The sequence below is a fragment of the Pseudomonas sp. 13159349 genome, assembly GCF_013305685.1.
GTDB lineage: Bacteria > Pseudomonadota > Gammaproteobacteria > Pseudomonadales > Pseudomonadaceae > Aquipseudomonas > Aquipseudomonas asiatica.
In genome coordinates, this window is the sequence record NZ_CP045553.1 from 2,745,142 (window position 1) to 2,859,250 (window position 114,109).

The 114,109-nt window shown below is 60.1% G+C and carries 102 protein-coding genes and 6 pseudogenes (2 of these 108 running past the window's edge); 60 read left to right on the top strand and 48 right to left on the bottom strand.

The window, feature by feature from the left end:
• A protein-coding gene (locus GEV38_RS12895) for an SOS response-associated peptidase family protein (RefSeq protein WP_012052669.1) crosses the window boundary here: on the bottom strand, positions 1 to 675 show its 5' portion. The gene continues 54 nt to the left of window position 1, outside the view; 675 of the gene's 729 nt are visible here — the first part of the coding sequence; it begins with the start codon at positions 673 to 675; its stop codon lies beyond the left edge, outside the window.
• Positions 676 to 777: 102 nt separating this feature from the next.
• Between GEV38_RS12895 and GEV38_RS12900 the strand changes: the two genes are divergently transcribed.
• The 6 genes and pseudogenes from GEV38_RS12900 (at position 778) to GEV38_RS12925 (ending at position 7,083) form a co-directional block, all read left to right on the top strand.
• Positions 778 to 1,206: a LexA family transcriptional regulator gene (locus GEV38_RS12900; protein ID WP_014861271.1), complete on the top strand. Its 429-nt coding sequence runs from the start codon at positions 778 to 780 to the stop codon at positions 1,204 to 1,206.
• Positions 1,196 to 1,513 (top strand): annotated as a pseudogene (locus GEV38_RS12905) (DNA polymerase V subunit UmuC); the annotation flags it as partial. The gene GEV38_RS12900 and the pseudogene GEV38_RS12905, both read left to right, overlap by 11 nt.
• 76 nt (positions 1,514 to 1,589) lie before the next feature.
• Positions 1,590 to 2,879, top strand: coding sequence for a site-specific integrase (locus GEV38_RS12910; RefSeq protein ID WP_034039555.1), 1,290 nt, complete (start codon positions 1,590 to 1,592; stop codon positions 2,877 to 2,879).
• Entirely contained in the window at positions 2,872 to 4,602 is a 1,731-nt protein-coding gene (locus tag GEV38_RS12915) for a site-specific integrase (protein WP_034039553.1), read from the top strand. Before GEV38_RS12910 ends, GEV38_RS12915 begins: the two co-directional genes overlap by 8 nt.
• Entirely contained in the window at positions 4,599 to 6,638 is a 2,040-nt protein-coding gene (locus GEV38_RS27695) for a hypothetical protein (RefSeq protein WP_034039551.1), read from the top strand. Before GEV38_RS12915 ends, GEV38_RS27695 begins: the two co-directional genes overlap by 4 nt.
• Positions 6,619 to 7,083, top strand: a complete 465-nt coding sequence (locus GEV38_RS12925; RefSeq protein WP_235767806.1) for a hypothetical protein — start codon at positions 6,619 to 6,621, stop codon at positions 7,081 to 7,083. The genes GEV38_RS27695 and GEV38_RS12925 overlap by 20 nt, the downstream gene beginning before the upstream one ends.
• A 67-nt stretch (positions 7,084 to 7,150) precedes the next feature.
• On the opposite strand, the gene GEV38_RS12930 is transcribed toward GEV38_RS12925, so the two are convergent.
• The gene (locus GEV38_RS12930) at positions 7,151 to 9,841 is read right to left on the bottom strand and encodes an AAA family ATPase (protein ID WP_173895841.1); all 2,691 of its coding nucleotides are present in this window, start codon (positions 9,839 to 9,841) and stop codon (positions 7,151 to 7,153) included.
• Positions 9,842 to 10,462: 621 nt separating this feature from the next.
• Positions 10,463 to 11,020, bottom strand: coding sequence for a TetR/AcrR family transcriptional regulator (locus GEV38_RS12935; protein ID WP_125853905.1), 558 nt, complete (start codon positions 11,018 to 11,020; stop codon positions 10,463 to 10,465).
• A gap of 179 nt (positions 11,021 to 11,199) precedes the next feature.
• Between GEV38_RS12935 and tmexC the strand changes: the two genes are divergently transcribed.
• From tmexC to GEV38_RS12960, 5 genes and pseudogenes are all read left to right on the top strand, one after another.
• The gene (gene tmexC / locus GEV38_RS12940) at positions 11,200 to 12,363 is read left to right on the top strand and encodes a multidrug efflux RND transporter periplasmic adaptor subunit TMexC (protein WP_037009368.1); all 1,164 of its coding nucleotides are present in this window, start codon (positions 11,200 to 11,202) and stop codon (positions 12,361 to 12,363) included.
• A gap of 15 nt (positions 12,364 to 12,378) precedes the next feature.
• The gene (tmexD, locus tag GEV38_RS12945) at positions 12,379 to 15,513 is read left to right on the top strand and encodes a multidrug efflux RND transporter permease subunit TMexD (protein ID WP_090519107.1); all 3,135 of its coding nucleotides are present in this window, start codon (positions 12,379 to 12,381) and stop codon (positions 15,511 to 15,513) included.
• A gap of 4 nt (positions 15,514 to 15,517) precedes the next feature.
• The gene (locus GEV38_RS12950) at positions 15,518 to 16,951 is read left to right on the top strand and encodes a multidrug efflux transporter outer membrane subunit TOprJ1 (protein WP_003152694.1); all 1,434 of its coding nucleotides are present in this window, start codon (positions 15,518 to 15,520) and stop codon (positions 16,949 to 16,951) included.
• A gap of 429 nt (positions 16,952 to 17,380) precedes the next feature.
• Positions 17,381 to 18,346, top strand: a pseudogene (locus GEV38_RS12955) (DUF4113 domain-containing protein); the annotation flags it as partial.
• Positions 18,340 to 18,537, top strand: a complete 198-nt coding sequence (locus tag GEV38_RS12960; RefSeq protein ID WP_014861272.1) for a hypothetical protein — start codon at positions 18,340 to 18,342, stop codon at positions 18,535 to 18,537. The pseudogene GEV38_RS12955 and the gene GEV38_RS12960, both read left to right, overlap by 7 nt.
• 137 nt (positions 18,538 to 18,674) lie before the next feature.
• Here GEV38_RS12960 and GEV38_RS12965 read toward each other — a convergent pair whose 3' ends face one another.
• Genes GEV38_RS12965 through GEV38_RS13005 form a run of 9 tightly spaced genes read right to left on the bottom strand, consistent with a single transcriptional unit; the run spans position 18,675 to position 26,124 of the window.
• The gene (locus GEV38_RS12965) at positions 18,675 to 21,416 is read right to left on the bottom strand and encodes a conjugative transfer ATPase (protein ID WP_012052665.1); all 2,742 of its coding nucleotides are present in this window, start codon (positions 21,414 to 21,416) and stop codon (positions 18,675 to 18,677) included.
• Positions 21,416 to 21,835 (bottom strand): TIGR03751 family conjugal transfer lipoprotein, encoded by a 420-nt coding sequence (locus GEV38_RS12970; RefSeq protein WP_012052664.1) that lies wholly within the window; start codon positions 21,833 to 21,835, stop codon positions 21,416 to 21,418. The genes GEV38_RS12965 and GEV38_RS12970 overlap by 1 nt, the downstream gene beginning before the upstream one ends.
• Positions 21,798 to 23,306, bottom strand: coding sequence for a TIGR03752 family integrating conjugative element protein (locus GEV38_RS12975; RefSeq protein WP_012052663.1), 1,509 nt, complete (start codon positions 23,304 to 23,306; stop codon positions 21,798 to 21,800). The genes GEV38_RS12970 and GEV38_RS12975 overlap by 38 nt, the downstream gene beginning before the upstream one ends.
• Positions 23,296 to 24,102, bottom strand: a complete 807-nt coding sequence (locus GEV38_RS12980; RefSeq protein WP_012052662.1) for a TIGR03749 family integrating conjugative element protein — start codon at positions 24,100 to 24,102, stop codon at positions 23,296 to 23,298. The genes GEV38_RS12975 and GEV38_RS12980 overlap by 11 nt, the downstream gene beginning before the upstream one ends.
• Positions 24,099 to 24,740, bottom strand: coding sequence for a PFL_4703 family integrating conjugative element protein (locus GEV38_RS12985; protein WP_012052661.1), 642 nt, complete (start codon positions 24,738 to 24,740; stop codon positions 24,099 to 24,101). Before GEV38_RS12985 ends, GEV38_RS12980 begins: the two co-directional genes overlap by 4 nt.
• Positions 24,737 to 25,138 carry a TIGR03750 family conjugal transfer protein gene (locus GEV38_RS12990; protein ID WP_012052660.1) on the bottom strand — a complete coding sequence of 134 codons (402 nt, stop codon included), beginning with the start codon at positions 25,136 to 25,138 and terminating at the stop codon, positions 24,737 to 24,739. The genes GEV38_RS12985 and GEV38_RS12990 overlap by 4 nt, the downstream gene beginning before the upstream one ends.
• Positions 25,139 to 25,145: 7 nt before the next feature.
• On the bottom strand, positions 25,146 to 25,523 hold the full coding sequence (locus GEV38_RS12995) for a TIGR03745 family integrating conjugative element membrane protein (protein WP_012052659.1): 378 nt from the start codon (positions 25,521 to 25,523) through the stop codon (positions 25,146 to 25,148).
• Positions 25,524 to 25,538: 15 nt separating this feature from the next.
• The gene (locus GEV38_RS13000) at positions 25,539 to 25,778 is read right to left on the bottom strand and encodes a TIGR03758 family integrating conjugative element protein (RefSeq protein WP_012052658.1); all 240 of its coding nucleotides are present in this window, start codon (positions 25,776 to 25,778) and stop codon (positions 25,539 to 25,541) included.
• Positions 25,765 to 26,124, bottom strand: coding sequence for an RAQPRD family integrative conjugative element protein (locus GEV38_RS13005; protein ID WP_012052657.1), 360 nt, complete (start codon positions 26,122 to 26,124; stop codon positions 25,765 to 25,767). The genes GEV38_RS13000 and GEV38_RS13005 overlap by 14 nt, the downstream gene beginning before the upstream one ends.
• 245 nt (positions 26,125 to 26,369) lie before the next feature.
• Between GEV38_RS13005 and GEV38_RS13010 the strand changes: the two are divergent.
• Positions 26,370 to 26,654 (top strand): annotated as a pseudogene (locus tag GEV38_RS13010) (NUDIX domain-containing protein); the annotation flags it as partial.
• Here GEV38_RS13010 and GEV38_RS27700 read toward each other — a convergent pair.
• Entirely contained in the window at positions 26,592 to 27,005 is a 414-nt protein-coding gene (locus tag GEV38_RS27700) for a hypothetical protein (RefSeq protein WP_230491502.1), read from the bottom strand. The pseudogene GEV38_RS13010 and the gene GEV38_RS27700 overlap by 63 nt on opposite strands.
• Before the next feature lie 290 nt (positions 27,006 to 27,295).
• Here GEV38_RS27700 and GEV38_RS27705 point away from each other — a divergent pair, with 290 nt between their 5' ends.
• Positions 27,296 to 27,586: a hypothetical protein gene (locus GEV38_RS27705; RefSeq protein ID WP_012052655.1), complete on the top strand. Its 291-nt coding sequence runs from the start codon at positions 27,296 to 27,298 to the stop codon at positions 27,584 to 27,586.
• Between the two features lie 232 nt (positions 27,587 to 27,818).
• Here GEV38_RS27705 and GEV38_RS13015 read toward each other — a convergent pair whose 3' ends face one another.
• Positions 27,819 to 28,775, bottom strand: coding sequence for a LysR family transcriptional regulator (locus tag GEV38_RS13015; RefSeq protein ID WP_012052654.1), 957 nt, complete (start codon positions 28,773 to 28,775; stop codon positions 27,819 to 27,821).
• Positions 28,776 to 28,816: 41 nt separating this feature from the next.
• Between GEV38_RS13015 and GEV38_RS13020 the strand changes: the two genes are divergently transcribed.
• Complete coding sequence (locus GEV38_RS13020; protein ID WP_014861278.1) at positions 28,817 to 29,248, top strand: GFA family protein; 432 nt, start codon at positions 28,817 to 28,819, stop codon at positions 29,246 to 29,248.
• 91 nt (positions 29,249 to 29,339) lie between these two features.
• Here GEV38_RS13020 and GEV38_RS13025 read toward each other — a convergent pair whose 3' ends face one another.
• The 13 genes from GEV38_RS13025 to GEV38_RS13085 form a co-directional block, all read right to left on the bottom strand.
• Positions 29,340 to 30,068: a TIGR03747 family integrating conjugative element membrane protein gene (locus GEV38_RS13025; RefSeq protein WP_012052652.1), complete on the bottom strand. Its 729-nt coding sequence runs from the start codon at positions 30,066 to 30,068 to the stop codon at positions 29,340 to 29,342.
• Between the two features lie 34 nt (positions 30,069 to 30,102).
• The gene (gene traD / locus GEV38_RS13030; RefSeq protein WP_012052651.1) at positions 30,103 to 32,229 is read right to left on the bottom strand and encodes a type IV conjugative transfer system coupling protein TraD; all 2,127 of its coding nucleotides are present in this window, start codon (positions 32,227 to 32,229) and stop codon (positions 30,103 to 30,105) included.
• A 9-nt stretch (positions 32,230 to 32,238) separates the two neighbouring features.
• Complete coding sequence (locus GEV38_RS13035) at positions 32,239 to 32,658, bottom strand: integrating conjugative element protein (RefSeq protein ID WP_012052650.1); 420 nt, start codon at positions 32,656 to 32,658, stop codon at positions 32,239 to 32,241.
• Positions 32,655 to 33,209, bottom strand: coding sequence for a lytic transglycosylase (locus GEV38_RS13040; RefSeq protein WP_012052649.1), 555 nt, complete (start codon positions 33,207 to 33,209; stop codon positions 32,655 to 32,657). Before GEV38_RS13040 ends, GEV38_RS13035 begins: the two co-directional genes overlap by 4 nt.
• A complete protein-coding gene (locus tag GEV38_RS13045) occupies positions 33,191 to 33,910 on the bottom strand; it encodes a TIGR03759 family integrating conjugative element protein (protein WP_012052648.1) in 720 nt (239 codons plus the stop codon). The genes GEV38_RS13040 and GEV38_RS13045 overlap by 19 nt, the downstream gene beginning before the upstream one ends.
• 10 nt (positions 33,911 to 33,920) lie before the next feature.
• On the bottom strand, positions 33,921 to 34,592 hold the full coding sequence (locus GEV38_RS13050) for a hypothetical protein (RefSeq protein WP_012052647.1): 672 nt from the start codon (positions 34,590 to 34,592) through the stop codon (positions 33,921 to 33,923).
• Complete coding sequence (locus GEV38_RS13055; protein WP_012052646.1) at positions 34,589 to 35,104, bottom strand: PilL N-terminal domain-containing protein; 516 nt, start codon at positions 35,102 to 35,104, stop codon at positions 34,589 to 34,591. Before GEV38_RS13055 ends, GEV38_RS13050 begins: the two co-directional genes overlap by 4 nt.
• A gap of 130 nt (positions 35,105 to 35,234) precedes the next feature.
• Positions 35,235 to 35,951 carry a hypothetical protein gene (locus tag GEV38_RS13060; RefSeq protein WP_012052645.1) on the bottom strand — a complete coding sequence of 239 codons (717 nt, stop codon included), beginning with the start codon at positions 35,949 to 35,951 and terminating at the stop codon, positions 35,235 to 35,237.
• A gap of 65 nt (positions 35,952 to 36,016) precedes the next feature.
• Positions 36,017 to 36,511, bottom strand: coding sequence for a JAB domain-containing protein (locus GEV38_RS13065; RefSeq protein WP_012052644.1), 495 nt, complete (start codon positions 36,509 to 36,511; stop codon positions 36,017 to 36,019).
• 66 nt (positions 36,512 to 36,577) lie between these two features.
• On the bottom strand, positions 36,578 to 36,835 hold the full coding sequence (locus GEV38_RS13070) for a hypothetical protein (RefSeq protein WP_012052643.1): 258 nt from the start codon (positions 36,833 to 36,835) through the stop codon (positions 36,578 to 36,580).
• Between the two features lie 67 nt (positions 36,836 to 36,902).
• Positions 36,903 to 37,436 (bottom strand): STY4534 family ICE replication protein, encoded by a 534-nt coding sequence (locus GEV38_RS13075; protein ID WP_012052642.1) that lies wholly within the window; start codon positions 37,434 to 37,436, stop codon positions 36,903 to 36,905.
• A gap of 741 nt (positions 37,437 to 38,177) precedes the next feature.
• A complete protein-coding gene (locus GEV38_RS13080; protein ID WP_012052641.1) occupies positions 38,178 to 40,142 on the bottom strand; it encodes a DNA topoisomerase III in 1,965 nt (654 codons plus the stop codon).
• A 97-nt stretch (positions 40,143 to 40,239) separates the two neighbouring features.
• Complete coding sequence (locus tag GEV38_RS13085) at positions 40,240 to 40,584, bottom strand: helix-turn-helix domain-containing protein (RefSeq protein ID WP_012052640.1); 345 nt, start codon at positions 40,582 to 40,584, stop codon at positions 40,240 to 40,242.
• A 142-nt stretch (positions 40,585 to 40,726) separates the two neighbouring features.
• Here GEV38_RS13085 and GEV38_RS13090 point away from each other — a divergent pair, with 142 nt between their 5' ends.
• On the top strand, positions 40,727 to 40,954 hold the full coding sequence (locus GEV38_RS13090; RefSeq protein ID WP_014861283.1) for a hypothetical protein: 228 nt from the start codon (positions 40,727 to 40,729) through the stop codon (positions 40,952 to 40,954).
• 94 nt (positions 40,955 to 41,048) lie between these two features.
• Here GEV38_RS13090 and GEV38_RS13095 read toward each other — a convergent pair whose 3' ends face one another.
• From GEV38_RS13095 to GEV38_RS27710, 10 genes and pseudogenes are all read right to left on the bottom strand, one after another.
• Positions 41,049 to 41,477 (bottom strand): single-stranded DNA-binding protein, encoded by a 429-nt coding sequence (locus tag GEV38_RS13095; protein WP_012052638.1) that lies wholly within the window; start codon positions 41,475 to 41,477, stop codon positions 41,049 to 41,051.
• 5 nt (positions 41,478 to 41,482) lie between these two features.
• On the bottom strand, positions 41,483 to 41,977 hold the full coding sequence (locus GEV38_RS13100) for a DUF3158 family protein (RefSeq protein ID WP_012052637.1): 495 nt from the start codon (positions 41,975 to 41,977) through the stop codon (positions 41,483 to 41,485).
• A complete protein-coding gene (locus tag GEV38_RS13105) occupies positions 41,974 to 42,729 on the bottom strand; it encodes a PFL_4669 family integrating conjugative element protein (protein WP_012052636.1) in 756 nt (251 codons plus the stop codon). Before GEV38_RS13105 ends, GEV38_RS13100 begins: the two co-directional genes overlap by 4 nt.
• Before the next feature lie 151 nt (positions 42,730 to 42,880).
• Positions 42,881 to 44,098, bottom strand: a complete 1,218-nt coding sequence (locus GEV38_RS13110) for an STY4528 family pathogenicity island replication protein (RefSeq protein ID WP_012052635.1) — start codon at positions 44,096 to 44,098, stop codon at positions 42,881 to 42,883.
• Entirely contained in the window at positions 44,092 to 44,643 is a 552-nt protein-coding gene (locus GEV38_RS13115; protein ID WP_012052634.1) for a DUF2857 domain-containing protein, read from the bottom strand. Before GEV38_RS13115 ends, GEV38_RS13110 begins: the two co-directional genes overlap by 7 nt.
• A 16-nt stretch (positions 44,644 to 44,659) precedes the next feature.
• Positions 44,660 to 46,198 carry a ParB family protein gene (locus GEV38_RS13120; RefSeq protein WP_012052633.1) on the bottom strand — a complete coding sequence of 513 codons (1,539 nt, stop codon included), beginning with the start codon at positions 46,196 to 46,198 and terminating at the stop codon, positions 44,660 to 44,662.
• Positions 46,199 to 46,212: 14 nt separating this feature from the next.
• Entirely contained in the window at positions 46,213 to 47,091 is an 879-nt protein-coding gene (locus GEV38_RS13125) for a ParA family protein (RefSeq protein WP_012052632.1), read from the bottom strand.
• Positions 47,092 to 47,094: 3 nt separating this feature from the next.
• Positions 47,095 to 47,310 carry an AlpA family transcriptional regulator gene (locus tag GEV38_RS13130; protein WP_012052631.1) on the bottom strand — a complete coding sequence of 72 codons (216 nt, stop codon included), beginning with the start codon at positions 47,308 to 47,310 and terminating at the stop codon, positions 47,095 to 47,097.
• A 113-nt stretch (positions 47,311 to 47,423) separates the two neighbouring features.
• Entirely contained in the window at positions 47,424 to 48,161 is a 738-nt protein-coding gene (locus GEV38_RS13135) for a hypothetical protein (protein WP_012052630.1), read from the bottom strand.
• A 766-nt stretch (positions 48,162 to 48,927) separates the two neighbouring features.
• Positions 48,928 to 49,109: pseudogene (locus GEV38_RS27710) on the bottom strand (hypothetical protein).
• 131 nt (positions 49,110 to 49,240) lie between these two features.
• On the opposite strand from GEV38_RS27710, the pseudogene GEV38_RS27715 reads away from it, so the two are divergent.
• Both GEV38_RS27715 and GEV38_RS13145 read left to right on the top strand, forming a co-directional pair.
• Positions 49,241 to 49,474: pseudogene (locus tag GEV38_RS27715) on the top strand (ankyrin repeat domain-containing protein); the annotation flags it as partial.
• Between the two features lie 216 nt (positions 49,475 to 49,690).
• Complete coding sequence (locus tag GEV38_RS13145; protein ID WP_158491109.1) at positions 49,691 to 50,302, top strand: TetR/AcrR family transcriptional regulator; 612 nt, start codon at positions 49,691 to 49,693, stop codon at positions 50,300 to 50,302.
• A 367-nt stretch (positions 50,303 to 50,669) separates the two neighbouring features.
• On the opposite strand, the pseudogene GEV38_RS13150 reads toward GEV38_RS13145, so the two are convergent.
• Positions 50,670 to 50,940, bottom strand: a pseudogene (locus GEV38_RS13150) (IS66 family transposase); the annotation flags it as partial.
• A gap of 273 nt (positions 50,941 to 51,213) precedes the next feature.
• Positions 51,214 to 51,876 carry a dienelactone hydrolase family protein gene (locus GEV38_RS13155; RefSeq protein ID WP_012052625.1) on the bottom strand — a complete coding sequence of 221 codons (663 nt, stop codon included), beginning with the start codon at positions 51,874 to 51,876 and terminating at the stop codon, positions 51,214 to 51,216.
• A 269-nt stretch (positions 51,877 to 52,145) separates the two neighbouring features.
• On the opposite strand from GEV38_RS13155, the gene GEV38_RS13160 reads away from it, so the two are divergent.
• From GEV38_RS13160 to GEV38_RS13250, 19 genes are all read left to right on the top strand, one after another.
• The gene (locus GEV38_RS13160) at positions 52,146 to 52,904 is read left to right on the top strand and encodes an SDR family NAD(P)-dependent oxidoreductase (protein ID WP_012052624.1); all 759 of its coding nucleotides are present in this window, start codon (positions 52,146 to 52,148) and stop codon (positions 52,902 to 52,904) included.
• 50 nt (positions 52,905 to 52,954) lie between these two features.
• Positions 52,955 to 54,439 carry an aldehyde dehydrogenase family protein gene (locus GEV38_RS13165; RefSeq protein ID WP_012052623.1) on the top strand — a complete coding sequence of 495 codons (1,485 nt, stop codon included), beginning with the start codon at positions 52,955 to 52,957 and terminating at the stop codon, positions 54,437 to 54,439.
• 54 nt (positions 54,440 to 54,493) lie between these two features.
• Complete coding sequence (locus tag GEV38_RS13170; protein ID WP_012052622.1) at positions 54,494 to 55,624, top strand: alkane 1-monooxygenase; 1,131 nt, start codon at positions 54,494 to 54,496, stop codon at positions 55,622 to 55,624.
• A gap of 343 nt (positions 55,625 to 55,967) precedes the next feature.
• Positions 55,968 to 57,017: a 2Fe-2S iron-sulfur cluster-binding protein gene (locus tag GEV38_RS13175; RefSeq protein ID WP_012052621.1), complete on the top strand. Its 1,050-nt coding sequence runs from the start codon at positions 55,968 to 55,970 to the stop codon at positions 57,015 to 57,017.
• A gap of 36 nt (positions 57,018 to 57,053) precedes the next feature.
• Positions 57,054 to 58,436, top strand: a complete 1,383-nt coding sequence (locus GEV38_RS13180) for an OmpP1/FadL family transporter (protein ID WP_012052620.1) — start codon at positions 57,054 to 57,056, stop codon at positions 58,434 to 58,436.
• Between the two features lie 47 nt (positions 58,437 to 58,483).
• Positions 58,484 to 60,433 carry a propionate--CoA ligase gene (gene prpE, locus GEV38_RS13185; protein WP_012052619.1) on the top strand — a complete coding sequence of 650 codons (1,950 nt, stop codon included), beginning with the start codon at positions 58,484 to 58,486 and terminating at the stop codon, positions 60,431 to 60,433.
• Between the two features lie 206 nt (positions 60,434 to 60,639).
• On the top strand, positions 60,640 to 61,848 hold the full coding sequence (locus GEV38_RS13190) for an NAD(P)/FAD-dependent oxidoreductase (RefSeq protein ID WP_012052618.1): 1,209 nt from the start codon (positions 60,640 to 60,642) through the stop codon (positions 61,846 to 61,848).
• 32 nt (positions 61,849 to 61,880) lie between these two features.
• Positions 61,881 to 63,185, top strand: a complete 1,305-nt coding sequence (locus GEV38_RS13195; protein ID WP_012052617.1) for a Rieske 2Fe-2S domain-containing protein — start codon at positions 61,881 to 61,883, stop codon at positions 63,183 to 63,185.
• A 10-nt stretch (positions 63,186 to 63,195) separates the two neighbouring features.
• Complete coding sequence (locus tag GEV38_RS13200; RefSeq protein WP_012052616.1) at positions 63,196 to 63,738, top strand: aromatic-ring-hydroxylating dioxygenase subunit beta; 543 nt, start codon at positions 63,196 to 63,198, stop codon at positions 63,736 to 63,738.
• 12 nt (positions 63,739 to 63,750) lie between these two features.
• The gene (locus tag GEV38_RS13205; protein WP_012052615.1) at positions 63,751 to 64,689 is read left to right on the top strand and encodes a VOC family protein; all 939 of its coding nucleotides are present in this window, start codon (positions 63,751 to 63,753) and stop codon (positions 64,687 to 64,689) included.
• Positions 64,686 to 65,465 carry an SDR family oxidoreductase gene (locus GEV38_RS13210; protein WP_012052614.1) on the top strand — a complete coding sequence of 260 codons (780 nt, stop codon included), beginning with the start codon at positions 64,686 to 64,688 and terminating at the stop codon, positions 65,463 to 65,465. Before GEV38_RS13205 ends, GEV38_RS13210 begins: the two co-directional genes overlap by 4 nt.
• Before the next feature lie 10 nt (positions 65,466 to 65,475).
• A complete protein-coding gene (locus GEV38_RS13215; protein ID WP_012052613.1) occupies positions 65,476 to 65,832 on the top strand; it encodes a non-heme iron oxygenase ferredoxin subunit in 357 nt (118 codons plus the stop codon).
• A complete protein-coding gene (locus tag GEV38_RS13220; protein WP_012052612.1) occupies positions 65,829 to 66,560 on the top strand; it encodes a class II aldolase/adducin family protein in 732 nt (243 codons plus the stop codon). The genes GEV38_RS13215 and GEV38_RS13220 overlap by 4 nt, the downstream gene beginning before the upstream one ends.
• Before the next feature lie 120 nt (positions 66,561 to 66,680).
• A complete protein-coding gene (locus tag GEV38_RS13225) occupies positions 66,681 to 67,304 on the top strand; it encodes a TetR/AcrR family transcriptional regulator (protein ID WP_012052611.1) in 624 nt (207 codons plus the stop codon).
• A gap of 117 nt (positions 67,305 to 67,421) precedes the next feature.
• A complete protein-coding gene (locus tag GEV38_RS13230; RefSeq protein ID WP_012052610.1) occupies positions 67,422 to 68,288 on the top strand; it encodes an alpha/beta fold hydrolase in 867 nt (288 codons plus the stop codon).
• 10 nt (positions 68,289 to 68,298) lie between these two features.
• On the top strand, positions 68,299 to 69,087 hold the full coding sequence (locus GEV38_RS13235) for a 2-keto-4-pentenoate hydratase (RefSeq protein ID WP_012052609.1): 789 nt from the start codon (positions 68,299 to 68,301) through the stop codon (positions 69,085 to 69,087).
• 13 nt (positions 69,088 to 69,100) lie between these two features.
• Positions 69,101 to 70,045 (top strand): acetaldehyde dehydrogenase (acetylating), encoded by a 945-nt coding sequence (locus GEV38_RS13240; RefSeq protein ID WP_012052608.1) that lies wholly within the window; start codon positions 69,101 to 69,103, stop codon positions 70,043 to 70,045.
• Positions 70,046 to 70,057: 12 nt separating this feature from the next.
• Positions 70,058 to 71,110, top strand: a complete 1,053-nt coding sequence (dmpG, locus tag GEV38_RS13245) for a 4-hydroxy-2-oxovalerate aldolase (protein WP_012052607.1) — start codon at positions 70,058 to 70,060, stop codon at positions 71,108 to 71,110.
• 391 nt (positions 71,111 to 71,501) lie between these two features.
• Complete coding sequence (locus GEV38_RS13250; RefSeq protein ID WP_012052606.1) at positions 71,502 to 72,569, top strand: enoyl-CoA hydratase/isomerase family protein; 1,068 nt, start codon at positions 71,502 to 71,504, stop codon at positions 72,567 to 72,569.
• A gap of 370 nt (positions 72,570 to 72,939) precedes the next feature.
• Here GEV38_RS13250 and GEV38_RS28035 read toward each other — a convergent pair whose 3' ends face one another.
• Positions 72,940 to 73,248 carry a hypothetical protein gene (locus GEV38_RS28035; protein ID WP_014861288.1) on the bottom strand — a complete coding sequence of 103 codons (309 nt, stop codon included), beginning with the start codon at positions 73,246 to 73,248 and terminating at the stop codon, positions 72,940 to 72,942.
• A gap of 539 nt (positions 73,249 to 73,787) precedes the next feature.
• Complete coding sequence (locus GEV38_RS27465) at positions 73,788 to 74,090, bottom strand: LysR family transcriptional regulator (protein WP_012052604.1); 303 nt, start codon at positions 74,088 to 74,090, stop codon at positions 73,788 to 73,790.
• A gap of 314 nt (positions 74,091 to 74,404) precedes the next feature.
• Between GEV38_RS27465 and GEV38_RS13265 the strand changes: the two genes are divergently transcribed.
• The 13 genes from GEV38_RS13265 (at position 74,405) to GEV38_RS13325 (ending at position 88,846) form a co-directional block, all read left to right on the top strand.
• A complete protein-coding gene (locus GEV38_RS13265) occupies positions 74,405 to 75,766 on the top strand; it encodes an OmpP1/FadL family transporter (RefSeq protein ID WP_012052603.1) in 1,362 nt (453 codons plus the stop codon).
• A gap of 25 nt (positions 75,767 to 75,791) precedes the next feature.
• Positions 75,792 to 76,622: a 2-hydroxy-6-oxo-2,4-heptadienoate hydrolase gene (todF, locus tag GEV38_RS13270; protein ID WP_012052602.1), complete on the top strand. Its 831-nt coding sequence runs from the start codon at positions 75,792 to 75,794 to the stop codon at positions 76,620 to 76,622.
• Between the two features lie 96 nt (positions 76,623 to 76,718).
• A complete protein-coding gene (locus tag GEV38_RS13275; protein ID WP_012052601.1) occupies positions 76,719 to 78,071 on the top strand; it encodes an aromatic ring-hydroxylating dioxygenase subunit alpha in 1,353 nt (450 codons plus the stop codon).
• A 110-nt stretch (positions 78,072 to 78,181) separates the two neighbouring features.
• Positions 78,182 to 78,745 (top strand): aromatic-ring-hydroxylating dioxygenase subunit beta, encoded by a 564-nt coding sequence (locus GEV38_RS13280; RefSeq protein ID WP_012052600.1) that lies wholly within the window; start codon positions 78,182 to 78,184, stop codon positions 78,743 to 78,745.
• Between the two features lie 8 nt (positions 78,746 to 78,753).
• Positions 78,754 to 79,077, top strand: a complete 324-nt coding sequence (locus GEV38_RS13285; RefSeq protein ID WP_012052599.1) for a non-heme iron oxygenase ferredoxin subunit — start codon at positions 78,754 to 78,756, stop codon at positions 79,075 to 79,077.
• Positions 79,077 to 80,309, top strand: coding sequence for an NAD(P)/FAD-dependent oxidoreductase (locus GEV38_RS13290; RefSeq protein WP_012052598.1), 1,233 nt, complete (start codon positions 79,077 to 79,079; stop codon positions 80,307 to 80,309). The genes GEV38_RS13285 and GEV38_RS13290 overlap by 1 nt, the downstream gene beginning before the upstream one ends.
• Positions 80,306 to 81,133, top strand: coding sequence for a cis-2,3-dihydrobiphenyl-2,3-diol dehydrogenase (bphB, locus tag GEV38_RS13295; protein WP_012052597.1), 828 nt, complete (start codon positions 80,306 to 80,308; stop codon positions 81,131 to 81,133). The genes GEV38_RS13290 and bphB overlap by 4 nt, the downstream gene beginning before the upstream one ends.
• 15 nt (positions 81,134 to 81,148) lie before the next feature.
• Positions 81,149 to 82,024, top strand: coding sequence for a biphenyl-2,3-diol 1,2-dioxygenase (gene bphC, locus GEV38_RS13300; protein WP_012052596.1), 876 nt, complete (start codon positions 81,149 to 81,151; stop codon positions 82,022 to 82,024).
• A 121-nt stretch (positions 82,025 to 82,145) separates the two neighbouring features.
• Entirely contained in the window at positions 82,146 to 82,952 is an 807-nt protein-coding gene (gene todJ, locus GEV38_RS13305) for a toluene degradation hydratase TodJ (RefSeq protein WP_012052595.1), read from the top strand.
• Between the two features lie 107 nt (positions 82,953 to 83,059).
• Positions 83,060 to 84,010 carry an acetaldehyde dehydrogenase (acetylating) gene (locus tag GEV38_RS13310; RefSeq protein WP_012052594.1) on the top strand — a complete coding sequence of 317 codons (951 nt, stop codon included), beginning with the start codon at positions 83,060 to 83,062 and terminating at the stop codon, positions 84,008 to 84,010.
• Positions 84,011 to 84,020: 10 nt separating this feature from the next.
• Complete coding sequence (gene dmpG, locus GEV38_RS13315) at positions 84,021 to 85,079, top strand: 4-hydroxy-2-oxovalerate aldolase (RefSeq protein WP_012052593.1); 1,059 nt, start codon at positions 84,021 to 84,023, stop codon at positions 85,077 to 85,079.
• Between the two features lie 222 nt (positions 85,080 to 85,301).
• Complete coding sequence (locus GEV38_RS13320; protein ID WP_173895843.1) at positions 85,302 to 88,229, top strand: ATP-binding protein; 2,928 nt, start codon at positions 85,302 to 85,304, stop codon at positions 88,227 to 88,229.
• Entirely contained in the window at positions 88,226 to 88,846 is a 621-nt protein-coding gene (locus tag GEV38_RS13325; protein ID WP_012052591.1) for a response regulator transcription factor, read from the top strand. The genes GEV38_RS13320 and GEV38_RS13325 overlap by 4 nt, the downstream gene beginning before the upstream one ends.
• 128 nt (positions 88,847 to 88,974) lie before the next feature.
• Here the strand turns inward: GEV38_RS13325 and GEV38_RS13330 are convergent, their stop codons facing one another.
• From GEV38_RS13330 to ttgD, 4 genes are all read right to left on the bottom strand, one after another.
• Positions 88,975 to 89,151, bottom strand: a complete 177-nt coding sequence (locus GEV38_RS13330) for a hypothetical protein (RefSeq protein WP_012052590.1) — start codon at positions 89,149 to 89,151, stop codon at positions 88,975 to 88,977.
• A 79-nt stretch (positions 89,152 to 89,230) separates the two neighbouring features.
• Entirely contained in the window at positions 89,231 to 90,673 is a 1,443-nt protein-coding gene (locus GEV38_RS13335) for an efflux transporter outer membrane subunit (RefSeq protein ID WP_012052589.1), read from the bottom strand.
• Positions 90,670 to 93,810 carry a multidrug efflux RND transporter permease subunit TtgE gene (ttgE, locus tag GEV38_RS13340; RefSeq protein ID WP_012052588.1) on the bottom strand — a complete coding sequence of 1,047 codons (3,141 nt, stop codon included), beginning with the start codon at positions 93,808 to 93,810 and terminating at the stop codon, positions 90,670 to 90,672. The genes GEV38_RS13335 and ttgE overlap by 4 nt, the downstream gene beginning before the upstream one ends.
• Before the next feature lie 14 nt (positions 93,811 to 93,824).
• Entirely contained in the window at positions 93,825 to 94,973 is a 1,149-nt protein-coding gene (gene ttgD / locus GEV38_RS13345) for a toluene efflux RND transporter periplasmic adaptor subunit TtgD (RefSeq protein ID WP_024086925.1), read from the bottom strand.
• 242 nt (positions 94,974 to 95,215) lie between these two features.
• Here ttgD and ttgT point away from each other — a divergent pair, with 242 nt between their 5' ends.
• A complete protein-coding gene (gene ttgT, locus GEV38_RS13350) occupies positions 95,216 to 95,998 on the top strand; it encodes an efflux transport transcriptional regulator TtgT (RefSeq protein ID WP_012052586.1) in 783 nt (260 codons plus the stop codon).
• Positions 95,999 to 97,105: 1,107 nt separating this feature from the next.
• On the opposite strand, the gene GEV38_RS13355 is transcribed toward ttgT, so the two are convergent.
• Positions 97,106 to 98,377 (bottom strand): integrase arm-type DNA-binding domain-containing protein, encoded by a 1,272-nt coding sequence (locus tag GEV38_RS13355; RefSeq protein ID WP_014861300.1) that lies wholly within the window; start codon positions 98,375 to 98,377, stop codon positions 97,106 to 97,108.
• 153 nt (positions 98,378 to 98,530) lie between these two features.
• On the bottom strand, positions 98,531 to 99,445 hold the full coding sequence (locus GEV38_RS13360) for a LysR family transcriptional regulator (RefSeq protein ID WP_013972367.1): 915 nt from the start codon (positions 99,443 to 99,445) through the stop codon (positions 98,531 to 98,533).
• A 206-nt stretch (positions 99,446 to 99,651) separates the two neighbouring features.
• Here GEV38_RS13360 and GEV38_RS13365 point away from each other — a divergent pair, with 206 nt between their 5' ends.
• The 5 genes from GEV38_RS13365 to GEV38_RS13385 all read left to right on the top strand — a co-directional run bounded on the left by GEV38_RS13365 (position 99,652) and on the right by GEV38_RS13385 (position 108,146).
• A complete protein-coding gene (locus tag GEV38_RS13365) occupies positions 99,652 to 100,674 on the top strand; it encodes a zinc-dependent alcohol dehydrogenase family protein (RefSeq protein WP_054572923.1) in 1,023 nt (340 codons plus the stop codon).
• A gap of 512 nt (positions 100,675 to 101,186) precedes the next feature.
• Positions 101,187 to 102,572, top strand: a complete 1,386-nt coding sequence (locus GEV38_RS13370; RefSeq protein WP_054572924.1) for a hypothetical protein — start codon at positions 101,187 to 101,189, stop codon at positions 102,570 to 102,572.
• Positions 102,572 to 103,927: an aminotransferase class I/II-fold pyridoxal phosphate-dependent enzyme gene (locus GEV38_RS13375; RefSeq protein WP_173895845.1), complete on the top strand. Its 1,356-nt coding sequence runs from the start codon at positions 102,572 to 102,574 to the stop codon at positions 103,925 to 103,927. The genes GEV38_RS13370 and GEV38_RS13375 overlap by 1 nt, the downstream gene beginning before the upstream one ends.
• Positions 103,928 to 104,238: 311 nt before the next feature.
• Positions 104,239 to 105,888 (top strand): VRR-NUC domain-containing protein, encoded by a 1,650-nt coding sequence (locus GEV38_RS13380; RefSeq protein WP_054572926.1) that lies wholly within the window; start codon positions 104,239 to 104,241, stop codon positions 105,886 to 105,888.
• Positions 105,885 to 108,146, top strand: a complete 2,262-nt coding sequence (locus tag GEV38_RS13385; protein WP_054572927.1) for an ATP-dependent DNA helicase — start codon at positions 105,885 to 105,887, stop codon at positions 108,144 to 108,146. Before GEV38_RS13380 ends, GEV38_RS13385 begins: the two co-directional genes overlap by 4 nt.
• A gap of 172 nt (positions 108,147 to 108,318) precedes the next feature.
• On the opposite strand, the gene GEV38_RS13390 is transcribed toward GEV38_RS13385, so the two are convergent.
• Positions 108,319 to 109,500, bottom strand: coding sequence for an NnrS family protein (locus tag GEV38_RS13390; RefSeq protein WP_054572928.1), 1,182 nt, complete (start codon positions 109,498 to 109,500; stop codon positions 108,319 to 108,321).
• Between the two features lie 214 nt (positions 109,501 to 109,714).
• Here GEV38_RS13390 and xerC point away from each other — a divergent pair, with 214 nt between their 5' ends.
• The 5 genes from xerC to ureC form a co-directional block, all read left to right on the top strand.
• Positions 109,715 to 110,629 (top strand): tyrosine recombinase XerC, encoded by a 915-nt coding sequence (gene xerC / locus GEV38_RS13395; RefSeq protein WP_015270152.1) that lies wholly within the window; start codon positions 109,715 to 109,717, stop codon positions 110,627 to 110,629.
• 555 nt (positions 110,630 to 111,184) lie between these two features.
• Positions 111,185 to 112,018 carry an urease accessory protein UreD gene (locus GEV38_RS13400; protein WP_015270153.1) on the top strand — a complete coding sequence of 278 codons (834 nt, stop codon included), beginning with the start codon at positions 111,185 to 111,187 and terminating at the stop codon, positions 112,016 to 112,018.
• Between the two features lie 9 nt (positions 112,019 to 112,027).
• A complete protein-coding gene (locus GEV38_RS13405; RefSeq protein ID WP_015270154.1) occupies positions 112,028 to 112,330 on the top strand; it encodes an urease subunit gamma in 303 nt (100 codons plus the stop codon).
• Positions 112,331 to 112,349: 19 nt separating this feature from the next.
• Entirely contained in the window at positions 112,350 to 112,667 is a 318-nt protein-coding gene (locus tag GEV38_RS13410; protein ID WP_015270155.1) for an urease subunit beta, read from the top strand.
• A protein-coding gene (gene ureC / locus GEV38_RS13415) for an urease subunit alpha (RefSeq protein WP_013972449.1) crosses the window boundary here: on the top strand, positions 112,664 to 114,109 show its 5' portion. It continues 258 nt past the right edge of the window; 1,446 of the gene's 1,704 nt are visible here — the first part of the coding sequence; the start codon lies at positions 112,664 to 112,666; its stop codon lies beyond the right edge, outside the window. Before GEV38_RS13410 ends, ureC begins: the two co-directional genes overlap by 4 nt.

Sequence of the window (114,109 nt, forward strand, 5' to 3'; positions counted from 1 at the left end):
AATCAGCTCTGGCCCTTGATTGCGCACGTTACCGACAGCCTTGCCGACCGGGTACCATCGAAAATTCTCTGCCGGGCGGCATCCCGTCTCTATGATCGCCGCAGCGCGTTCGGGCGATGTGCCTGGGTCCAACCATTCCCTTGCCACATCAGGTGCAAGCACCAGAGGTTTTCTGTCGTGGATGTCGACCAAGCCTTGATCTGCAGCTGCAGTGATAACCACGAATCCATCGCGGTCGTCCGGTTCGATTCCCTGGTGCACCTGCGCAAGTGCGCCGAAGAAAAGCGGGCCGCCGTCGGCGCTCGTGATGTAGTACGGCTGCTTTCGCTTGGGGTCTGCTGGGTCCGGGATCCACTCGAACCAGCCATTTGCAGGGGCTAGCGCTCTGCCGTCTGGCCACAACCCCTTGAAAAACCTCCCCGTCATCACCGTTTCTGCTCGAGCATTGATCGGGTCGGGACGCTTCCCCTTCGCCCAAAATGGCGACCATCCCCATTTGACGCGTTCCACACTCAGGCCTTCTCCGATCTGGCGAATGATTTCGACACGCGTCGAAGGCGCCACGTTGAAGCGGCTGAGTGGCTCGTGGTCATATCCATTGATCACCACCAGGTCCAGCGATAGCTGGCGCAGGTAGTGATCCATCGACTCATACATCGAGTACCGTCCGCACATAACCCGCCTCTCGCTTGTCAGAATTTTCACCGCCCAGGATTGACCGGGCACCCAATGCCATATCTACTGTATATGCATACAGTTTGCATTGGACCTTCCATCATGACCATCACATTCTTGGGCGTGCCCACCGGCGGCACTGAACCCTTACCCCTGTATTCGTTTCACGTCCCTGCCGGCTTCCCGTCGCCTGCAGCGGATCACCTGGAAAGCCATATTTCCCTCGATGAGCTATTCGACCTCCGCGCGCCGCATGTGTATCTGGTGAAAGTGGAGGGCGATAGCATGCAGGGCGCCGGTATCTATTCCGGGGATATCGTCATCGTAGACCGGGGGCGAGAAGCGGAGCACGGCGATATCGTCATTGCGGCCGTCAACAGCGAACCGGTATGCAAACGGCTTCACCGTCGTGACGGGGTGGTAATCCTCAAGTCGGAAAACACAGCGTATCCCCCACGCTACATCATGGAAGGTGACGACCTGGTCGTTTGGGGTGTGGTCCGGTACAGCGTCCGTGATCATGCGCAGTGACCCGGTGTTCGCGCTCATTGATTGCAACAGCTTTTACGCAAGCTGTGAGCGCGTGTTCCGGCCGGATCTGGCCAAAACGCCGATTGTCGTACTGAGCAACAACGACGGCTGTGTGATCGCCAGGTCTTACGACGCTAAGCCCTACGTGAAGATGGGGGAGCCTTATTTTCAGGCGAAGGACAAGCTCAGTCGGCATGGCGTCGTGGCGTTCAGCAGCAACTACGCCTTGTACGGCGACATGAGCGAACGGGTTATGACGCTGATCGAATCAATGGTGCCGGCGACTGAGGTCTATAGCATCGATAAGAGTAAGTTGTATAGTGCGGACGCCTAAGCTATTGAGTTCTATCTATGGACATTGTTAAGCGTCCCAGGGGCGTTGAATGGCGACGCTAGAGCGCATTCATTTCGTGCCCCATTACCTCGTGCGCAGAGAGAACGCCGTCGCATACTCCCCCAGTAGCAGCCGGCCATCCATTGAGGGCTTGCCCCAAATCTTTTGGGCAGACTATGCACCTTGGAGGGAGGCAAACCTGTGGGCAGTGGAGCGAGCAACGACTGGTGACGCTTCTCTTAAGACCGTTGCCAGTAACATGAATGGCCTTCTCAATTACGCTAAATTTCTTGAATCTCGTGATTTGCAGTGGTTCGAGTTTCCCGCTCGCAAAGCTGACCGCTGCCTGGTGCTATACCGAGGGGCGTTGATCAAGATGCGCGATGCCGGCCAGATCGGCCCATCCACGGCGTCTGAGTACATGCGCAATTGCATCATGTTCTATCGGTGGGTAAGGCATAGGGAGCTTCTTTCTCCACACGTCCAGCTGTGGCGGGAAAAACCCTACGTCGTTAAATACTTCGACCGGGTGGGGTTCGAGCGAACGATCAGCGGAACCACCACCGACCTCAGCATCCCGAACCGTAAGCGCCCAGGCCAAACGCTTGAAGATGGGCTGTTGCCAGTCTCGGAGACCGATCGCGATGCAATTCTGGATTTCGCCGCAGAGAACGCCACGCCCGAGCTCTACCTCATGTTGGCCCTTGGATTTTTTACCGGGATGCGGCTCGGCAGCATCTGTGATCTCAAGATTCAGTCTCTGGAGCGCGCCGCCCCCGACCCTTCCGCTGAAGGGCTTCTACGCCTTGCAGTTGGTCCAGGCGCAGCTCCGCCAGTGCACACGAAATTCGGTGTGACTGGCCAGGTCTGGATACCCGAAGCGTTGCGTGATGAATTGCTGGAATATGCCAAAGGCTGGCGGAGGATGGAACGAGAGGCGAAAGCCTCGCCCGAGAATCGTGATTTGCTGTTCTTGACCCGCTTTGGTAACGCCTATGGCAGGCGCGGCACCGATCAGTCATCTGCTGTGAATGTTGAGATGTCCGAGTTTCGAAAACGGGGCGTCAAAGCAGAACTACAGGTGCTCCGTAAATTCCGCTTCCATCAGTCGCGCTGCACCTTCGGTACCGAATTGGCACGTCTGGCGCTATCGGCTTGTGCCGATGTCGCTATTGTAATTGCGACGGTCAGCGACGCGTTGCTCCATGGGCCTAACTCTGAAGCCACCACCTTCAAATACATCCGATTCGTACAGGCACTGCCGATCAAACAAGCCCTCTCAAATAGCTTCATGGCGGCATTTAGCGGGATCGGCGCTGGGGCGCGGCACGATGGATAGTTCCGAATTCGACCTCACTTTCCCGATGCTTGAGTATGGGGCCACTGAAACGCCCTGGGACCTCCGGCCGCTGCTGTTTCGCGGAGGTGCAGCAGCAAAGGTGAAGCATGTGGGCCGCCAGATCGCGCAGGGCGAACTCGGCAGCCCCTTGCCGGAACGTTTCGAGCTGGTGACGCAGCTGCATGAGCACATGACTGACGACCTTGCTGGTGGCGGAAGTCGCTTCTCGGTGCAGAACAAGATCAGTGCATTGCGCCGATTCTTTGCCTGGATCGATTCAGAAAACGTGAATCTCAGTCTCGAGACGGCGGCCGACACGTTCATTCGTTGGACCGATCACTTGCTCCAGCGTCATCGAGTCGAACGCAATTTCAGCGATGGGTCCCTGTACGATCTCACCAGGCTCACGGCGACGATGCTGGACCGAGCATTGGACCGCCAAGCAAGCCTGAGCAAGAGCACACGTATTCGCAAGCCGCGCGGCAAAGGCAAGGTACATACGAGCAAAGCGGACAAGCAGAATCTGCAAAACACCTTCGCATTCGGACACCTTCTAGCTGACGTATGCGAGGCATTGACCTGGAGGGGGACAATGGCCCCCCTCCCAGTTTGTATTTCGTTACGCACCGGCCAAGTGCTGGAACTATGGTCGGGATTGCAGAGCCCCGAGAAAGTAGCGGCCCGCCGTACCAGGCCGCAAAACCAAGCGCAAATCGAAGCATCCCTGGCGGCGCGTGCCGCCCACGATGCAGATCGGACACTGCGGACCCGTTTCCCCATCGTCAATTTACGGATCGAGAGTGAATTGCTGATGTTCATCGCCCAGACCGGTCTGAACCTCCAGCAAGCACATACCCTGCGGGTTGAGCAGTTTCATTACACCAGCCACATAGACGGCTACCAGGTACGTACCTACAAAAATCGACGGGAAGGAGAAGTGCTATTCGAGATCTTTGCCAGTTATCGAGAGTGGTTCGAGCGCTATCTCGAATGGCGTTCCGAATGGTTTCCCAATGAGCCGGATGGTTTGCTCTTTCCGCTTATACGTAGCGGGGGACGAATCCTAGAAGAGGCGACGCAGTTCACGAACGTTACGCGCATCTGCCGCGAGCTTGGCATACCGATAGTGAGACCGCGAAAACTGCGCGGGACGCGCATCAACTGGTTGCTTCGGGAGTCCCAGAATCCCCAACAGGTTGCGGAGTTGGCCCAGCATACGGTGCAAACGCTGATACGCGTATATGCCGACCCCCATCCGCAGATCGCTATGGTGGAAATTACGCGCTTCCATCAGCAAACCGATCCGTCCCTTTCACCTCCTGCTCCTGGTAGATGTGTATCGGCCACACCTGAACCAGTGGGCACGATGCCGAAGAATGGTCCGCGACCCGACTGCATCAATGCTGCCGGTTGCCTGTTCTGTACCCAGCACCGGGATATCGAAAGTGAGGATCATGTGTGGTCTCTCGGTAGCTTGCGCCACCTCAAATCGCTTGAACTGGCACGCTACCGCCCATCCAGTTCGGGTAAGCACCTGACGACAGAGCATCCGGCCCTGCTGGTGATCGATCGGCTGACGGCCAAACTGCGCTTCTTCGAAGAAAGTAGCGAGGTCCGCAGGCTTTGGGTCGAAGAAGCCAGAGCGCGCATAAGTGAAGGTGACTACCACCCGGCCTGGGATGGCTTCATCCGATTGGCAGAACTGCGACAAAGATCAGCATGACGAAAAATATTCTTTCCGAACTTGGCCTCGGCATCGACTCGCCCCTAGCGATTCCTGATGCGCCGAACTACCGTCCGCCGTGCTGGCCACCGCAGCGTGATTGGCCGGTCATCATAGATGCCGCTGGCCAGGTGGTGAGCCGTTGGGGCGATGCCATTTGGCGGCTCGACCCATGGGCGGGAAAACGGCTCACTCTCAATTTCGGCGATGGCCCAGCTAAGAAATATGTCGCCGCGATCGATCCTGCGAACGCCGATTTATTGCGGACCGTAATCGGCTGGTGGCTATACGGCCCCAATGGAGCCCGTGGATACCGAGGCCTGAAAACGCGCTTCGACCAGATGCGTCGGCTGTTCGTCTTGTGCACTCAAGAAGGCATTCTCGCATCCGAACTGAGTCATTTTCCGCGCGTTGCCGACCGTCTCCCGGAGGTGCTCCAGGCTTCCCGGTCCGGTGAGTTCTTGGCATTGCTGCACGAACTGTACGAGCGGCGGGATGCGCTGGGGTTCACCTTGTTGGATCGCGCAGGGTTGGCACGCCTCGCAGCGGCCATGCCCGACCACCAGAAGCTCCAGACCCCCTATATCCCGCCCCGCATTTGGCACTATCAAATCACACGCTTGCGCGAATGCCTGGATGACTTTTTGGCGCATCGAGGCCAAGTCGAGGAGTGCTTCCGCTTCTGTCTGGCTGCCTATCGGCACAACTCTGCCAGTCTCCAAGGACAACGCAGGCCACAATCGTTCTATCCGTTTCAGTGGCCGTCGGATGGATCAAACGGAAAGTGGACTGGGCGGCAGTACTACGGCCCATTCATCGACACCGCGCATCGGTTTGGCATGGTGGAACTATTTCGTCGCTGGCTGGGAGTGAGCGACGACGAAATTCGCATTCAAACTCTGAGTCGCTACCTCAACCTCGTGAGTCGATCTGGACTGTGCTATCTGCTGAACTTCAGCCTCATGCGAGTCGAAGAGGCTTGGAACCTGCGCGCCGATTGCTTGCACATAGAACGTGATCCGCAGTTTGGCGACATCCATGTATTGTGCGGACGAACGACCAAGACGATGTCGGATTCTGAGGCACTTTGGGTGACGTCCCCGTCAGCTCAGGTGGCAGTTGAAGCCATGCGTGTGGTCGCAGACCTCCGCGCAGAATGCGACTCTCCCCCCGGCGAGGCCTCGGTGCCGGATGATCCGGCCAAGCGCTATCTGCTTGATTATTGCCTTGAACCGTGGGGAACGAAGTTCACCAAGATCAACCGCACGATTCGGCCATCGATTCCGAGCTATGCCCATGTGCTTCAGTGGTTCGACAAGCTGTTCGACCGTGAGCAATTGCGCATTACGCCGGAAGATTTCGAATTGGCTCGGTTGGTGACGCCGACGCTGACCGACGAGTTTGCGGTCGGCAAAATCTGGCCGTTGGCCTGGCATCAACTCCGACGAACCGGCGCAGTGAATATGCAGGCATCCGGGCTGGTCAGCGACGCTTCATTGCAGTTTCAGCTAAAGCACGTCGCCAGAGCGATGAGTCTCTACTACGGGCAAAACCATTCCAGGGTACGGCTGGAAGAGAAGGCCCATACCTACTACGTCCGCACCATGTACGAAACTTTGGGTAGGCAGCTGCAACAGCTGACGAGCAACCGATTCGTCAGCCCCCACGGCGAGAAGCGAAAATCTGAGATTGTCCGCCTGATCTCAGCCTCTGATGCTAAGAAAGCGATCAATCTGGCTAAGAAGGGGACGGTCACTCATCGACCGATTTTGCTGGGCATCTGCACGAGCCGTACCCCCTGTCCCTATGGGGGCATCGACAATATCGCTCGCTGCGGAGGGGGCGATTCCCCCGGAGAAACCAAACCATGTGCGGACGTTCTCTATGACCCCGAGCAACTCGACGAAGTCGAAGTGTTGGAGGCGGTATTGGATGAGCGCCTGGCCGCTGCCGAGGTAGATAGTCCGCTAAGGACTTCGTTGGAAGCCCAGAAACGTAGTGTGGAGAATTATCGCCATGTCATCCGGCAAACCTGAATCCGCTGACTCGGCTAAGCGAATGAGTGCCGGCGAGCAGTATCGCGCAGCGTTCGAGCGGCTGAAGAGCAACAAGCCCGAACGACTGCCGAAGGGGACGCCTGTAAGTCAGAACAACGTTGCCAAGGAAGCCGGCAGCGACCCCTCTGCACTGAAAAAAGCTCGTTTCCCCCTACTGATCGCTGAGATCCAAAAGTACGTGGAAGGACACGCTGAGCAACGTCCGCCATCAGTGCGCCAAGTCAACTTATTAGCCCGCAGAAAAAATCGTGGACTTCGAGAACGGATCGAGGAAATCACGCAGCAGCGTGACCACCTAGCCAGCCTACTCGGTGAGGCCGACGCCACCATTCTTGAGCTGTACGACCGTATTGCGGACTTGGAGCGCCAACTGCCGGCCTCCAATGTGCTTCCTCTTAATCCGCGAGGCCACAAAAAACTTTGAAACGGAGAGCTCGCAATATTCGAAAGAAACACAGCCATGCCCGACCAGCCCGGCATGAAACGTCGGGCTAGCCGCCGAAGAGCTTCTTGCGTTGCGCGGTCCGCTCCCGGCGTAGATTCTCGTAGGCAGTTCGGCGTTTAGTCGCGTTTTTGATTAATTCCAGGACCTGGGCGATATCGCCGAGCAACTCCTCGCGCGCGGGAAGCGGTAGTTGGCGCTCGCCTGGGGTGTCGTGGGCCTCGGTAGCTTCGCAGGCCCGCGCATACACTGCCAGCAACTGCTCCCACTCCTCTGCGGGGTAGCCAATGACAGCACCAAATGCTTCTACGCTCACCACATCACTGAACGGCTGGACGGTATTGTTCAAAAAAACCTCGCGGATTGCGCGCTCGACAGTGCCTCGGAGGCTTGAGTATCCCGATGCAATTTGCCGCTCAAGCTCATCATCCGGGTCGCTGCCGACCGGAACGTTCAGCGCTTTCGCACGACTTTCGAGATCAGCCAGGCGGGCCTTGGTGTCCATCGTCGCCCACGTCAGCCCCTCGCTCACTAGTCCCGGCGACTCGTCCCAACCGATGGTCTTGTAGCTGGCCGAGCGATCAGCACGCTGAAGCGCCATCGCGAGCTCGGTCAGGAACACCGCATCATGGGTGAACACCAGCACTTGGCGGGTCTCAGCCAGCGCTACCAAACGCCGAGCTATGGCCCGACGATATACGTGATCCAGCGACGTAGACGGATCGTCGAAAATAACGGTCGAAGTATGTGGCAGGGATTCGAGCTCGGCGAGGAACATAGCCATCCCCAACGCGCGCTGCTCGCCCTCTGACAGCACCTTGGAGGCTTTCGCCGTGATTTCCTGCAGGCGCAGCGTGACCTTGGTCACCCCCAGCTCTGTGCGCCCGCTCAGGTCGGGTTGCACCCGTCGCTTATAGCCCAGGGCTTTCAACTCAGCATTCATAGAAGCGGCCAGAGCCTCGGTCACATGCGTCGCCGCCAGGGACGTCAGTTTGCGTGACACTGCCGCTGGGTTGAGGGCGGCATGGCAGCGGCTCAATGTGGCATGGACCTGACTGTCCTGAACAAAGCGCTCCACCGCGCCAAGCTGGTTGGCGAGGCGTTGTCGGGCTTCTAGCTCTGCCAGTTCTTGGGTCAGCGCCAAGCGTAGAGCGGGATCGGCAGAGGTCCGCAGGGTATTGGCGTCGACTCGGAGCGAAGCAGCTTTGGCGGCGAAGAGACTATCGAGGTTTGCTTCGATAGGAAGCGGTTCTGACTCGGGGGACCAGTTTCCAGTTTGCAGGGCTTGGCTAACCCAAGTATGCCGGGCGGTCCAGACCGATGCCGCTGCGGTGATGGCAGCGTGTAGGTCGGGCAGTCGCTCCTCCACGTCAGCCCGTGTTGGCACATCCAGAACGTTTAGATCGACAGCCTGCACCTTCCCTAGAGCGTTCATGCGCGCAAGCGTGGCGGCTTGCGCATCCGCCGTGGCGCTGTCGGCGACAAATGCCGCGAAACGCCGCATGCGCTCCGAGGCATCCGTTGAATAAGGTTGCTGGCAGAGTACGCAGTAAGCGTCCGGTTCCAGGTGCGGGAAGGGATGTTCAGGGTATGCCGTCTGCTGAGAGAAAGCCTCAGCGGCTCGGTACATCGTTTGCCAGAGTTCAGCTCCTGTGCCTTCCAGCAGCGTGGCGGTGGGTGAGGACGTTACCGGCAACTCCATGGCGTTCAGTGTGTCTCGATCCTGAAGACGCGCTTGCGCCAGTTGCATGGCGAGATGCGCGGTTTTTTCCGTTGTAATCAGTTCCTTTGCCCGTGCTATGGCACGATCATTCACCCAGCGCTGGACTTCCTCGGCTCGACGCTGCGCCTGGTCCAAGCGTGTCGCCAAACGTTCCAAGGCCAGCGCCTGCGGCACAGGATCGCTTTCCAGTAATGTCCGCTTCAGAAACTCCAGTCGCCGGAGTTCATCGTCACCGACCGTCCCTAATCGAGCAAGCACGGCGCGGTCCGAGTCCCCACCTAATTTGGCGATGTAGCGGCCGACTTCGGTGTCACCCTTCAGCGGTTCGAATTGCCGGGTATCCAGAGCCAAGGCATTGCGTTCGGTCCCAATCCGTGCCTGTAAATCACGCTGAAGTAGGACCAGGCGCGTCAGATGAGTGAGTCCGTAGGGCTGAAATGCAGGGGTCCCTTCCGCGTCGATGTAGTCATTGGCACAGGCCGCGTCGTAGACCGAGACCGAACTCAAATGCAAATGGGCCGGCCCGTTCTGGACCCAACGTGCGGTTTCCGGAGTGCCATCCACCAAAATGGCGAAATCTGCTGATGGCAGTCTAGCTGGGGTTGCCGCCCCAAAAGCGTCGGGCAGGACCTCCACCCGATGCCGAGCGTTGCAGGCATTCTTGAAGACGCGGGCGTAGCCGGATTTGCCGGCGCCGTTATGACCAAAGAAAATGGTCATGCCCTCCGGTGCGAGGTCAAAGGCACGACCGGACGGGAAGCCGTTTACCTGGTCTAGCCCCGAGACACCCACCAACCGCACGGTTGCGCCACTTCCGGCGCCTGGTACGTCGTCCAGCGTGAATGGCCGTGCTCCCCCCGTGGTTGCGTCTTCCCGTTCTTGCTCGCGAACCATTCGCAGAATGGTCTCGATGTCATCTTGGGTTAGTTCGGCCCGGGCAAATATCCGGCGCAGTGCTTCCTGCTGCCAGGGTCTGAGTCCGCCGGCCCACCCAATAATCTCGTCCAACAATGGCATATCCGTCTCCTTTCCAGATCCGCCGATTAAAGGCCGCGCCCAGTTGGATGGCAAGTGGCCAGCGCCTTCGAGGTGCTTCGCCGTGTTCCGTTTGCCTGCCTTCCTGACCGCCACCCTAGTGGCTTGTCCGGTCGTGACGCTACACGGGCAGAATTTCTGCATGCTGGCCAGTATCAAGCCGCTCTAAAGTCCGCTACCGGAAAGCGCTGTTTAGCGGTGAGAGACGGGGAAAGTGCGGAAGCTACTACCGACGCAAGCGATGTGGTGAGCAGTCCTCAGGTATGTGCGAAATTGCACTCCTCTTGACCACCAATTTGGGTTGGCGTTGACCACGGATTGCGTTCAACTTGACCAGGGCGTGTCACTGTCACGACCGTCAGAGAACGGCCGATTCTGTTGAAAAAGTCCCTCTGCAATTTCTGCCCAGGAAACTGCGCGGCCGACTTTGAAATCTGAGCAAATACCGCCTCTGAACTACTCCATATTTCGCGTAGCAACGCGCAATTCGGCCGATTTTAAGGGCATGAACCGGTGCCTCTGACCAATGCCGACTTTTTCAACAGAATCGGCCAAAAACGGACACCGCCAACCCGTTGGAAAAAAACTGAGCGTTGCTTTCCGTTAAGTTTGGTAGTTGCAAGCCCCGTTCAGGAAGAATTGCTCGATCAACGCCGCCATACCTGCGCGTGCGATACGGCCGCGGCGCTCGGCGTCTACCAGGCCGAAGATCAAGGAGGAGAAGATTTCGGTAAGCGCCGGGGCACCGATATCGATACGGAATACGCCCAGTTTTTGCCCGCGTAGAAAGAACTCGTCCAGCGTTTCTGAGTAAGGCAGCCATCGGCAGCCGCCTGCATCTAAATCAAACGTGTCCGGGCGCCACTGAAATGAGAGGAAAACCAACAACTCCCTGTGAGTCAAATGGCCTTCGATCAGGCGATGCAATGCGTCCAAGGGCGCCGACTCAAGATCGGTATCGGCAATGACCCGATAAATAACCACCGAACCATGATCCAGAAGCATCTCGATCAGGTTGTCGCGGGTGCCGCAAAACCTGTTTAGCGTCGCCTTGCTGACTCCCGCTGCCTGGGCTATTTCTTTGAACGTGGCTCGCGGGTGGTCAACGATGGCGATCGCCAGGGCCTTCAGCAATTTCTCATCGGCAGCAGTTAAATCCATCGGTCACTCTTTATCTATCGCAGGCAGATGCGGGTATTTTGCCTAGAACACTCATTTTTCTCAAAGAGGATACTAGCTTTGTTCACACCAAAATCAAATGAGTCAATATTGACTCATTTGATTTTGGTGTGGATCATGCGCGGCTTCGACTACGTACTGGCTTCGTGCTTGGGTGAGATATGAACAAATTTCGCGAGTGGATCACTTTTTCCGTGATCTCCTGTTTGGTCGCCGTGACCCTGGTTGGCTGCGACAAGCCCGAAGAGCAAGGGGAGGAGGCGCCGGCGCGTGAAGTCGATGTGCTCAGCGTGCAGACCGAGCCCTTCACCGTGGTTGCCGAGCTACCAGGACGCATCGAGCCGGTGCGTGTCGCCGAGGTGCGCGCGCGGGTGGCGGGGATCGTGCTCAAGCGCACCTTTGAGGAAGGGGCCGACGTGAAGGCCGGCGACGTGCTGTTCCAGATCGACCCTGCGCCGTTCAAAGCGGCCCTGTCGCGGGCGCAGGGTGAACTGGCCCGCGCCGAGGCGCAGTTGTTCCAGGCCCAGGCGATGGTTCGCCGATACGAGCCGCTGGTGAAGATCAACGCCGTCAGCCAGCAGGATTTCGACAACGCCAAGGCCGCTCTGCAGAGTGCCCAGGCCGACAAGCGATCGGCCCAGGCCAATGTCGAAACCGCCCGCCTGGACCTGGGCTATGCCGAGGTTCGCGCACCCATTGCCGGACGCATCGGCCGAGCCCAGGTCACCGAAGGGGCGCTGGTAGGCCAGGGTGAGGCGACTCTGCTAGCGCGTATCCAGCAACTTGATCCGGTGTACGCCGACTTCACCCAGCCGGCTGCCGACGCCCTGCGCCTGCGCGCGGCCATCGCCGAGGGCAAGGTTGCCGGCGCTAGCGACCAGCCGTTGTCGCTGCGCGTCGATGGTACCGATATCGAGAGCAAGGGCACGCTGCTGTTCACTGATATCTCGGTGGATCGCAGCACCGGGCAAATCGCCCTGCGAGGGCAGTTCGACAACCCCGAGGGCGTGTTGCTGCCGGGTATGTACGTGCGTGTGCGCACGCCGCAGGGGCTCAACCAGAACGCCATCCTGGTGCCGCAACGTGCCGTGCAGCGTTCGGCTGACGGTCAGGCCAGCGTGATGCTGCTGGGGCAGGGCGATACCGTCGAGGCGCGCCAGGTCACCACCGGTGCCATGCAGGGCTCGCGCTGGCAGATCAGCGAGGGCCTGCAGGTCGGCGACAAGGTGATCACCAGCTCGCTGGCGGCTATCCGTCCGGGCGCCAAGGTCATCCCCCGCGAGCAAGATGCCGCCGAAGCCGCTCCACAGTCCCAGGCGCAGTAAGCCGGAGAACCTCTCATGTCCCTGTTTTTCATCCGGCGCCCCAATTTCGCCTGGGTAGTCGCCCTGTTCATCTCGCTGGGTGGCCTGCTGGCCATCCCGTTCCTGCCGGTGGCGCAGTACCCCAACGTGGCGCCGCCGCAGATCACCGTGACCGCCACCTATCCCGGCGCTTCGGCGCAGGTGCTCACCGACTCGGTGACCAGCGTCATCGAGGAAGAACTCAACGGCGCCAAGAACCTGCTGTACTTCGAGTCCACCAGCAACGCCAACGGCATCGCCGAGATCACCGTCACCTTCCAGCCAGGGACCGACCCCGAACTGGCCCAGGTTGACGTGCAGAACCGTCTGAAGAAGGCCGAGGCACGCATGCCGCAGGCCGTGCTGACGCTCGGCATCCAGACCGAGCAGGCCACCGCCGGCTTCCTGCTGATCTATACGCTGAGCTACACCGATGGCGACAAGGACGCCAACGTCACGGCGCTGGCCGATTACGCCGCGCGCAACATCAACAACGAAATCCGTCGCGTGAACGGCGTCGGCAAGCTGCAGTTCTTCGCCTCCGAGGCGGCCATGCGCGTGTGGATCGATCCGCAGAAGCTGGTCGGCTACGGCCTGTCCATCGATGACGTGAACAACGCGATCCGCGCGCAGAACGTGCAGGTGCCGGCCGGTGCCTTCGGCAGCACGCCGGGTTCCAGCGAGCAGGAGCTGACGGCGACCCTGGCGGTCAAGGGTACCCTGGACAACCCGCAGGAATTCGCCGCCATCGTGCTGCGTGCCAACCAGGACGGCTCGCGCCTGACCCTGGGCGACGTGGCGCGCATCGAGGTCGGCAGCCAGGACTACAACTTCGGCTCGCGCCAGGACGGCAAGCCCGCCGTTGCCGCCGCCGTGCAGCTGTCGCCCGGTGCCAACGCGATCCAGACCGCCGAGGCGGTCAAGCAGCGTCTGACCGAGCTGTCGGCCAACTTCCCGGACAACGTCGAGTTCTCCGTGCCGTACGACACCTCGCGCTTCGTCGACGTGGCGATCGACAAGGTCATCATGACCCTCATCGAGGCCATGGTGCTGGTGTTCCTGGTGATGTTCCTGTTCCTGCAGAACGTGCGCTACACCCTGATCCCGTCCATCGTCGTGCCGGTGTGTCTGCTCGGTACGCTGACCTTCATGTACCTGCTTGGCTTCTCGGTGAACATGATGACCATGTTCGGCATGGTGCTGGCCATCGGCATCCTGGTGGACGACGCCATCGTGGTGGTGGAGAACGTCGAGCGGATCATGGCCGAGGAAGGCCTGGCGCCGGTGCCGGCGACCATCAAGGCGATGGGGCAGGTGTCCGGGGCGATCATCGGTATCACCCTGGTGCTGTCGGCGGTGTTCCTGCCGCTGGCCTTCATGGCCGGCTCGGTGGGGGTGATCTACCAGCAGTTCTCGCTGTCGCTGGCGGTGTCGATCCTGTTCTCGGGCTTTCTTGCGCTGACCTTCACCCCGGCGCTGTGTGCCACGCTGCTCAAACCGATCCCCGAGGGCCATCACGAGAAGACCGGTTTCTTCGGCTGGTTCAACCGCAAGTTCACCGCCCTGACCGGCCGCTACACCAAACTCAACGGCAAGCTGGTGCCGCGCGCCGGGCGGGTGATGTTCATCTACCTGGGCGTGGTGGTGCTGATGGGTTTCTTCTACCTGCGCCTGCCGGAATCCTTCGTGCCGGTGGAAGACCAGGGCTACATGATCGTCGACATCCAGTTGCCGCCAGGCGCTACCCGTGAGCGCACCTCGGCCACGGGTGAGGAGCTGGAAGAGTTTCTGATGGCCCGCGAGGCCGTGCAGACGTCCTTTCTGGTCCTCGGCTTCAGCTTCTCCGGCATGGGTGAGAACGCGGCCATTGCCTTCCCGCTGCTCAAGGACTGGTCCGAGCGAGATTCTTCGCAGTCGCCGGAAGCCGAGTCGGCTGCGGTCAACCAGCACTTCGCCAACCTCGATGACGGCGCGATCATGGCGGTGCCGCCACCGCCGGTCGAAGGCCTGGGCAACTCGGGTGGTTTCGCCCTGCGCCTGCAGGACCGCGCCGGCCTTGGCCGCGATGCCCTGTTGGCAGCGCGCGATGAAGTGCTGGGCAAGGTCAACGGCAATCCGAAGTTCCTCTACGCCATGATGGAAGGTCTGGCCGAGGCGCCGCAGCTGCGCCTGGTGATCGACCGTGAGCAGGCCCGCACGCTGGGTGTCAGCTTCGAAGCGATCAGCAGCGCGCTGTCCACTGCGTTCGGCTCGTCGGTGATCAACGACTTCGCCAACGCCGGCCGCCAGCAGCGCGTGGTGGTACAGGCCGAACAGGCCGAGCGCATGACGCCGGAAAGCGTCCTGCGCCTGCATGTGCCCAACGACAGCGGCAGCCTGGTACCGCTGAGTGCTTTCGTCACCACGAGCTGGGAGGAAGGCCCGGTGCAGGTCGCGCGTTACAACGGTTACCCGTCGATCCGCATTGCCGGTGACGCCGCGCCCGGCGTGAGCACTGGCGAGGCGATGCTCGAACTGGAGCGCATCGCTGCCGAGCTGCCCGAAGGTATCGGCTACGAGTGGACCGGGCTTTCGTATCAGGAGCGGGTCGCCAGCGGCCAGGCGACGATGCTGTTCGCGCTGGCCATCACCGTGGTGTTCCTGCTGCTGGTGGCGCTCTACGAGAGCTGGGCGATCCCGCTGACGGTGATGCTGATCGTGCCGGTCGGCGCACTCGGCGCGGTACTGGCGGTGACTGCCATCGGCCTGCCCAACGACGTGTACTTCAAGGTCGGCCTGATCACCGTGATCGGCCTGGCGGCGAAGAACGCCATTCTCATCGTCGAGTTCGCCAAGGACCTGTGGGAAGACGGCTACTCGCTGCGCGATGCCGCTGTCGAAGCCGCGCGCCTGCGTTTCCGCCCGATCATCATGACCTCCATGGCGTTCATGCTCGGCGTGGTGCCGCTGGCCATCGCCACTGGCGCCGGCGCTGCGAGCCAGCGCGCACTGGGCACCGGGGTGCTGGGCGGGATGCTCAGCGCGACCATGCTCGGGGTGATCTTCGTGCCGATCTTCTTCGTCTGGGTGCTGTCGCTGCTGCGCACCAAACCTCAGCAAACCGACAACCATCCCCTCCATAAAGCGGAGTAATGCGATGACCTCTCACTTCATGCTCCGTCGCGCTCTGCTGCCCCTGGCCATCGCCGCCCTGGCGGGGTGTTCGCTGGCCCCGACCTACGAGCGCCCGCAGGCACCGGTCGCGTCGCACTGGCAAGCCGCCGACGCGGAGGGCGCCCGTGCCCAGGCGCTGGACTGGCAGACCTTCATCGTCGATGCCGACTTGCGCCGCGCGGTGGATACGGCGCTGAGCAACAACCGCAGCCTGCGCCAGGCGCTGCTGGATATCGAAGCTGCGCGTGCCCAGTACCGCATCCAGCGTGCTGATCGCCTGCCTTCGATCAACGCCAATGCCAGCGGCAACCGCCAGCGCCTGCCTGCCGATCTGTCGCAGACCGGGCGCTCGGAAGTGACCAGCAACTATCAGGTCGGCCTCGGCCTCGCGGAGTACGAAGTCGACCTGTTCGGCCGCGTGCGCAACCTCTCCGAGGCCGCGCTGGAGACCTACCTGGCGACCGAGGAGGCGACCCGTGCCACGCAGATCAGCCTGGTTGCCGAGGTCATCCAGGCCTACCTGACCCGCGATGGTGCGCTACGCCGCATGGCCCTGGTCGAACAAACCCTGGACAGCCGCATGGCCTCGCTGGAGCTGGTCAGCCAGCGCCGTGCAGCGGGGGCCGCCACCGCCCTGGATTACCAGGAAGCGGTCGGCCTTGCCGAACAGGCTAGGGCCGAGCGCGAGAGCACCGAACGCCAGTTACGCCAGGCGGACAACGCCCTGGTCCTGTTGCTCGGCACGCCAGATGCCGCTCGCCTGCTGCCCGCGACGCCCCGCGACGACCTGATGGTGCTGCAGGACATCGCCCCCGGCACCAGCTCGGAACTGATCGAACGGCGCCCGGACATTCTCGCCAGCGAGCACCGCCTCAAGGCGCGCAATGCCGATATCGGTGCAGCTCGCGCCGCGTTCTTTCCCCGGATCAGCCTGACCGGTTCGGTGGGCAGCTCCAGTGCCGAGTTGTCCGGATTGTTCGATGGCGGCTCGCGGGCCTGGAGCTTTGCCCCGACGCTGTCGCTGCCGATCTTCGCCGGTGGCCGCAACCGCGCCAACCTGGACCTCGCCGAAGTGCGCCAGGACGCGGCGGTGGCCGACTACGAAGGCACCATCCAGACCGCCTTCCGCGAAGTGGCCGATGCCCTGGCCGCCACCGACACCCTGCGCCGCGAGGAGGCTGCCCGCCAGGCTCTGGCCGGTTCCAGCGAGGCTGCGATGGCCCTGGCTAAGGCGCGTTACGAGGGCGGCGTGGACGACTACCTGCGTTATCTTGACGCCCAGCGCAGCACCTTTAGCAACCAGACCACACTAATTCAAATCAGCACGGAACGGCAGATTGCGCTGGTTGACCTGTTCAGGTCTCTGGGCGGTGGCTGGGGCCAAACTGAACCGATGGCCGGGATCGGCGCTGAGTGAGCAAAGCCAGGAGTCCTGCATCCGAAGACCGGACTCTGGCTCCATCACCGGTGAGCTACTGGTCATCGACGGGGCAATCGTCTGATCGAGAATAAGACTGTCTGACGACTGGCAGGCCTATGGATTATTGGTGGCAGCAGCTAACGGCTCTATAAAGAGCTGCAAAAAATCACTGTAACGCATGATTGACTGACTGCTTCTGGCCGGTTTCTGCCTGTTGCGTCTCTGCTGCCCACTGGCCAAGTCGGATGCACGCGGTGGTCAGTACCAATGCAATTGACTGGTCAAATGGGTGCAATTGCGCAGGTATGGACTTCAAGCCCCAATTTCCTGGAAAAGAGGTTCTTTCTATGGACATCCGACATCAGAGATTGAGTAGCGGAATGTCTGAGCTGAAGTCATGTCCATGGCTGTTCTTCTTTCCTTTACGTTGATGAATGCTTCGCTGACCTCTCCGGCATTCCTGAAAACCTAACCGAGTTCGGGCGCAAGGTTCGATCGAGAATTTTCCAGTGCACGGGCATCCCGGTCGGTGTAGGTATCGCCAGCACAAAGACGCTCGCCAAGCTGGCTAACCATACGGCTAAACGCCTCCAGGCGCAGACCGGCGGAGTGGTGGACATCACTGTTCCGTTCAAGCGCGATTGGGTGCTGCGCAATACCGAGGTGAAAGAGGTGTGGGGCATTGGCCGGCGGATGACGGCTCACCTCGAGGCGATGGGCATCCGGACGGCCATGGACTTGGCCAAGGCCGACGCTTGGACACTTCGGCAGAAGTTCAGCGTCGTGGTGGAAAAGACTGCCCGCGAGCTGGCCGGCACGCCCTGCCTTGAACTTGATGAGGTCGAACCGCCTAAACAAGAGATCTGCTGCAGCCGGATGTTTGGCAAGCGGCTAACCGAGCTGGCGCCAATTAAGCAAGCCGTGGCCACCTACGTCGGGCGAGCGGCGGAGAAGCTCCGCTCCCAAGGTTCGGTATGCAAGCGCATGCGCGTGAGCATCCGCACGGGGATGTTCAATCCGGACGAGGCCCACCACGCCCAGGGCGCTCTGGTGGAGCTGCCGTACCCAACCTGCGACACGCTATTGATGACCAGATTGGCCACCGACGCAGTCGCGCGGGTCTTTCGGCAAGGGTTCCGGTACAGCAAAGCAGAGGTCCTGCTGATGGATCTGCGGCAGCCCGGCGAGTTTTCAGAGGATTTGTTTGCGCTCAAGCAGTCAGTTGCATGTGACCGGTTGATGCAGGTGATGGACGACATCAACGAGCGCTGGGGAAGGGGAACGATGCGCGCCGGTAGTGTACCGGTGGCGCCAGAGTGGGGGATGAGAAGGGAAATGATGAGCCAATCCTTTACGACCAGGATCGATCAGTTGTGGACGGTCAAATGCTGAACCTTCCTGCGGCGTGGCTGGCCGAACTGAATGATCAGACGGAACTTCAAGCTGATCCGTACGGCCGTGCGTTGGTGCTGAACGAGATGGCGTATGCCGCCCATCGGCGGCAGGAGATCAGCGATGAGGATTTGACGGAGATGCTCGAGCTTGCGGACGCAGGCAGGGAGTGGGCATTGCTCGAGGATTAGGAAGATTGGCTCGGGACGGCCTGGGGAGAGTGGAGGTGGCAGTCAGCATTAAGGTAGGAGGGCGCTCATATCAGCGCGTGGAACTCGCACTCAGATGCATGGCGCAGGCCATCATCTTACTGGTGGTGCGGAAGTAATTATGACATGCCACGCAGGCGATCAATCTCCGCCGCGACCTGCAGGGCGGCTTCCAGCTCAGGCTGCTGGTGCTCTTCCATCAATCGCCAGCGCTGGGCTTTCTCCTCGGGCTCGGTCATGGCCAAAGCGAGGTACAGGCTCGGCGGCACTGCGCGGAACAGCGTCTCCAGGTTCTTCGACAGGACCACGCCCTCGGTGTACTTGCCCGAGGCCTTGCTCGCGGAGAGCAGCAGTACCTTCTGCGCCGGCGTGAGTTTCTTGAAGCGGGCGATCTCCTCGATTTCCGCTGGCGGCATGTTCAAGCAGATCCACCACTCAATCATGTTGAGCATGGTCTGCGCGGCATCAGGCAAGTCGGCCATGTTCTGCGTTGCCAGCCAGAACCAGGCGCCGAGCTTGCGCCACATCTTCGTGCCCTTGACCACAAAGGGGGCCAGCAGCGGGTTCTTGGTGATGATGTGGCCTTCGTCGGTGACCATGATGATCGGGCGGCCGAGGTACTGGTCGCGCTCGGCAATGTTGTTCACGGTGTTCATCAGGCTGATGTAGCTGATCGACATCTGCGCCTCGTAACCCTCACGGGCGTACGTGGCGAGGTCGACGATCGTCACGTCGCTCTCCGGCCAGGGTGTGCCGGCGCGGTCGAACAAGGCACCTTCAAAGCCCTGGCAGAACAGGTCGATCGACTCGGCCATCTCCTGCGCACGCTCGCGGCGTTTGTCAGGCAGGTGGGTGTCGCTGGCGACCTTACGCAGGGCATCGCGGACATGGCGGGTCAGCACCTGCTGCTCAGTCGTCGCGCAGTGCCGGGCGGCGTCGAGGATGCACTCGCGGATCAGACTGCGGTCTGCGCGAGTCAGGCGCGCCTCTTCCTTGGCTTCGCCGCCGGTGATCATCAGCCGCGCGGTGATCTCCAGCTCGCCCAGTACATCGCGCTGCTCGCCACTGTCCGGCGCGGCCTCATCCAGTTCTTCGGTTGACAGACTGGCGACCTGGTCCGGATGCTCTATCAGGCGCCGGGCATGGGCGAACGGCGCCAGGCTCACATCGCTGCCTGGTTTGAGCTGAACCTTGTTGACGGTTAGCCCGAGCGTGGCGAAGTAGTCGCCCTGCAGGCCAAAGGAGTTGCCCGCTTCGACGATGAACAGCCGCGGTCGGTACACGGCCATGACCTGCATCAGGATTGAAACCAGGGTGGCCGACTTGCCGGCGCCGGTAGGGCCAAATAGCAGCAGGTGGCCGTTCATGGAGCGGTCGAAGCGCGACAGCGGGTCGAATGACAGCGGCGCACCACCGCGGTTGAAGAAGGTAATACCCGGGTTGCCGGTACCGATGCTGCGCCCCCAGAGGGGCAGCAGATTGGCGACGTGCTGAGCAAACAGCAGCCGGGTGTACCAGTTGCGTGTGTCCCGCGCCGGGTTGTAGACCATCGGCAACCAGCGCAGATAGCTGTTGCACGCGGCCACTTCATCGCCCTCGCGCACCGGCTGCAGGCCGGCGCCGAGCAGGACGTTAGCTGCCTGGACCGAACGTTGGCGCAGCTGCTGCTCATCGGCACCGCGCAGGTACAGCGCCAACGTGCCGCGGTACAGTTTGTGTTGGCGGCCAATCAGCGCGCGGGCCTCCTCCACGTCCTGGCGGGTCTGGGTCGAGGCGAGGTTCTCGCCGATGGCTTTGCGCGCCAGGCGATTGAGCTGCTCCTCGAGCACATCCTGGGGCGTGATCACCAAGGTCAGGCTCATGACCGACTGCTCGGGCAACTGATCGAACAAGGCGTTCAACGCTTCGCCTTTGCGCGTTTCACCGGTCAGCTGGCCGATATGCGGCGGCCTGCGCAGCTTGTCGACCACCATCACGGCGTGCGGTTGCTGATCGAAGTACCACAGACCTTGCTCGCTATTTGAGCGTGGTTCCTGAAAGAACAGCCGCTCGGCGAAATCGTGGTCGAACGGCAGCGGCAGCTCCTCACCGTCATCCACTTCCGGGTAGGGCACACGTCGATAGAACGCGGCGGGGGATTCGCCAGTGAGGGCTGGTGCCGGGTTGAACCAAGGCAACAACCAGGCGTAAAAGTCGCGCCCGGTCAGCCGCCGAGGGCTGACCCCGCAGGCCTGCAGCGAGGCCACCAAGCGGTCGCAGGTGCGGTTCAACAGCTGGACCGGGCTCTGCCCATCCTCGTCAGCCTGCTCCCCGAGCCAGCGGTAGACCACCAGGCGAATACGCCGATTGCTACCGCGCCACGGAAGGTGAGACACCACATGGTCGTCGAACAGCCCACCCGGTTTGCCGACGGCTTCAAGATGGCGGCGCATCGAGGCGAGGAAGGCCTCGGTGAACGGCCTACCTCGCGCGCGCGGCGCGATGTAGCGCTCCAGGCGTTCAAGGTACGGGGCAAAATCACTGTCGTCCTGGCAGAAGAACTGCACCACCCAGGGCGCCTGATCGAGCTCGTCGAAGCTGTCCTGCAGCGCATCTTCCAGGGCGTCGCGTGCGGCCATCAACCATTCGGGCTCGCGACCCTCCGTGCCGATCGGTTGCAGCTCGAATACGGCACCCACAGAACGGTTGTCATCAAGCAGAAAGCACTGTCCCTCTTCCAGATACTCGACCCAGGGCAGGTGGTCGGTGAAGCTGGGGTTGTGCGCGTACTGGGCGGTTTCGTCGGCCAGGGTGGCGCGCCGGCGCTGTGCCGCGCGCCAGGGCTTCCAGCGGGACGGATCGCGACTCGCGTCATCAGCCATCACAGATCGTCCAGGCGCTCGCCGGGCAGGGCGTACTGGACCTTCTCGTACAACGGGAACACGGTCGAGTAGCCAGGCACCGGCGTTTGTTGGGTACCTGCCAGATGCGGGTAGACGTACATGACCAGGTCTGGATTGGGCAGGCGTGGGAACTGGGCACGGATCTCGTTCGCGGCGGTGCGAGTGTAGGCGCTCTGGGCGTTGATCAGGCGCTCGGGGTCCTGCACCGGGCGACGCAGTTCGCCACGCGCCTCCAACAGCTGTTGCTGCGTACCGACCGAGCCACCGCCGTTCCAGATATCCAGCATGGTGTGATCGCCGTGGGGCAGCATTTCTTCCTTGCTGGTGGAGCAGCCGGCCAGGTGCAGGCCGAGCAGCAGGCTAATCCAGATCCAGTACCGAGACGGATGGGCTTTCATGGTTCACTCTCCGGCCTTTAGGTTCGTAGTCGATGCTGATTTCGTGGTCCAGGTGCAAAGCCACCTTGGCCCCGGGTGGCACGTAGATGGCGGCGAAGGCTTCACCGTAGAGCTTGTTGATCCACTCACGAATGTCGCCAATGCCCCCGCTGATCACTGAGTTGAGCGCGCTGTTGCCGCTGTTCTGGGACAGGCCCAGGCTGCCGCTGGCCGAATTGATGAATGAGGTGTTGGTCTGCTCGCTGCCCAAGGCCGCGGCAAAGCCGGCGCCGGCTGCGGTGATCAGGCTCTGGCTGCCCAGGTACTGCTGGGCGTTGGAGCGGCGCTCGCCGGAAATGCACGGAATGCCGTACGGGTCGGAGATGTAGCCCAGGCCGCCGCGGATCTTCTCGGTGTCCGAGGTTTGATTACTACTGCGATTGCGGCTGACGACCTTCTGCGGCTGCGGCACCGTGCGGACGGTACCGTCGCTGAAGACGAAGGTGATCGACTCGACCTGGCCGCGCACGCAGGACAACGTCCAGTCACCGGCGGCAGTCCCGCTCATGACCGCGCCGACCACGTCCGGCAGGTCGATGCCGTTGGCAGTGAGGTTGTCTGGCCCCACCAGCACCTTGAACGGATAGGGATCGTTCACTGTGCCGTCCACCGGCACCCGGCCAATGAGCGCGGTCATGGCGATCGAGCCCATCAGCGTCGAATTCTCGGGGATGGTGTAGACGGGACGGGCACCTTCGGTACGGTCCTGGGCGTTCTCCAGATCACGCTCGCCTTTGGCGACGGCACGCAGGCGGTCCTGGCCACGATCAATGGCGTTGTTATCCAGGGCGTGCAGGTCCTTGAACTTAGAGGTCAACGACGACAGGGGACCATCAGCTTTGTCGGTATCCTCTTGCCCAGCGCGTGCATTCGACGGTTCGATCCACTGCACCGCATCTGCCGGCGCTTGAGCCCCTGCCAATTGCTGCTCGTCGCCTTGTTCAAGACCGAAGCCTGCGGGAACATCTGACTTCGCGGCTGGCTTGCCGGTGAGCTGGTCCTTGAGCCTGGAGAGCAGTCCCTGGGTCTCGCGGTGTTGCTGCTCAGCTTTCTGCCGAGCATCGTTGGCCTGCTGGCGCTGCTCGGTGACCTGTTGGGTGACGCTGCTCAGCGTGCTCTGGATGCGCGTGTCGGTGTTTCCTTCGCGCGTGCGCAGCCGGTTGTTTTCGGTCTGCAGCGTATCGTTGCCTTTCTTCAACGTCTGCATTTCGCTGCGCATCGCTTTTACCTGGCCGATCAGCGTGGCCACGGTGTCGCGCGGGGTGTCGCCGGCGATGCCCAAGGCTTTGGCCTGTTCCGCGCTGAGCGTGGCATTCTCCGGATCGTGAGTTGGCTGGCCATCCGGGGCGGTCACCCAGGACTTGATGATGATCAGCACGATGCCCAGCAGGACCGCAGGCACCAACCATTTCAGCAGGCCGTTAGCTTTCATGAGCGTCAGCCTCCGGCTTTGGCGGGGGCAACAGCAGCGCATGCCTCAGGTCGCCGCCGCGGGTGACGAGATAGGCCACGGTGGTGTCTTCAGGCGTACCGGCAAGGCCGAGGTCCGCGTGCTGGAAGGTTGCGGCGTACAGCGTGGCCTGCAGGTGACGCGGGTCAAGCGTGATCTTGCCGGGGCCACGGTTCACGATCTTCACCGCGGTCACCCAGTAGTCGCCCAGCCGCCAGGCGGCGAGTGCCTTGATCGAGACCCGCTCGGTGGGCAGCAACGAACTGAACGCAACGGCGTCGCTCAGCGGCACCCGTCGCACACCGGGCAGCGGTCCCACGGTGCGCAGGGGCGCATAGAGGTTCTGCGCCGCATAGCGGGTGAGCACCACCGGTACCGGCGTCGCGGCAGGTGCTGCATCTTTCGCCGCTTCCACGTCCGGTGCCGAAGCCTGGGCCACGATCTTGACCGGCTCCAGGGCCTCACTGCCCTCAAGCGCTTCGATGTCGATCAGGATGATGTCGCCTGACTTCACCGACTGCAGTTGCAGCCGGGTAGGGGGAAGGGCTTCCGCGGCGCGCAGATACACGGTGCCGCCGACGGACTGCACACGCAGCTTGCCGGCGATCGTGCCCGGTACCCCCACGCGAACATCCTCATCCAGCATCAGGATGCGCTCTTGGCCCACCGTGAGTGGAACGGCCAGCGGCAGGCGATCCCAGTATTTGACCTCGACCGCACCGACTGCAGAACACCAGCCTGCGGCTACCGCCAGCATCATGATCAAGACTCGCATCATCCCGCACCTCCTGGCAGCGTCAGCTTCTGCGGCGTGCCTTCGTAGCAGTCCAGGGCCAAGCCCCACTTGTTGTGCTCGGGATCGACGTCGAAGCGCACCACCCGTAGCGGATAGCGCACCACCACGCGCTTCACCGGCTCAGCGGCGTAGTACTCGTCGGCGTTGAGGTCGAGCTTCACCAGCCAGCTGTGCCTATCCAGCTGCTTCACCCGCAGGTCGGGGTCGTCGCTGTAGCCGCGGCCCAGCACCTCGTATACGCCGCGCACCCGACCGCGCAGTTCGCCGGCGGCCTTGCGGTACTCGAAGTCTCCGTCGAAGAAGGTCTTGCACGCCGGGGTCAGGTAGGGTTGAAGGGCAAAGATGGCGCGGTGGTAGTCGACCTCGCCGTCGGTGGGCCAGCGGTTGAGCTGGCCGAAGATGTACAGCGCGAAGGCGTAGATGTTTTCCGGGGGTACATCCCACCACTTGCGCGTACTGCCAGAGCGCAGATCGGGCGGCACGTGAATGGTCAGCTCGGAAGGCGCGGACTGCCAGCCGTACCAAAGCCCGCAGGACAGCAGTGCCAGGATCGAAACGGCCAGACGCAGACTGAAGATATGCGCCTGCTGCGCATCCACCTTGTTGCGAAAGCGGCTCATGGCGTCGCCCTCGCATGTCGACGCGTGCGGCGCACTGTCCAAGGCCCCGAGTGCAGGATCAACTGGTGAGTGCCGACACTCCAGTGCACTGCCAGATGCCATTGCAGGCGCCGATAAAGCCAGGTTTCGGGGCGGGCGCGCTTGGCTCGGCGCAGTAGCTTGCCGCCACCGAGCAGCACCAGCGCCATGCAGATGAACATGCAGGTGGGGAGGGTCGCGATGGAGACGGTGGCCACGGCCAGCGGCGCGCCGAGAATCACACCTAGCCCTGCGCCGATGATCAGCGCGACCCACATCTCGTCGTTGGTGAGCCCACGAAGAACGGCCGGGTCACGGTTGAGGCGCTCAGGAAGAAAGGTCAGCGTGCCGTCAGGCAGGGTGGCAGGGGCGTCGGACATGGTGACCTCACAGGATCGTCGCGGCTTTGGTGAGAAACCACAGGATCACTACCACCAGCAGCGCGCCGACGCCGACCACGGCGCCGAGGTCCTTCCAGGTCTTGCGCTGGTTCTGCACGTCGGCGTAGACGGTCAGCGAATGCCAGGCCACGCCGAGGAAGGCGAGGGTGGCGATCAGCAGGCCGAGCAGGATGCCGCCGTCGTAGGCATAGTTCTTGATGGTGTCGATCAGCCCCGAACCTTCACCGCGGGAGGGCGCTTCCATGGTCGGCAGGTCAGCCCAGGCCAGTGTCGAGCTCAGCAGCACCTGGCCACCGAACAGGCCTCGGGAACAGGACTCCCGCAACAGACCGAGCGGGCGATGGCAACGACGGGAAAGGTTCATGGCAAGCTCTCCTGATTACGACAGCATGAAAAACATCAACACGATCACGGCGAGGGCCAGGCGCAGCGTGCTGCCGCCGAGCGCACCGAAATTGAGGTTGCCGGCCGCCCAGCCGCGATAGCCGGTCCACAGGACCCAGGTACACCAGAGCAAAGCGAGCACCAGCACCAATGACCGCCACAGCACCGAACTGAGCTGCGGGGTAAATCCGGCCACGGCCGAAAACGCGGTGAGTTGGGCGTCAGTCATGCTCATCGTTTGGGCTCGAGTGAGGCGCTTCAGCACGGTAATTACCGGTCAGCTCGACCAGATCGGCTGGCTGCGCACGCGAAGGTGACAGGTATTGTTGGATGCCTTGACGCATAAGCTTGAGGTCCGCAGCGAACCTCGAATAATCGAAGCGAAAGCGGGCCCCTGCGGAATCGACTGAGCCGCTGCTTGCGCGGTCGGCCAACAGTTCGATGGCTTTGAGCTGCCGCTGCACTAGGCCGAGATCTGAGCGCTCCGGCGCGTCTTGGGCGACGGCACCGAGCGACACCACACAGGAAAGTAACAGGGCGAAAGAAGCGTTCATGGTGAAATCCAGACGGGTATCTGGCATCCACCCTGAGGACTCAGGCAGTTTTTGACATGGATTAAAGGGATCTGCGAGCCCTCGGTTTAAACCTGAGGCAATAGCGAATGTGTCGTGTGCCTGATGCAGCTCTCTATTGGTCGGCTACGAACTGGCTCTCCTGTGCCCATTTCGTTGAACGAGTCGTCTTACCCATAAGTCTCTTGGGAAGAACGCCTTCTCAATTTCCCAGCGAGTCGGCTAAACCCTGATGTGAACAGTTGAGCCTGCGGATGCCAGACAGGAACATAAGAAAGTTAAAAGCGAGAGCCACAATCATCTGTCTGCACAGCGGCAAGGTGCTGCTGGTGCGCAAGAAAGGGGGAAAGTGGAATTTCCCAGGCGGGGCGATCGAGGCGGGCGAAACTCCACTTGCCGCTGCGGCGCGAGAGCTTCGGGAAGAAACGAGCATCAACGGCCATGGCTTACTTTACTTGTCCACCATCACCGTGGAATCAACCATCCACCACATTTTCATCACCCACTTTCACGACGGCGACAAGGTCGTAGCCTGCAATGAGATCGCGGCCTGTAAATGGTTGCCGCGCGACAAGCTGACCCCTTCCATTCTCAAGGCCACGGCAGCAGGCTTGATAGCGACTCAGCTGCCAGCCTTGATCGCTTAGCGTCCGGCCTAGCCTGGCGCCGCCGAGCGCATGACCGGTTACATCTGACTGATCGGCCTTGTTCTGCGCCAAGAAGGATTTCGGCAAGCTCTGCAGGCCATGAACGCTGCAAAAGCTTCCGAGGATCAGAGACTCTTCAACTGGAGCGTTACGCAAAACACGTTCGAGCGGCATCATCAGCAGGTTGAACAACACTGCAAAGCAGGCGAGCAACAGCATGTGGGTTCGAATGCGCGAGACCATAATCCTTTCCGTTGGACGAGCACCGGCATTGAGCCGAAATCAGCATAGCCTGTAAGACTCAGAGGTGATCGGCGATCCGCACCACGCTTCATATCCCACTCCCGGTAACTAAGCGATTCAGCTTCGTTACACACCGATTTCGGCCTCAAGCTCATATAAAAAACTGTTCTGTATCGCTATTAAAGCCAGCTGTCTGATATTCCAGGGCGATCATCATGCTGTCATTGAACTGCCGCTTCGCTTTGCTATGGTTAGGTTTCCGTATAAGACTAAAGTCGTAGGAGGGCGGCATGCGTATTCGAGGTGACGTTTTTTGGAATTGGGCGGATCCAGTGCTTCATCATCGTACCCATGACGAGGAGCTCGATGACGGCACGACCATCGATGTTCAGGTCAGGCTCTCGCGCACCGGTCAGACGCAAATGTTCATCGGCGTGTACGCGGGCTGTGGCATGGCCCTTCACGAAGAAGCTTTCGATTCTCGACCAGGTGAGTCAATGACTAGGGCATTGGCTTGGGGTGTAGGATGTGCAAGACGCCTCGCGACCGATCAGCGGCTTACCGTGCAGCGGGTGGCATAGACGTCAAAATCAGCATTTTGGTGGTCGCTGTGCTCAGATGCCAGCGATCACGCAGTCTTGGAATGTCCTGCAGTGACGGTAATTGCGGGCAAAAGAAAGGCCGCTGCTAGGCGGGCAAGATCTATCACACGTAGGGATTGTTTAACTTTCCCACGCTGCATGTGAAAAAGCTGTGAAGACTATTGGAGGAGAATGGCTTTCCCCAAACACTTCATGCCACGGCCTACGCTGCTCACTGATCGGCCAAGCATAGATATTGATGCAACTGCTCTCCAAGAACCTCGAACACTTGAGCGATCCTGTTTATTTTGCGCAGGTCATTGTGCATTGCGATCCACACGTCTACCTCAAAGCCAAAATGGTGTGGTAGTACATGTACCAGGCCGTGCGATTTTGCGATTTGCGTCGGGCAAAGTCCGAAGCCCAAGCCCGCTTTCAGCGCGGCCAGCTGAGCGAGGTGATGATCAGAGGCAATGGCGAAGTGCTGATCGGCATTGCACAGACCGGCGTCGACAAACCGACGCAAATCCGCTGAGCGTCTGTCCGGCCCGATCAGCGGCCCATTGCGCAGCGACAGCAGGGAGGCTGGGTTACCGTAGCGCTCCAGGCACCCGGCACTGGCATGGATGCCAATCCGCAAACTGCCGACACGCCGCACGGTGATATCCGCTTCATTGGGCCGCATCAGCCGCACCGCAATATCCGATTGCAGCCTGGCGATGTCTTCAAGGTCATCGCTTATGCTCAACTCAAGTTTGAGCCCGGCGTGTTCGTAATGGAAAGGGCGCAGCAGGTCGGGCAATACTTCGACGCCAAGCAACTCGCCACAGGTCAGCCGGACTGTACCGTGATCTATCGACGCTTCAGAGCTGGCCATGCGAGTGAAGGTTTGCGCGGCCAGATCCATTACCTCCACATGTTCGATCAGGCGCTGCGCTCCGGCAGTAGGCGTCAGTCCTTGATGTGTGCGGGTGAACAGATTTACACCGAGAGCGTGCTCAAGATGGTCGAGGCGCCGGCGCGCAGTGGCCTGAGCGATACCTAGCAATTTCGCCGCGCCGCTTAGGCTGCCAGAGCGCAGCACCGCGAGAAATACACGCTGGCTTTCCCATTCAATGCCGCTCATACATTCTTGGCCAACAGTTGCTCCTAATTTGATCTTCTGCCCGAACCCGTGAAAGGCGATCATACGCCCACATTTTTCCGGGCGTCATTGTAAGGAACCAACGCATGAGAATCACCGGTCAGTGCCGATGTGGCCAAGTCACCCTCGAGATCGTGGCGCAGCAATTGCCGCCGCTGTATGCCTGCCACTGTTTGAACTGCCAGCGCTGGAGTGGCAGTGCGTTTGGTCTGCACATGCTGAGCGCGGCGTCAGCTGTTCAGGTATGTGGCGAAACGGCCATCTTCGACCATGAATACCAAGGTCAAACGTCTACCCAACATGCCTGCGGTAAATGTCATACCCGGATGTTCAACGAGACCACGGCAGCGCCTGGAATGCGAGTGGTACGGGCCGGCATCCTGGAAGGCGCTGAGCGTTTCGAGCCGGTTGCGCATATCTGGACACGGCGCAAGCAGCCATGGCTGGTGCTGCCGAGGACTATTGCGCAATGGCAGGAGGGCCCAACGCCAGAAGCATTCGCCGCAGCGCTAGGGTAAATGAGTTTGCTCTTTCATGAGTGAATGTGTGGCTTGTCGAACGGCAAATTGTCAGGGCTGACTTCGTCCGCTTTGGGTCGACAGCGTACAGTCAAAGGTATTTTTTGAAAGTCGCAGCCGTGACTGCAACCATCCATCCAAGCACTGCAGCGCATGGCAGTAGGACCCAAATGGGATTCACCGTTAAGGGAAGGGAGAGGTAGATCACCCAAGGGCTTACCATCAGCGGCAGCAACGTCCGCTTCGCTCGATGGTAGACAAAGCTGCTCTCCCGACCCGCCCCGAACTTGCGGAGGTCACGACGCATCAAGCCGTCGACGGCGCCGGTGACCACCGCAAGCAGGAACAACGGCATCGCCAGTGTGAGAACGGCCAGCCGCACTACGAAAGTAAAGACCGTGAACAGAGCCGCCAGCAGGTAGTCCTGTATCACAACATAGACCTGCGCGAACTTCCCCTGGAATGACGCTTCTCGACTGAGCAGTTTCAGCTGGGTGTCAGATTGCGCCCATCCAGAGCGCACTGCGGCCCAGTCGTTCAAGTGTTCGAGTATCTTGGCGGTCGCTTGCGCCGGCTCTTGCACGAGCAAAGAGTTCTTGAAGTGATTACTGAGCCAGCCGAGCTCACTCAGCCACATCGCATGGCTGTGATGCCAGCCCTGCTCGGGCCAGAACCACAGCATGCCCACGAATTCCAGGGCGATTGAGAAAATCAGCGAAGCGAGCAGCAGGCCGAGTAGCCGCAGACACAGCTCGAGCGTGCCGAAGATGAGCCCCGAACTTCGTTGTGGAGGTGGTGGGCTGGCTGGGGTCGTAGGCATACGGGCTCCACATACTCGGTTGCTGACGGCGCGCTTACGGTGTGTGTCTGCGCCCGGGTGGAGGCTGCTCTGGATCGAAATCGACCGTCGGAGCGCCGCCGGTGGTGCTCCACCAACTCCCCGCATTGGCGTTGTAGGAATCGCGCATGCGCTCTGCTAGGGTCTGCAGGTCTGCCGGCATTGCGTCGTCGCTGGCCGGCTTCGGTAGCGGCATGCGCACCTTCCACAATTGTCCGCCTTCCTGGAACGAGAACATCTGTCCCTTGGGCAAGGCGATAATGTGCGCCGGCTCGATCAGCGGTACCGAAGTGGTGGTAACCCGATCCTGCGAGGAGGAGGTGAAGTCGGTTCGGGCATCCGGATCGGCGGTGTCCGTCGCGCCAGAGACCAGGGTGCGGGTCTGTACGTTGACCTTGGGCAGTTGGTTGGTCAGCAGTTCGGCGGTGGCGGTCTCCCGTACCCGTAGCATCTGCAGGGTGTTGAAGTTGCCGATGACCTGGCCGGCCTTGGCCCGGTTGCCGATACGCGCTTCAATGTCGCTCAAGGTCTGGGTGTAGGCGGTGACCTGGATACCGGCGCCACCACCCTTGTTGATCAGTGGAATGAACTCGTCGCCCATCAGTTCGTTGAACTCGTCGGCGTGCAGGTTGATCGGCACCTTGTCCGCGGCGCTGGAGGAGCCTGGCAGGCCATGATCGATACCGTGTTTGTAGATATGGCCAGCGACGGAGACCAGGTCGGCAAACATCGAGTTACCGACAGCGGCGGCGACCTCAGCATCGCACAGCGCATCCAGGCCGACGTAGACGATGCCGCGTTTGCGGATGACCTGCAGCCAGTCGAAGATCGGCCGTGGATCGTCGAGGTCGGTGTAGTTGGGGGCGAGCAGTTGTGCGGTCTTGCCGCTGGTGAGTTTTTCCAGGAGTGGCAGCAGTGAAGCCACGATCTTGTCGAAGTAGGTACGGTCGTAGCGTACGGCTGAGCGAAGGCCGTCCATCACCGGATCGAAGATGCGCTTGGCGCTCAGGTACTGCTCGATGGCGACCACGCGCTTTTCCCGGCCAACCATGTGGCGCGGGATGTTCTTCTCGTTCAGCCGGCCTTCGATTTGCACGATCGCTTCCCAGGCCTGAGGATCATGGCGGGCGAAGAAGTGCTGGGCGTACTCGATGAACAGCGCATCGATGTTCACCACATGCCGCTGGATTTGCAGGTAGTCGGGGCGCCGGCCGAGCTCGATCAGGGCCCGGGCGATGATGTTGACAAAGCGCCAAGCGAACTCGCGAAATGCGGCCGAATTGCCTTCGCCGCTCAGTTGGCCAGCGATGCGGGAGGCGACTTCGGAGATGCGGCCGAAGCGGCCGATGGCGTTGTAGCGCGCGGAGATCTCCGGCCAGCCCAGGTGGAACACATAGAATTCATGCTCACGGCCGGCGCGCCGCGCTTCCACGTACATACGCTTGAGCAGGTCGGCATCGCCCTTGGGGTCGAAGACGATCACCACTTCCTGGCTGGGTCGGTGTATGTCCTGGGTGATGTACACCTCGGCCAAGCGTGTCTTGCCGACTCGCGTGGTGCCCAGCACCAGGGTGTGGCCGACGCGCTCGCCCAGCGGCAAGCTGGCTTCCTGTTCCTTTGGTTCGACGCCGTGCAGCAGTGGCGAGCCGCCCACCGGCGGCAGGGGCCGTACCGGGTTAAATGGGCTGTCCCAGGCGGTCAGGCGGGGCAACAGCGACAACCCTGGCGGGGCCTTCTCCAGCAGATGTTCCATCCGTCGCGCCCACTGGTGGGCGGCCGACTGATTGACGTAGCGGGCCAACGCCGGGTCCTGCGCCTCGAGCAGACGCTGGGTGTGCAGGCGGGTCCAGCGAAAGCCACGGCCCATGAACAGGCGCTTGCCGCTCACCGGAATCTGTCGGCTGGTCAGCGAGTAGCGCGGCAGGCGGCGGATATTGCGCCGATAGCGCAGGACGATCCGTGCCTCGTTGAGCCGCTTCAGGCCGAATGCGGTATAGGCCAGGGCCATGCCTGCCCCCACCTCTGGCGATAGCGCCACCGCCCAAGGTGAGTGCAGACACAGGGCGCCGGCACCGGCGCAGATGCCCACGGTGTACAGCTCCACCGCAGGGCGCAGCAGGGACTCCATCGCATGTTCGCCCATGATGCACCCTCACTGTTCCAGGCCGGTGGGCGTGATCAGCACCGGGTAGTGCTGCAGTTCCAGGCGCTCGGCGATGTCGTCGCCGCTCACCGGCCAGATGTCCACTCCAGGGGCTGCCGCCTGGATGCGGCGCAACGCCGGGGCGTCGGCCACTTCAACCGCCAGGCCGCTGGCGCCCAGGTCCTGCAGCCTCTGTGCATGCTGGGCCAACCATTCCAGAGAGGCGACGTCGTGCCCGACCAGGAACAGTGGCGTGAACCCTGGCAGGCTCAATGCCCTTGGCGACACGGCACCGGGTGAAAGGCGTGTGCTGTGTACGGGCAGGGCCCAGGTCAGCGCGCGGGGATCGGGCCGCTGGCTGGGGGGCGCGGGCGTGCCAACCGTCCACCACAGACAAATACACAGCGTTACCCAGCACCGACGGTTCATGGCTGCGGCCCTCTCGGAGATGCCACGAGCGCTTGGACACGCTGCCAGTGCTGGCTGAACTGGCGGCGGTACTGCGCTGCAGGCTTCCCGCCGGCAGGGCGATGATAGCGGCCCGCCGCCACGACCCAGTCACCGCTGTCGGCATAGTGGGCGCGTAGCAGCTCGGCAGTCACAGCCAAGTTGGCGCGCGGATCCAGAGCTTCGCAGGCGCTGCGGTACCGATCAGGGTGGTAGCCGAGGTTGGTCTGGCCCAGCCCGACGTCGATACGCTTGGGATCGTGACGGATCAAGGCCTGTTTGAGTGCGGCACACGCTTCATCACGGCGGGCGAAACGCTGCGGCGTACCAGCAACATTCAAGGTCCAAGGCCAGGGCATGAGGTGACCTCGCAGCGGCGTGCCGCTCTCTTGGAGGGCGATGGCGAACAGCACGGAGGCAGGGATGCCGGCGCGTGCGGCGGCCAGTTGATACGCCGGAGGCGGCAGCGCGTCGGCGTGAACGGCCGTGGCGCAGGCCAAGGCCAGCGCGAGGATCAGTCGATGCGCTGCCATTTGCCGTCCATCTGCTGGTAGCGCGCCGGTAAGGGGCGGCTGGCGCCCAGAGCGAACCAGCGGCCACGGTCATGGTTGAGAGTGACTTGGCCACTGCTGATCTGGGTGGGGGTAATGCCCGCGCCCTGTGCCCACTGGCGGAGACGCCCATCGTCACCCTGGCTGCCGACCAAGTACACATCGAGGCGCGCGCCACCATGCAGCCATTGCTGAGTGTTGATGACGCAGCGCGGGCAGCGTTCTTCCACAAACAGGGCAAAGCGGCTAGCAGGGGTGGCTGCTGGATCATCGGCCATGCCCTGCACGGGCAGCATTTCCGGGAACAGCCGCGCCCAGGCGGAGGTGTAGGCCTTCTGGTAGGCCAGTTCGCGCTCGGCGCGCTTGGCCTCGAGACGGACCTGCAGCTCGGCGTAGCGTTGCCGTTCCTGGTCCGAGTCGGCTTCCACCCCGAGGGTGGTGAGTGGGTCGAGCTGCGGCGACCAATAGTGGCGGGGCCCAGCCTGCAGGTGCTCGAACTTAACCCACTCATCCTCCGTCAGCCCCCAGGCCTTGGCCCGAGTCGCATCGGATGCCTGCCATTCCAGCGGTGTCTGTTCGCTGAACTGCGGGGCCGAGTCGACCAGTTTTGGCGCGGTCCACGCCACTCCTGCGGACAGGCAGCCGGGAACCAGGACAAGCGAGAGGATAGAGAACCGAGCCATAAGCACCTCGTCAAGGCAGGGGCAGTGTGCAGTCGCCATGCCCCGGGACATGGAACACCACCTGGTCCGCGCGGATTGCGCGCAGCTGCCAGCTGTTCAAGCTGTCGCCAGGCTGTAGCAGGTGCACGGTCGTGAGCGAATGGGCGCCGGCGGGCAGGGCAGCCACGAACCTGATGTCTCCTCGGGTCTCGATACCCAGCAGGGTGAAGGGTGGGGCCAGAGGCTTGGCCTTGGCTTTCTCACCGCTGGAGGCCTGCGGTTGCGTATTGGCGGTTGCAGGCGCAGAAGGGCGGGTCGACAGTTTCTCGAGCGTGGCCTCTGCCGTGGCCAACCGTTGTCCCAAAGCCGTCAGATCGTTGCTGCTTGGTCCTGGCGGTGCTGCCTGGAGCGCCTTGAGCGAGACGGCCAGCTCATCCTGCTGCTGGCCGAGGGCGGCCAGCGCCGCAGTGTGTCTACCTTGTGCCTCGTCCAACGCCACGACCTGCGGCTGCGGCGTCGTGAGCCGGGCGGCCAATGCATCGATATCGCGGCGCAGGGCCGGCGCTGGGTCGGCCGGGGCGTTGCGGGCCGCAGCCTGAAGTTCGGCCAGTTGCTGATGATGGTTGTGCGTTTCGGCGGCGAGCACGGCGGCGCCCAGGCACAGGGCACCGACCACCAAGGCCTGAAAATGGAGAACCTTCATGGCGCAATCTCCAGTGTCGAGAAAGGAGGTGCAGGCGACGGCACGCGCAGGGCATAGCACACGGTCCGATCAACTGGATCGATCTCGAGTCGCCAAGCCGGGCCGGCGATGATGGTCAGGGCGTCCAGCAGTGAGATGGGGCCGAATTGGTGCTGTACTGCAGGCAGAGGGCGACGGAACAAGCGATCCACCGCTGCGCTATCGGCACACAACGCGTAGCCTGAGCGTTGCAGCAGGTGACGCAGGGCTTCACCGACGGTGGCATGCAGGGCTGGCGCAATTTGTACGTTGACCAATTGATACAGCGGCTGGCGCTGCTCCAGCGTGGGCCGGGTCGTGACCAGGGTGTAACGGTCCTGGCGCACCCAGGCCGGCAGCTGGGCTTTCGGCTTGGGCAATGCCGCCGGCAACGCGGGTGGCGCTGCGGGAGCCGGGGCCGGAGCCGGTGGCGGCGTGCTACAGCCCGCCAGGGCGATCATCAGTCCGAGGGTGGAGAGTGTGGGTGTGTGCATGACCGTGTCTCGACAAATGTTGCCGATACCATGGCGAAGGCGCGAGGCAAGTCCCCACTGGAAAACCGAATCTGGCCAGCCAGCTTTTCAGTCGGCTACCACAAAAAAGGCGCCCGGGAGGGCGCTTTGGTCAGTCTTCGGTAAACAGCGGTAGCTCCGCCAGTGGTGCGGCGTCAGGGTCAAAGATCAGCAAGCGGGTGCCTGCCTGGCCTGCCAGCATCAGCAGCTGGAGCAGCACCGGCGTGACATGGTCATCGCGCATGCGCGCACAGACTTCGCTGGCGCTCCAGCCGATCCTGCTGGCTTCATGTGCCGCTACCCAGGGTGTCGAGTACAGCTTGCACCCCACAGCATGGTTGCTGTTGAGCTCGAAGCACTCGAAGAAGCCCGCTGGCGAGTTGCACCAGGTGAACACCTGCAGGAACTCGAACTCGTCTGCGGGCAGGTGCGCGCTGCTGATCTCCCAACTGCGGCTGTAGTGTCCGGTGGCAAACGACAACTGCTCGATCAGGTGACGCGCAGCCTCGACGTTGCCGAGGTCGCCGATATGCATCGGGCGTCCGAGCTGATCGCCCATGATCTGGTAGAGCACCGTGTTCACGAAGCCGTTGGCCGGGCAGCGCATGCGCAGAAACTCGGGTACGCACACACCGTCGGTGATCACCGCGACGTCGTCATCGAACAGGCACGGTTGCAGGCTAATGACCTCATCGGACAGCTCGTTCTGAGCTGGGTGCAGCGCGCGGTAGCACGGTGGGCAATCGTCGGCATAGCTGATTTGCAGGACACGCTCGTAGCGCAGGCCTTGGAAGCCGCGAAGAAACGGATTGGTAAGAGAAGGGCGCATGGTGGTTCTCCGAAAACGCCGAGGCCACCCCGAACGGGCGGTGACCTCCAGGGCAAGGTGGGCTGTTAGATCCAGCCGTACTCGGCCAACGAAAGCGGAGTGCCTTCGCCGACGATGATGTGGTCCAGGACGCATACCTCGACCAAGGCCAAAGCCTCGGTCAGGCGGTTGGTGAGCACCCGATCGGCGCCGCTCGGTTCCGAGCAGCCTGAGGGGTGGTTGTGGCTGAAGATCACGGCGGCGGCATTGTGTTCGAGGGCCTTGATGACCACCTGGCGGGGATACACGGAGGCACCGTCAATGCTACCGGTGAACAGGATGTCGAAGCTCAGCACACGGTGGCGCGAGTCGAGGCAGAGCAGGGCAAACACTTCGTGGTGGTAGGGGGCGAGTTGCAGTTTCAAGTAGGCTGCGGCATCGGCGGGGGTTATCAGCGCCTCGCCGCGCTGGAAGTGACGCTGGTCCAGCAGCTGCAGGGCCTCGGAGATCAGCGCATCCTCACGGGCGCGCTGGGCCAGTACGGAGTCGAGCGGGTCGACCAGGTTCAAGGCGGTGTTCATGGGCAATTCCTCGTGAGAGATGGAGCGCCCCCTGAGGGCGTGCCCCAGGCTGGTTTAAGTGTGTGATCAAAGGCGCGTGAAGCGATGTCGAGTGCCGTGCAGCGGGCTTTGGCAGCCCTCGCATGGTTGCGTGGAAAAGGCCTCGATACCGACGCCGGTCTGCGGATCGAAGTCGGCGCTCAGGGGTAGCAGGGCCTGCAGTTGGGCGCGCATGTGGGTGATGCGTTGCTCGACTTCAGCCTCGCTGTAGTACAGCGACAGTGCACTGAAGTCGTCGTAGGCGACCGCCTGCAGGCAGTCCTCACAGAGCCAGAAGCTTTCCATGGCAACCTCCGACGTGAATGAACAACAGGCGCTCCTAAGAGCGCCTGCTGCGAGCGGCCAAACTGGCTTAGGCAGATTGACGTGCGGCGGTGGATTCACGTGCAGCGGGTGGGGTTGGCTGGCCTTGGTCAGCGTCATCGTCCGCCTGTTCCGGCTCTGCTGCTTCAGCACCCTCAGGGGCGGCGGCAGCGTCGGTGCGAGCCGGCGCACGGTAGCTGAACTGACCGTCGACCTTGATCCACTCGATGAAGATCAGTCGGCCTTTGAGGCTGGCGCCGGGTTGCCCCTTGCGTTCGCCTTTCTCGTACATGAACGGATCGACCCAGAGGTCGCCGATGCGAAACGCGATAAGGACCTTGCGTTCCGCGCGGACGTCTTCCAGGTGTTCACGGATCAGCCGGTCGGCTTCACCGCTGGCGACCTTGCAGTCGAAGCGGGTGTACTCGACGTCGTCCGAGGCACCGTGCAAGGCAGCGATGTCACAGGCCATGAACGCTTGGCCGCGGCGAACCGGGACTTCGCGAACACGGTTCAGGTAACCGATGCCTTGGGTGTGCAGGTTGAAGTAGGTGGTGGGGGCGTTATTGCTTGCAGTAGTCATGATGGAGCTCCTGTTCAGCAGAACGCGGACATCCACCGGCCCTGGCGGCTGGTGAGTTCCGCAAGGGGAGGTGCAAACACCTGATCGGTCGAGAAGGCGCTCATCACCGATGGGACGGTGACCGTGCGAGCTGCCGAGCGCGAGTCGCACTTTGGGGGAGAACCACCCGAAACGGGCGTAGCCTTGAAGGTCCTGGCTACCTGGGTGCTGTCAACGACAGCGGTGTGCAGCTCATCTATAGAACGCCGCGAAAGGCCCGTCAACCATGGTCTTCAGGCGGTCTGAACGCGCGGAATCGGGTGGCTTTCGGTGGATTGTCGTTGGCGAAAAAATAGCCCGACGGTCATCAGGCTAGGAGGAGTTGGACCACCCTTGACCCGGCGATGTGGCACCGGAGTCCGTCGCAGAGCTCCACTGCCGATCCACCTGGATCAACCGACCCTTGTCGTGGCCTGGGTCGGAATCAACTGGCACGCATCCGCGCACAAAAGGTGCCCAGTGTTTCGCCGGCGGGCACCGGAGCTGAGCATCGTCGCCGAAGCGGATGACCCCTACGGCCTGGTACAAGCCGCACGGGTCATCCACCTAGGAGACTTGGAACGCTGAGAAGTCATCCGCAGATGTGCTGAAGTGTGGCTCCGAACTCTAGGAGTCTGACCGAGCTACCCGGAGCGAATCGGTCTTGGTCGCCAAGCGGCGAGGGGCCAGCTCACTACACCAGCGCTGTGGTGTGCCGTCAAGTCATGCGTTTTTCGCCCGCTTGGCTTTCGCCACCGGTTTGGTGCCCTTGCACTCGGGGTAGCGGATGCACGACCAGAAGCTGCCGGTGCGACCTTTACGCTGGCGCATGGTGCTGCGGCACACCGGGCAGAAGGGCCCCTTGCTGGGGGGCGGGCGCAGGGTGAGCGTGGCGTTACTGCGCACCAAGCGGGTCAGCCACTCTGCCTGCTTGGCGAGAAAGGTATCGACACTCAGCTGGCCCGATTCGATGCGATCCAGCGCCTGCTCCCACAGCGCAGTCATGACCGGGTCGGCCACCTCTGGTGGCACCGCTTCGATCAAGGTATGCGCCGCCGCTGAGGCAGCCAGGCTGCGTTTCTTCTTGGTCAGGTAACCGTGATCGATCAGGCCCTGGATGATGGCCGCGCGGGTGGCCTCGGTACCGAGCCCGCAACTGTCCTTGAGCTTCTGCTTCAGCCGCGGATCGGCCACCTGGTTGGCGATGGTTTTCATGGCTTTGACCAGCGTGCCTTCGGTGTAGGCCTTGGGCGGTTGTGTGCGCTGTGCATTGAGCGTGGCGTCGATCAGCGCCACCGTCGCGGATTCACGCAACGTGGGTAGTCGCTGCGCCTGTTCGGCCGGCTCGTTACCGTCGGCCTCGTTGATCACTGCCTTCCAGCCGCGGACCAGGATCTGTTTGCCGCGCGCCACCAGTTGATCTGCCTGGCTGTGCAGCAGCGCCTGGGTTTTGAGGTATTCGTGCTCGGGCATGAACTGCGCGAGGTAGCGTGCGCGGATCAGCGTGTAAACCGCCCGCTCGCGTTCGGAGAGCTGCGCCAGATCCAGCGTGACGGCGGTGGGGATGATGCCGTGGTGCGCGGTGATCTTGCTGCTGTTCCAGGCACGGGAGCGGCGGCTGGGGTCGACTTCCTTGAGCACTGCCCCCAGCGATGGTGCAGCGGCCAGGGCGTGAAGCACGCGAGGCACCTCATCGAGCATACTCTCCGGCAAATAGCCGCAATCGGTCCGCGGGTACGTCGTCGCCTTGTGGGTTTCATACAGGGCCTGGGCGGTGGCCAAGGTTTCCTGTGCACCCAATCCGAGCTTGGCCGAGCAGATTTCCTGCAACGTGCCCAGGTCGAACGGTAGCGGCGGGCCTTCGCGCACGTGCTCGACTTCGGCATTATCGATCTCGGCGGTGCCGGCTTGAATGAAGCGTCTCTGCGCCTGCTGTGCGGCGGTTTCGTCAATACAGCGTCCAACCGCATCGCTGACCGCGGTCGGGGCCTGCCAGCGCGCTTGAAAGCGGATCCCGTCCTGCTCCAGGTGCACATCGACGGTCCAGAACGGTAGCGGCACAAAGCTGGCGATCGCCCGGTCGCGCTCGACCACCAAGCGCAGGGTGGGCGTCTGTACGCGTCCCACCGGCAGCAGTCCATCGAAACCGGAGCGGCGGCCGAGCAGCGTGAACAGCCGGCTCAGGTTGATGCCGACCAGCCAGTCGGCACGGGAGCGGGCCAGCGCACAGTGATACAGCGGCAAGGTTTCCTCCCCTGGACGCAAGGCGCCCAGGGCTCGGCGGATCGACGCCTCGTCCAGCGCGGAGAGCCACAGGCGCAAAATAGGCCCCTGATACTGGCAGCGCTCGAGAATCTCCCTGGCGATCATCTCGCCTTCGCGGTCGGCATCGGTAGCGATGACCACCTCGCTGCAGGTGCGCAGCAGTTGACTGATCACCTTGAGCTGGCCAGCGACCTTGGGCTTGGCCACCAATTTCCATTGACTGGGAATGATCGGCAGATCGTCCAGCGACCAGCGCTTGTAGTCGCCATAGGTTTCAGGCGGAGCGGTCTCCAGCAGATGGCCGACGCACCAGGTGATGGTGACGTTCTGCCCCTTCAGACAGCCATCAGCGCGGTGGCTGGCCTGCAGCACCCGGGCGATATCGCGGGCTTGGGATGGTTTCTCGCAGATGAACAGGCGCATAAACGTGCCCTCTCGGTGGGTACCGACAGGGTGGGGGTATGGTCGCGAGGCGCCAGGGTAAATCCGAAGGTGCCGGGTTCATATCGGCGGGCGGGTGTTACTTGCGCTGTGCGAGGTGGTTCGCCAGCGTTTTCAACGACTCCAGGGCGAACTGCTTATCCGCCTCATCGAGCTCCTTGATAATGGAGTTGATCTGCACGCCTAAGTCCTGCGGCCGAGGACTGATCGCGAGCAGCAGTTCATCGGCGGGGCAGCCGTACAAGTCGGCCAATTGCAGCAGCTTGGAAACCGAGAGTTCAACGAAGCCTCGCTCCAGGCGCGACACCGCTTCGCCAGAAATCTGCAGATGCTCGCCGACCTGTGTCTGGGTCAAGTGCCGGGCAAGGCGATACTTCGCCAACTGGCGACCAATGTGATGTGGGCTAGGCTCTTTCACGGGCAATGGGTGCGCTCTCCAATTCGACCTATATGGTCGAACAGCACCTCAAAGATATGAACGACTCAGAAGGTTGACTAACAAACTTACGAGGCGTATCACCGAGAATAAGATGGATGACTCGACCGTCACCACGGAGGCAACAAACTTGCACGGAACCCACCAGAGTGAGGTAGATGCGTTAGCGATCAAGGCCTATGAGCTGTTCATGGCCACCCATCTGGAACCGGACAAGGAGCAGGCTCGCGCCCGGCTGATTGCCTGGGTTCAGGAGAGTCCGCTGCACTGGCGGGCATTCCTTGCCCTGGACCAGTACTTGGCGGAAGTGAAGCAAATGCTGGAAAGTGAGCGGCGTAAGAGCGCCCGGCGAGAGTAAATCAAACGACAGTAGCCAATGTTGCCCGCTGAGCTGACTTTATGGTTCCAGTGATATCGCGCTGCGGGCGGCAATTCCACTGAGTACCACCCACTTACCCGGACTTGCGTGGCGCTTTCTTGCCTCCCCCCTTGCGCGATGAGCTGGCGTTGTCGCTGGCTTTCTCGCGCATGGTCACCGAGGCCAGGCGGTGCGGCAGAATACCGATGCGCCGCGCCTCCACCTTGAACGTCACGCGCGCGTTGTCCTCGCTGTCCTCCCATTCCTCCTTGACCGTGCGCCCCTCGACCAGGACGCGCATGCCTTTCTGGTACAGCGTGGCCCAGTGTTCGGCGTCGCGGTTCCAGAGCTCGACGGGCGCCCAGTAGCCGCCGCGATCTTCGTAGCCGCCTTCCCGTGGTACCGGGTTGTCGAAGTAGACATTCAGCCGCAGCAGGCGCCGCGGCTCATCCGGGTTGGTGTTGAACTCCTGATACTCCGGAACGCTGCCGATGTTGCCTTCACCAACAAACAAAGTACTCATGCGGGTTACTCCTCGGTGGGGGAACGGGTTAGGGCGAGCTCGGCGGCCTCGAGCTTGCTGGCACCGGTGATGGCCTGGCGATACAGCGACTGCAGGCTGCTCATCTGCAGGTTCAGCACCACGCGGTTGGTCTCCAGCTGATACAACGCCTGCCGCAGCTCCGGGTGCAGCCGCGGCTGAATCACCGCCTCCTGCCACACCTGCACGCCCATGCGCTGAAAGTCCGGGCTGCGCCAGCGCAGGAAATCAGTGCCCGTCGCGCTGTGCTGGACGACCAGTCGCAGGTCCAGCAACGAGAAGGGTGGCTGGGCCATGATCGCCAGCATCACCGCCATCAACTCGGCGACCTGTGCACGCAGGCGCAGGATCGTCTCGGCGAACTGCTGCAGCTCCCCCTTACCCTTAAAAGGCTTTAAAAGGCCTTTTAGGGAGGCACCTTGTGCGAACTCGCGATAGGCATCGGCTGACAAACGCCGGGCAATGGCTTCGGCCAGGGTCATGCCTCACCCCCGTCGTTCGAGGTGTCAGCCGTGGGCTGTTCCTCGGCTTCGGCCGGATTCGGGCCTTCGATCTCGGCGTGCGCGTTACTGCGGGCGATTGGCGGGGCGAACTGGGAGCGGCGCGTACCTTCGAGAATGTCCTGCGGCAGGGTGCCGAACTTGTCGATGGCTTCGCGGGCACGGGCGTTGTTGGCGGCCATGTCGTCGCGGCTCACCCCGGCCAGGCGGTAACGCTGCGCCAGGCCAAACAGGCTGCGCAGCAGATGCGCGCCGCCATCGATCCAGGACTCCATGTCGCCCCGGCCGATCAGCGCCGTATGGTGGGCAAGCAGCACCCGCCTGACCAGGGTGTCGTAGTCGGTGAGTAGGTAGATCGCGAGAAAGCCCAGCTGGCTGCCGATGAACAGCGGCAGGGTGACGGGGTGGATGTTCAGGTTGTCGCCGACATCGACTTGCGTGGGCAGAGCCCGTTCCACTCGGCTCATTTGCTGCGTCAGCGTGGCCATATCTAACCTGGCCTGCAGCAGCTTTTCCTCCAGTTGCAGCATGAACCAGTCCGCATATGGATCACCCTGGCTGCTGGCGTGCTTGAGCAGGTTGGTGACGCTGATGTAACCGGGCATGCCCAGGATCGGGTGCACACCGTCGCGACCGCTGCGCCCCTGCCACAGCCGTGCCGCATGGTGGGTGTGCAGGGTTAGGGTGATGCTGCTGCGCAGGGAGCCCAGGTTGAGTTGGTAGTGATCGACCATCGCCAGTACCTCGCCGTCGGAATGACGCCGACGATGGGCCGATCCTTGGCTGGCGATGCGGATCTACCTGAAGATGGATTGCTCGCATTTTCCCGAGAGTGGATCCCCCTGGAAACGATGGCATCGACATTAGATCCACCGAGTTCCAGCCCTATGTAGCCGTAGTGATCCCTCGGCAGCGTTGTTTCAATTCCTCCAGGCAGGAGAGGGCAAGTGGCGACGCGGTGCGCTGACCGCTGCGCTTGGATCGCTCGCGGGGCGGATCTTCCGACGCAGGCTTGGCTGTGCGTGAAGGATGGGTTGAAGATTTTTCATCCTCGGTACGCGCGGCCCAGAGGGTGAACTCGCCCTGGCAGGCGCGCTTGATCAATCCCATCAAATACGCGACGGGTTTTCGGATCTCACCGCGGGCGCAGCGAACCGCCGCTTCATTGATCACCGCTTGTTGCTGTTCCGGCTCGAGCTGACGCATCGCCTGGGAGGCCATGCGCCGCTCGTTCGGGTTCAGCGGTAAATCCTCAGGCCACCGTGCTCGACCAAACTCCACCTGACCCAGTACCGTACTTTTTTTGCTTTTGTCTTTCTGTACTGTACGGCCAGCGTCGGTATTCCGAACCACAGGCAAATCCGGTGCATTGCCGCAGGGTTCGGGATCTGTTGCGCCAGCCGGAGAATTCCGAACGAGGTCGACTGCGCCAGGTTCGGAATTCTGTGGGTCTGCTTCTGCGCCCATCAGCGGCAGCGTTTGCTGTTGGGCTGGCGGCAGCGAGCCGAGCCTGTCCTTGTCGAGCTGGGCCACCTGCGGGTCGGCCTGGATCTCGGCGATCACATGCTGCGCCACGTCACGGACGCCTTTGGTGGCATGGGAGAGGTTTTGTTGCAGCAGCGCCGCGTAGCCGCTGTCCAGTTCCAACTGCTCGGCTGCGGTCAACGGATCGCCGTGCAGCACATAGACGCAACCACGCAGGCAGCCGTTGGCATCGCGTGAGCGCTCCACCAAACTGAGCCAGCGGGTGGTGCGCAGGACATTGAGCGCCCGGGCGATGGTTTCCCGCGAGGCCTGGCTACCGCAGGGACTGGTCGCCAGGTAGGGCTGCAGGTCCTGGTAGCGTGGCGTCTTGACCTTACGTTCGGTGATCAGCCAGCGCAGCACTTGCCAAGTGTTGCGTTCCAGTGGCGTCAGCCGGCGATCCAGCAGCAAGGTCTGCGGCAGCGGGTTGTTGTCGCCGTAGTAGATCGTCCGCACCGCGGGCTCCTGGGTGGGGACAACCAGTTTGCCGTTCGCCGCGTACCACTCATTTCGGCGCCGAAGGGCGTCGTAGCACTGACGCACCACGTCCTGCCAGTCGACCTCGTAAAAGCTCAGCATGGTGTGCCTCCGTACAGTTCGACCTGTTGCCAGACCAGGGTCAGACTGATGTGTTGCTCCTCGGCCAGCATCATCATGGTGTCCAGCGGATCGTTGTCCGGATCCTCTGTGCGCAGCTGGCTCCAGCGATTCCACACGGCATGCTCCTGCGCTTCACTGAGTTGGACCGGCCGACCGCGGTGCGTCTCGATCTTCAGCACACGGCGGCGCAACGCTGTCTCCGAATGGTCCAGGCCGAAGCAGCGGTACATGATGTTGGAGCTCGCGCCCAACTTGAGCGCCCGGTTGATCAACCGCTCGTTCTGTTCGTCGCGCTCGGCCTGAACGATCAGACGGCGCAACACGGTGATGTCGACCTTCACTTCGACCCAGGCGATCGAAGAGTGCGCCAGGTGAGACAAGGTGGTCGGCGGCAGCGACTGCAGCACCTCAATGTCTTCATCGGCCAGGCCCAAGGCTTTGCAGCGCTGTAACCTGCCATGGCGCAGCTCATGCAGCACCTGGTTCAACATGGCATGGTTCAACAGATTGAAAGTCGTGCTCATGAGGTGGTTCCTCACGTTATCGAGTGGACGACAGCGTCAGTTCGATCAACTGACGGGCGTGGCGGATCAGCGTGAACAGCTGCTCCAGCTGGGCATCAGGAAGGCGTTCAAGGCCCACCGTCAGGGCTGGGCGGTCGGTGAAGGGCAGGTCGTAGACGCCGATCAGCAGCTGACCAAACAGGGCAGCCGGCAACTGCTGGCGTTCCTTCCAGCTCACGTCGTCCTGCAGGCGCAGAACGGCGGAGAGCAGTAGCTGGATACCGGTGTGCCGCGGGCTAATGTGCTCGCCATGATCCGGTGTAAGCGTGAAACCCAAGTCGTCTGCGAGCGGGTTGATCATGCCGCTGGCGTCTGCGTAAGCGGCGAGGTCGGCAGCCAGCGCGGCGCAGCTCGCGCGCAAGTCGCTGATATCGTCCAGTAACTCGGGGCGTGAGGGTGGCGCGCCGACCGGGCTCGGAGCATCCTCGAGCTTTTCCACGGGCTTATCTGGCAATGGTTCGTTACCCAGCGCCTGGCGTATATCGGGCAAGCGTGGAGCTTGCGGTGGCAGGAGCGTTCCATCAGCGTGCTCGGGCTCGGGGTTGGACACCCCGGTCGACGTCTCAGGTGGATGTTCCGGTAATGACGAAGGTACAGGAGGCTCGGCAGCTGGATTGTTTGAAGGAGCATGCATACTGTCCGCTGGAGGCAATGAGGGACGTTGCTCCTGGTGCAGCTCCAGCGTCAACAGACGAGGTGTTTGCCTCAGGCTCACCGCCATTTTGGCAATCAATTCGTCCTGCAGCTCACTCGAATCCAGATCCGCTTTTTCACCGTCGAACGCTGACAGAACCTCGAACCACAACAGCGGGAACTGCTCGGGAGCACCGAAGTACCGGTTCCAAATCGACTCCGCCCGCCGCCGCAGACTAATGAGACGCACGATGGCAGATTTGCCCAGCCCGGCGTACAGCATCTGCGGGATGGCAGGAAGCAGGTGCTCGAGCGTGTCGAACATGCGGCTGATGTGTGACTGCGAGATGGGATAGCCACCCTCACTCAAGCGCGTCGCGAGCTCGCGCTGGGTGAGATGGGTATGCGCGTACTGGAACATTTCCTGGAGTTTCGCCACGGCCAGAGCCCGCTCGATAAACGTCAACTGGCCATGCAAATCACTCTCGGCCAAATGCCCGAGCAAGGCATGTGACTCCGACTGCCAAGGGCGGAACAGGCAATGGATACGGAAGAACCGCTCTTCGCGCGTTTCCTGCCACAGCTCACCGAGGATGCTCAGACGGGTGTTACCGCCGTTACGGATGATGAAATGCGATTCATCGGGCCTGCGGGTGATGGCGGGCGGCTGATCCAGACCGCGCTCGCGGATCGAGGCCTTTATGTCGCCATACAGCGGGTTGCGCACCACTCGCGGGTTAAGCTCGTAGGGCCGCAGTTGCTCAAGGCTGACCACCATCGGTGTGTCGCCGGCGGGGGCTGCTGCGAGGTCGCGGCCATGTTTCTGCGGAAAGTGCGCCTGCTGCAGTCGACGCGTGATGTCTTCGGAGGTTGGCGGCTTCATCACTCTCCCTCCGCTCAGCCGCGACGAATTAGTTGGTGTTCGGCAGCACCCGAGAGCCGAGACGTAGGCGTGGGGAGAGCACCAAGCTGCTCGGCCCATTGTGGTAACAGCTCTATGGCCAAGCCGCACATGACCTCAGCGGCGCAAGGGCTGCGACTGCCGGGCGGAGAGGTTGCCTCCACGCGGTGCACAGGCAGGCCGAGCGAGGCGGCATTGGGATACGCCACACGGTCGGGGATTACCGTGTTGCAGACACTGACATGCGGATCAGACTGAAAAGAGGCTTGCAGGCTTTGCATGATCAGGCGCGTATCGCGGCGATTGGTGTTGACCTGGTTAAGCAGCAGCTTCACCGATGGCAGGGCTACGCCTAGGTAGCGATAGGGTTCCAGCTCTTCGAACAGGCTCAACGTGCCCCGGCGCAGCTCGCGCGCGACGAGCATTTCCGGCGGCACCGGGCACAGCGCGCAAGCGGAGGCGAGGATGACCATCTCCACGACCACGCTGCGTGCGCCCTGGGTGTCGATGATCAGCACATCGTAGTGATCCTCGAAGGCGGGCAGCAGGTTGCGCAGGCGCAGACGGCCATCGGCGGCGTGCAGCAGCAGGGTGCTGATGTGCCCGGCGCGGTCGTTGGAGACGATCAGATCGAGGTGCTGGATGACGGTTGTAGAGACCACCTGCTCGGGCTCCGTGAGCCGATGCGCGATCAGTTCATAGCTGCCGGCCTCACGGGACTCGCACAAGGCGTAATAGCTGGACAGCGTCGGTTGGCTGTCCAGGTCCAGCAACAGGACGCGAAGGCCGGCATCGGCGAGCACACCGCCCAGATTGGCGGCGACGGTAGTCTTGCCCGCGCCGCCCTTGGTCGAAATCAACGAGAGGACGTCCATGACTTAGTCCCCCGTGGACAGTCGGTCCTGGACCCACTGTTCAATCTCCAGTGAATCCCAGCCAACGGCGCGTGTGCCGATGCGTCGGCATTGTGGGAACTGGCCGGCTTTCATCAGGTTGTAGATGTGCGAGCGCTTGAAGCCGGTTTTCTGCTCCACTTCATCGCGGCGCATGATGTGGCGGTCGGTGGGCAGAGGGGTAGCGGTGGTTGCTTGCATGATGTCACTCCGTAGCGCCGAGTGGCGCGTGGTGGGATGTGACAGTTAGTGAAGGTCGAGAGAGGGTGAAAAACATTGTCAGGCAATGCCGGGCATTGCCTGACAATGCGGCGTCAGCCCCGTTCTACCAGGGCTATAAGACGGCGTGCGTCGGCAAATCGCCGATCAATGGTACTTTTGCTCAGGCCATCCACCCCAGGAAATCGCAGCAGAATGGCTTGGACCAGAGCAGCCTGGCTGGGATAGATCGATTGCATCTTGCCGTACTGGTCTTTTCCGAGCGTGGTCGCGAGCATTGCGCCGATCAACTTGTCGTGCATGGCTTCAGAAGTCTCGGACGGAATGCCAAGTGAGTCGAGTCGCGCTTTCAGCTTGTCGTTGAGCGTGGAGAGGGCAGCCATTTCATCAGCGGCGACAGCATAGGTTTGCTGCAGTTGCTCAAGCGTATGCATGGCAAAGTCGAGCTCGGCTTGCTTGGCCAAATGCGCATCCAGGCTGACGCATTCTGAGTGATCCACGTTTTGCGAAAACAAAAAGGCTGGCTTCTGATCGGGGTGGTTGCGTACGAACCAGACCAGGAGATCGGCTCGCCGAATGGAGTAGTAAACTCGATTTACGTGGCTATCTGACGTAATCGGATGTCCTAAGTAAGTCGCAGGCAATTCGCCGCTGAGAATGGCATCGCAGATGCACTCGACGTGGTCGTGTAGATTTGGCCACTGCGGAAAATGCTTTCGCAGGCTGCCTGGCTGGGAGAGGTCTATCTGAAGAATTTCGTTTTCGTGCTCGGAAAGGCCACACCACAGTATCGCGGCGTCAATGGGATGGTAAGAGCTTCTTATCGAGATCATGGCACACAGCCTCCTGCTGCGTTCGTCCTGGAATCGCTGGCGAGGGCTGCTGTTTGGGGGGCCCTGTCGAGCGAGCCTGATTTCATTGGATCGTTTTACGATCCAATGGTGATGACCTGCAACCATTCGGTATGTTCAGTGCGGTTGTTTTGGGCGCGACAGGTTTTGCCGCTGAGAAATCTGGAATAATAACATTCCGCAATAAAATGTATTCAGATGTGTCTGGGGGCGAGGAAGTCTGAGAGATCAGTGAGGATTTGCAGCAACGTTGTTGCAACCATCGCGCTCAATGCAGTTCGATCATAGGGTCGGATAACCTGTGGCTTATCTGACCTAATGTAGTGTAGGGCAGGCCGTGACGGTAAGCCCTCCTGAAACGGACGAGTTCGCGGGGCACCCTCAGTGTCAGGGCGCGATGATCAGTCGGCGGTTAGCGGATCTGCTTGGAACAGGGACGGACAATCATTAGCGCGCTGGCGCATTGTTCGATCAGTGATTGGTTCAGATGAACGGATGGCTCCTCGGGAAAACCCGTCTGCCGAGTTCATCAATGGGGCCTTCGAGAATGGCAACCCAGGGCGTTGAGCTGATTTCGTTCACAGCTTGAAACCGTGATTCTGCAATTTGAGGCAGATGCTCGATCTCTTCGGCGGGACAGTCAGAAGCCTGCGCCTCGTGGTACCGCTTCAACGCGTCCACAGCCTCGGTATACATGGGTGGTCAGGGTAAAGGACTGCCGTTTTGTGCGTCATTTAGTGACGGCGCCTCAGTGAATGGTCGACGGTGGCTTGCCGGCTTTGACAAGCTGGAAGTCAATGACGGCTTGGTAAAGCGAGTCCGCCAATAGGTGAAGACGTTCTACTTCATGCTCGGGCAAACCAGAAGCCTCAGCTCTCTCAGCGGCTCGCCAGCCTCGACCAATCCAATGAAGGTGCGTTTTACAACCACGATGCTCCGATCAGTTGATGACGCATTATAGGTCGCTAGAGCCAAGACTTGAGCAGATCGAGAATTTGTAACGGCCGCTATCGACCCTGGCTGTGTGAAAACGCCCTGAGTACATCGAATAGGAATTGATGTGGGTTAGCCTGATCCTTGCCGCCTATCATGGCCAGGGCTAGGCGGTGGAGCAACTGCTTACGGCGGGCGCCGATCCCTGCGCTCAGGACCAGCGGGGCAATACTGCGCTAATGGGGTAGAACTTCAAGGGCGAGCTGCGCATTGCCCGGCGCTTGCTCGATGCCTACTGCAACCCTGGCCAACGCAATGCCAGCGGCTTAGTGCGGAATTGGTATGCTGCTGTCCTGTCCAGACCGCTGCACTTGAGCGGGGAACAGGAAATTGATCTGCCGTTCGCGAAGCATGTTATCGATGTGACCTGATCGGCATCCTCATTATCAACGAGCAGGTCTTGAGCATAAATTGAGCCAGTGCAGTATTGTAGTGCCTTGCTTGGCAGAGGGCTTTCAGGTCGAGGGTGTCAAGCAGACTTCAATCTCGACGACGATTAGTACAGAAAGATGGTGATCATGAGTCCAAAGAGAAGAACACAGGCAGAGCGCGCAATGGAGACCCAGGGCAAGTTGATTGCAGCGGCCCTGGGGGTTTTACGGGAAAAAGGTTACGCGGGATTCCGGATCGCAGATGTGCCCGGTGCTGCAGGTGTCTCGAGAGGAGCGCAGAGCCATCATTTCCCGACAAAGCTTGAGCTTCTGCTTGCCACTTTTGAATGGCTTTACGAACAGATCACCGAACGCAGTCGGGCTCGATTAGCGAAATTGAAGCCAGAGGATGACGTCATCCAGCAAATGCTGGACGACGCCGCCGAATTTTTCCTCGACGATGACTTCTCTATCAGCCTTGATTTGATTGTGGCTGCCGACCGGGATCCAGCGTTACGCGAGGGTATTCAGCGCACGGTAGAGAGGAATCGGTTTGTCGTCGAGGATATGTGGCTTGGTGTTCTGGTGAGCCGTGGTCTTTCGCGTGATGATGCAGAAGATATCCTTTGGTTGATATTCAATTCGGTGCGTGGGCTTGCTGTTCGTAGCCTATGGCAGAAGGACAAAGAACGCTTTGAGCGTGTCAGGAACTCGACACTCGAAATTGCGCGAGAGCGGTACGCGAAATTCAAGCGCTAGCAGCTTTGTTGAAATGTCTAGTGTGGCAGCGCGAGGTTTACGATATCAGTTCCAGCTAACGAGAACTCTCGATTGCCATGCACGGAGCCGATATCACCCAGTGGAAGCACTGCTTAGTATCATCTCAGACTATTCGTGCCAGCGGGTAATCCGCTCGCTGATGAAGCGGATGAGTGGCCTGTTTGATACGTGTCATGCAGACGAGTGGCACTCTCTGGAAGCAGCCCGAGACTGGCCTCTTTCTCCGGTCAGCGCACGTGATCGAGGCGGGCATGCAAATCCTGATGTTCTTTTTGGCTATCGCTATGGTCTAAAGAGAACATGGTGCGTTCCGCAAAGGCGCCCAACTGATCTCTTCTCCTGAGAGCTCAGCCGGGGCTGTCGGCGGGTTGAACGCCCTCAGCTCGGCTTCAATGGCGGCGATGTTGGTGTCGATCAGGTCTTTCAGCAAGCGGCCTAGGGCAAGGCTCAGCTGTTTGCTGCGCTTGGCAAACTTGTGACGCTTGAGCAGCGCGATCTCGTGTGGCAGCTGTTCGTTGACCGCTTCGATGCGCTGGATCTTCTTGCCCATCGTATCGACCTGCTGGCCCTTGCGACATCAACAGCGCGGCTAGTGTCCGCACTTGGTCAGGAGTCATCTGGTCGGGGGTAGGGCGAGGCAGTCATGCTGGTAATTGTGCCTGGGTGGGCAAGCAAAGGCGACGCATCGATGGGCTAATTGCAGGTGCTACAGCACTGTGATCGCGCTACCTGAATCCACGCGTTGACAGGGGAGACCCAGTACAAAGCCTGAGGTTGCTCGGCGCCCAGCTCCATTTCAGTTCCGTGCTGGAGCCCCGGCCAGATGAGGCCCCTTGGAGCAATCGCTGGGCAGCGAGCCATTACCCCGGCGGATACTCCAGATCAGCCGATCAGTGTGCTTTTCCACGGATGTGGGCTCGTAGAAACTCCAGTGATTTCCGTAACGCCAAATCTGCGCATTCGGATTGATGGCGCTGCGCATCGCTTACTCGGTAGAAACCACTCTCCACAGGGTAGGTCAGCACATTCAGATTCAGCACTTTTTCGCGGAGAAGGGACTCTCTACCAAGGGCATCGTTACTGGAATGGACGAGTATCGGAATGCTCGATTGCTCGCAGGGCCAAAAGACGTCGTGTACACCGCCATAAACGATACAGGGTGCTGATAGCGTTTGTGCTGCTCGCAGAGCTACAGCTCCGCCCCAGCCGTAGCCCACGATCGCCACATTTCCAGCGTGAGCTATCGCGTCGACGGTAGTCGCAACCAGTTCTGCGGCTGTCTCCAGACCGATCTCAGTTGCCAACCTGCTGCCTAGCAGGATGTCCTCTGGGGCGTAGCCGAGTTCGACCTCACGTTGGATTTTATCGAAAAGTGCGGGCACCACCGTCAGGTAGCCATCCTCGGCATATCGTTCGGCAATTTGACGCATGTCGCCGTTGACGCCGAAGAATTCGTGGACCAGAACCACGCCACCTACGGGCTTGTCGTCAGGCTCGGCAGACCATCCATTCATGGGGCCGTGGGGAGTTACCATCGTAATCCAGTGACTCATCGGAACCTCGCTCTCTTGACTATTACGGTTTCGTTGATGAATCGCAGACCATCGCGGCGGTTCATCGTCCGGGTTGCTCTACCTTCCGGTTGTCTACTACCTAGCACACGGAGTGGGTCTCGTGCCTCGCAGGGACGGTACCTCCGTCCTCCAAAAAAAATCATTGACTCAGGAGTTTTTCAGCCGGATGATCGCGACAAGAAAGAAACAAACCAACCTGTCTGTATTATCTCCACAGCAGGGTACAAAAACAATCAAAGGAGACTGCCATGAGACTGAAAGACAAAGTCGCAATCGTGACTGGTGCGGCAACCGGGATTGGCAACGCTATCGTGCGCTCTTACCTTGCTGAGGGTGCGAAGGTGGTCATTGCTGATGTGAAAGGTGCTGAGGCAGCCGCGGCGGAACTGGGTGAAGACCTAGCGTTGGGTGTCTTTGCCGACGTTTCGGATCCTGATAGCACCAAGCAGATGGCAAAGGCAGCACTGGATCGCTTCGGCAAGATCGACGTGCTCGTCAACAATGCCGGTATCTTCACCGGTCTCAACTATGTCCCGATGGAATCGATCTCGGTTGCGGATTGGGACAAGCTCTACAGTGTCAATGTCAAGGGGCCCTGGCTGTGCGCCAGTGCGGTGTCGGCCGCGATGCGCGAGGGTGGTGGTGGCAAGATCATCAACATCGCCTCAGTAATCGCTCACATCGGAGCGCCCTTCATGTTGCACTACGTTTCCAGCAAGGGCGCTGTTGCGGCGATGACACGTGCCATGGCGCGCGAATTTGCGACGACCAAGGCAGGGATCAGCGTCAACTCCATCTCTCCCGGCTACACCCATTCGGAAAATGCGCTCGCAAACGCTCAGCAGCATGAGCAGTTCGAGGGCGTTTCTGCGTCCATGCGGGCAATCGATCGACCGCAAGTGCCGGCAGATATTGCGGGAGTGGCGCTTTGGTTGGCTAGCGACGAAGCCTCCTACGTAAACGGGCAGAACATTGTGGTGGATGGCGGCATTTACATGAGCCTCTGAGCGTCATTCGCCACGACATTCATCCTTAGTTGTGATTTGGGAGTCAGCTTATGAGCGCTAGCTCGAAATTCAATGTGGATCCGGCCGGGTTCCGCAATCGTAATCTTATCGGCGGGCAGTGGAAGGGCTCGATTTCCGGCGAGACCATTACTGTCGAAAATCCCGCTACCGAGGAAATCATCGCCCATATTCCGCAGGGCCGACACGAAGATATCGACGAAGCGGTACGGGTCGCGCGCGCTACATTCGAGTCGCCAGCCTGGCGGAAAATTCGTCCGATCGATCGTGGTCGGATCCTGGAGAACGTCGCACGCAAGATTGAAGAGCATGCTGACGAATTGGCGTATCTGGAGTCACTGGATACCGGCAAGGCCTTGACGTTCGCCAAGGCCATCGACCTGCCTTCGACAATCGACGTCTTCCGCTATATGGGTGGTTGGTGTTCCAAACTTGGAGGGACGACCCCTCCAATTTCATTCGATGGGCGTGAATACCACACCTATACCCGACGTGAGCCGATTGGTGTAGTTGGTGCCATTACGCCTTGGAACTACCCGCTTGCGCTGGGCTCGTGGAAGATCGCTTCGGCGCTGGCTGCCGGCTGCACCATGGTGCTGAAGCCCACAGAACTCACGCCTCTGAGCACTCTCCGGCTTGCAGAGCTGTGCCTTGAGGCGGGGCTGCCAGAAGGCGCGCTCAACATCGTCAATGGTCATGGGCACGAAGCGGGCGAAGCGTTGGCGCGTCATCCGGGGGTCGACAAGATCACCTTCACAGGCTCGACAGTAGTTGGCAAGAAGATTGTCGAGTACGCGCTGGGCAATATGAAGCGTGTCACCCTTGAGCTTGGCGGCAAATCGCCGAGCATCGTATTTGCCGACGCGGATCTGGACCAAGTCGGTCTGGGGGCTGCACTCGCAGTCTTCTTCAACTCGGGACAGATCTGTTTCGCCGCCAGTCGGCTGTTCGTCCAGGACAGCGTGTATGACCAAGTGGTCGAAGCTGTGGCGGCGGCGGCGGCACAGTTCAAGGTCGGCAATGGCTTGGATCCGGACACTCTGTTGGGGCCGTTGGTGTCTCGCAAACAGCAAGAGCGGGTGATGGGCTATGTGCAGTCTGGGATAGAGCAGGGCGCAAGGCTGGTCTGTGGCGGGAAGTCAGTCGGAGAGAAAGGCTATTTCCTCCAGCCCACTGTTTTTGCCGACGCAGCCCCATCAATGCGGATCGCTCAAGAAGAGATTTTCGGGCCTGTAGTCAGTGTCATCCGATTTAAAGATGAAGCCGAGGCGATCCGGATGGCCAACGACACAGCTTATGGCTTGGCCGCCAATATTTGGACGCGGGACATCAAGAAGGCCCACCGGGTCGCGCACCGCTTGCAGGCGGGTTCGGTGTGGATCAACTGTCACGGTGTGATCGATCCAGCTGCACCATTTGGAGGATTCAAGCAGTCAGGCTGGGGGCGCGAGGTCTCGGAGGAAGGGCTGTCTGCCTATACAGAGACTAAGACGGTCTGCGCACTACTCGATGACTGAACGAAATCCTGCCCTCGCGTGCGAGGACGTCACGTCCGCTTAAGGAGACCGATCATGTGGGAATACATCAAGTACTACTTCGCACCCCTGGTACAAGTCTTTGCGATTCTGGGGTTCTATTGGGGTGGTCATTACACTTGGATTGCAATTGGGGCTTTTCCGGCCATTGCCATCCTTGACATGCTGCTGCCGCTCGATCTATCTGAGCGCCGAATGAAGAACCATTTCTGGGCTTACTTGCCGATCTGGGCTTCGACGCTGTTATTGCCGTTCATGTACTTCGGCTTCGCGTGGTCGGTAGCAAATAACGATCTGACCGGATTGCAAATGGCAGCCGGTGTGCTGGGGTTGGCATGGCTTTCGGTTGTGCCTGGCGTTCCTGCAACCCACGAGTTGTATCACTCGCGCGGGCGGTTGGCTCGCTTTGTTGGGCGCTATGGCCAGATCGTATTTCTCGATGTCATGCGCATGGAAGTGCACGTAGTCGGCCACCACCGCGACGTGGGGACGGCTGAGGACATTGATACTGCGGCACGCGGTATGAATCTGTACAGATTCGTCGTTCGTGCAGTGGTGGAGTCCGTCCGCTGGGAGCTGAAGCTGGATGCAGACAATCTGGAGAAACGCGGTTACGGTCGCTATTCGATCCGTCACTCGGTCTGGCGCGCGCTGCTGGCCATTGTAGTGTTCCTGGGGTGCATCTATGCCATTGGCGGTGGGATGGCGGTGGGTCTTTGTTCGATCTCGATGATCATCGCTCGTTTTTGGGTTGAGGCATTCAACTACTACCAGCATTACGGCCAAGTCCGTTTGGTCGGCATGCCCATCGAAAAGCGGCACGTCTGGAATCACTTTGGAACGCTCTCACGCTTGTATGCGTTTGAAATCACCAACCACGCAGACCACCATCTCAACTCCTACATCCCATATTACAAGCTGGTGCCGGATCGTGAGGCGATCATCATACCAAGCATCATCGCATGCTTCCTGTCGGGCTTCATTCCACCCCTTTGGTATCGAGCGATCATCAAACCTGCGCTCAAACGCTGGGACAACGAATATGCATCACCGGCCGAGCGGCGCCTTGCGCAGGAGCAGAATCGTGAGGCGGGATGGGATGATTGGTTCAATGATCAGGGAGGGCGTGGCAGTCAGCCTGATGGTCCTTCCTTGGCTCGCGGCTGATCACATGGAGTAAGTGTTGTCCCACGCTGGAAAATCCAGAAATGAGTGATTGGCCACAGCCCGTCGACTGTCTGATGTCCCATCTCTGTTGGTCTTGGAGGCTGACTCCTGGAGTGTCAGTCTCCGAGGTAGATGAGTTATCGGGATCGGTTGAGTGAACACTTGGCGCTGCGCGGTTGTGCAGTTTGCACCGAGTCGAGCACTGATCTTGGCGGAAAGCGCCCAAAGGGCGCCAACCTGGCATCGTTAATCGGCGTGGCACCGGCCTTGGCAGCCTCATGGGGGCTGTATAGGCACACCTTCTTCCGCCCAATTTGACTGATGTCTCTCTCGCGAGGTTTCAATGAGAAGTTTCTTTCAATCCATCTTCGGCAAGGCAGTGCAGAAACAACTGCGAATCCTGCCTCAGGACATAACGATCTCGCTTAATCCGGGGCAAACGCTGCTGGAGGCTGTGTTGGCCAATGGTATTGCCTATCCTCACGACTGTACGGTTGGTACCTGCGCCTCTTGCAAGACGCGCCTGAAGCAGGGGCGTGTTCGAGAGGCAACTCCGTTTGGTTACACCTTGTCAAAGGCTGAGCTGGATGCGGGCTACATTCTGGCCTGCCAAGCGTTTCCGCGTGATGAACTCACCGTAGTTGAGATTGACCCGCCGTCGGCCGATCAGCCGGCAACCGAGCAGTTCGCTGCCACTATTGTAGCGACGGAGCCGCTCACTCACGACATTCTCAAGGTAGTGATCCAGTCGGATCGACCAGTGCACTATCTGGCCGGCCAGTATGCGAACTTGCGTGTCCCGGGTTCCTCTCGCTTCCGCTCTTATTCATTCGCCAATGCACCGCAACGCAAGGGGCAGAGCACCCTTGAGTTCTATATCCGCAAGGTGCCAGGAGGCGAATTCACCGAAGCCTTGTTCCGTGGCGAGTTGGATGGTCGGCCACTGGAAATGGAGGCTCCCCAAGGTACCTTCCACTTGCATGGCGGTGATGCGCCGATGGTGTGTATCGCTGGAGGCAGTGGTTTGGCACCACTGATAAGTATCCTACAGCACGCGCGAGCAAATCGTATCAAGCGAGACTGTACGTTGTTGTTTGGCGCACGCACTCAGGATGATCTATATCAACTCGATATAATCAGCAATATCGCTGCCAACTGGCAAGGTGATTTTCGTTTTATTCCGGTGCTTTCGCATGAACAGGAATGCAGTAACTGGACCGGCGCACGTGGCCTTGTGACCGAGCATATTGCTGCTGATTTCTGCGAGGGGGCAGAGGGTTATCTCTGTGGACCTCCACCGATGATAGATGCCGCCATCTCTCGTCTTGCGGAGCAAGGCATACCGTTGGAAAGAGTCTTTTATGACAAGTTTACGGACGGCCGGAACTCCTAAAGGCTAATTGCAATATAATAAAATAAGGACTAGCTGATGAAAAAAACAATATACAGCTTAAGTGCCTGCGGCATTTTGACGTGCTTGTACTGTGGTATTGCGTCTGCAACAGATGCTTTCAACCTCGTCGGGGTTGGACCGGTTTCCCAAGGTATGGGGGGGATTGGTGCAGCCTTCAATATCGGGGCACAAGGTATGATGCTGAACCCGGCAACGCTTACTCAGATGCAAGAAGGTATGCATCTGGGGCTGGGAATGGACATCATTACTGCGGAATTGGAAGTCAAGAATACCGCTACCGGCGAAAAAGCCGACTCCCATAGTCGTGGGCGCAACAACGGGCCTTACGTGGCGCCTGAGCTTTCTTTGGTGTGGCGTGGTGAGCGATATGCGCTGGGAGTCGGTGCTTTTGCTTCCGATGGGGTTGGAACCCAGTTTGGAGACACCAGCTTTCTCTCGCGTACCACGACCAATAATCTTAATACAGGGCTGGAAAACTACTCCCGTCTGATAGTTTTGCGGATACCGTTCTCTGCGGCTTACCAGGTGAACGAGAAGTTGTCCGTCGGGGCATCGTTGGATGCTGTGTGGACGTCGGTGAACTTGGGACTCCTACTGGATACCACACAGATTGGTACATTGGTTGGACAAGGCCAGGTGTCCGGCTCATTGATGCCAGCGTTGCTGAGCGTGCCGGAGCTGTCGGCAGGTTATCTATCCGCGGACAATCACCGTGCCAGCGGTGGTGGCGTGGACTCCTGGGGCATAGGTGGCCGGCTTGGTCTGACCTATCAGTTGACCCCAAAAACACGGGTGGGGATTGTATACAACTTCAAGACCCATGTTGGAGACCTGTCTGGCAATGCCGATTTGACGGCAGTAAGCGCTGTCGCGGGTAATATCCCTCTCTCGGGTGAACTCAAGCTACATAACTTCGAGATGCCAGCATCTCTCGTTGCGGGCATCAGTCACGAATTCAGTGATCAGTTTGCTGTTGCGTTCGACTACAAGCGTGTCTACTGGAGCGATGTCATGGATGACATAGAAGTCAACTTCAAGCAGAAAGCCACGGGCGACACTATCAATCTGAAACTGCCTTTCAATTATCGGGACACCAACGTGTATTCGTTGGGAGCGCAATACCGCTACGGTGCGAACTGGGTGTTTCGAGCGGGCGTGCACTATGCCCAACTGGCCAACCCTTCAAGTGGTACAATGCCAATCATTCCTTCGACACCGACTACCAGTCTCTCGGGAGGCTTTTCATATGCCTTCAGCCCTGAGGATGTAGTCGATTTTTCTCTGGCCTACGGATTCAAGAAGAAAGTATCCAATGACAGCCTGCCGATCACCGACAAGCCCATCGAAGTATCGCATTCGCAGATAGTTACATCGATTTCCTATACCAAGAGTTTCTAGGTCGTAGCCATAGAAACTCTCTTCATTCATGTGAAGGAAAGAAGAATATGAGCTATTCGAGTGGATTGATCCGTCCGGACGGAGCAAAGAAGGAGGATCGCTATCTTAATCTCTATCGTCATTCCGTGGACGATCCTGAGAGTTTCTGGGCCGAACAAGCGCAGCGCATCCATTGGCACGTTCAGCCGCAGAGAATCCTTGAGGCGTCGAACCCACCCTTCCGACAATGGTTTGTTGGTGGTCAGACCAACCTCTGCTTCAACGCCCTCGATCGCCACTTGCCAGAGCGTGCCGAACAGTTGGCGTTGGTAGCTGTTTCCTCGGAAACAGGAGTTACCCAGGAGATCACCTATGCGCAGCTGTATCGGGAAGTTAATACCTTCGCCGCAGTACTCAAGCGACTCAACGTAGAAAAGGGTGACCGAGTCGTCATCTACATGCCGAACATGGCTGAGGCAGTTTTCGCCATGCTTGCTTGTGCGAGGATCGGGGCGATCCACTCCGTAGTCTTTGGCGGCTTCGCTGCGCGTAACTTATCGGCGCGCATCGACGACTCGCAGCCTAAGTTGCTGATTACTGCCGATGCAGGGATGCGCGGTGGCCGGGTCATTCCGTACAAACCACTGGTGGACCAAGCCTGTGCGGAGTCGGAGTCACCGCCACCCAAGGTGCTGATAGTGTCTCGTGGTTTGCAGCCAGAGCTGACCTGGGTACCGGGGCGTGACGAAGACTACGCGACTTTGCGCGCCGCTGTTGGTGATGCGCAGGTGTCAGTGGAGTGGCTGGAGTCGAACGATCCCAGCTACCTGCTTTACACATCGGGCACTACCGGAAAACCCAAGGGGGTACAACGCGATGTCGGTGGCTATGCGGTTGCCCTGGCGCTGTCAATGGAGACGGTTTTTGACGTTGCTCCTGGGCAGGTGATGTTCTCGACCTCGGATGTCGGTTGGGCGGTCGGGCATTCTTACAATGTCTATGGGCCGCTAATCGTCGGTGCGACTTCGTTGTTGTATGAGGGCTTGCCTACCCATCCGGATGCCGGCATCTGGTGGTCGCTATGTGAAAGGTATGCCGTGCGTACCATGTTTTCCTCACCGACGGCCGTCCGTGTGTTGAAGAGGTTCAATACCGACGCCATTGCTCGGCACGACTTGAATGCCTTGCGCTACCTCTTCCTGGCCGGGGAACCCCTGGACGAGCCGACAGCTAACTGGATCAGTCGGGCACTCGGCAAGCCAGTCATCGACAACTACTGGCAGACCGAGACTGGCTGGCCGGCGATTACCCTTCATCCTGGCTTGGAAATGAAACCTGTGAAGTTAGGCTCGGCTGGCCTGCCGAATTTGGGCTACAGGATCAAGGTGATTGATGAGCTCAGCGGGGCGCCTGTCGCGGCGCATCAAAAAGGCATGCTTGTCGTTGAGCCGCCGTTACCACCGGGCTTCATGACGACGATCTGGCGTGATGATGATCGCTTCTGTAGTAGCTACTTTGGGCACTTCAAGGAGCAGGTCTACAGCTCGCTTGATTGGGCGGTCCAGGATGAGGACGGTTACACCTACATTCTTGGGCGTACCGATGATGTCATCAACGTTGCTGGGCATCGTCTGGGGACTCGCGAAATCGAGGAGTCCGCTGCGGAAGCTTCCCGCGTTGCCGAGGCGGCAGTTATCGGTGTCCCCGACGAGATCAAGGGGCAGGTACCAGTTGCCTTTGTCACGCTCCGTAAGACTGCTTCCGATGAACTCCAGCGCCGAGAGGCTGCGGCAGAGATACGCCAGGCGGTAGAGAGCCGTCTGGGGGCGGTGGCGCGACCTGCTCGGGTGTATATCGTCAATCTCCTGCCGAAAACGCGTTCAGGCAAATTACTTCGTCGGTCATTGCAAGCCCTGGCGCTGCAGGCGGATCCAGGGGACTTGTCCACCCTTGACGACCCTAGTGCACTCGATGAGATTCGCCATGCCCTGAGACGTGGACCGGACGCGGGGAACTGAGAGGTACGGCTCTGCTAGCTCGAAATTAGTGAGGGATCCGGTTGTAAATCGCCGTCAAGCGGCAAGAAGGCCCTAGCAACTTGACAGGTGAATTCGAGGCGGATGATTTTTTTTGAAAACAAACAGACAATCTGGTCTGTTTGTATTATAAGTAAAAACACCCACGTACGTGGGTGCGATACAAGCGAGAGAGGATGGTCAATCCGATGGGCGAAGACATCAGCAAGATCGTGATTATCGGTGCCGGTCAGGCCGGGGCGACGGTGGCCTTCGGCCTGCGCCGCAACGGATTCGCCGGTGAAATCACCCTAGTGGGAGAGGAGAGCCACTTGCCGTATGAAAGGCCGCAGCTATCCAAGGAAATGCTGCGGCCAGAGGCAAGCGCTCACAAGTCGATCAAGACACGGGCTGACTACGAGGAGCAGAGCATTCTCTTGGAGCTCGGTTGCAAAGTGGTCCGTGCTGACGCTCAGGCGCACAGCATCGTCTTGGATGACGGTCGCCAGCTTGCCTTTGACCGGCTGGTGATCGCCACGGGTGTGCAGCCACGCCGACTGTCCTCGGCATTTCAGGGTGCACATCGGGTCCACTACCTGCGCACGCTCGAAGATGCAGCGCGCTTGCGCGCCGACCTTGAAGCAGGGAAGTCACTAGCGATCGTTGGCGGAGGCGTGATTGGACTCGAGGTTGCCGCTGCAGCGCGTGCGCTGAACTGTCCGGTGACCCTGATCGAAGCTGCTGACCGGCTCATGTCGCGCAGCGTGGACGAGGTGGTTTCCGCTTATCTGGATCGGGCGCACCGGCGAAACGGGGTGGACATTCGCTACGGCGTGGCGGCCACCGAGTTGCTGGACGATGGGCGTCTCAGGCTTTCCGACGGCGGCACCGTGCCCGCAGAGGCTGTGCTGGTCGGTATCGGTGTAACGCCGAACATCGAGGGCTTTGAACACCTGGATATCACCGATGCCACTGGGGTGCGGGTCGATGCGTACAGCCAGACTGTCGTTCCCGGCATCTTTGCCACCGGCGATATCGCCTCACAGCCCAATGGCGGAGGTTTCGGGCGCATCGAGACCTGGGCCAACGCCCAGGACCATGCACTGAATCTGGTCAAGAACCTGATGGGCGAAGCGGTGCCCTACGAAGCCCCGGTGTGGTTCTGGTCTGACCAAGGACCGATCAACTTGCAGGTCGTTGGGGACGCGGCTAATGGCCGGCGGATTGTCCGCGGGGATGAGCATGGAGACGTCTTCAGCGTTTTTCGACTCGACGCCAATCAGCAGGTCATCGGTTGCGCGACGGTCAACTCACCAAAAGACATGGCTGTGGCACGTCGTTGGGTGAAGCAACGCAGTAGCGTCGATCCGCAACGGCTGGCTGACCCAACCATCCCATTACGCGACTGTGCCGTCTGAATGCATGCAGTCTGAACTACGAGGAAACCACCATGAATAATGACAAGAATCTGGTAGAGATCGACGATGAAAACCTCTTGTTCCGTGTGGCTCGCGAGTCGTTCGTGAGCGAAGAGGTCCTGGCCGAGGAGTACGAGAAGATCTTCGACCGCTGCTGGCTTTATGTTGGCCACACATCCGAGTTCAAAAAGCCTGGCGATTTCGTCACTCGCACTGTCGCGCGCCGCAACCTGCTGGTGACAATGGGAACGGATCGGACGATCAATGCTTTCTTCAATACCTGCCCGCACCGTGGCGCCACTGTTTGCCGTGAGCGATCAGGCAACTCCAAGAACTTCCAGTGCTTCTACCATGGCTGGGTATTCGGTTGCGATGGCAACCTGAAGAGTCAGCCTGGCAAGGAGCGCTATTGCGCTGACTTCATTACTGGCGGCGCGGGCAACCTAGTGCCGGTGCCGCGCTTCGACATCTACGCCGGCTTTTGCTTCGTCAGCTTCAATGCCGAGGTGGAACCACTGCCCGACTATTTGGCAGGAGCCAAGGAGTACCTCGAACTGGTTTCCAAGTATTCCGAGAGCGGCATGGGTATCACCACCGGCACCCAGGAATACGCCATCCGTGCAAACTGGAAATTGCTCGTTGAGAACAGTATTGACGGCTATCACGCTGTCAGCACCCACGCGAGTTATCTCGACTACCTGAAAAACATCAATGATGGCTTTTCGGGCGCCAAGCTCGAAGGCAAGAGCACTGACCTCGGTAATGGTCATGCGGTAATTGAATTCAGTGCTCCTTGGGGACGGCCGATTGCCTCCTGGGTTCCGATCTGGGGGGAGGAGGGCAAGCAAGAGATCGACCAGATCTATGCACGGTTGGTCGAACTGCATGGTGCGGAGATGGCCGACCGCATGGCGTACAAGAACCGCAACCTGCTGATTTTCCCGAATCTCATCATCAACGACATCATGGCAATTACGGTGCGGACCTTCTATCCGCAGGCGCCGAACTACATGCATGTCAACGGTTGGTCATTGGCGCCGAACGAGGAGTCCGACTGGGCGCGCAAGTACCGCCTCAGCAACTTCCTGGAGTTCCTTGGCCCAGGCGGTTTCGCAACGCCGGACGATGTCGAAGCGCTGGAGTCCTGCCAGAACGGCTTCAGCAACTACCGACTGGTGCCGTGGAGCGACATTTCCAAGGGAATGGGCAAGGAAACGGCCAACTACGACGATGAGCTGCAGATGCGTGCTTTCTGGACGCGATGGAACCAATTCATCGGTGGCGCGCCCACGCCCGACTCCGGCGTTCAATACATACCTACCATCGCTTTGGCCTGAGGATAAGCCGATGAGTGCCGTTGCCCTAGAAAAAGAACCTCTGCGTATCCCATCGTCCCAGGACTTCGCCGCCTTCGTCACCCGCAGCGAAGTGGAGGACCTGCTTTATCACGAGGCTGAACTGCTGGATACCTGGCATTTGCACGACTGGCTGGCCCTGTTCACCGAGGACTGCAGCTACTTCGTGCCGTCGACCGACCTGCCGCGCACCGCCAGCGCCGACGACAGCCTGTTTTATATCGCCGATGACGCCGTGCGCTTGCGCGAGCGGGTGATTCGGCTGATGAAGAAGACGGCTCACGCCGAGTACCCGCGCTCACGGACGCGCCACTTGGTCAGCAATATCCGCATTCTGGCTGCCAATGCCGAAGAGATTCAGGTGGCCTCCGCCTTCGTGACCTACCGCATGAAGCTCGGCAACAGTGATGCCTATGTCGGTAGCACGCACTATCGGTTGCGTCGAATCGATGGGCAACTGCGCATCGTTGAGAAGCGCTGTTTCCTGGACCTCGAAGCGCTGCGCCCGCATGGCCGGGTCAGCATCATTCTGTAACGGAGCACAACGATGGATATCACACTTCCCTTCCGCTACAAGAAGTTGGCCTATGCCGCGATCAACGTGACCGATCTGTCCAGGTCAGTGCCGTTCTATCGTGACATCGTCGGGCTCGACCTTGTGAAGCAGGATGGCGACATCGCCTATTTTCGCTGCAGTCGCGACCACCACAACATTGTTCTCTACCAGGCGCCCGGACACGGTCTCAAGCGTGTGGGCTTCGAGCTGGAGCAAGAGAGTGACGTGCGCGCCGCCTTCGAGCATTTCGACCAGCGCGGCATGCAACCCACTTGGGTATCGGCGGAGGAGGCCAAGCAGCTTAGGCAGGGACTAGGTTTCCGCGTGCGTGAACGCCACAGCGGACTGCTGTTCGAACTGTTTGTCGGGAACATGCACCTCAGCAATCCGTTCGTTCCGACAGTGGCCAAGATCGCGCGTATCGGCCATGTGGTGATTGGCAGCGAGAACTTCGAAGGATCTCGCGATTCCCTGGTTGATGACTTCGGCTTTCGGGTTTCGGACCTGATCGAAGACCGCATCGTCTTCATGCGTTGCCATCCCAATCCGTTCCACCACACGTTCGCAGTTGGTCCAGCGAGCAGCAGTCATTTCCATCATGTCAATTTCATGGTCACGGACATCGACGATATCGGCAAGGCGCTGTATCGCATCAAGCAGCACGATATCAAGGTGGTCTTCGGTCCCGGTCGGCATCCGCCGTCGGACAGCGTCTTTTTCTACTTCCTCGACCCCGACGGCATCACCGTGGAGTACAGCTTCGGCATGGAGGAGTTCGCTGAGCACGGCGCTCGTCCGCCGCGCTACATGGAACCTGTGCCCGAGTCGCTGGATGCATGGGGAGCAGTGCCGGACGGCCAGTTCGGTCGCAGCGGACCGATCGAACGCGAGCGGATGCCCACACCCCATGCAAAGGGGGTACTGGCATGAGCACGCTGAGCAGAAACGCCTTGCCCTTGGAGGGACAGGTCGCAGTAGTTACGGGCGGAGCCCACGGTATCGGTCTGGGGATCGTCGAGCGGCTGCTGGGGTTGGGGGCCCGGGTCACCGCCTCGGATATCGATGAGTCGGGCCTCTCGTTGCTTTGCGAGCGTCTGGCCGCCAAGCATGCGGACGCTATAGCGGTGCATGCCGCCGATCTCTCTGAAGAGCAAGGTGCCCAGGGACTGCACCGGGCTGCGGTCGAGCGCTTCGGTTCGGTACAGATACTGGTGAACTGCGCGGGGGGCGGTGTGATCCGGCCTTTCCTGGAGCATACACCCGAGACCTTGAAGGCCACCATCGATCGTAACCTGTGGACTGCGTTGTGGTGCAGCCGGGTATTCCTGCCGGACATGCTTGCTCGGCAGTACGGTCGGATCATCAACATCGGCGCCGACTCGGTACGCAACGGTCTGCCGGACCATGCGGCCTACAACGCAGCCAAGGGCGGTATGCACGGACTGACCACCGGCCTGGCGCGCGAGTTCGCCCGCCAGGGCGTTACGGTGAACACGGTTGCGCCGTGCGCGGTGAACACCGAAGTGTGGGTCAGAATCAAGAACGCCAACCCCGAGCTCGCCCAGCGATTTCTGGATGTCATTCCGATGGGCCGGGTGGGCGAGATCGAAGAGGTTGCGTCGATGGTTGGCTACCTGGCTCAGCCGGAGGCGGCCTTCGTCACCGGTCAGGTAATCAGCGTCAACGGCGGCAGCACAATGCTGTGAGGACAGTGATATGACTAACATCATCGAGACAGTTGACCTGACTGACCTCGTGGGCCTGTGCGCGACCGATGACGTAGCTGAGGGTGAGATTCTTCGCGTCAAGCTGCCATCCGGTCACGCTCTGGCAATCTACTGCGTCAACGGGGAGTTCTTCGCCACCGACGACATCTGCTCCCACGGCGAGGCATCCTTGTCGGAGGATGGTTCGCTCGATGGCTACGAGGTCGAGTGCAGTTGGCACTTCGGACGTTTCGACATTCGTACAGGGCATGCCTGCGCGATGCCATGTGAGCACCCGTTGCGAAGCTGGCCGGTCACAGTCGAGGGTGGGCAGATCTTCGTCGATGTGGGGGCGCACCCTGTATGAGCGGCGTCGATATTTCCACTCTTGAACAGCGCGTGCGCGTGGCTGCGCGCGCGTTGGGCCGACATGGCCTGGTTCAGGCCTGGGGGCACTGCAGCGCCCGGATCGATGCAGAGTCCTTCGTGGTCTGCGCGGCCCGCCCCATGGGCCGTATCGAAGTCGGTGAGCCGGGGACGATAGTGCCGATCGAAGGGGCGCTACCGCCCGGTGTGCTGGGCGAGGTTCGCATCCACCAGCAAATCTACCGGCGACGTCCGGACGTGGGCGGTATTTGTCGCTTCATGCCGCCACATGTCGTAGCACTCTCCACACTGCGCAGCGTGCCGAAGCCGCGTCATGGTGTAGGTGCATTCAATGCGGCGTGCCGCTTCTGGGACGATCCGCGTTTATTGCGGGACGACGCTTTGGCGGCGGAGCTGGCGGCGCACCTTGGACAAGCCCCATCCCTGGTCATGCGCGCCAATGGCGCGGTGACCGTTGGGCCTAACATCGAACTGGCCACCGGGTTCGCTTGGTGCCTGGAGGATGCCGCCCGCATCGAAACGCTGGTGCGCTCCATGGTCGATGTGGCCGAGCGTGATGATGCTTGCCTGACTGCTGAAGAGATCGATGCGAGACAAGTCAGTTCGGGCGCGGTCTTCGAGCGACTGTGGGATTACCTGACGGCGGATGACCCGGAGAGCCTGGGCAGCGGGGCCGCATTCCCAGTTCCACAGTGGGGACGGCCATGACTTTCGGTATGCGCTGTTACGCAATCATGGCGAGGACTGGAGCGGAGACTCGTGCTTGCCGCGCAATTAAGGGTGAGCGAATCGTGACTCCATCAATCTCCCTGGATATCTCGAGCTTCGATGGCAAAATATCCCGCGCAACGCAGAACCCAGGCCGAGAGACGCGAAGAAACACGCTCCCGGATAATCGAAGCCGCCATCAGCGAGCTGTTGCACAACGGCTACGCAGGAATCCGTGTCGACAAGGTGGCGATTGCCGCCAAGGTGTCGCGCGGGGCTCAATCGCATCATTTTCCGACCAAGGAAAGCCTCGTCCTTGCGGCACTGGAGACGCTGTACCAGGCCTCGACGGAGGTCAGCATGAAGGTCATCGACAACCTGGCTTCGGAGGATGTGCTGGATGCGCTGATGCAGGAGTCGGCCAAGTTCTATCTGGGGCCGAACTTTACTATTGCCATGTCACTCTTGAACTTGGGCGACAGCAATCCCGAGCTGCGGAAGAAGGTGCGCATCATGGCCCGCAAGTACCGCCTGCCCATCGAGAAGGCATGGCTGGATGCGTTGACTCGCTCCGGTCTGGACGAAGAGCCTGCACGCACAGTGTTGAGCATCACTCAGAGTGTCTATCGCGGCATGACCACCCGGCGCTTCTTGCGCAACGATCCGGAATACGCGAGCTTTACATTCGAGCAGTGGTCGAAGATAGCGCGTGCGTTCATGAACCAGCACTCCCTCAAACGTTAACGGCTACACCCTCCTTCCGGCTACGCCGGCACTCCATCTCAACAGCCATTCACACCGCTGCTGCGCCGTCAGCAGTGGCTGTGTCGTCGTGCGTTTAATTTCTATAGAGAGGTATTTATGAGTCTTTGGCTTGATCTGCTTGGCGCGGAAATCCGTTTCGTCGACACCAAAAGCTTCGGCACGATCCGGATTGCCGAGGCGGGCAAGGGGAACCCCGAAACTATCATTTTCCTGCATGGCATCAACGGCCACCTGGAGGCCTACGCAAAGAACCTGATTCCGCTGTCGAAGGATTTCCATGTCATTGCGTACGACTATGTGGGGCACGGTCTGTCCAGCAAACCCGTTCGTGACTACGACCCGCTCATGCTGGCCGAGCAACTCGGCGAGCTGATGGATGCGCTCGGTATCGAGAAAGCGCACCTGTCGGGCGAGTCGCTGGGTGGTTGGGTCTCCGGTCATTTCGCCGCCAGGTACCCGCAGCGCGTGGGGCGGCTAATGCTGAATACTTCTGCTGGTATCCCGATCGTGACCGAAAAGGGGCGAGCGGACCTGGAGCACTTCATCGCGTTGAACAGGCGCAACATCGACAACACTCCAACTTATGAATCGGTGCAGGCACGCTTGCAATGGCTGATTCATCCCAACAATCGTCATCTGGTGAACGATGAGCTCATCAATCTGCGTCTGCGCATCTACTTGCAGCCGGAGAGTCGAGCGATGCTGCCGAAGCTGAACGAAATCCTTGTGCATCACGATGACTACCTGATCCCGCTGGAAAAGCTTCCGGCCGGCACGCTGTTCCTGTGGACGCATGACAACCCAATCCATGACACCGAGTCGGTCAAGGCGGCGCAGGCCAGGGTGCCGGGCAGCAGTCTCTACTTCGTCAAGGGCGAATCGGCGCATTGGCCGCAGTACGAGTCGATCGACGAGTTCAACACTCTGGCGCTGCGGTTCTTCAAGTCCGGCCAGGTGGAGTGAGGAGCACCTCATGAATGAAGCCAACGTGATTGCGAACCTGTTATGGGATGCGCAGCGGCAAAAGCTGCCCTGTGCACCGGTGCGGGAATATTTCGAGGGGAAGAGCGAGGTTGACCAGGCGCTATTGGCCTATGCCGTACAGCAGGTGAATGTTCAGCGCCAGGTGGAGGGCGGCCGACGTATCGTCGGTCGCAAGATCGGCCTTACCTCTCCGGCAGTGCAGAAGCAATTGGGTGTAGATCGGCCGGACTTCGGCACGTTGCTGGACGACATGGCGATCGTCGATGGCGAGCCGATCAACACTGCGCGTCTTCTGCAGCCCAAGGTCGAAGCTGAGATCGCCCTGGTACTCGAGCGTGACCTCGATCGGGAGCGTCATACAGTCGCCGACCTGATCGACGCGACAGCGTATGCACTTGCTGCAATCGAGGTGGTGGATAGCCGTATCACCGGTTGGAACATCCGCTTTGTTGACACCGTGGCAGACAACGCCTCATCGGGCTTGTTCGTACTCGGTACTCAGCCTGTTGGCCTGTCGAAGCTTGATCTGGCCGGTATGTCGATGCGCATGGCGCGTGGCGAAGAGCTTGTATCGCAAGGGGCTGGAGCTGCCTGCCTTGGCAACCCGTTGAACGCAGCGCGTTGGCTTGCTGACACGTTGGTCCAAGTGGGCACGCCATTGCGTGCCGGCGATGTGGTTCTGACCGGCGCTCTGGGGCCAATGGTCGCGGTCGAGTCCGGTCACACCTATACGGCATGGATCGATGGCTTCGCCCCGGTACGAGCAATTTTCTCCTGAAGGAGTTCCTCTCATGCAAACACATGATGGTAAGACCGCAGTGGCCATTATCGGTTCGGGCAACATCGGCACCGATCTAATGGTGAAAATCCTTCGCCATGGCAAACACCTGAGAATGGGGGCCTTCGTCGGCATCGATCCGGAGTCCGATGGTCTCAAGCGCGCCGAACGGATGGGCGTGCCCACGGTGAGCACCGGCATCGAAGGATTATTGTCCCACCCCGATTTCGGCTCCATCGGCTTCGTATTCGATGCCACCAGTGCCGGCGCGCATGCACGTCACGAGCAACTGCTGCGGCCGCACGGCGTACGCGTGATCGATCTGACACCGGCGGCGATCGGGCCGTTCGTGGTGCCCGCAGTGAATATCGAACAGCATCTGGATGCGCCGAACGTCAACATGGTGACCTGTGGTGGCCAGGCGACGATTCCTATGGTTGCTGCTGTTTCGCGCGTCGTGCCAGTCGAGTACGCCGAGATTGTCGCTTCCATTTCCAGTCGTTCGGCCGGACCGGGCACGCGGGCGAACATTGACGAGTTCACCGAGACCACCTCCAACGCCATCGTTCGCGTAGGTGGGGCCCAGCGTGGCAAGGCAATCATCATCCTCAATCCGGCAGAGCCTCCGCTGATCATGCGCGACACCGTCTACTGCCTGGTGCCGGGCCATGCGGATCGGCAAGCGATCGTCGAGTCGGTCGAGCGTATGGCTTCCGCAGTGGCGGCATACGTGCCTGGATATCGGCTCAAGCAGACCGTGCAGTTCGATGAGTTCAAGGGCCGCATGCCGCAGGAAACTGGAAGCGCACAAGCACCCCGTCTCAAGGTCTCAGTGTTCCTCGAAGTCGAGGGCGCCGGACATTACCTGCCGAGCTATGCCGGGAATCTGGACATCATGACCAGCGCTGCGCTGGCGACGGCCGAGCGCATCGCTGCCCGTCAGCCGGTGGCTGCGTAAGGAGGAAACGATATGTTCGACACCAGAAAGAAAATATATGTCTCAGACGTGACCCTACGTGACGGCATGCATGCCGTCCGCCATCAGTACAGCCTGGCCGATGCCGAACGCATCGCCAGGGCGCTGGATGAGGCAGGCGTGGACAGCATTGAGGTCGCTCATGGCGATGGGCTGCAAGGGTCGTCGTTCAACTATGGGTTCGGTGCACACACTGATCTTGAATGGATTGAGCGCGTTGCCGCTACAGTGAGGCGGGCGAAGATCGCCACGCTATTGCTCCCTGGAATCGGTACTGTCCATGACCTGAAGAACGCGAATGCGGCCGGGGCAAGTGTTGTGCGCGTAGCCACGCATTGCACCGAGGCCGACATTTCCCAGCAGCACATCGAGTATGCCCGCAAGCTGGGTATGGATACGGTGGGCTTTTTGATGATGAGCCACATGACAACTCCGACGGCACTGGCTGTCGAGGCAAAGAAGATGGAGAGCTACGGCGCTCAGTGCATCTATGTGGTCGACTCCGGTGGTGCGATGAACATGTACGACATCGCTGACCGCTTCAAAGCACTCAAGGATGTGCTGGATCCCTCGACTCAAACTGGTATGCACGCGCACCATAACCTGAGTCTGGGCGTAGCCAACTCGATCGTTGCCCTGGAGTATGGTTGCGACCGTATTGATGCCAGTTTGACGGGTATGGGAGCGGGAGCAGGGAACGCACCTCTGGAGGTCTTCATTGCCGCGGTAGACCGTATGGGGCTGAAGCACGGTTGTGATGTGCGCAAATTGATCGATGCTGCCGAGGAAATTGTGCGCCCCCTGCAGGAGCGGCCAGTTCGTGTAGACAGGGAAACACTTGCGCTGGGTTATGCTGGGGTCTATTCGAGCTTCCTCCGCCATACCGAGGCGGCGGCACATAAGTATGGCTTGGATGCTTTCGAGATTCTGGTTGAGCTGGGTAGGCGTCGCATGGTCGGCGGTCAGGAAGACATGATCGTGGATGTTGCACTGGATATGATGTCTAGAAAACCACAGGGAACTATGCGTGACGTGATCTCCCACTAGGTCGATTGCCGTTCTCGATGTTTGGTGCTTCGCGGATACTTCTTCGAGGCACCTGACTTAATTACCAAAGAGCTTATGTGTCTCTCGTGTGGGTTTAGTGGGGGTGAAAGCACTGGGTAGTGTGGCTAGGTTCTGTAATTATTCTGTGGTGAGCGCTTATCATGCGCCCGGTCTAGTGCAAGCACTCCACAAATGTGCACTGTATCTGCGTTGCAATGGAAGTAAGCAGGCGCGATCCCAATATCGCTAAGGGGTAGCATATAGCCCTTTAAATTTTGATGGTCATTTCCAGTTTTCCTTTATTACAGTCGCCTCCTATGTAGCGCCCAAAAGGCGGATAAAAATTTCCGTTTTAAATCACTTGCGTCTATCGCAAGTAAGAGGTCTTAGCATGAGTGATACCGAAGTACCTGTATTGGCCGAAGTACGCAACCGTGTGGGTCACTTGGCACTGAATCGTCCGGTCGGGCTTAACGCGCTAACACTGCAAATGATTCGCATCACTTGGCGACAGTTGCATGCTTGGGAGAGTGATCCAGAGATCGTCGCCGTGGTGCTGCGCGCCAATGGCGAAAAGGCATTCTGCGCCGGTGGTGACATCCGTTCACTGTACGACAGTTACCAGGCAGGTGACGACCTACACCACGTCTTCCTTGAGGAGAAGTATTCCCTCGATCAGTACATCCACGGCTATCCAAAACCTATCGTTGCACTGATGGACGGCTTCGTCCTCGGTGGCGGCATGGGCCTGGTTCAAGGTACAGCGCTGCGAGTTGTCACTGAGCGCGTGAAGATGGGTATGCCTGAAACCAGCATTGGCTATTTCCCGGATGTCGGTGGTAGCTATTTCCTTCCTCGTCTGCCAGGTGAACTGGGCCTCTACCTCGGAATTACCGGTATCCAGATCCGTGCTGCCGACGCCTTATATGCACGCCTAGCAGATTGGTGTTTACCCAGCGAAAGGATCTCGGAGTTCGATCGACGCTTGGACCAGATTAGTTGGGGCTATGCGCCGCGCGAAATTCTAGCCGGCCTACTTTCCAGCCTGGCCAGCAATCGGCTGCTGGGGGCGGAGCTCAAGAGCCTGCATCCCGCCATTGATGAACATTTCACGCAACCCGACTTGTCGGCCATCCGCGCCTCACTGCAGGCAGAAAGGCGCCCCGAATATCAAGATTGGGCAGAGCAGACCGTCGAGTTGCTCAATAATCGCTCGCCGCTCGCCATGAGTGCGACCCTGAAACTCCTACGTCTAGGCCGCACTTTGTCCCTGGCCAACTGCTTCGAGTTAGAGCTCCACCTTGAGCGGCAGTGGTTCGCCAAAGGCGATCTCATAGAAGGCGTGCGTGCCCTCCTCATCGACAAGGATAAGACGCCACGCTGGAATCCGCCGACTTTGGAACAGTTGGATACTAATCGCGTGAATGAGTTCTTTGATGGTTTCCAGCCAGCTACATGAAGAGCCGACTCTTCGGTATTCCTTAGTCCGCTTCAATACTGGTGTGTTGTTCCGATTTTAGGCGCGAATCCTGTGGAAGGTAGATCGGCAGGTAAGTGTTGACGCTTAACGCCGATACCTGCATCGACCTTCGGGAACAGGGCAGGCCGCTTGATTCTGTGCAGGGCACAGCAGGTCTCGAATGTTGAGTGCCGTCTAGCTCAGGTCGCGCTTGCTGCTCAGGGCCGTGGCGATCAGTCTGGATTACGAAAGAATACTTGCCATCTCAGTGTTGCATCGCGCGCCTGGGAGGGCAGATGAGTATCTGCTGTGAGCTCTTGGCCAAGGCCGATCTGAAGCGCGTCCAGCAGCTGGCGGCGAAGCGGCAGGATTAGCCCGGTAGCAGCCGGCCTTGCCGGTACCAGGCACCGCGGTGTCTAGGACTGGCTTCCACAGTCTGGTCATTTTTCTCTATGAGGCTGTCATGTACAGATTGATGCTCGCGGCCGTGCTGGGCCTGTTGGCCATAACGGCTCACGCTGAGGACGAACTGCCGGTCGAGCAACGCCTGAGCGATTAGTATTTCGAAGCGGCACGCCAGGGCGATCAGGCCATGCTCGCACAATTCATCCAGGCCGGCTTTGACCTCAACGTGCAGGACGCCAAGGGCTACACTGGCCTGATCCTTACCGCTTAGCATGACCAGGACCAGACGGTGGAGCAGTTGCTTGCGGCGGTGGGGGATCTCTGCGCTCAGGACCAGCGTGGTAACACGTACGGTGCTGATGGAGGCGATCCTCAAGGGCGACGGCGCATTGCCCGGTGTCCGCTACAACCCCGAATAACGCAACGCCAGCAGCCAGATCGTGGCCATGTACGCGGGCTGTTCAAGTGTGGCGAACTGCGGCAGGTGCTGACCTGCAAGCCCGGGACGCCTTGGGCAACAGCGTCGACAGCCTGTGCCGCGGAGCGCTCAACGGCGTGCTCTAGCAGTCATGCGTTCGACGTCAACTCTTTCAACACCCGCCTGAGCCAGCGATGGGCCTCGTCATGGTCGCCCCGCAGGTGCCAGGCCTTACATCGTCAGTTGCGACAGGTAGGGTGAAGGGGCGAGTTTTCGGCCCTGCCGCCATGGCGTTCAGGTCGATGTCGCTTTCCGGGACGAACCGCAGTACGGAATCCGGCGAATGCTTCTTCAGGATCTCGGCGAGCCTCACGCCATACGCACCCACGAACAGATCATTTGAACGTCCTGCTTAGGCGGTCAAGGTCGAAGCCCTGGCGCTGGGCAAAGTAGCCCTCGGCCAGCTCGACGATGCCGCGCACCTGCTCCTGCATCTGCAGGGCCTTTGGCGTCGGCACCATGCTCCGATAGGCACGGACCAGAATCGGGTCGTCCAGGGTTTCGCGCAGGCGCGCGAGGGGCCGGCTCATCACCGGGGAGCTCAGGTGCAGGCGCCGCGTGGCTCCCGTGACAGAACGCTCCTCGATCAACGCATTGAGCGCCACCAGCATGTTCAGGTCTGAGGTTTTCATCGACATCAGGTTATCAACCTGCTCGTGGACCTGAGGGAAACTGCCGTGGCGGCGACGGGGCTTGCGCGTAAGCCCCCGCTATACGACCAGCCTGTTCGAAAGCCGCAAAGTGCTTAGGTTTGGGTGCATATCCATCAGAAGCGGCATAAACCATCGTTTATCACAGTTAAACTTTGGTTTTCTAAGTTGCGATAGCCATATAAACCCATAAGCCAAAAAACAATATTTCCCAGGGCGTGATTGTAATACTGTGCGTGCTGTAAGGCGGTGTTTGCCTACTTCACTTTATAAAAAAAATAAGATGTGGAAGGATTGTAATTATGAAGATTGCCAGCGTGCTCGCACTGCCTTTGAGTGGATATGCTTTCAGTGTGCATGCTACACAGGTTTTCGACCTGGAAGGTTATGGAGCGATCTCTCGTGCCATGGGTGGCACCAGTTCATCGTATTATACCGGTAATGCTGCGCTGATTAGTAATCCCGCTACATTGAGTTTTGCTCCGGACGGAAATCAGTTTGAGCTCGGGCTGGACGTGGTGACTACCGATATCAAGGTTCACGACAGCCACGGAGCAGAGGCAAAAAGCAGCACGAGATCCAATAATCGAGGCCCCTATGTGGGTCCACAATTGAGCTATGTTGCTCAGTTGGATGACTGGCGTTTCGGTGCTGGATTGTTTGTCAGTAGCGGGTTGGGTACAGAGTATGGAAGTAAAAGTTTTCTATCACAGACAGAAAACGGAATCCAGACCAGCTTTGATAATTCCAGCCGTCTGATCGTATTGCGCGCTCCTATTGGCTTTAGTTATCAAGCCACATCAAAGCTCACCTTCGGCGCTAGTGTCGATCTGGTCTGGACTTCACTCAACCTTGAACTTCTACTTCCATCATCTCAGGTGGGAGCCCTGACTGCGCAGGGGAATCTTTCAGGCGGTTTAGTTCCCTCGCTGGCTGGATTCGTCGGGACAGGTGGTGCCGCCCATTTCAGTCTAAGTCGCAACAGTACCGCTGGTGGCGCCGTGGATGCGGTCGGTTGGGGCGGGCGCTTGGGACTTACCTACAAACTCACGGATAACACTGTCCTAGGTGCGATGTACAACTTCAAGACTTCGGTGGGCGATCTCGAGGGGAAGGCGACACTTTCTGCTATCAGTGGTGATGGAGCGGTGCTTCCATTGGATGGCGATATCCGTGTAAAAAACTTTGAGATGCCCGCCAGTCTGACGCTTGGCCTCGCTCATCAGTTCAATGAGCGTTGGGTAGTTGCTGCTGATATCAAGCGTGCCTACTGGGGTGATGTAATGGATAGCATGAATGTGGCTTTCATCTCGCAGTTGGGCGGGATCGATGTCGCATTGCCACACCGCTATCAGGATATAACGGTGGCCTCAATCGGCACTGCTTACAAATATAACAATGATTTAACGCTTCGTGCTGGATATAGCTATGCACAACAGGCGCTAGACAGCGAACTGATATTGCCAGTGATTCCTGCTTATTTGAAGCGGCACGTTACTTTCGGTGGCGAGTATGACTTTGACAAGGACTCCAGGATCAATTTGGCAATTTCTTTTGGCCTGAGAGAGCGCGTGCAGACGCCATCGTACTTGGCAGGCACCGAGATGTTGCGGCAAAGCCACAGTCAAATAAATGCAGTGGTTTCCTATAGCAAAAATTTTTAAATCCCAAGGGCACGGAGCGTAAGTGATGACGAATGTAAACGCAGAGATCGGCCGCATGGTGCTGGCTGGTGGAATCGAGACCAATCTCCATGATGTTGGCGCCGGCAACCCTGTGGTACTCGTTCATGGTTCAGGCCCAGGTGTGACCGCCTGGGCGAACTGGAGGACGGTCATGCCTGAGTTATCCAGGCATCGCCGCGTCATTGCGCCGGACATGGTGGGCTTCGGTTTCACACAGCGGCCGCACGGGATTCACTACGGCGTCGAGTCCTGGGTTGCACATCTGGCTGGGATCCTTGATGCCCTGGAACTCGACCGTGTCGATCTCGTGGGGAATTCGTTCGGCGGTGCCTTGTCTCTGGCCTTTGCTATCCGATTTCCGCATCGGGTTCGCCGCCTGGTGCTGATGGGTGCCGTTGGCGTGAGCTTCGAGCTCACGGATGGACTGGATGCAGTTTGGGGTTATGAGCCGTCCGTGCCGAACATGCGCAAGGTCATGGACTACTTCGCCTACGACCGAAGTCTCGTTTCCGACGAACTGGCGGAACTGCGCTACAAGGCGAGCACCCGGCCCGGTTTTCAGGAGGCCTTCGCTTCCATGTTCCCTGCTCCGCGGCAGCGCTGGGTAGATGCGCTGGCCAGTTCCGATCAGGACATCCGGGACATCCGGCATGAAACGCTGATCCTGCATGGCCGCGACGATCGCGTGATTCCCCTCGAAACCTCGTTGCGGCTGAACCAGCTGATCGAACCCTCCCAGTTACATGTCTTTGGCAGGTGTGGCCATTGGGTGCAGATCGAGCAAAACCGGGGCTTTATCCGCTTGGTCAACGATTTTCTTGCCGCGGAGGACTGATCGCAAAAACGGGAATGACCATCCGTTCTGAAAGCACGTCATCGGCAATTGCCTGCCAAGTACCCGCCATCCACTACCTTGAAAAGTGAGAAGACAATGAATCAGACCGACACATCACCTATCAGGCTGCGCAGGAGCTGGAACACCAGCGAGATAGAAGCGCTCTTTGACGAGCATGCCGGACGTATCGATCCGCGCATTTATACCGATGAGGATCTGTACCAACTCGAACTGGAGCGTGTCTTCGCCCGGTCCTGGCTGCTGTTGGGGCATGAAACCCAGATTCGCAAGCCGGGCGATTACATCACGACCTACATGGGTGAAGACCCTGTCGTGGTCGTCCGGCAGAAAGACGCCAGCATTGCCGTGTTCCTGAACCAGTGCCGCCACCGTGGCATGCGCATCTGCCGCGCGGATGCCGGAAACGCGAAGGCGTTCACTTGCAGCTACCACGGGTGGGCTTACGACACCGCCGGCAATCTTGTCAATGTGCCTTACGAGGCCGAATCCTTCGCGTGCCTGAACAAGAAGGAATGGAGCCCGCTGAAGGCCCGGGTAGAAACCTACAAGGGCCTGATTTTCGCCAACTGGGATGAGAACGCTGTAGACCTCGACACGTATCTGGGCGAGGCGAAGTTCTACATGGACCACATGCTCGACCGCACCGAGGCCGGCACCGAAGCGATCCCGGGCGTGCAGAAGTGGGTCATTCCCTGTAACTGGAAATTCGCCGCAGAGCAGTTTTGCAGCGACATGTACCATGCCGGGACGACCTCGCATCTGTCTGGCATCCTGGCAGGCCTGCCAGAAGACCTTGAAATGGCCGACCTTGCTCCGCCGACAGTTGGCAAGCAGTACCGTGCGTCATGGGGCGGACATGGAAGTGGCTTCTATGTCGGCGACCCCAATCTGATGCTTGCCATCATGGGGCCAAAGGTCACCAGCTACTGGACCGAAGGCCCCGCGTCGGAAAAGGCGGCCGAACGTCTGGGTAGCGTGGAGCGCGGCTCGAAACTCATGGTCGAGCACATGACCGTCTTCCCCACGTGTTCCTTCCTCCCAGGTATCAATACGGTCCGGACATGGCATCCGCGCGGGCCGAACGAGGTCGAGGTATGGGCGTTTACGGTGGTCGATGCTGATGCTCCTGACGATATCAAGGAAGAGTTCCGGCGCCAGACGCTGCGCACCTTCTCTGCCGGTGGCGTGTTCGAGCAGGACGACGGGGAGAACTGGGTCGAGATCCAGCACATCCTGCGAGGCCACAAGGCGCGGAGCCGCCCTTTCAATGCCGAGATGAGCATGGACCAGACCGTCGACAACGACCCGGTTTACCCCGGGCGGATCAGCAACAACGTCTACAGCGAGGAAGCTGCCCGCGGGCTCTATGCCCATTGGCTGCGGATGATGACATCCCCCGACTGGGACGCGCTGAAGGCGACACGCTGAATCCAGAGACAGCTTGCGCCACGCAGTGGCGCCGGCCAGAGGCCGCATTTGACTTCGACCCAGGTTGGATGCGGTGGACCTTGTCCATTTGAAATCTACAAGGAACGACCATGATTGATTCAGCCAACAGAGCCGACGTCTTTCTCCGCAAGCCGGCACCCGTAGCGCCCGAACTGCAGCACGAAGTCGAGCAGTTCTACTATTGGGAGGCCAAGCTTCTCAACGATCGCCGCTTCGAGGAGTGGTTCGCGCTGCTCGCGGAAGACATTCACTACTTCATGCCCATTCGCACCACGCGGATCATGCGGGACTCGCGCCTTGAATACTCAGGCTCCCGAGAGTACGCGCACTTCGATGACGACGCCACGATGATGAAGGGACGCTTGCGCAAGATCACGTCCGACGTGAGCTGGTCCGAGAACCCCGCATCGCGGACCCGGCATCTCGTGAGCAACGTGATGATCGTCGGCGCAGAGGCAGAAGGGGAGTACGAAATCTCAAGCGCCTTCATTGTGTACCGCAATCGTCTGGAGCGGCAGCTCGACATCTTTGCCGGTGAGCGTCGCGATACGTTGCGCCGTAACACGAGCGAGGCCGGGTTCGAGATCGTCAATCGGACCATCCTGATCGACCAGAGCACCATCCTGGCCAATAACCTCAGTTTCTTCTTCTAGGTGATGTCATGACTTGGACATACATATTGCGGCAGGGTGACCTGCCACCCGGTGAAATGCAGCGCTACGAAGGCGGCCCGGAACCTGTGATGGTCTGCAACGTCGATGGCGAGTTCTTCGCGGTGCAGGATACCTGCACGCATGGGGACTGGGCGTTGTCGGATGGTTACCTGGACGGTGATATTGTCGAATGCACGTTGCATTTCGGCAAGTTCTGCGTGCGGACCGGGAAGGTGAAGGCGCTGCCTGCTTGCAAACCTATCAAGGTATTCCCAATCAAGGTCGAAGGCGATGAAGTGCACGTCGATCTCGACAACGGGGAGTTGAAGTGATGGCTACCCATGTGGCGATCATCGGCAATGGCGTGGGTGGCTTCACGACCGCGCAGGCCCTACGTGCCGAGGGCTTCGAGGGGAGAATCTCGCTGATTGGGGACGAACCGCATCTCCCCTATGACCGACCATCCTTGTCCAAGGCGGTTCTCGACGGCAGCCTTGAGCGGCCGCCCATACTGGCCGAGGCCGATTGGTACGGCGAGGCCCGCATCGACATGCTGACCGGCCCGGAAGTCACTGCCCTTGATGTGCAGACAAGGACGATCAGTCTGGATGATGGCACCACGCTCTCTGCGGACGCCATCGTCATCGCGACGGGCAGTCGAGCGCGGACGATGGCGTTGCCCGGCAGCCAACTGCCCGGCGTCGTAACGCTGCGCACCTACGGTGACGTGCAGGTATTGCGCGATAGTTGGACTTCCGCGACGCGGCTGCTGATTGTGGGTGGCGGATTGATCGGCTGCGAGGTCGCGACGACGGCGCGCAAGCTCGGCCTGTCGGTCACGATCCTGGAGGCAGGTGATGAACTGCTGGTCCGAGTACTTGGGCGGCGTATCGGTGCCTGGCTGCGCGGCCTGCTGACAGAACTTGGTGTGCAGGTCGAGTTGGGAACGGGTGTCGTAGGTTTTTCTGGTGAGGGCCAGCTCGAACAAGTCATGGCCAGCGATGGGCGCAGCTTCGTAGCCGATAGCGCACTCATTTGCGTCGGCGCGGAGCCCGCGGATCAACTTGCGCGTCAAGCGGGCTTGGCATGTGACCGCGGCGTCATTGTCGATCACTGCGGTGCGACGCTTGCCAAAGGCGTATTCGCCGTCGGAGATGTGGCCAGTTGGCCGCTGCGCGCCGGCGGCCGGCGTTCGCTCGAAACCTATATGAACGCGCAGCGCCAAGCCGCCGCGGTGGCTGCGGCCATTCTGGGGAAAAACGTATCGGCACCGCAACTGCCCGTGTCCTGGACGGAGATCGCTGGGCATCGCATGCAGATGGCGGGCGATATCGAAGGACCTGGTGATTTCGTCTCGCGCGGCATGCCCGGTAGTGGCGCTGCCCTGTTGTTCCGCCTGCAGGAGCGAAGGATTCAGGCGGTCGTCGCGGTCGATGCACCCCGTGACTTCGCGCTTGCAACCCGATTGGTAGAAGCCCGCGCGGCAATCGAGCCAGCACGGCTGGCAGATCTTTCAAACAGTATGCGCGATTTTGTTCGTGCGAATGAAGGAGACCTAACGTGAGACTTGAAGGCGAAGTGGCCTTGGTGACAGGCGGTGGCGCAGGCCTGGGCAGAGCGATCGTGGATCGTTATGTCGCGGAAGGTGCGCGTGTCGCGGTGCTGGATAAATCCGCGGCAGGCCTGGAAGCGCTCAGGAAACTCCATGGCGATGCAATCGTGGGCGTGGAGGGGGATGTTCGCTCGCTCGACAGCCATCGTGAGGCTGTGGCCCGCTGCGTCGAAGCGTTCGGCAAGCTGGACTGCCTGGTTGGCAATGCTGGCGTTTGGGACTACCTGACCCAACTGGTGGATATTCCCGACGACCTCATATCGGAGGCATTCGAGGAAATGTTCGAGGTCAATGTCAAGGGCTACATCCTGGCGGCAAAGGCTGCGCTACCTGCGCTTTATCAGAGCAAAGGCAGCGCGATATTCACTGTGTCGAATGCCGGTTTCTACCCGGGCGGTGGCGGTGTTCTGTATACAGCTGGCAAACATGCCGTGATTGGATTGATCAAGCAGCTCGCGCACGAATGGGGGCCGCGTATCCGCGTCAACGGCATCGCCCCCGGTGGCATTTTGGGGAGCGATCTGCGCGGGCTGAAGAGCCTTGATTTACAAGACAAGAGCATTTCGACCTTTCCATTGGACGACATGCTGAAATCCGTTCTTCCGACCGGGCGGGCCGCCACTGCCGAGGAATACGCCGGCGCCTATGTCTTCTTCGCGACGCGCGGCGACACGGTTCCGCTCACCGGTAGCGTGTTGAACTTCGATGGCGGCATGGGCGTGCGTGGCTTGTTCGAAGCCAGCCTAGGCGCACAGCTCGACAAGCACTTCGGTTGAGACAGGAGAAGTGTCATGAGCATTCAAAGATTGGGCTACCTCGGCTTCGAAGTCGCAGATGTGCGTTCATGGCGTACCTTCGCCACTACCAGGCTGGGGATGATGGAAGCCTCAGCCAGCGAGACGGAGGCGACGTTTCGAATCGACTCACGTGCCTGGCGACTGTCGGTCAGCAGAGGCCCCGCAGACGACTACCTGTTTGCCGGTTTCGAGGTGGATAGTGAACAGGGGCTACAGGAGGTCAAGGAAAGCCTGCAGGCCCACGGCGTTACCGTCAAGGTCGAAGGAGGGGAGCTGATTGCCAAACGCGGTGTGCTTGGGTTGATTTCATGCACCGATCCGTTCGGCAATCGCGTCGAGATCTACTACGGTGCCACCGAACTGTTCGAGCGACCATTCGCTTCGCCCACCGGTGTTTCTGGATTTCAAACTGGAGACCAGGGCTTAGGTCACTATGTGTTGAGCGTCGCAGATGTGGACGCAGCGCTCGCCTTCTATACCAAGGCATTGGGCTTTCAGCTTGCCGATGTCATCGACTGGACCATTGGTGACGGGTTATCCGTGACCCTCTACTTCCTGTACTGCAATGGCCGTCACCACTCCTTCGCCTTTGCCAAGTTGCCGGGATCGAAGCGGCTCCATCACTTCATGCTGCAAGCTAATGGCATGGATGACGTGGGCCTGGCATACGACAAATTTGATGCGGAGCGTGCGGTCGTTATGTCACTTGGTCGACACACGAACGACCACATGATTTCGTTCTACGGTGCCACGCCCTCGGGCTTCGCGGTCGAGTACGGCTGGGGCGCACGTGAGGTGACCCGCCACTGGTCGGTGGTGCGCTACGACCGTATCAGCATCTGGGGACACAAGTTCCAGGCGCCCGCCTGACCGGCCAGCCTGGCGGTGCTAGTCCTGCTTCTACCTGCATGCCCATATGCCAGAACGTGCTGGACGGCAGGGCAGCACACGCAAAAATCCTGGAAGGTGTTAATCGAGGAGAGATATCAGCATGAGCGAACTAGATACCGCGCGGACAGGTGCCGTGCGTAAAGCTGCCGACCTGCTGTACGAAGCCACCCGGTCCGGTGTGGCCGTGGTGCCGGTGCGCAATCTGATCGGCGAGACGGATTTGGAGGCAGCCTATGCAGTACAGGAGGTTAATACACAGAGAGCATTGGTTGCCGGGCGGCGCCTGGTTGGACGCAAGATTGGGCTGACCTCTGTCGCTGTACAGAAGCAGCTCGGAGTGGAACAGCCCGACTATGGCATGTTGTTCGCAGACATGGCGCGTACCGAGGGGGAGGAAATCGCCCTTGATGACGTGCTCCAACCTAAAGTCGAAGCCGAGATCGCCTTTGTCCTGGGACGTGACCTCGATGGCGATCAATTGACGGTGGCCGACCTCTTTCGCGCCATCGAGTTCGCCGTTCCGGCGATCGAGATCGTGGGTTCGCGGATAACCAATTGGGATATCCGTATCACGGACACCATTGCTGACAATGCTTCGTCTGGCCTGTATGTGCTGGGCTCCACGCCGAAGCGCTTGTGCGATTTTGACTCGCGCCAGGCAGGCATGGTGATGGAGCGGCAAGGCATACCGGTGTCTTCCGGGGTAGGGGCCGCCTGCCTTGGAGCGCCTCTCAACGCAGTCCTTTGGTTGGCCAGGGTCATGGCTCGAGCGGGCCGTCCGTTGCGCACTGGCGACACGGTGCTTTCCGGTGCGCTGGGCCCCATGGTGCCAGTGGCAGGAGGAGATGTATTCGATGTGCGGATAGCCGGGCTTGGATCGGTGACCGCCGCTTTTGCAAAGGCATAAGCCCGTAAAAACGATCCCATCCACTGTCGCAACCTTCCGGGCCTTGCGTGAACAGCTGCCGGTTATGCAACCGGACGCGATGGCCTACTGATTCAAGGAGTATCACCATGACCCGCAAAGTCAAGGCTGCCATCATTGGTAGCGGTAATATCGGCACCGACCTGATGATCAAGATACTCAGGCATGGTCAACACATTGAAATGGGAGCGATGGTCGGCATCGACCCCGCTTCTGACGGTCTGGCACGCGCCCAACGCATGGGGGTGGCTATCACTCATGAAGGTGTCGAGGGGCTGACGCGCCTGCCGGTGTTCAATGAGATCGACGTCGTGTTCGACGCTACTAGTGCTGGTGCGCATGTGAAGAACGAGGCCCTACTGCGTGAGCGCAAGCCAGGACTGCGCATGATCGACCTGACACCCGCCGCGATCGGCCCCTATTGCATCCCGGTGGTCAATGGTGACGACCACCTGGATGCGACGAACGTCAATATGGTCACCTGTGGCGGCCAGGCCACCATCCCCATGGTGGCTGCGGTATCGCGCGTAGCCAAGGTGCATTACGCCGAAATCATCGCCAGCATCTCCAGCAAGAGCGCCGGCCCCGGCACGCGCGCCAACATCGATGAGTTCACCGAGACCACGTCCAAGGCCATCGAGGTGGTTGGCGGGGCGGCGAAGGGCAAGGCGATCATCGTCCTGAACCCGGCCGAGCCGCCGCTGATGATGCGAGATACGGTTTACACGCTGAGCGACTTCGCTGACATCGACCAGATCGAAGAGTCGGTGCAGCGCATGGCCGACGCAGTGCAGGCATACGTACCCGGCTATCGCCTGAAGCAGCGCGTGCAGTTCGACCGCATCGAGGCCGATTGTCCGATCCGCATTCCTGGCGTCGGAGACCGCATGAACGGGCTCAAGACTTCGATCTTCCTGGAAGTCGAGGGCGCTGCACACTACCTGCCAGCTTATGCCGGCAACCTGGACATCATGACCAGTGCCGCGCTGCGCACCGCCGAGAAGTTGGCTGAGCGTTTGCTCGCCTCCCTGGTCGCCTGAGGACATAGCCATGACTCAACAGAAACTCTACATCTCTGATGTGACGCTGCGCGACGGCAGCCACGCGATCCGCCACCAGTACACGGTGGAGCAGGTAAAGCAGATTGCCCGGGCGCTAGATGACGCCAAGGTCGACTCCATCGAGGTTGCCCACGGCGATGGCCTGCAGGGAGGCAGCTTCAACTACGGCTTTGGCGCGCATACGGATCTGGAGTGGATTGAAGCAGCCGCGAGCGTGGTCAAGCATGCGAAGATCGCCACGCTGCTTTTGCCCGGCATCGGTACTGTGCATGACCTCAAGGCAGTCTATGAGGCCGGCGTGCGCGTGGTGCGTGTCGCTACGCACTGCACCGAGGCCGACATCTCCAGGCAACACATCGAGTACGCGCGCCATTTGGGCATGGAGGCCGTAGGCTTCCTGATGATGAGCCACATGACTACACCGCAGCACCTGGCCCAGCAGGCCAAGCTGATGGAAAGCTACGGTGCTACTGTCTGTTACGTGGTCGATTCCGGTGGCGCGCTGAGCATGAACGACGTGCGTGACCGCTTCCGCGCCTTCAAGGACGTGCTCAAGCCCGAGACGCAAACAGGAATGCATGCTCACCACAACCTGAGCCTGGGTGTGGCCAACAGCATCGTTGCTGTAGAGAACGGCTGCGACCGCGTGGACGCGAGCCTCGCCGGCATGGGCGCTGGCGCTGGCAACGCACCGTTGGAGGTGTTCATTGCCGCGGCCGAGCGCATGGGATGGAACCACGGCACCGACCTGTACAAGCTAATGGACGCGGCCGACGACTTGGTGCGCCCGCTGCAGGACCGCCCTGTGCGCGTGGACCGCGAGACGCTGGCCCTGGGGTATGCGGGCGTTTACAGCAGCTTCCTGCGCCATAGCGAGATGGCGGCCAGTAAATATGGGCTCAAGACGGTGGATATTCTTGTCGAACTCGGACGTCGGCGGATGGTTGGCGGCCAGGAAGACATGATCATTGACGTGGCACTCGATCTGCTCAAGCAGCAGGAGCACGAGCGTATCCGTTCCGAGCCGGTATCCAGCGAGGCGAACTGAACGGAGCATCACATCACTATTGATACGCATCAGCCCGAAGCCAATGTAGCGTAGCTCCATTGGCTTGCCTATTTCGCGTTCACCGCCCCCTCGAGAAACGAGCCCAGTACTATTTCAGGTCGTCCGTAGTTGCTCATCAAAAAAGTATTCTCAGGATGATACGAGGGCGTATGATCTATAATGAATCCGTCAGAATCTTGTGAGTCATTAAAGATGAGCTCCTTGGATAGAAAAAAGCCTCAAAATAGATCGAAAAATAATTATTATAATATCTGCCTCAAGGAGAAAGGATCTGAAGAGCTGACGTGTGAAGAACATGCACGCATCATATTTGATGGGCTCTACGAGTTTGTGGGCCTTCTTGATGCTCATGGAAATGTGCTTGAAGTGAACCAGGTCGCATTGGAGGGGGGCGGGATTACTCTGGAAGAAATACGAGGGAAGCCATTCTGGAAGGCGCGTTGGTGGCAAATTTCAAAAAAAACCGAGGCGACCCAAAAGCGACTTGTTGAAACTGCATCATCCGGTGAATTTGTTCGCTGTGATGTTGAGATTCTTGGAAAATCAGGTGGAAGAGAGGTAATAGCCGTCGATTTTTCATTGCTGCCAATTTGCAATGAAGAAGGGAGCATTGTTTACCTTCTTGCGGAAGGGCGCAATATTACCGATAAGAAGAAAGCCGAGGCCATGCTGGCGTTGAAGAACCAGGAATTGGAGCAGTCGGTTGAGTGTATCCGAAAACTCGATAATGCGAAGAGTGATTTCTTTGCCAAGGTGAGCCATGAGTTGCGCACTCCGCTGTCTTTGATTCTAGGGCCACTGGAAGCCGTTATGGCGGCAGAGGCTGGGCGTGAATCGCCGTATTGGAAGCAGTTTGAGGTCATTCAGCGTAATGCAATGACCCTGTTGAAACAGGTTAACACGCTGCTTGACTTGGCGAAAATGGACGCCCGGCAGATGGGGCTTTCCTATCGGCGAGCCAATCTTAGTCAGCTCACCCGTACTATTAGCTCGAATTTTGAAGGAATAGCCCAGCAAAAATCAATAACGTTCGATACAAAACTGCCTGTACAGATGGTCGCTGAGGTGGATTGTGAGAAATACGAACGCATTATCCTTAACTTGCTTTCCAATGCGTTTAAATTCACCCCTGACGGGGGGCTTATCCGTTGCTGTCTTAGTTTGAGTCGACCAAATTATGCCTTGGTTACTGTATCTGATAGCGGGCCGGGTATTCCTCCTGCACTGCGTAAAGAAATATTTGAACGTTTCCACCAGCTAAGCCAGGAAGGTCAACAAGCTACGCGGGGTACAGGCTTGGGGCTTTCCATTGTGAAAGAATTCGTTGAATTGCACCGTGGAACAATTTCTGTAAGTGATGCCCCGGGCGGGGGGGCGCTTTTTCAGGTAAAGCTGCCGCTGAATGCTCCTGAAGGTGCTTATGTTGCGAGTAACACCGCGCCGCGAAGAGATAATCCTCAGGTCGTGGATACGGATGAGTACCTTTTGCTGGCGCCCAATGCGGAAAATGAAGCCGAGGTGCTTCCATTTCAATCCGACCAGCCTCGGGTGCTAATCGTTGAAGATAACCCTGATATGCGTGGTTTTATAAAGGACTGTCTCAGTAGCGACTATCAAGTTTATGTTGCACCCGACGGTGCAAAGGCATTGGAGTTGATGTCAAACATGCCGCCAGACCTGTTGATTACAGACCTGATGATGCCTGTTATGAGCGGCGATATGCTGGTTCACCAAGTGCGTAAGAAAAATGAACTTTCACATATCCCGATCATGGTGCTGTCGGCCAAGTCAGACGCAGAACTGCGTGTGAAATTGCTCTCCGAGTCGGTGCAGGACTTTCTTCTTAAGCCATTTTCTGCTCATGAGCTACGAGCGCGTGTAAGCAATCTGGTATCCATGAAGGTGGCAGGCGATGCGTTGCGTAAGGAGCTTTCCGATCAGGGGGATGATATTGCGATACTTACTCACCGTCTGATCAAAAGTCGCCATCGTCTTCAGCAGAGTAACATCGCATTATCCGCCTCGGAAGCGCGTTGGAAAGCAGTGTATGAAAACTCTGCGGCCGGTATTGTACTGACCGACCCGGAAAACCGAATACTCAACGCCAATCCTGCATTTCAACGCATTACCGGATATGGGGAAAAGGATTTGGAGGGACTTTCCATGGAGCAATTGACTCCATCTGACGAAAGCCCACAGATAAAGCAGCGTCTGGCCAATTTGCTTCAGGGTGGGGGAGCGGAATACAGTGTGGAGCGCTCCTATCTATGCAAAAATGGTTCTACGATTTGGGCCAATGCGAGTGTCTCGCTGATGCCTCAACGTGTCGGTGAATCTCCAGTTATACTGCAGATCATCGATGACATCACTGAGAAGAAACAAGCACAGGAAAATCTTAACCAATTGCAGCAACAACTTGTGTACGTTTCCCGATCAGCTACGATGGGTGAATTTGCAGCCTATATTGCACACGAGATAAACCAACCGCTCTCGGCGATCATGACCAATGCCAATGCTGGCACACGTTGGTTAGGTAATGAGCCATCTAACATCCCAGAGGCTAAAGAGGCACTGGCTCGCATTATCCGAGATTCCGACCGCGCTGCAGAAATTATCCGTATGGTACGCTCCTTCCTGAAGCGTCAAGAAACGGTGCTGAAACCGATTGATCTAAAAGCACTGGTAACTGATACAAGCCTGATACTTAAGGCCCCTAGTCAGAATAACAGTGTCAATTTGGATGTTGTTGCGGATGATGAACTCCCTGAGATATGGGGGGATGGTGTACAGATCCAGCAGTTGATAATAAATCTGGCTATGAACGCTATTGAAGCGATCAGCCAAGCCGACTGTGAAACCAGGCAGCTAACCCTGTCATTCTCAGGCAATGATACAGGTGATGCGCTTGTTATCTCAGTGAAAGATACAGGTCCAGGTATTTCAGAGAGGCAGATGGCGCAGTTGTTCAACGCATTCTACACCACAAAAAAAGAAGGGCTTGGTATGGGATTGGCAATCTGTCTTACAATCACGGAAGTGCATAACGGTAAAATATGGGTTGAGTGCCCGCCCGCTGGGGGTGCTTGTTTCCTGGTAAGTATCCCTGCCAGACAGGGCTCCGGCACATGAGTGATCGGGCATCTGTTATCTATATCCTCGATGACGACAATGCAGTACTGGAAGCACTGAGCAGCTTGGTGCGTTCAATCGGCCTGAGTGTCGAGTGTTTTTCATCCGCTAGCGTATTCCTGAACGATGTCAATCGCTCTGCCTGTGGCTGTCTAATTTTGGATGTCCGTATGCCCGAGATGAGCGGGTTGGATGTGCAACGACAACTGAAAGAGCTTGGCGAGCAAATCCCCATTATTTTTATCAGCGGCCACGGTGATATTCCGATGGCAGTCAAAGCGATCAAGGCGGGTGCGGTAGACTTCTTCACTAAACCTTTTCGAGAAGAGGAGCTGCTTGGCGCTATTCGCGCCGCGCTGAAGTTGGCGCCCCAGCAGAGATCAAACGCTCCCCGAGTCAGCGAGCTTAAAGAGAATTACGAAAGCCTCAGCAAACGCGAGCAACAGGTGCTTAAGTTCGTCTTGCGAGGATATCTAAACAAGCAGACGGCTCTAGAGCTTGATATATCGGAAGCAACAGTGAAAGTGCACCGCCATAATATCATGAGGAAAATGAAAGTATCTTCAATCCAGGATCTGGTTCGAGTAACTGAGCGGCTCAAGGATAGCCTGGAATAGTCGTAGTTCTTCATGGCATGTGAAAAGCATGCCATGAAGAATAGGCCAATACCATGCCAGAGTGGCTACTCTGGCATGGTTTCGTGGTCAACCAAATGTTGGATTGCTTATCTCCTTCACGTTCAGGCTCAAAAATCCTTTTTGCGGAAGTTGTCGTGGATGGCGTCGAACGCTTGCTTGGTGGTGTATAGCATGTGGCCCGGCGACATGAACTTGGCCTCCATGATCGATTTCTTGATATTCTGGTAATTGAGCAGATCGCCGAAATTGCCGTGGACGGAGACCCGGATAATACGGGTCTCCAAAAAAGCATTCCTTATGGTCTGACTGTGGTTTCCACTGTTGCGATGAAGGGCCGCGTCCTAGAGACGCGGCCTGTTTTGCTCAGTTCTGAGCGGTAAGTGGCTGGGAGGAAATGTTATCCCAGCCACCACCCAGGGCCTTGAACAGTCTCACCTCGCTGCTGAGCTGATTGAGGCGGTCCGAAAGGAACTGTTGTTGTGCGGCGAACAGCTCACGCTGTGCATCGAGCACCGCCAGATAATTGTCCACGCCCTCGTCGTAGCGTTGATAGGCCAATTTGTAGTAAGCTTGGTTGTTATCGACCAAGTCGCGCTGGGCCTGCAGTTGTTCGCCAAAAGTGCCGCGCGCTGCCAGGCCATCGGCTACCTCGCGGAAGGCGGTCTGGATGCTTTTCTCGTACTCGGCTACGTTGATGTCCTTGATGACATTGCGGTAGTCGAGGTTGCCGCGCAGGCGCCCTGCGGTGAAGATCGGCAGATTGATCCGCGGCATGAAGGCCCACAGCCCCGAGCCTCCCTCGAACAAACCATCCAATTCATGGCTGGCCGTGCCAGCCGCTGCGGTCAGCGTGATGCTAGGGAAAAAGGCCGCCCGCGCCGCGCCGATATTGGCGTTGGCGGCTAGCAGTCGGTGTTCGGCAGCGCGGATGTCTGGACGGTGCAACAGCAGATCGGCCGGAAGGCCGGTGGAGAGTGCGGCCAGCGGTTGGTCGAGGACGTCGCTGATTGGCAAGTCGGCCGGCAGCTTGGTACCGAGCAGCAATTGCAGGGCATTCATGTCCTGCGCGACCTGGCGGGTATACAGCGTCTGTTGCACGCGTGCGGTTTCCACAAGGCTGCGTGCCTGGCGTACATCGAGTGCCGAGGCAGTACCGACCTCGCGACTCGACTTGATCAGGTTCAGGCTGTTCTCGTAGCTGGCGAGCGTCGAGCGCGCCAGATCGAGTTGAGCCTGGTCGCTGCGCCAGCTCAGATAGGCGATGGCGACATCTGCGATCAACGCGATCTGCATGCTGCGCTGGGTTTCGGCGGCGGCTAGGTATTCTTGCAATGCCGCACGTTCAAGGCTGCGCAGGCGACCGAACATATCCAGCTCGTAGGACATGCTCAGCGTCGTATCGTACTGACTCTGGATACCGGCCTCACCTGTGGGGGATAGATCGGCGGGCAAGCGCTGGCGCGTAGCGCCAACACCGGTATTGGCCCTCGGGAGCAGAGCAGACCGCTCGATCCTGTGCAGGGCGCGGTAGGCCTCGACGTTGAGTGCGGTCTGGCGCAGGTCACGGTTGTTGTTCAGGGCTGTGGCGATCAGTTCGCGCATGACTGGATCGCGAAAGAATACTTGCCAATTCAGCTCTGCATCGCGCGTCTGAGAGGGACGATGAGTACCTGCCTTGAGCTTGGCGTAGGCTTCGCCCTGGGGCCAGCCGGCTTGGATGGGGGCAGGCGGGCGCTGGTAGTCAGGGATGAGACTACAGCCGCTTAGCGCTACGCTCAGTGCGATCGAAAGATAGTGAGTCTTCATGCCAATTCTTCTTCCGCGAGCGCAGCTGGTTTCTTGTTGCGTTCGAACACTTTCACAACCACTACATAGAACAAAGGTACGAAGAACACGGCAAGTACCGTGGCGGTGATCATGCCGCCTACCACGCCGGTGGCAATCGAGTGCTGACTGCCTGCACCTGCGCCGGTGGCACGGGCCATTGGCAGTACGCCAAAGGTGAAAGCGAGAGAGGTCATTATGATCGGACGCAGACGCAGCCTGGCCGCTTCGATGGCAGCCTTGACCAGCGGTACGCCTTCTTTCTCGTACAGTTCCTTGGCGAACTCGATGATCAGGATCGCGTTTTTCGCTGACAACCCGACAGTGGTCATCAGGCCCACCTGGAAGTACACATCGGCTTCCAGGCCGCGCCACAAGGTGGCGAGCACCGCACCAAAGATACCGAGTGGGACCACGAGTATCACCGACATCGGTACCGACCAGCTTTCGTAGAGCGCCGCTAGGCACAGGAACACGATCAGGACGGTCAAGGCATAGAGCATTGGCGCCTGGTCACCTGTTCGGATCTCCTCGTAGGACAGGCCGTTGTAGCTCAGGCCGATACCGGATGGTAGCTGCTGCATGATTTGTGCGATCGCGATCATGGCGTCGCCAGTGCTGAAGCCAGGAGCAGGCTCACCGAGGATATTCACGGCCGAGATACCGCCGTAACGTTCAAGCTTTGGCGAGCCATGGATCCATTCGCCAGTGGCGAAGGCGGAGAACGGCACCATCTCGCCCAAGGCATTGCGCACGTACCATTTGTCGAAATCTTCCGGAGCGATCCGCGAGCTGTCCACCCCCTGAATGTACACACGCTTGACCCGACCCAGGTCAATGAAGTCATTGACATACATCGAGCCCCAGGCAGCGCTCATGGTGTCGTTGATCGAAGCGATGCTGACTTGCAGCGCACGCGCTTTCTCGTCGTCGATCTTGACTTGAAACTGCGGTTCATCGTCCTTGCCGTTGGGGCGTACTGCACGCAGACTGGGGTTCTCGGCAGCCAGTTCCAGGAACTGGTTCCGCGCTGCCATGAGTGATTCGTGACCAAGCCCCAAATTGTCCTGCAAGTAAAGGTCGAAGCCCATCGCATTACCCATTTCCAGGACCGCGGGTGGCACGAAGGCCATAACCGTAGCGTCCTTGATCCTGGCAAAGCGAGCGTTGGCCCGCTCGGCCACGCTGAGCACGTCCTCTCCGGCAGCCTGGCGGGCGGCCCAGTCCTTGAGCACCACCAGCACCAGGCCCGAGTTCTGTCCGCGTCCGGCGAAGTTGAAGCCGTTGACGGTCATGACGTGGTCGACGAGTTGCCCTTCCTCCTTGAGCAGGTAGTCCTTGACCTCCTGTAGAACAACCTCGGTGCGCTCGGCGGATGCGTTCAGTGGCATGCGCACCTCTGTCATCATCAACCCCTGGTCTTCGCTTGGCAGGAAAGCCTTGGGAATTTGGGTGAACAGGTAACCAGTACCGGCGGTGATCAGTGCGAAGATCAGCAGGTAGCGCCCGCGATGCTTGAGTATGCCGCCCACACCCCGCTCGAAGCGTGCGCTGTTGCGGTCAAAGCTACGGTTGAACCAGCCGAAGAAGCCTTTCTTCTCGTGGTGAGCATCATTTTCTGGTGCCTTGAGAATGGTCGCGCACAGCGCTGGCGTGAAAATCAGCGCCACCAATACTGACAGCGACATGCAGATAACGATGGTGACAGCGAACTGTTTGTAGATGATGCCCGCGGAACCGCCGAAGAATGCCATCGGCACAAATACTGCCGAGAGCACCATACCGATGCCGACCAATGCCCCGGAGATCTGCCCCATCGACTTGCGGGTCGCCTCCAGAGGCGATAGCCCCTCGTCATGCATCAGGCGTTCGACGTTCTCCACGACTACGATCGCATCATCCACCAGCAGGCCGATCGCGAGCACCATGGCATACATGGTCAGTACGTTGATGCTGATACCAAAGTACGGCAGCAATGCAAACGCCGCCAGCAAGACCACCGGCACTGCCAAGGTTGGAATGATGGTGGCACGTAGGCTCTGCAGGAACAGGAACATCACCAGGAACACTAGGACCACGGCTTCTAGGATGGTGTGCACCACGGAGTCGATCGAGGCTTCCACTACCGGCGAGGTATCGTATGGATAGATGACTTCAACGCCTTCTGGCAGGTAGGCCTTCTGTTTCTCAAGCTCTGCCTTGACCGCTTTCACCGTCTCCAGCAGGTTGCCACCGCTGGCCAGACGCAGGCCCAGGCCCGCTGAATCCTGACCTCGGTATTTGGCGGAAATCGCGAAGTTTTCAGAAGCCAGGACGACGCGGCCAAGATCCTTGACGCGCACCTGTGAACCATCCGCCTTGACCTTTACGAGAATTTCCTCAAATTCGGCAGGGGTGGTCATGCGCGTCTTGCCCACTACTGTGGCGTTTAGCTGTACACCCGAGCGGGTCGGCAGGCCGCCGAGCTGGCCAGAGGAGACCTGCACGTTTTGCTCGCGGATAGCTTGGGCCACATCACCAGGGGTCAGCTGATAACTATTGAGTTTGCCGGGATCAAGCCAGATACGCATGGCGTAGGGCGAGCCAAACAAGAGGAAGTCGCCCACACCGTTGATCCGTGAGATGGGATCCTGCAACTGCGAGGCAATCAGGTTGCCAAGGTCGAAGTTGGTCATCTTGCCGGTTTTGTCCACCAGACCGACGACCATGAAGAAGTTCATCTGGTACTTGACCACCCGCAGTCCCTGGCGCTGTACCTCTTCGGGCAGACGAGGAGTGGCCAGTTGCAGCTTGTTCTGCACCTGGACCTGCGCAATATCTGGGTTCGTGCCTTGCTCGAAGGTCACGATGATATTCATGCTGCCATCGGACGCACTTTCCGCAGCCATGTAACGGAAACCATCAAGTCCGTTGAGTTGCTGCTCGATAACCTGGACCACCGTATCCTGTACGGTCTTGGCCGAGGCCCCAGGGTAGACGACCTGGATCGAAACCGCGGGGGCAGCAATGTTGGGATACTGGCTGATCGGCATCTTGGTCAGCGACAGTGCCCCGGCGAGCATTGCGATGATCGCTAAGACCCAGGCGAATATTGGCCGGTCAATGAAGAAGCGAGACATGAATCAATAACTCCTCAATGGGCCTGGGCTTGCACCTGTGAGCCGAATTCGCTCATCAGCTTGACGTTCTTGGCGGCAACAGGCTTAACCGTGATACCTGAGCGGGCCAGCTGGACGCCCTCGGTAATCACCCGCTCGCCATCATTGATACCCGCACCTAGTAACCAGGCGTTGCCTACGGTCTGCAAGGTTTGCACTTCACGCGATTCCACGGTGTTATCTGGCTTAACCACCCATACGGTAGGCACTCCCCGCGCATCACGGCCCACGGCCTGATGGGGAACCAGAATGGCTGCCTGTTGCTCGCCCTCATTGAGCAGTGCATGGACGAACATGCCCGGTAGCAGTTTGTGATCAGGATTGGGGAACTCGGCACGCAGGGTGACCGAGCCGGTGGAGGGGGCGACGCTAACCTCGGAGAACTTGAGTACTCCTTTGAGCGGGTAGGGTGTGCCGTCATCGAGGGTAAGGCTGACTTGAGCCTGATTATCCCCAACGCGCTGCAGGCGTCCTGACTCCAAGGCACGTTTGAGGCCCAGCAGCCTGGTGATAGGCTGATTGACGTCAACATAGATCGGATCGAGTTGGGTAACGGTGGCCAACTCCTGCGCTTGCCCATTGGTCACCAGTGCGCCTTCAGTGACGGCCGAACGCCCGATGCGGCCGGTAATCGGTGCCAGCACCTTGGTGTACTGCATGTTGATACGCGCCATCTGGGCCTCGGCCTGCGCCTGCTTCCAGGTGGCCATTGCGTCGTCGTACTGCTGCTGGCTGATCGCGTTGGTGTCGAGCAGGCGCTCATAACGGCGGGCGAGATTCTGCGCGGTCAACAGGCTCGCCTCGGCACGGGCCAACAGCGCCTCGTAGGTGCGCGGGTCGATCTGGTACAACTGCTCACCCTGCTTCACCTCTGCGCCCTCTACGAACATGCGTTTCTGCAGAATGCCGGAGGCCTGAGGACGCACTTCGGAGACTCGGTAGGCCGAGGTGCGTCCGGGCAGGTCCGTGGTCAGGGTCAGTGCTTGGGCCTTCACGGTATAGACCCCAACTTCGGGAGGCACCGCAGTGCTTTCCACCGTTTCCTGCTTACCGCAACCCACCAGCAACCAGATGGCTGCTAGCGGAATTAACTGTCTCGCACGCAAAGCTCGCTCGAGTCTCACCGTTCGTCTCCTGGTTGTAGAACTGATCTTTTGGGAATCACAATGCATGGCCCGCATTGCAGAATAGTGTATCACTATGTGGTTTTTGCGAAACAGCCGTTCATGCCATGCGTGACTGACCTGCACCCAGAAAATGCAGAGACAAGAGAGATCAGTCGCTCGGCTGGCCTGATCGTTCACTTGCCATTAGAGTGGTGGCCAATCATGAGCAGGCACGGTGGCCTGGATCAGAAGGAAACGGTATGAGCGATTCGGAAGAAAGCAGCGCCAGGCATGGCGGTATACAGGTCATCGCGCGGGCTGCATCGATCATGCGGGCTTTGGGAAGTCATCCGCAGGGCTTGAGTCTTGCGGCCATCGCTCAGGTCGTCGATCTGCCGCGCTCGACGGTACAACGCATTATCAATGCGTTGGGCGCGGAGCACCTTGTGGAGGCTCTGGGGCCCAGTGGAGGGTTTCGTCTTGGGCCGGCATTCGGGCGGCTCATCACTCAGGCGCAGACGGACATCATCTCCCTGGTCAGGCCTCACCTGATTGCGCTTTCGGAGCAGGTGTATGAGTCGACTTGCCTGTTGTCTCTGTCTGGCGAAAAAATTTATGTGCTGGATCGTGTTGTTGCTGAACGAGAACTACGCGTCGTCTTTCCCATTGGTATTCATGTCCCGGCGACCGCCGTTTCCGGCGGCAAGGTATTACTGGCCGAATTGTCGGAAGAAGCGCAACAAGCTTTGTTGCCCGATCCTCTACCTGTGTGTACGCCCAGAAGCGTGGCGCGGGAGGCCTTGCTTGAACAATTGAAGACGATCAAGTCCGGTGGTGTGGCGGACGACCATGACGAATACATCGAAGGGCTGTGCTCCTACTCCGTGCTATTGGACACATATCTTGGGCATTACTCGGTATCCATTGTGGCCCCCAATTCACGAGCAACCACTAGGGTGGCGGAATTCCAGCAGGCGCTTCAGGCATGCAAGCAGAATATTGAGGTGACGATTGGTCGAGCGCCTCGGGAGTTTGCGGGTTGATTAGAGGACTTTTGCTCGGCGCAGGCCTACCTATCCCGTGAGAGTTCTCCTTATCGCGCAGACGTTCTGGTCGCGGTGGCAGGACGCTCAGGGGGTCGGGAATGCAATGCGACAAGGACAGCTCAATGACTATTGGGTCGATGGCCAAGTGTTCGTGGTAATAGTCCGGTATGTGGCGTGAAAGCCGTGAGCGGTGATGTTGTACTCCAGTCAAATCCGCTGGAGGGACTTGAATTTGGAAGCGGGGTGGATCGGTCGGCCGGTATGCCGACGACACGAACAGCCTGCCGCCGCCGCTATCATCGACGATGTGGCTCTTGCGCAATTTGCACAGCAGCACGAGGGCTTGCTGGCGCATGGCGGCGGGCACGCTGCCCAAGCGACAGTCGTCCAGGTTCCAGAAGCCGACCGAAGTCGGCGGTGCGTTCAATCGTTGGGTTGCTGGTCATCACGTGGCGGACTTTCTGGCCGCTCGGGCGCGCAAGCGCTCGATCCCGATGGGGATCGGTAAGCGTTCCGCAAGGTATCTACCTGGTCCCTGTATTAAGGGCGATGGTGCCCACCTATTCGATGCCACTTGGCGAGGACGGCGAGGCGATGGCTGACCAGGTTTGCCTTTGTAGCCAGCGGCGACCAGGGCGGTATCAACCTCAATTGGCAGTGAATGGCTCACCCGCCAGCGCCGTTGGGGCGGGCCTAATGCTCGACAATGAACTGCACGGCAACTCTTGGCGTTAGAACGCCTTTACTGAGCGCAGGACCATAGCGCAGTTGCAGCCAGGCAGATAAATAGGCGGTCTGCGATGGCAGGTGTGTTTTGCGCAAGAAAACTGAGCGCAAACGGCGCTTCGCGAGGTGTATAAATGAAACTGTATTATTTATTACGTTTAGCGTATTATAAGTTCGAGTTTAATCTTGTGAGGTCGGATAAGATTTAACTATCAGGTTCTAGCAATTGTGGGGGGTTAAGGGTTTTTTGGGCTTATTGGTCGTTAATTAGATTGCTTGTAATAAGAGTTCTGGAGGTTGTAGTTACAAACCCTGGTGTGTTCATACAGCACAGATTCTATTTCCTAGATTTACAAGTTAGCACTTCCTTTGTTTGATTCAGTCAGTCTGCATCGCCAGCGCTGCATTCTTACGTAACCGATCCAAATAATCCGTCCATTGCTGCGCGGCCTCCCGACGCTGCGGCAGCAGCTGTGCGCGCGCATATACCGCGCCCAACGTTCCTGGCATGCGATGGGAAAGTGACAACTCGAGCACGATCGGATCGATCCCTAAATGCTCGTGGGCTATGGTGCGGTAGGTGGCGCGAAAGCCGTGGGCAGTAATGGCGTACTCCGGCCAGATCCGCTGGTAGGACTTGGCCAAAGAGGTGGCGTCGATTGGGCGGCCAGGATAGATCGGCGAGACGAACACCCAGCCGTTGCCGGCCTCATCCACCACCCGGCATTTGTACAGTTCACGTAGCAGCACGAGTGCCTGCTCTGGCAGCGGTACGATGTGTTTGCTCTTGTCCAGATACCGAGTTTTACTGACAACGTAACGCCAGTCGGCGCTGATCAGATCAACATCCTCCCAGCGCATTTTCACCAGTTCGCCCGGGCGCACCGGCAGCATCACCAGCAGGCGCATTGCGGTGGTCACGCTGCTCGCGTCGAGTTCATCCAGACGCAACAGGAACTGACCCAAGTCGGCCGGTCGTTCGATCGCGGGATTGCTGGTGACCACGTGGCGGATTTTGAGTTCCTCGATGTTGCTCAGCGCCACGTTGCGTTCTACCCAGCCGCGGCCTTCAGCGAAGCCGAGCACGGCGCGAATGATGGTGCGCACGCGTTTGGCCATGGCCATCGTGCGGGCACGGCGCAGCGTACTGATGATCGAGGTGAGGTGTTCAAGTCTGATTTCTGTGACAGGTTTTTCGCCGATGGCCGGCAAGATGTGATTGCGCAGCGCACCGCGAAACCCTGCAATGGACTTGTTGACCAAATCCGGAGATTTGAAATTCATCCACTCTTCAGCCACGTAAGCGAATGTACGTTCCTCGTTGAGCCATTGCGCCTCGATCTTGGCCTTTTTTGCTTTGAGTGGATCGATGTGATTGGCCACGCTATTGCGCGCTGCCCGGGCGAGTTCACGGGCTTCTTTCAAGCCCACATCCGGATACCTGCCGATCACGAACACGTTTTCCTTGCCGCGAAGACGGTATTTCAGTCGCCAGTACCGTGAGGCTGATTTGCCAGGTTTAAGTGAGGCACGCACCTGTAGATACAGACCCGGTACGTCGCCATCGGCGTACTTGCCTGATGTGGTTAGCGAACGTATGAAGGCATCGCTGAGCTTTTGGCGGAAGGGTGGCGGTTTTTCGGCGGGCATGGTGTGGGGGTATCTTTTTTAATCTGGGCTTGATGTACCCCAAAGATACCCCCAGTCAAGCTGGAATTGAGTGGATTCTGACGGGCGGTTATGGACGAAAAATCTTGCTAACTCTATGTATTTAAAGGTTTTGTGGTGCTCAGTGGAACTCAGTCAAAGACTATCGGGATCCCCGAAGAACATCTGAATCCGCGACCGCAACCACCGCTCTGCCGGGTCATTGTCCTGCGCCCCGCGCCAGGCCATGTGCAGTTCGAAACTGCGCACATCCAGCGGCAGATCCTCGGCCCGCAACCCACCCGCCGCGGTCAACGCATCCGCCGTGTAGTCCGGCACCGTAGCGACAATATCGGTGCCCGCCAGCAAGCTCCCCAGCCCGTTGAACTGCGGCACCGCCAGCACCACATGGCGCTTGCGGCCAATCTCTTCCAGCGCCTCGTCGATGAACCCCGACAGGTCCCCGGCAAACGACACCAGCGCATGCGGCCGCGCGCAGAAGTCGTCCAGGGTGATGGCGCCGGGCACGCTGTCGGCGCGCAGCAGTTTCGGCATGCTGCGGCGCAGCACCTTGCGCTTGGCGTTGGCTGGCAGCTCGCTGGTGTAGCTGACCCCCACCGAGATCTCGCCCGAAGCCAGCAGCGTCGGCATCAGCAGGTAATTGACCCGGCGCACCACCAGCACGATACCCGGCGCTTCGGCGCGTATGCGCTTGAGCAGCTGCGGCAGCAGGGCGAATTCGGCGTCGTCCGACAGGCCGATGCGGAACACCGCATTGCTGGTGGCCGGGTCGAATTCGGCGGCGCGGCTGACGGCGGTGGAAATCGAGTCCAGCGCCGGGGACAGCAGGGCGAAGATCTCGTGGGCCCGGGCCGAGGGCTCCATGCTGCGGCCGGTACGCACGAACAGCGGGTCGTCGAACAGGTTGCGCAGGCGCGACAGCGCCGCGCTGATGGCGGGCTGGCCGAGGAACAGTTTTTCCGCGGCACGGGTCACGCTGCGTTCGTGCATCAGCGTTTCGAACACGATCAGCAGGTTGAGGTCTACGCGACGCAGGTCGTTTCGATTCATCGGTGAGCTTCGCCTGAAGTGGGGCAGAGGTGAATCTTAAGGCCAAAGGCTGGTACCCTGCACGGGTTTAGGGGAACCAATCGCAGGGAAAGTCAGGTGCCCAATCGATGACAGGCATGTCGACTATTAATGACCACTGATGGTCTAACCGGCAAAGCCCGGATAAAGTCCGTGGTAATTAGAGGTTCACAAAGGCGAGGTATGCGATGTCCCGCATGATCCGTTTCCACAAGTTCGGCGCTGCCGATGTGCTCCGTTGCGAGGAGCAGGCCGAACCGTCACCTGCTGCCGACGAGGTGCAAATCCGCGTCGAGGCGGTTGGCGTCAGCTGGTATGACGTGCTCTGGCGCCAGAACCTGGCACCGTCCCAGGCGCGCCTGCCGGCGGGGATCGGCCACGAGATGGCCGGGGTGGTGACCGCGGTCGGTGAAGGGGTCGAGGATATTGCGGTGGGTGACCGGGTTGCCAGCTTCCCGGCCACCAGTGCCAACGACCACCCAGTGTATGGCGATGTCATCGTGCTGCCGCGTTCGGCCATTACCCGTTATCCGGATGTGCTTACCCCGATCGAGGCCAGCGTGCACTACACGCCGCTGCTGATCGCCTATTTCGCCTACGTCGACCTGGCCCGGGCGAAAGCCGGGCAGACGGCGCTGGTCACCGATGCCAGCCATTGCGCGGGCCCTGCCTTCGTGCAACTGGGCAAGGCCCTGGGGCTGAAGGTGTTCGCCGCCACCAAGGAGCCGGAACAGCGTGAGTACCTGCTGGGCCTGGGCGCCGACAAGGTTATTGTCACCGAAGAGCAGGACCTGCTGCTGCAGGTTGGCAAGTACACCGATGGCCGTGGTGTGGACATGGTCCTGGATGGCATGGGTGGGCCGCAGATGTCGCTGCTCGGCGATGTGCTGGCACCGCGCGGCAGCCTGGTGCTGTATGGCCTGCAAGGCGGCAATCAGACGCCATTCCCGGCTTGCGCGGCGTTCCAGAAGAACATCCAGTTCTATGTGCACTGCATCGGCAACTTCACCGGCAAGCCGGAGCTGGGTATCAGCCAGGACCAGGTGGCGCTGCAGCGCGCCTTGCGCGATATCAACCAGTTCACTGCCGACCAGTTGCTGACACCGCAGATCATCAAGGTTTACCCGTTCGAGCAGGTGGTCGAGGCGCATCGCTACATGGACCAATGCCCATGCGGCGGGCGCGTGGTGCTGGACATGGGGCAACACTGACAGCGGTCTGCGTCATCAGGAAGCCCGGGCAGAGTCCCGGGTTTTTTGTGCCCGGTACAGAATGATTGATGTTTAAAAAAGAATTTTCCTACAATAAAAGGAGACGCGGATTATATTTAAACGATCGCTCAGAGGTTCGTCGAAATATTCCGCCAAGCTTTTTGTCTTGAATTGTTATTCCCTCGCGGTCAATGTGTTTTCTCACTTCTTCTGAATGGTTTTTTTACCCTGATCTGTATCTTCTATTCGCCTTGCATCCCTCGATAATGGCTCAATGATAGTTTGCGCAAGGAGCGTGGAATGAGCATGGCTATGCCCAGGCCAGGGCGGTCTATGGCAGCGGCGGGGCGTCGCTACGATGCGTTTTTCTCGATGTCTTGGCGACAGTGACTGGTTACGTCATTACTTCCAATTAGTTGTAGGAAATTTCTTCTGGAAAAGTTCAGGGCATGTTGATGTTCAGGTTCTCTGATCAACCTGCGCTGGCTGCATGAAGTTGATGAGGTGATTTCGTGACTGCTATTCACGACCAGGCAATGCACTATATCTACCAGCAAGTACTCGAGCGCTTGCTCAGTCATATGTCACAGGCGCAGCGTGCTTCCTTGCAGTTGTTGATACAACGGCTGCTGGTTGCTGCAGGCGGGCCAGAATACATCGGCACCTACCGCTTGCTGGTGCTGCAAGGCAACGATCAGCGCAGCGCCCGGCTGCTGGCGATGCTGCGTGCCGCACAACTGAGTATCGCCCTGCGTGCGCCGGTAACCTTCCAGCTGCGGGTGCTGGTAGTGAGCCTGCCCGTGGCTGACAGTGCCACGCTCGAATGCCATGAGCGCGGCTTCAATGCGCTGTTCTTGCAGGATGACCCGCGGGTGCAACTGCAGATGATCAAGGGGCGTGAAGTAGTGCCGTTCAGCCGGCATGCCCCTGCCGCGCCCGAGAGCTGGCTGTTGGCGAGGGACGCCATGCTGATGTTCGGTCACCTGGTCGACGCCAGCCCCGAAGCGCTGCTAGGGAGTCGCCTGCACCTGGAGTTGGCGGCCGCGGTGGGCTTTGCGCTGCAGGCCCATACCCCTGCGGATGTATTGATCACCGCCATCCCGGCGTGCCAGCGCCGCCGGTACCTTGCCTGGGCACGCCGCAGCTTGCGCCTGGCAGGGGAGCGGGGTTCGTATGCGGTGCACCAGTGCCTGGCAACGCTGGCACAGGGGCTCAGTCGCCTGCATGGCGGCATCGGGGGCCCATCGAGCGCCCTGGCGGAACCGGCCGTGGGGGCGGCGCCGCAGAACACGCCGGTGCGGTTGATTGCCATTGACGACCTGCTGCCGCCGTTGCTCGAAGAACAGCAGCTTGACCTCATGCTCGGTTGCCGCTTCGAGGGGGGCCTGGACGCCCGGCCATTGGCCGCGTTCGTCGAGCCGTTGGCCCCGGCGCAGTTGCAGGAACTGCACGCGCGCAGTCTCGAACCGCAGGCAAGTCGCCCGGCATTGCGGCTGGCTGGCCAGCCGGGCGCCAACAAGCGGCGCGATGTGCATCAACTGCAGTTCGGCAGGGCATACGGCATCAACCAGATCCAACAGGTGTGCCTGTTGTTCAGCCCGTTTGCCAGGCAGGGGAAGAACCTGGAGCGTTTTCTGCAGTGCTGGCATGCCGACATGCTGGTGGCGCTGCCATACCTGCATCGGGCATTGCAGGGTAAACCCTGCCCTGAAGCGGTGAAAAACTGGCTGGTGAACACCAGCGGCCTGCCGCTGGGGCAACTCAGGTTGATCTATGGCGGGGGCCTGCCGCTGGCCTCCTGGCGCCTGATGAGCCATCTGGCCCGTCGCGATGTACAGCTGAGATTGCTGCCACGGCGGTCAGCGGGGCGGCGGCGTGGTCATGCGGGGCCGCCTTGATGGAGCAATCGGGCGCCGGAGAGTTCGCCTATCGCAAGGTCTATCGCTACCTGGAAGCCCTGATCGACCAGGCTCCACGTAGTGGCCCCTGCCGTTTGCCGTCGTTGCGCGAGTTGGCCCGGCGGTTGCGGGTGTCATTGGCCACCGTACAGAGTGCCTACAGCCTGCTGGAAGAAGAGGGCCGCGTGCAATGCCTGCCCAGGTCGGGCTATTACGTACAGGGCGCTGCCAAGGATGCTGCCGCGGCCATGCCTCTGCAGGCACCCCTGCCGGCACAGCCGATGCTGGAGCGAACCCTGCTCAGCCACGAACGGCGCCTGGCACGTCAGCGCACGCACAATGGTGCCCCTTGGGACGCGCCCGGCAGCGCCCGCCTGCGCAATGCCGTCGCAGAACGCTATACCCGTTCCTCCAACCGGTACTGGCGTGCCGAGGACGTTCAGTTGGCTCCGGATGTGCAGGCGTTGCTGGAGACCTTGCTGGCGGCGTTGGCCGTGCAAGGAGGAACCGTGGTGGTGCACTCGCCCTGTTGCTGGCAGGTACTGCGCGCGTTGGCCCGCGCCGGCATGCGAGTGTTGGAGGTACCACTGGATACCTGCGGCAACCCGGACCTGCGCGCCCTGGCCTGGCTACTGGATAGCGAGCCGGTGTGCATGCTCGTGATGCCGTCGTGCCTTGGCATGCCGCAGGGGCGGCTGGTATCACCGCACTATCAGCAGCAGCTTGGCCAGATGCTTGGGCAGCACTCTGTATGGGTGCTGGAAAACGACCTGGACAGTGAGCACTGTTACAGCGGGCCGCCGAATATGCGCCTGCGCGATTGGGTCGACCCCCGCTGGCTATTGGTGATGGGGGCGTTCGATGCTACAGTGGGGAGCGAGGCGCCCTTTGCCTACTTGCTGGGCCATGATGCCGGGCTGGCCAAGGCTTTTGCGGAGCGTGCGTTTCGGCTTGCACCGCTTCGCCTGCAAGCGCTGGCGCACATGTTGGGCAAAGGCGAGATCGAGACGCAACTGGTGCGGCTACGCACGGACCTGCAAAAGCGTATGCAATGCCTGGCGCGTGAGCTGCAGCTGCAGTTCGGCCAGCGGGTGGCATTGGAAACGCCGGAGGGCGGTCGGACCCTGTGGGTGCGCTTTCGCCAGCCGCTGCCATGGGCGGATATTGCCGCGTCGTTGGCGGGTTCAGCGCTGCATGCAATGCCGGGCGAGCAGTTCAGCCTGCAGGGGCGCTACCAGCAGTGCCTGGCGATGGCGTGGCTGGGTGATCACCCGGGTGAGCTGCAACAGGCGGTAGAGCGCCTGGCCCAGGTGCTGGAACTGCGCTGTGGCCGGCCCGCCGGGGTTACACCTTGAGCCGTCGGGGGATGTCGGGCTGTGCTGTGCGCAAATAACAGATATCGCTCGCCTGACGCATCCTTTGTAGGAGCAGCCTTGTGCTGCGATGAGGCCGACACCGCGATGTAGTCGAACAGGGCAATGTTCTGCACGTATTCGCACAGGCCGACACCGCCGCAGTGCGGGCCAGTTCGCCGGGGCTGCTGCGCAGCCCAACGCGAAACAAGGCCGCTCCACAGACAGCGCCACCGAACTGACCCACGGCACTTGCCAGGCTTACTGGTCTGTATGTATAACCAGTATCCATTCCAGCCGCCTGACCCCAGCCCGTGATCGCCCATTCCGTCGACGACCCGTTCTACTACCTGCACAATTTCCGCCAGGTGCTGCTGTGGGTAGAACAGCGCTACGAAGACCTGCTCGACGATCAGGAACTCGCTTTCATCCACACCTTCAGCCAACTGGACGCCCCGGCGCAGGCCCTGATGGTGCGCATGGTCATGCGCAAGGGCGAGCTGTTTCGCAGCGACCGCCTCGACTATGCCGAAATTGGCGATTCCGGGCAGGCCCTGCAGCCGTTGCTGGCCCTCGGCTGGGTACGGGAGCCCGCGCAACTGGAACTGGAGCAACTGTTCGCCCTGTTGCGCAAGGACGAATTTGCCCGTTGTTTTGCCCCACAGCTGAGCCGCCCTCGCGCCGCCAAGCATGACCTGCTTGCACAGCTGCAACCTCTGGGCCTGCAAGCCCGTTCACTGGCCGAGTGGTTCCCGGACAGCGGCATGCGCATCCTCCATTGGTGCCTGCAACCCTTGTGCGACCGCATGCGCCTGCTGTTCTTCGGCAACCTGTACCAGGACTGGTCGGACTTCGTCCTCGCCGACCTTGGCTTGTTGCGCTACGAGCAGGTACCGTTCAGCCCCGATTCGCGTGCCCTGCAACAACGTGCCGAAGTCGACCTGGCCATGGCCTTGCACCGTTGCGCCGAGCGCCTTGAGCAAGGCGACGACCCGCAGGCGATCCTGGCAGCCATGCAGGGCCTGCACAGCGACAACCCATGGCTGGCCCGGCGCCATGCGCGCCTGCAATTCGCCTTGGGCCAGCAATGCGAGCGTCTGGGCGACTGGGCGCAGGCCATGGCTGTGTACACGCAGTGCAGCCATGCCCAGGCGCGCATCCGCCAGGTGCGGGTGCTGGAGCGCAGCGAGCAGTGGCCCCAGGCCCATGCACTGGCGCTGCAACTGGCCGCGGCACCGGCCAACGACCTGGAAGTGCAGGCGCTGGAGCGCATGTTGCCACGCCTGGCACGCAAGCTCGGTGGCCCGCCACAGCGGCGCCAGCGTGTCGCGCCCCTGGAGCTGATCGAGCTGAAGCTGCCCCGGGAACGGGCAGCGCTGGGCGTGGAAGAGGCGGTACGCCAGCACCTGGCCGAAGCCGACGGGCCGGTGCATTACTTGGAGAACACGCTGTTCAACAGCCTGTTCGGCCTGCTGTGCTGGGAGGCGATCTTCGCCCCGGTGCCTGGCGCGTTCTTCAACCCGTTCCAGGCCGCCCCGCAGGACCTGCACGACGGCGACTTCCAGCAACGCCGCAGTGCTCTGTTCGAACGTTGCCTGGGGCGGCTCGACGATGGCAGCCATCACCGGGCGATTCTGGATTGCTACGCCGCCAAGCAAGGGCTGCAGTCTCCGTTCGTGTTCTGGTCCGTGCTCAGTGAAGAATTACTTGAGCAAGCCTTGGCCTGCCTGCCGGCGGCCCATTTGAAACAGTGCTTCCTGCGCCTGCTGCAGGACATCCGCAACAACCGCGCCGGCATGCCCGACCTGATCCAGTTCTGGCCCGAGCAAGGCCGCTACCGCATGGTCGAGGTCAAGGGCCCTGGCGACCGCCTGCAGGACAACCAGTTGCGCTGGCTGGAGTTCTGCCGGGCGCACGGTTTGCCTGTCGCGGTGTGCCATGTACGCTGGAGCGAAACGCCTTGAGCTATAGCGTGGCGGTACGGGCTTTGTGCGAGTTCAGCGCCAAGGTCGGCGACCTGGACCTGCGCTTCACCCCATCACCCACCGCTCAGGAGGGGATCGAGGGGCACCGTCGGGTGGTGGCGCGACGCGCTGCGGGCTATGAGTCGGAAATTACCCTCGAAGGTCAGTTCGAAACCCTGAAAGTGCGTGGCCGCGCCGACGGTTACGACCCCACCTGCAAACGCCTGGAAGAGATCAAGACCCACCGTGGCGACCTGGCGCGCCAGCCGGCCAACCATCGCCAGTTGCACTGGGCGCAGGCCAAGGTCTATGGCTGGTTGATGTGCCAGGCACGGCAACTGCCGGACATCGAGGTGGCGCTGGTGTACCTGGACGTGGACAGCGATGGCCAGACGCTGATCAGTGAACACTGCACGGCAGCCGAACTGCAGGCCTTCTTCGAAACCCAGTGCCAACGCTTTCTGGCTTGGGCACAAGGGCAGGAGCAGCGCCTGGCCGAGCGTAACCAGGGCCTGCAAGCGCTGGGCTTTCCCTATCCGGCGTTCCGCCAAGGCCAGCGACAACTGGCAGAAACCCTGTACAAGGCGGTCAGTACCGGCCGTTGCCTGATGGCCCAGGCCAGTACCGGAATTGGCAAGACCCTCGGTACCTTGTTCCCCCTGCTCAAGGCCATGGTGCCGCAGCAACTGGACAAGCTGTTCTTTCTCACGGCCAAGACCCCGGGCCGGGCCCTGGCCCTGGATGCCATGCGCCAGATCACCGATGCCACGCCGCAGCCGGCCTTGCGCACGCTGGAGCTGATCGCCCGCGACAAAGCCTGCGAGCACCCCGACAAGGCCTGCCATGGCGAATCCTGCCCCTTGGCCGCAGGCTTCTACGACCGCCTGCCGGCCGCGCGCGCTGCGGCGGCAGCGTTGCCCATGCTTGACCGCGCCCAGCTGCGCGAAGTGGCCTTGGCGCACCAGGTGTGCCCGTATTACCTGGGCCAGGAGATGGCGCGCTGGGTAGACGTGCTGGTGGCGGATTACAACTACTACTTCGATGCCCATGCCTTGTTGTTTGGCCTGACCCAGGCCAACCAGTGGCGGGTCGCGGTGCTGGTGGACGAGGCGCACAACCTGGTCGAGCGCGGCCGCGGCATGTACAGCGCCAGCCTCGACCAGGGGCAGTTGCAGGCCCTGCGCCAGAGCAAACCGCCCGGGCTGGTCAGTGCGCTGGACCGGCTGAATCGGCAGTGGAACGCCCTCTACAAGGAGCAGCGCGCGCCGTACCAGGCCAGCGAGTCGCTGCCGGACGCTTTGCTGCGCGCCCTGCAGCAATGCATCGGGCTGATCCAGGAACAGATGAACCAGGCACCCGCGCAAATGGACCCGCAGGTGCTGCAGTTCTTCTACCAGGCGTTGCAGTTCAGCCGGGTTGCCGAGCTGTTCGACGAGCACTTCCTCTTCGACATCAGCCAGCGCCAGGGGCCACGCAAGCGGCGGCTGGCCACCCTGTGCCTGCGCAATGTCACCCCGGCGCGCCTGTTGGGCCCACGCATGCAGGCGGCGCGCTGCGTGACGCTGTTCTCCGCAACCCTGAGCCCACGGCATTTCTACAGCGACCTGCTGGGTATGCCGGCCGATACCGCCTGGCTGGAAGTGGCCGCGCCGTTTCGCGCCGAACAGCTGGAAGTGCGCATCGCCAGCCAGGTATCCACCCGCTACCAGCAACGCCAGGCTTCGCTGGCGCCGATCGTCGAGCTGATTGCCCGGCAGTACGAGCGCATGCCGGGCAACTACCTGGCGTTCTTCAGCAGTTTCGAGTACCTGCAACAGGTGGCCGGGCTGCTGGCCGAGCGGCATGCCCAGATACCCATGTGGGCCCAGGAACCAGGCATGGACGAGGCGGCCCGGCAGGGCTTTCTCGACCGTTTTGTGGCGGATGGCCGCGGGGTGGGCTTTGCGGTGCTGGGCGGTGCATTCGGGGAAGGGGTGGATTTGCCGGGTACCCGGCTGATCGGCGCGTTTGTCGCCACCCTCGGGCTACCCCAGGTCAACCCGGTCAACGAGCAGTTCAAGCAGCGCCTGGGGCGGCAGTTTGGTGCGGGGTTCGATTACGCCTATCTCTACCCGGGCGTGCGCAAGGTTATCCAGGCGGCAGGCCGGGTCATCCGGGGCGACCAGGACCGTGGCGTTCTGGTCTTGATCGACGAGCGCTTCGCCGAACCCCGGGTGCAGCAGATGTTCCCGGGGTGGTGGCCGGCGCCGGGAGGTTAACGCGGCCCCGGCAATTTGTGCATCTGTGCTGAAACCTTGGGGCTGCTTCGCAGCCCATCGCCGGCAAGCCAGCTCCCACAGGTACAGCGCAGGCCTTGAGGTCGGCGCGGTCGGTGTGGGAGTTGGCTTGCCGGCGATGGGCCGCAAAGCGGCCCCAATCTAGGCATCAAGGCTAGCCCGGCATACCGTCAGCCCGTGGCCGCAGCAGGATGGGCAGGTAGTGGCGCAGGAACAGCAGCAGCGCCAGGCTCCAGCACATTACTGAAAGGCTCACCCCCAGCGGCGTTAACAGCGGCAGCACCACCCGCGCCAGCGTCGCCAGTTGGATCAAGGCAAAGGCCCAGGCAATGCTGGTCGGCACCTGCAGCGGCCTGCCGGTGTGGCCCAGGCTGACCCGTGCCATCATCGCCAGGATCAGGCCGCTCATGGCTCCCACGGTCAGGGCGTGAGTCACCAGGCTCGGGCTCAGCGCCACCCCGGCATGCCACAGCGCCATGCCCAGGCAGGCAATGGCAATCCAGGCATAGGCCAGATGCAGCGACCACAGCAGGGGCACACGCCACAGGCCGTGGTCATGCCACAAGGCCAGGCGGGCCGTATGCAGAGCGAACAAGGCGCCGAACAGCACGGCCAGGCCGATACGCGGCGTGTCGGCCAAACCCGCGGCAAAGGCCAGCGGTACCGCCACGCTCAGCAGCAGGCAGGCCCGGTCCAGCCAGGGGCGGGCAGGGGCCGGTGCCATGTTGCCCAGGCCGCGCCGGGTGAAGAACGGGATCACCCGCCCGCCAAGCACGGTCATCATCGTGGCCACCAACCACAACCCGGCAAACAGCCCGCGGCGCTGCCACAGTTCGTCCTGGCGCAGCCAGCCGACCAGGGTCAGCCACTGGCAGGCGGCGATCAACAGCACCAGGCCGACGATCGGGTAGTTGTTACGCAAGCGCCGTTGCACGATCGGCCGTGCCAGGGCTAGTGCCACCAGCGGCAGGAAGCTGCCCTCGATCACTACCAGCAAGCTGTCCGGTAGTGGCAGGAACCAGCTCACCCGGCCCAGCAGCCAAAGCAGGAACAAACCCTGTAGCGCGCGCCCGTTCAAGCCTGGGATGCCGCTCCAGTTCTGCACGGCGGTCAGCAGGAAACCCGCGATGATGGCAGCAGCAAAGCCATAGAGCATTTCGTGGCGGTGCCAGGCGAGCATGCCGCCGGGGGGCGTGGGCTCCAGCGCACCGGCCAGTACGCCGCCCCACAACAGCAAGGCGAGCAGCGCAAACAAACTGCCACCCAGGAAGAATGGGCGGAAACCCAGGCCCCAGACGGCCTGGCGTGGGCGTGAATCGATCGGCTGCACAAGCATGGGCTGACCTTCGTTCGTTCAGTGGGCTCAATTGGGGTAAGATCACGATCCGTGCCAGCTCCGAACCCCTTGTATATCAAGGTGATGGCACTTCTCCGGGTCCGAATGACATGTGTATTCCGCTGTTATTTGGACCTGCTTGTATGTCGTATTGACTTGCTTCAGGGTCTGGCCGGTTCGCCGCTGGCCAACGCTTCGCTACAGGATTCACGTTTTGTCCGATCTCTCGAAAAATCCGCTGCTGCAGTACATGGCCCGCCTGGCCCCATCCAGCCAGCAAACCATGCGCTACATCCTTCAGGACGCCGCCGATCGGCTGGGTTTTGTCGACTGCAATATCGTCGATGTGCCCTGGCATCGGCTCGAGCCCGGCCATGTGATCGCCCTGGTGGCGGCGCTGCGTGCGGACGGTTACGCCCCCAACAGCTCGTCGCTGTACGTCAACGCCATTCGCGGTGTGATGAACGAAGCCTGGCGCCAGGGCCTGATCGATCACGAGCAGTTGCTGCGCATTCGCGAAGTCAAGCCGGCCACCGGCAGCCGCCTGCCGCCGGGGCGCAACCTGCGCCGCAGCCTGATTCGCGAGCTGATGGATGTGTGCGCGGCCGACCCACGGCCGCAGGGTGTGCGTGACGCGGCGATCATCGCCTTGCTGTACGGCACTGGCATGCGCAAGTCGGAATCGGTGGACATCGACCTGGACCAGGTCGACTTCGAGGCGCGCAGCCTGCAGGTGCTGGGCAAGGGCAACCGCCAGTTGATCAAGTACGCCCCGCCATGGGCGTTCGAGAAGTTGCAGGCGTGGCTGGACCTGCGCCGCCAGGACTTGCCCGCAGGGGCCGAAGACGACCCATTCCTGTTCAACCGCATCCGCCGTGGCAGCCATATAACCCGAGCGCGCATCACCAAGCATGCCATTTACTACATCGCCCGCCAGCGTGGTGCGCAGGTGGGCGTGAAGATCATGCCGCACGACTTCCGTCGCGCGTTCATCACCCGGGTGATCGAAGAGCACGACCTGTCCATTGCGCAGAAGCTGGCGCATCACGCCAATATCCAGACCACCGCCATCTATGACCGGCGTGACGACAACGAACGCCGGCGTGCGGTGGACCGCTTCGATTACTGAGTTTTGATAGTTGGGGCCGCTTTGCACCTTGCTCTCATAGAACGGCACATGACTCATTGGTTCGGCGAGGTACTGTAGGAGCAGCCTTGTGCTGCGAAGAGGCCGGTACTGACAAAGCCTGTCTATTGTCTGTACCGGCCTCTTCGCAGCACAAGGCTGCTCCTACAAAGGACGCTTCAAACGAGCGAAATTTGTTCTCTGCGCGACTGCGCAGCCCAAAAGGGCTGGGCAATCTCCCACAGGTACCAGCAAAGTCCTCCAGGTACCTGTGGGAGCGGGCGCGCCCGCGAAGGGCTGCAACGCAGCCCCATTTTCACCTTGCTTCGGCACCGAAACAGGGCCGAAGCACGCCCCTGCCTTGTGCGCCATCTCCCTCTATGCCCGATGCCAGAGCGGCCATGGCAAAAACTTCATTTTCGTTCACCTGCGGAGTTGGCCCGCAACCTGCTATATCCAGCCTGCGAATTTGATCGAGTGGTCAGGGCGCGCACGCCATAGCCGTGCGTGCCTGCCACTCTAAACGGCCAGCAGGCCACGGATTTCAGGGGCCGCAGGATGTCGCTCGCGGAGCAGATCGAACAACAACACGACGATGCCGGCTGGAGCGCTCACCTGCAGTTGCGCTTCGTCAGACGCGACAAGGTGACCCGCCTTGGTGCGTGGCGGCATTTCGGACCTCTTTTGGTGCAGCGGCCATTCTATCCCGAAGGTGCACCGTGCCATGTCTACGTGCTGCACCCTCCTGGTGGGATCGTCGCTGGCGACCGTCTGGAGCTGGATATCCAGGTGGAGCCGGGCAGCCACGCGCTGCTGACCATGCCGGGCGCCAGCAAGTTCTACCGCAGCATCGGCCCGACCGCGCGGCTGGTCCAGCGTTTTCACCTGGCCGCCGACAGCACCCTGGAGTGGCTGCCGCAGGACAGCATCTTCTTCTCCGGTGCCCGCGCCAGCCTCGACAGCCGTTTCACCCTCGAACCGGGCGCGCGCCTGCTGGCCTGGGAAACCCTGTGCCTGGGGCGCCCGGTGATGAACGAGCGTTTCGAGCAGGGTGCCCTCGACAGCCGCCTGCACATCGAACTGCCCGACGAAGTGGGCCTGCACGAGCGCCTGCGCGTCGAAGGCGGGCGCCTGAGCAAGCTTGGCGGGCATCCGCTGCTGGCCACCTTCTGCGCCGCACCCGCCGACCAGGCTGTGCTGGATCTGGTGCGCCCGCTGCTCGACGAGATGGCCAACCCGGCCGGCGCGACCCTGCTCGGGTCGTTGCTGGTGATCCGCGTGCTCGACCATGACAACCAACACCTGCAACGCACCCTGCAACGCCTGTGGCATGTGCTGCGCCCGGCCGTCCTCGGCCTGCCGGCCTGCCCACCGCGTATCTGGGCCACCTGAGAGAGCGCCATGGAGCTGACCCCGAGAGAGAAAGACAAACTGCTGCTGTTCACCGCCGCGCTGCTGGCGGAGCGGCGCCTGGCCCGTGGCCTGAAACTCAACTACCCGGAAGCGGTGGCGTTGATCACTGCCGCCGTGCTCGAAGGCGCCCGTGATGGCCGCACCGTCGCCGAGCTGATGAGCCTGGGGCGTGAAGTATTGAGCCGCGAGCAGGTAATGCCTGGCATTGCCGAAATGCTCCACGACGTGCAGGTCGAAGCGACCTTCCCGGATGGCACCAAGCTGGTGACCGTGCATGACCCTATCGTCTGAAATTGCCCAGGAGCCCCGCATGATCCCAGGTGAAATCCAGGTCGCCGCCGGCGACATCGAGCTGAACAGCGGCCGCGCGACAGTCAGCGTCAGCGTGGCCAACCATGGCGACCGGCCGGTGCAGGTCGGCTCGCACTACCACTTTTACGAAGTCAACGAGGCGCTGGTGTTCGAGCGCGCGCCTACGCTGGGCTTTCGGCTGGACATCCCCGCGGGTACCGCCGTGCGCTTCGAGCCTGGCCAGGCGCGTACCGTGCAACTGGTGGCATACGCCGGCAAGCGCGAGGTCTACGGCTTCCAGGGCAAGGTGATGGGCGCGCTGGAGGGCAGGGCATGAGCCGCATTTCCCGCCAGGCCTATGCCGACATGTTCGGCCCCACCGTGGGCGACCGCGTGCGCTTGGCCGACACCGCGCTGTGGGTCGAGGTGGAGCACGACTTCACCATCTATGGCGAAGAGGTGAAGTTCGGTGGCGGCAAGGTCATCCGCGATGGCATGGGGCAGGGCCAGATGCTGGCTGCCGAAGCCATGGACCTGGTACTGACCAATGCCCTGATCATCGACCACTGGGGCATCGTCAAGGCCGATATCGGTATCAAGCACGGGCGTATCGCGGTGATCGGCAAGGCTGGCAACCCCGATGTGCAGCCGGGCGTGAACGTGCCAGTGGGCCCCGGCACCGAGGTGATCGCGGCCGAGGGCAAGATCGTCACCGCCGGTGGTGTCGACTCGCACATCCATTTCATCTGCCCGCAACAGGTGGACGAGGCGCTGAACAGCGGTGTCACCACCTTCATCGGCGGCGGTACCGGGCCAGCCACCGGCACCAACGCCACCACCTGCACGCCCGGCCCCTGGTACCTGGCACGCATGCTCCAGGCTGCCGACAGCCTGCCAATCAACATCGGCTTGCTGGGCAAGGGCAACGCCTCGCGGCCGGAAGCGCTGCGCGAGCAGATCGCAGCCGGCGCCGTGGGCCTCAAGCTGCACGAAGACTGGGGTTCGACACCAGCAGCCATCGACTGCTGCCTGGGCGTGGCCGAGGAAATGGACATCCAGGTGGCGATCCACACCGACACCCTCAACGAGTCCGGCTGCATCGAAGACACCCTGTCGGCGATCGGCGACCGCACCATCCACACCTTCCACACCGAGGGTGCTGGTGGCGGTCACGCCCCGGACATCATCCGCGCGGCAGGGCAGGCCAACGTGTTGCCGTCCTCGACCAACCCGACCCTGCCGTACACGGTCAACACCGTGGACGAGCACCTGGACATGCTCATGGTCTGCCACCACCTGGACCCGAGCATCGCCGAAGACGTGGCCTTTGCCGAGTCGCGCATCCGCCGCGAAACCATCGCCGCCGAGGACATTCTCCACGACATGGGCGCCTTTGCCATGACTTCGTCCGACTCCCAGGCCATGGGCCGGGTTGGCGAGGTGGTGCTGCGCACCTGGCAGGTGGCCCACCAGATGAAGCTGCGCCGCGGGCCACTGGCGCCGGACACCAGCTACAGCGACAACTTCCGGGTCAAGCGCTACATCGCCAAGTACACCATCAACCCGGCCCTGACCCACGGCATCGGCCACGAAGTGGGCTCGGTGGAAGTCGGCAAACTGGCCGACCTGGTGCTGTGGGCGCCGGCGTTCTTTGCGGTCAAGCCGGCCCTGGTCATCAAGGGCGGGATGATCGTCACCGCGCCCATGGGTGACATCAACGGTTCCATCCCCACGCCGCAACCGGTGCATTACCGCCCGATGTTCGGCGCCCTGGGCGCG

What these genes read in the sequence shown, in the direction of transcription:
- GEV38_RS13160 (WP_012052624.1), top strand. Translation starts at nt 52,146, where the DNA reads ATGAGACTGAAAGACAAAGTCGCAATCGTGACTGGTGCGGCAACCGGG.
- GEV38_RS27465 (WP_012052604.1), bottom strand. Translation starts at nt 74,090, where the DNA reads ATGTCGATGAAAACCTCAGACCTGAACATGCTGGTGGCGCTCAATGCG.
- GEV38_RS13360 (WP_013972367.1), bottom strand. Translation starts at nt 99,445, where the DNA reads ATGAATCGAAACGACCTGCGTCGCGTAGACCTCAACCTGCTGATCGTG.
- GEV38_RS13225 (WP_012052611.1), top strand. Translation starts at nt 66,681, where the DNA reads ATGGCAAAATATCCCGCGCAACGCAGAACCCAGGCCGAGAGACGCGAA.
- GEV38_RS13195 (WP_012052617.1), top strand. Translation starts at nt 61,881, where the DNA reads ATGAATAATGACAAGAATCTGGTAGAGATCGACGATGAAAACCTCTTG.
- GEV38_RS13060 (WP_012052645.1), bottom strand. Translation starts at nt 35,951, where the DNA reads ATGCGCCCTTCTCTTACCAATCCGTTTCTTCGCGGCTTCCAAGGCCTG.
- GEV38_RS13040 (WP_012052649.1), bottom strand. Translation starts at nt 33,209, where the DNA reads ATGGCAGCGCATCGACTGATCCTCGCGCTGGCCTTGGCCTGCGCCACG.
- GEV38_RS13310 (WP_012052594.1), top strand. Translation starts at nt 83,060, where the DNA reads ATGACCCGCAAAGTCAAGGCTGCCATCATTGGTAGCGGTAATATCGGC.
- GEV38_RS12925 (WP_235767806.1), top strand. Translation starts at nt 6,619, where the DNA reads ATGTCATCCGGCAAACCTGAATCCGCTGACTCGGCTAAGCGAATGAGT.
- GEV38_RS13080 (WP_012052641.1), bottom strand. Translation starts at nt 40,142, where the DNA reads ATGCGCCTGTTCATCTGCGAGAAACCATCCCAAGCCCGCGATATCGCC.
- GEV38_RS13285 (WP_012052599.1), top strand. Translation starts at nt 78,754, where the DNA reads ATGACTTGGACATACATATTGCGGCAGGGTGACCTGCCACCCGGTGAA.
- GEV38_RS13210 (WP_012052614.1), top strand. Translation starts at nt 64,686, where the DNA reads ATGAGCACGCTGAGCAGAAACGCCTTGCCCTTGGAGGGACAGGTCGCA.
- bphC (WP_012052596.1), top strand. Translation starts at nt 81,149, where the DNA reads ATGAGCATTCAAAGATTGGGCTACCTCGGCTTCGAAGTCGCAGATGTG.
- GEV38_RS12910 (WP_034039555.1), top strand. Translation starts at nt 1,590, where the DNA reads ATGGCGACGCTAGAGCGCATTCATTTCGTGCCCCATTACCTCGTGCGC.
- GEV38_RS13335 (WP_012052589.1), bottom strand. Translation starts at nt 90,673, where the DNA reads ATGAAGACTCACTATCTTTCGATCGCACTGAGCGTAGCGCTAAGCGGC.
- GEV38_RS13055 (WP_012052646.1), bottom strand. Translation starts at nt 35,104, where the DNA reads ATGCACACACCCACACTCTCCACCCTCGGACTGATGATCGCCCTGGCG.
- GEV38_RS13240 (WP_012052608.1), top strand. Translation starts at nt 69,101, where the DNA reads ATGCAAACACATGATGGTAAGACCGCAGTGGCCATTATCGGTTCGGGC.
- ttgT (WP_012052586.1), top strand. Translation starts at nt 95,216, where the DNA reads ATGAGCGATTCGGAAGAAAGCAGCGCCAGGCATGGCGGTATACAGGTC.
- tmexC (WP_037009368.1), top strand. Translation starts at nt 11,200, where the DNA reads ATGAACAAATTTCGCGAGTGGATCACTTTTTCCGTGATCTCCTGTTTG.
- GEV38_RS28035 (WP_014861288.1), bottom strand. Translation starts at nt 73,248, where the DNA reads ATGCTAAGCGGTAAGGATCAGGCCAGTGTAGCCCTTGGCGTCCTGCAC.
- GEV38_RS13205 (WP_012052615.1), top strand. Translation starts at nt 63,751, where the DNA reads ATGGATATCACACTTCCCTTCCGCTACAAGAAGTTGGCCTATGCCGCG.
- GEV38_RS13100 (WP_012052637.1), bottom strand. Translation starts at nt 41,977, where the DNA reads ATGACCCTGGCCGAAGCCATTGCCCGGCGTTTGTCAGCCGATGCCTAT.
- GEV38_RS27705 (WP_012052655.1), top strand. Translation starts at nt 27,296, where the DNA reads ATGCGTATTCGAGGTGACGTTTTTTGGAATTGGGCGGATCCAGTGCTT.
- todF (WP_012052602.1), top strand. Translation starts at nt 75,792, where the DNA reads ATGACGAATGTAAACGCAGAGATCGGCCGCATGGTGCTGGCTGGTGGA.
- GEV38_RS13265 (WP_012052603.1), top strand. Translation starts at nt 74,405, where the DNA reads ATGAAGATTGCCAGCGTGCTCGCACTGCCTTTGAGTGGATATGCTTTC.
- GEV38_RS13215 (WP_012052613.1), top strand. Translation starts at nt 65,476, where the DNA reads ATGACTAACATCATCGAGACAGTTGACCTGACTGACCTCGTGGGCCTG.
- GEV38_RS12980 (WP_012052662.1), bottom strand. Translation starts at nt 24,102, where the DNA reads ATGATGCGAGTCTTGATCATGATGCTGGCGGTAGCCGCAGGCTGGTGT.
- GEV38_RS12930 (WP_173895841.1), bottom strand. Translation starts at nt 9,841, where the DNA reads ATGCCATTGTTGGACGAGATTATTGGGTGGGCCGGCGGACTCAGACCC.
- GEV38_RS13405 (WP_015270154.1), top strand. Translation starts at nt 112,028, where the DNA reads ATGGAGCTGACCCCGAGAGAGAAAGACAAACTGCTGCTGTTCACCGCC.
- GEV38_RS13280 (WP_012052600.1), top strand. Translation starts at nt 78,182, where the DNA reads ATGATTGATTCAGCCAACAGAGCCGACGTCTTTCTCCGCAAGCCGGCA.
- GEV38_RS13275 (WP_012052601.1), top strand. Translation starts at nt 76,719, where the DNA reads ATGAATCAGACCGACACATCACCTATCAGGCTGCGCAGGAGCTGGAAC.
- GEV38_RS13235 (WP_012052609.1), top strand. Translation starts at nt 68,299, where the DNA reads ATGAATGAAGCCAACGTGATTGCGAACCTGTTATGGGATGCGCAGCGG.
- GEV38_RS12970 (WP_012052664.1), bottom strand. Translation starts at nt 21,835, where the DNA reads ATGAAAGCCCATCCGTCTCGGTACTGGATCTGGATTAGCCTGCTGCTC.
- GEV38_RS13230 (WP_012052610.1), top strand. Translation starts at nt 67,422, where the DNA reads ATGAGTCTTTGGCTTGATCTGCTTGGCGCGGAAATCCGTTTCGTCGAC.
- GEV38_RS13135 (WP_012052630.1), bottom strand. Translation starts at nt 48,161, where the DNA reads ATGATCTCGATAAGAAGCTCTTACCATCCCATTGACGCCGCGATACTG.
- GEV38_RS13145 (WP_158491109.1), top strand. Translation starts at nt 49,691, where the DNA reads ATGAGTCCAAAGAGAAGAACACAGGCAGAGCGCGCAATGGAGACCCAG.
- GEV38_RS12960 (WP_014861272.1), top strand. Translation starts at nt 18,340, where the DNA reads ATGCTGAACCTTCCTGCGGCGTGGCTGGCCGAACTGAATGATCAGACG.
- GEV38_RS13355 (WP_014861300.1), bottom strand. Translation starts at nt 98,377, where the DNA reads ATGCCCGCCGAAAAACCGCCACCCTTCCGCCAAAAGCTCAGCGATGCC.
- GEV38_RS13095 (WP_012052638.1), bottom strand. Translation starts at nt 41,477, where the DNA reads ATGAGTACTTTGTTTGTTGGTGAAGGCAACATCGGCAGCGTTCCGGAG.
- GEV38_RS13045 (WP_012052648.1), bottom strand. Translation starts at nt 33,910, where the DNA reads ATGGCTCGGTTCTCTATCCTCTCGCTTGTCCTGGTTCCCGGCTGCCTG.
- GEV38_RS12965 (WP_012052665.1), bottom strand. Translation starts at nt 21,416, where the DNA reads ATGGCTGATGACGCGAGTCGCGATCCGTCCCGCTGGAAGCCCTGGCGC.
- GEV38_RS13050 (WP_012052647.1), bottom strand. Translation starts at nt 34,592, where the DNA reads ATGAAGGTTCTCCATTTTCAGGCCTTGGTGGTCGGTGCCCTGTGCCTG.
- GEV38_RS13250 (WP_012052606.1), top strand. Translation starts at nt 71,502, where the DNA reads ATGAGTGATACCGAAGTACCTGTATTGGCCGAAGTACGCAACCGTGTG.
- GEV38_RS13025 (WP_012052652.1), bottom strand. Translation starts at nt 30,068, where the DNA reads ATGCCTACGACCCCAGCCAGCCCACCACCTCCACAACGAAGTTCGGGG.
- GEV38_RS13125 (WP_012052632.1), bottom strand. Translation starts at nt 47,091, where the DNA reads ATGGACGTCCTCTCGTTGATTTCGACCAAGGGCGGCGCGGGCAAGACT.
- GEV38_RS12975 (WP_012052663.1), bottom strand. Translation starts at nt 23,306, where the DNA reads ATGAAAGCTAACGGCCTGCTGAAATGGTTGGTGCCTGCGGTCCTGCTG.
- GEV38_RS13130 (WP_012052631.1), bottom strand. Translation starts at nt 47,310, where the DNA reads ATGCAAGCAACCACCGCTACCCCTCTGCCCACCGACCGCCACATCATG.
- dmpG (WP_012052593.1), top strand. Translation starts at nt 84,021, where the DNA reads ATGACTCAACAGAAACTCTACATCTCTGATGTGACGCTGCGCGACGGC.
- GEV38_RS13410 (WP_015270155.1), top strand. Translation starts at nt 112,350, where the DNA reads ATGATCCCAGGTGAAATCCAGGTCGCCGCCGGCGACATCGAGCTGAAC.
- GEV38_RS13110 (WP_012052635.1), bottom strand. Translation starts at nt 44,098, where the DNA reads ATGCTGAGCTTTTACGAGGTCGACTGGCAGGACGTGGTGCGTCAGTGC.
- GEV38_RS12995 (WP_012052659.1), bottom strand. Translation starts at nt 25,523, where the DNA reads ATGAACCTTTCCCGTCGTTGCCATCGCCCGCTCGGTCTGTTGCGGGAG.
- GEV38_RS13120 (WP_012052633.1), bottom strand. Translation starts at nt 46,198, where the DNA reads ATGAAGCCGCCAACCTCCGAAGACATCACGCGTCGACTGCAGCAGGCG.
- GEV38_RS13105 (WP_012052636.1), bottom strand. Translation starts at nt 42,729, where the DNA reads ATGGTCGATCACTACCAACTCAACCTGGGCTCCCTGCGCAGCAGCATC.
- GEV38_RS13400 (WP_015270153.1), top strand. Translation starts at nt 111,185, where the DNA reads ATGTCGCTCGCGGAGCAGATCGAACAACAACACGACGATGCCGGCTGG.
- GEV38_RS13155 (WP_012052625.1), bottom strand. Translation starts at nt 51,876, where the DNA reads ATGAGTCACTGGATTACGATGGTAACTCCCCACGGCCCCATGAATGGA.
- GEV38_RS13115 (WP_012052634.1), bottom strand. Translation starts at nt 44,643, where the DNA reads ATGAGCACGACTTTCAATCTGTTGAACCATGCCATGTTGAACCAGGTG.
- GEV38_RS13065 (WP_012052644.1), bottom strand. Translation starts at nt 36,511, where the DNA reads ATGAACACCGCCTTGAACCTGGTCGACCCGCTCGACTCCGTACTGGCC.
- GEV38_RS13375 (WP_173895845.1), top strand. Translation starts at nt 102,572, where the DNA reads ATGGAGCAATCGGGCGCCGGAGAGTTCGCCTATCGCAAGGTCTATCGC.
- GEV38_RS13390 (WP_054572928.1), bottom strand. Translation starts at nt 109,500, where the DNA reads ATGCTTGTGCAGCCGATCGATTCACGCCCACGCCAGGCCGTCTGGGGC.
- GEV38_RS13175 (WP_012052621.1), top strand. Translation starts at nt 55,968, where the DNA reads ATGAGAAGTTTCTTTCAATCCATCTTCGGCAAGGCAGTGCAGAAACAA.
- GEV38_RS13365 (WP_054572923.1), top strand. Translation starts at nt 99,652, where the DNA reads ATGTCCCGCATGATCCGTTTCCACAAGTTCGGCGCTGCCGATGTGCTC.
- GEV38_RS13020 (WP_014861278.1), top strand. Translation starts at nt 28,817, where the DNA reads ATGAGAATCACCGGTCAGTGCCGATGTGGCCAAGTCACCCTCGAGATC.
- GEV38_RS13035 (WP_012052650.1), bottom strand. Translation starts at nt 32,658, where the DNA reads ATGAACCGTCGGTGCTGGGTAACGCTGTGTATTTGTCTGTGGTGGACG.
- GEV38_RS12915 (WP_034039553.1), top strand. Translation starts at nt 2,872, where the DNA reads ATGGATAGTTCCGAATTCGACCTCACTTTCCCGATGCTTGAGTATGGG.
- GEV38_RS13200 (WP_012052616.1), top strand. Translation starts at nt 63,196, where the DNA reads ATGAGTGCCGTTGCCCTAGAAAAAGAACCTCTGCGTATCCCATCGTCC.
- GEV38_RS27695 (WP_034039551.1), top strand. Translation starts at nt 4,599, where the DNA reads ATGACGAAAAATATTCTTTCCGAACTTGGCCTCGGCATCGACTCGCCC.
- GEV38_RS13290 (WP_012052598.1), top strand. Translation starts at nt 79,077, where the DNA reads ATGGCTACCCATGTGGCGATCATCGGCAATGGCGTGGGTGGCTTCACG.
- GEV38_RS13220 (WP_012052612.1), top strand. Translation starts at nt 65,829, where the DNA reads ATGAGCGGCGTCGATATTTCCACTCTTGAACAGCGCGTGCGCGTGGCT.
- GEV38_RS12900 (WP_014861271.1), top strand. Translation starts at nt 778, where the DNA reads ATGACCATCACATTCTTGGGCGTGCCCACCGGCGGCACTGAACCCTTA.
- prpE (WP_012052619.1), top strand. Translation starts at nt 58,484, where the DNA reads ATGAGCTATTCGAGTGGATTGATCCGTCCGGACGGAGCAAAGAAGGAG.
- ttgE (WP_012052588.1), bottom strand. Translation starts at nt 93,810, where the DNA reads ATGTCTCGCTTCTTCATTGACCGGCCAATATTCGCCTGGGTCTTAGCG.
- GEV38_RS13005 (WP_012052657.1), bottom strand. Translation starts at nt 26,124, where the DNA reads ATGCCAGATACCCGTCTGGATTTCACCATGAACGCTTCTTTCGCCCTG.
- GEV38_RS13000 (WP_012052658.1), bottom strand. Translation starts at nt 25,778, where the DNA reads ATGAGCATGACTGACGCCCAACTCACCGCGTTTTCGGCCGTGGCCGGA.
- tmexD (WP_090519107.1), top strand. Translation starts at nt 12,379, where the DNA reads ATGTCCCTGTTTTTCATCCGGCGCCCCAATTTCGCCTGGGTAGTCGCC.
- GEV38_RS13015 (WP_012052654.1), bottom strand. Translation starts at nt 28,775, where the DNA reads ATGATCGCCTTTCACGGGTTCGGGCAGAAGATCAAATTAGGAGCAACT.
- GEV38_RS13180 (WP_012052620.1), top strand. Translation starts at nt 57,054, where the DNA reads ATGAAAAAAACAATATACAGCTTAAGTGCCTGCGGCATTTTGACGTGC.
- GEV38_RS12950 (WP_003152694.1), top strand. Translation starts at nt 15,518, where the DNA reads ATGACCTCTCACTTCATGCTCCGTCGCGCTCTGCTGCCCCTGGCCATC.
- GEV38_RS27700 (WP_230491502.1), bottom strand. Translation starts at nt 27,005, where the DNA reads ATGGTCTCGCGCATTCGAACCCACATGCTGTTGCTCGCCTGCTTTGCA.
- GEV38_RS13165 (WP_012052623.1), top strand. Translation starts at nt 52,955, where the DNA reads ATGAGCGCTAGCTCGAAATTCAATGTGGATCCGGCCGGGTTCCGCAAT.
- GEV38_RS12990 (WP_012052660.1), bottom strand. Translation starts at nt 25,138, where the DNA reads ATGTCCGACGCCCCTGCCACCCTGCCTGACGGCACGCTGACCTTTCTT.
- GEV38_RS13190 (WP_012052618.1), top strand. Translation starts at nt 60,640, where the DNA reads ATGGGCGAAGACATCAGCAAGATCGTGATTATCGGTGCCGGTCAGGCC.
- GEV38_RS13170 (WP_012052622.1), top strand. Translation starts at nt 54,494, where the DNA reads ATGTGGGAATACATCAAGTACTACTTCGCACCCCTGGTACAAGTCTTT.
- GEV38_RS13075 (WP_012052642.1), bottom strand. Translation starts at nt 37,436, where the DNA reads ATGACTACTGCAAGCAATAACGCCCCCACCACCTACTTCAACCTGCAC.
- GEV38_RS13325 (WP_012052591.1), top strand. Translation starts at nt 88,226, where the DNA reads ATGAGTGATCGGGCATCTGTTATCTATATCCTCGATGACGACAATGCA.
- GEV38_RS12935 (WP_125853905.1), bottom strand. Translation starts at nt 11,020, where the DNA reads ATGGATTTAACTGCTGCCGATGAGAAATTGCTGAAGGCCCTGGCGATC.
- GEV38_RS12985 (WP_012052661.1), bottom strand. Translation starts at nt 24,740, where the DNA reads ATGAGCCGCTTTCGCAACAAGGTGGATGCGCAGCAGGCGCATATCTTC.
- traD (WP_012052651.1), bottom strand. Translation starts at nt 32,229, where the DNA reads ATGGGCGAACATGCGATGGAGTCCCTGCTGCGCCCTGCGGTGGAGCTG.
- GEV38_RS13070 (WP_012052643.1), bottom strand. Translation starts at nt 36,835, where the DNA reads ATGGAAAGCTTCTGGCTCTGTGAGGACTGCCTGCAGGCGGTCGCCTAC.
- dmpG (WP_012052607.1), top strand. Translation starts at nt 70,058, where the DNA reads ATGTTCGACACCAGAAAGAAAATATATGTCTCAGACGTGACCCTACGT.
- todJ (WP_012052595.1), top strand. Translation starts at nt 82,146, where the DNA reads ATGAGCGAACTAGATACCGCGCGGACAGGTGCCGTGCGTAAAGCTGCC.